The 109,929-nt window shown below is 66.0% G+C and carries 113 protein-coding genes, 2 tRNA genes and 1 pseudogene (2 of these 116 cut by a window edge); 59 read left to right on the top strand and 57 right to left on the bottom strand.

The genetic code is table 11. The annotated features are described in order from the left end of the window. Nucleotides 1-128: the 5' portion of a hypothetical protein gene (locus H1S04_RS02225; protein WP_181743934.1), read on the bottom strand. The gene continues 73 nt to the left of window position 1, outside the view; only the first 128 of its 201 coding nucleotides appear in the window; its start codon is at nt 126-128; the stop codon falls past the left edge of the window. A gap of 117 nt (nt 129-245) precedes the next feature. On the opposite strand from H1S04_RS02225, the gene H1S04_RS02220 reads away from it, so the two are divergent. After that, on the top strand, nt 246-1,133 hold the full coding sequence (locus H1S04_RS02220) for an IclR family transcriptional regulator (protein WP_181743933.1): 888 nt from the start codon (nt 246-248) through the stop codon (nt 1,131-1,133). Between the two features lie 113 nt (nt 1,134-1,246). Beyond that, nucleotides 1,247-1,849, top strand: a complete 603-nt coding sequence (locus H1S04_RS02215; protein ID WP_181743932.1) for a hypothetical protein — start codon at nt 1,247-1,249, stop codon at nt 1,847-1,849. 238 nt (nt 1,850-2,087) lie between these two features. On the opposite strand, the gene H1S04_RS02210 is transcribed toward H1S04_RS02215, so the two are convergent. Beyond that, nucleotides 2,088-2,177, bottom strand: a tRNA-Ser gene (locus H1S04_RS02210). A gap of 98 nt (nt 2,178-2,275) precedes the next feature. Here H1S04_RS02210 and trpB point away from each other — a divergent pair. After that, on the top strand, nt 2,276-3,505 hold the full coding sequence (gene trpB, locus H1S04_RS02205) for a tryptophan synthase subunit beta (RefSeq protein ID WP_181743931.1): 1,230 nt from the start codon (nt 2,276-2,278) through the stop codon (nt 3,503-3,505). 32 nt (nt 3,506-3,537) lie between these two features. Here the strand turns inward: trpB and H1S04_RS02200 are convergent, their stop codons facing one another. The 4 genes from H1S04_RS02200 to pth all read right to left on the bottom strand — a co-directional run bounded on the left by H1S04_RS02200 (nt 3,538) and on the right by pth (nt 6,387). Continuing rightward, complete coding sequence (locus H1S04_RS02200; RefSeq protein ID WP_181743930.1) at nt 3,538-4,152, bottom strand: DUF4893 domain-containing protein; 615 nt, start codon at nt 4,150-4,152, stop codon at nt 3,538-3,540. A 27-nt stretch (nt 4,153-4,179) separates the two neighbouring features. Next, nucleotides 4,180-4,551 carry a DUF2237 family protein gene (locus H1S04_RS02195; RefSeq protein WP_181743929.1) on the bottom strand — a complete coding sequence of 124 codons (372 nt, stop codon included), beginning with the start codon at nt 4,549-4,551 and terminating at the stop codon, nt 4,180-4,182. 94 nt (nt 4,552-4,645) lie between these two features. After that, nucleotides 4,646-5,683 (bottom strand): DUF2332 domain-containing protein, encoded by a 1,038-nt coding sequence (locus H1S04_RS02190; RefSeq protein ID WP_181743928.1) that lies wholly within the window; start codon nt 5,681-5,683, stop codon nt 4,646-4,648. After that, nucleotides 5,680-6,387, bottom strand: coding sequence for an aminoacyl-tRNA hydrolase (gene pth, locus H1S04_RS02185; RefSeq protein ID WP_181743927.1), 708 nt, complete (start codon nt 6,385-6,387; stop codon nt 5,680-5,682). Before pth ends, H1S04_RS02190 begins: the two co-directional genes overlap by 4 nt. Nucleotides 6,388-6,548: 161 nt before the next feature. Here pth and H1S04_RS02180 point away from each other — a divergent pair, with 161 nt between their 5' ends. The 4 genes from H1S04_RS02180 (at nt 6,549) to H1S04_RS02165 (ending at nt 10,029) form a co-directional block, all read left to right on the top strand. Further along, nucleotides 6,549-7,181, top strand: a complete 633-nt coding sequence (locus tag H1S04_RS02180) for an ATP-dependent Clp protease proteolytic subunit (RefSeq protein WP_181743926.1) — start codon at nt 6,549-6,551, stop codon at nt 7,179-7,181. Nucleotides 7,182-7,304: 123 nt separating this feature from the next. After that, entirely contained in the window at nt 7,305-8,567 is a 1,263-nt protein-coding gene (clpX, locus tag H1S04_RS02175; RefSeq protein ID WP_181743925.1) for an ATP-dependent Clp protease ATP-binding subunit ClpX, read from the top strand. A 361-nt stretch (nt 8,568-8,928) separates the two neighbouring features. Then, nucleotides 8,929-9,426 (top strand): phosphatase PAP2 family protein, encoded by a 498-nt coding sequence (locus H1S04_RS02170; RefSeq protein WP_181743924.1) that lies wholly within the window; start codon nt 8,929-8,931, stop codon nt 9,424-9,426. 93 nt (nt 9,427-9,519) lie between these two features. Then, nucleotides 9,520-10,029: a hypothetical protein gene (locus H1S04_RS02165; RefSeq protein WP_181743923.1), complete on the top strand. Its 510-nt coding sequence runs from the start codon at nt 9,520-9,522 to the stop codon at nt 10,027-10,029. Between the two features lie 6 nt (nt 10,030-10,035). On the opposite strand, the gene parE is transcribed toward H1S04_RS02165, so the two are convergent. The 4 genes from parE to H1S04_RS02145 form a co-directional block, all read right to left on the bottom strand. Further along, nucleotides 10,036-12,003, bottom strand: a complete 1,968-nt coding sequence (gene parE / locus H1S04_RS02160) for a DNA topoisomerase IV subunit B (protein WP_181743922.1) — start codon at nt 12,001-12,003, stop codon at nt 10,036-10,038. A gap of 96 nt (nt 12,004-12,099) precedes the next feature. Continuing rightward, complete coding sequence (locus H1S04_RS02155) at nt 12,100-12,759, bottom strand: glutathione S-transferase family protein (protein ID WP_181743921.1); 660 nt, start codon at nt 12,757-12,759, stop codon at nt 12,100-12,102. Nucleotides 12,760-12,895: 136 nt separating this feature from the next. Continuing rightward, nucleotides 12,896-13,957 carry a quinone-dependent dihydroorotate dehydrogenase gene (locus H1S04_RS02150; RefSeq protein ID WP_181743920.1) on the bottom strand — a complete coding sequence of 354 codons (1,062 nt, stop codon included), beginning with the start codon at nt 13,955-13,957 and terminating at the stop codon, nt 12,896-12,898. Continuing rightward, on the bottom strand, nt 13,954-14,289 hold the full coding sequence (locus H1S04_RS02145) for a DUF952 domain-containing protein (RefSeq protein ID WP_181743919.1): 336 nt from the start codon (nt 14,287-14,289) through the stop codon (nt 13,954-13,956). Before H1S04_RS02145 ends, H1S04_RS02150 begins: the two co-directional genes overlap by 4 nt. A 161-nt stretch (nt 14,290-14,450) precedes the next feature. Here H1S04_RS02145 and H1S04_RS02140 point away from each other — a divergent pair, with 161 nt between their 5' ends. Beyond that, complete coding sequence (locus H1S04_RS02140; protein WP_181743918.1) at nt 14,451-16,178, top strand: bifunctional UDP-sugar hydrolase/5'-nucleotidase; 1,728 nt, start codon at nt 14,451-14,453, stop codon at nt 16,176-16,178. Nucleotides 16,179-16,241: 63 nt separating this feature from the next. On the opposite strand, the gene H1S04_RS02135 is transcribed toward H1S04_RS02140, so the two are convergent. Beyond that, the gene (locus tag H1S04_RS02135) at nt 16,242-17,351 is read right to left on the bottom strand and encodes a Hint domain-containing protein (RefSeq protein ID WP_181743917.1); all 1,110 of its coding nucleotides are present in this window, start codon (nt 17,349-17,351) and stop codon (nt 16,242-16,244) included. Nucleotides 17,352-17,527: 176 nt separating this feature from the next. Here H1S04_RS02135 and H1S04_RS02130 point away from each other — a divergent pair, with 176 nt between their 5' ends. The 10 genes from H1S04_RS02130 to H1S04_RS02085 all read left to right on the top strand — a co-directional run bounded on the left by H1S04_RS02130 (nt 17,528) and on the right by H1S04_RS02085 (nt 25,927). Then, nucleotides 17,528-18,217 carry a metal-dependent hydrolase gene (locus H1S04_RS02130; protein WP_181743916.1) on the top strand — a complete coding sequence of 230 codons (690 nt, stop codon included), beginning with the start codon at nt 17,528-17,530 and terminating at the stop codon, nt 18,215-18,217. A 68-nt stretch (nt 18,218-18,285) separates the two neighbouring features. Further along, nucleotides 18,286-18,573 carry an Asp-tRNA(Asn)/Glu-tRNA(Gln) amidotransferase subunit GatC gene (gatC, locus tag H1S04_RS02125; protein WP_181743915.1) on the top strand — a complete coding sequence of 96 codons (288 nt, stop codon included), beginning with the start codon at nt 18,286-18,288 and terminating at the stop codon, nt 18,571-18,573. Further along, nucleotides 18,570-20,051 (top strand): Asp-tRNA(Asn)/Glu-tRNA(Gln) amidotransferase subunit GatA, encoded by a 1,482-nt coding sequence (gatA, locus tag H1S04_RS02120; protein WP_181743914.1) that lies wholly within the window; start codon nt 18,570-18,572, stop codon nt 20,049-20,051. Before gatC ends, gatA begins: the two co-directional genes overlap by 4 nt. A 25-nt stretch (nt 20,052-20,076) precedes the next feature. Beyond that, nucleotides 20,077-20,739 carry a hypothetical protein gene (locus H1S04_RS02115; RefSeq protein ID WP_181743913.1) on the top strand — a complete coding sequence of 221 codons (663 nt, stop codon included), beginning with the start codon at nt 20,077-20,079 and terminating at the stop codon, nt 20,737-20,739. Continuing rightward, nucleotides 20,736-21,185, top strand: coding sequence for a cupin domain-containing protein (locus H1S04_RS02110; RefSeq protein ID WP_181743912.1), 450 nt, complete (start codon nt 20,736-20,738; stop codon nt 21,183-21,185). The genes H1S04_RS02115 and H1S04_RS02110 overlap by 4 nt, the downstream gene beginning before the upstream one ends. Nucleotides 21,186-21,264: 79 nt before the next feature. Continuing rightward, complete coding sequence (locus tag H1S04_RS02105; RefSeq protein WP_181743911.1) at nt 21,265-21,915, top strand: N-acetylmuramoyl-L-alanine amidase; 651 nt, start codon at nt 21,265-21,267, stop codon at nt 21,913-21,915. A 40-nt stretch (nt 21,916-21,955) separates the two neighbouring features. Beyond that, on the top strand, nt 21,956-23,332 hold the full coding sequence (locus tag H1S04_RS02100) for an MATE family efflux transporter (RefSeq protein WP_181743910.1): 1,377 nt from the start codon (nt 21,956-21,958) through the stop codon (nt 23,330-23,332). Between the two features lie 30 nt (nt 23,333-23,362). After that, nucleotides 23,363-23,599 carry an Lrp/AsnC ligand binding domain-containing protein gene (locus H1S04_RS02095; protein ID WP_181743909.1) on the top strand — a complete coding sequence of 79 codons (237 nt, stop codon included), beginning with the start codon at nt 23,363-23,365 and terminating at the stop codon, nt 23,597-23,599. 145 nt (nt 23,600-23,744) lie between these two features. After that, on the top strand, nt 23,745-24,896 hold the full coding sequence (gene ftsY / locus H1S04_RS02090; RefSeq protein WP_181743908.1) for a signal recognition particle-docking protein FtsY: 1,152 nt from the start codon (nt 23,745-23,747) through the stop codon (nt 24,894-24,896). Further along, nucleotides 24,896-25,927, top strand: a complete 1,032-nt coding sequence (locus H1S04_RS02085; RefSeq protein ID WP_181743907.1) for an alkane 1-monooxygenase — start codon at nt 24,896-24,898, stop codon at nt 25,925-25,927. Before ftsY ends, H1S04_RS02085 begins: the two co-directional genes overlap by 1 nt. Before the next feature lie 63 nt (nt 25,928-25,990). Here H1S04_RS02085 and hrpB read toward each other — a convergent pair whose 3' ends face one another. Continuing rightward, nucleotides 25,991-28,405: an ATP-dependent helicase HrpB gene (hrpB, locus tag H1S04_RS02080; protein ID WP_181743906.1), complete on the bottom strand. Its 2,415-nt coding sequence runs from the start codon at nt 28,403-28,405 to the stop codon at nt 25,991-25,993. 123 nt (nt 28,406-28,528) lie between these two features. Between hrpB and H1S04_RS18575 the strand changes: the two genes are divergently transcribed. The 4 genes from H1S04_RS18575 to H1S04_RS02065 all read left to right on the top strand — a co-directional run bounded on the left by H1S04_RS18575 (nt 28,529) and on the right by H1S04_RS02065 (nt 32,933). Next, on the top strand, nt 28,529-29,908 hold the full coding sequence (locus H1S04_RS18575; protein WP_255435431.1) for a YcjX family protein: 1,380 nt from the start codon (nt 28,529-28,531) through the stop codon (nt 29,906-29,908). After that, nucleotides 29,905-30,975 (top strand): YcjF family protein, encoded by a 1,071-nt coding sequence (locus tag H1S04_RS02075; protein WP_298945610.1) that lies wholly within the window; start codon nt 29,905-29,907, stop codon nt 30,973-30,975. Before H1S04_RS18575 ends, H1S04_RS02075 begins: the two co-directional genes overlap by 4 nt. A 69-nt stretch (nt 30,976-31,044) precedes the next feature. Further along, entirely contained in the window at nt 31,045-32,166 is a 1,122-nt protein-coding gene (locus H1S04_RS02070; protein ID WP_181743904.1) for a Ppx/GppA phosphatase family protein, read from the top strand. Continuing rightward, a complete protein-coding gene (locus H1S04_RS02065) occupies nt 32,166-32,933 on the top strand; it encodes an RlmE family RNA methyltransferase (protein ID WP_181743903.1) in 768 nt (255 codons plus the stop codon). The genes H1S04_RS02070 and H1S04_RS02065 overlap by 1 nt, the downstream gene beginning before the upstream one ends. Here H1S04_RS02065 and miaA read toward each other — a convergent pair whose 3' ends face one another. Continuing rightward, the gene (gene miaA, locus H1S04_RS02060; RefSeq protein WP_181743902.1) at nt 32,934-33,818 is read right to left on the bottom strand and encodes a tRNA (adenosine(37)-N6)-dimethylallyltransferase MiaA; all 885 of its coding nucleotides are present in this window, start codon (nt 33,816-33,818) and stop codon (nt 32,934-32,936) included. A gap of 75 nt (nt 33,819-33,893) precedes the next feature. Between miaA and pyrH the strand changes: the two genes are divergently transcribed. Next, nucleotides 33,894-34,661: a UMP kinase gene (gene pyrH / locus H1S04_RS02055; RefSeq protein WP_181743901.1), complete on the top strand. Its 768-nt coding sequence runs from the start codon at nt 33,894-33,896 to the stop codon at nt 34,659-34,661. Here pyrH and H1S04_RS02050 read toward each other — a convergent pair. The 3 genes from H1S04_RS02050 to H1S04_RS02040 are packed head-to-tail and all read right to left on the bottom strand — an operon-like array spanning nt 34,618 to nt 37,873. Next, entirely contained in the window at nt 34,618-35,988 is a 1,371-nt protein-coding gene (locus tag H1S04_RS02050; RefSeq protein ID WP_181745372.1) for a cytochrome P450, read from the bottom strand. The genes pyrH and H1S04_RS02050 overlap by 44 nt on opposite strands. Continuing rightward, nucleotides 35,985-37,154 (bottom strand): hypothetical protein, encoded by a 1,170-nt coding sequence (locus tag H1S04_RS02045; protein ID WP_181743900.1) that lies wholly within the window; start codon nt 37,152-37,154, stop codon nt 35,985-35,987. The genes H1S04_RS02050 and H1S04_RS02045 overlap by 4 nt, the downstream gene beginning before the upstream one ends. After that, nucleotides 37,154-37,873 carry a DUF599 domain-containing protein gene (locus H1S04_RS02040; protein ID WP_255435430.1) on the bottom strand — a complete coding sequence of 240 codons (720 nt, stop codon included), beginning with the start codon at nt 37,871-37,873 and terminating at the stop codon, nt 37,154-37,156. Before H1S04_RS02040 ends, H1S04_RS02045 begins: the two co-directional genes overlap by 1 nt. Nucleotides 37,874-37,953: 80 nt before the next feature. Between H1S04_RS02040 and H1S04_RS02035 the strand changes: the two genes are divergently transcribed. From H1S04_RS02035 to gluQRS, 7 genes are all read left to right on the top strand, one after another. Then, entirely contained in the window at nt 37,954-38,196 is a 243-nt protein-coding gene (locus H1S04_RS02035; RefSeq protein ID WP_181743899.1) for a YdcH family protein, read from the top strand. 1 nt (nt 38,197) lies between these two features. Further along, nucleotides 38,198-39,640: an FAD-linked oxidase C-terminal domain-containing protein gene (locus tag H1S04_RS02030; RefSeq protein WP_181743898.1), complete on the top strand. Its 1,443-nt coding sequence runs from the start codon at nt 38,198-38,200 to the stop codon at nt 39,638-39,640. Continuing rightward, the gene (locus H1S04_RS02025; RefSeq protein WP_181743897.1) at nt 39,630-40,667 is read left to right on the top strand and encodes an FAD-binding protein; all 1,038 of its coding nucleotides are present in this window, start codon (nt 39,630-39,632) and stop codon (nt 40,665-40,667) included. The genes H1S04_RS02030 and H1S04_RS02025 overlap by 11 nt, the downstream gene beginning before the upstream one ends. Next, a complete protein-coding gene (gene glcF, locus H1S04_RS02020) occupies nt 40,664-41,953 on the top strand; it encodes a glycolate oxidase subunit GlcF (RefSeq protein ID WP_181743896.1) in 1,290 nt (429 codons plus the stop codon). Before H1S04_RS02025 ends, glcF begins: the two co-directional genes overlap by 4 nt. A gap of 100 nt (nt 41,954-42,053) precedes the next feature. Beyond that, nucleotides 42,054-42,512, top strand: coding sequence for an Hsp20 family protein (locus H1S04_RS02015; RefSeq protein WP_181743895.1), 459 nt, complete (start codon nt 42,054-42,056; stop codon nt 42,510-42,512). A 70-nt stretch (nt 42,513-42,582) separates the two neighbouring features. Next, complete coding sequence (trmFO, locus tag H1S04_RS02010; protein WP_181743894.1) at nt 42,583-43,917, top strand: methylenetetrahydrofolate--tRNA-(uracil(54)-C(5))-methyltransferase (FADH(2)-oxidizing) TrmFO; 1,335 nt, start codon at nt 42,583-42,585, stop codon at nt 43,915-43,917. Continuing rightward, on the top strand, nt 43,899-44,735 hold the full coding sequence (gene gluQRS, locus H1S04_RS02005; protein WP_181743893.1) for a tRNA glutamyl-Q(34) synthetase GluQRS: 837 nt from the start codon (nt 43,899-43,901) through the stop codon (nt 44,733-44,735). Before trmFO ends, gluQRS begins: the two co-directional genes overlap by 19 nt. Here gluQRS and hisI read toward each other — a convergent pair. Then, complete coding sequence (hisI, locus tag H1S04_RS02000; RefSeq protein WP_181743892.1) at nt 44,721-45,083, bottom strand: phosphoribosyl-AMP cyclohydrolase; 363 nt, start codon at nt 45,081-45,083, stop codon at nt 44,721-44,723. The genes gluQRS and hisI overlap by 15 nt on opposite strands. 58 nt (nt 45,084-45,141) lie before the next feature. On the opposite strand from hisI, the gene H1S04_RS01995 reads away from it, so the two are divergent. Then, the gene (locus H1S04_RS01995) at nt 45,142-45,600 is read left to right on the top strand and encodes an iron-sulfur cluster assembly scaffold protein (RefSeq protein ID WP_181743891.1); all 459 of its coding nucleotides are present in this window, start codon (nt 45,142-45,144) and stop codon (nt 45,598-45,600) included. A gap of 70 nt (nt 45,601-45,670) precedes the next feature. Here H1S04_RS01995 and H1S04_RS01990 read toward each other — a convergent pair whose 3' ends face one another. Beyond that, nucleotides 45,671-46,300, bottom strand: coding sequence for a 50S ribosomal protein L25/general stress protein Ctc (locus H1S04_RS01990; RefSeq protein WP_181743890.1), 630 nt, complete (start codon nt 46,298-46,300; stop codon nt 45,671-45,673). A 335-nt stretch (nt 46,301-46,635) separates the two neighbouring features. Here H1S04_RS01990 and H1S04_RS01985 point away from each other — a divergent pair, with 335 nt between their 5' ends. After that, nucleotides 46,636-46,899 (top strand): YjhX family toxin, encoded by a 264-nt coding sequence (locus H1S04_RS01985; RefSeq protein WP_181743889.1) that lies wholly within the window; start codon nt 46,636-46,638, stop codon nt 46,897-46,899. Between the two features lie 50 nt (nt 46,900-46,949). On the opposite strand, the gene H1S04_RS01980 is transcribed toward H1S04_RS01985, so the two are convergent. Beyond that, nucleotides 46,950-48,074, bottom strand: coding sequence for a TRAP transporter substrate-binding protein (locus tag H1S04_RS01980; protein WP_181743888.1), 1,125 nt, complete (start codon nt 48,072-48,074; stop codon nt 46,950-46,952). Between the two features lie 222 nt (nt 48,075-48,296). On the opposite strand from H1S04_RS01980, the gene H1S04_RS01975 reads away from it, so the two are divergent. The 3 genes from H1S04_RS01975 to H1S04_RS01965 all read left to right on the top strand — a co-directional run bounded on the left by H1S04_RS01975 (nt 48,297) and on the right by H1S04_RS01965 (nt 51,162). Continuing rightward, nucleotides 48,297-49,169 (top strand): ABC transporter permease, encoded by an 873-nt coding sequence (locus H1S04_RS01975; RefSeq protein WP_181743887.1) that lies wholly within the window; start codon nt 48,297-48,299, stop codon nt 49,167-49,169. Beyond that, complete coding sequence (locus H1S04_RS01970) at nt 49,166-49,972, top strand: ABC transporter permease (protein ID WP_181743886.1); 807 nt, start codon at nt 49,166-49,168, stop codon at nt 49,970-49,972. Before H1S04_RS01975 ends, H1S04_RS01970 begins: the two co-directional genes overlap by 4 nt. A 95-nt stretch (nt 49,973-50,067) precedes the next feature. After that, complete coding sequence (locus H1S04_RS01965) at nt 50,068-51,162, top strand: ABC transporter ATP-binding protein (protein ID WP_181745370.1); 1,095 nt, start codon at nt 50,068-50,070, stop codon at nt 51,160-51,162. Between the two features lie 338 nt (nt 51,163-51,500). Here the strand turns inward: H1S04_RS01965 and H1S04_RS01960 are convergent, their stop codons facing one another. From H1S04_RS01960 to H1S04_RS01945, 4 genes are all read right to left on the bottom strand, one after another. Then, nucleotides 51,501-51,857 (bottom strand): MmcQ/YjbR family DNA-binding protein, encoded by a 357-nt coding sequence (locus tag H1S04_RS01960; RefSeq protein ID WP_181743885.1) that lies wholly within the window; start codon nt 51,855-51,857, stop codon nt 51,501-51,503. A 72-nt stretch (nt 51,858-51,929) separates the two neighbouring features. After that, nucleotides 51,930-53,216 (bottom strand): homoserine dehydrogenase, encoded by a 1,287-nt coding sequence (locus H1S04_RS01955; RefSeq protein ID WP_181743884.1) that lies wholly within the window; start codon nt 53,214-53,216, stop codon nt 51,930-51,932. 93 nt (nt 53,217-53,309) lie between these two features. Beyond that, nucleotides 53,310-53,795, bottom strand: coding sequence for a metal-dependent hydrolase (locus H1S04_RS01950; protein WP_181743883.1), 486 nt, complete (start codon nt 53,793-53,795; stop codon nt 53,310-53,312). 1 nt (nt 53,796) lies between these two features. Next, a complete protein-coding gene (locus H1S04_RS01945) occupies nt 53,797-54,312 on the bottom strand; it encodes a hypothetical protein (RefSeq protein ID WP_181743882.1) in 516 nt (171 codons plus the stop codon). A gap of 123 nt (nt 54,313-54,435) precedes the next feature. On the opposite strand from H1S04_RS01945, the gene H1S04_RS01940 reads away from it, so the two are divergent. Next, nucleotides 54,436-54,969 (top strand): DUF4174 domain-containing protein, encoded by a 534-nt coding sequence (locus H1S04_RS01940; protein WP_255435429.1) that lies wholly within the window; start codon nt 54,436-54,438, stop codon nt 54,967-54,969. Between the two features lie 125 nt (nt 54,970-55,094). Here H1S04_RS01940 and H1S04_RS01935 read toward each other — a convergent pair whose 3' ends face one another. From H1S04_RS01935 to H1S04_RS01910, 6 genes are all read right to left on the bottom strand, one after another. Continuing rightward, nucleotides 55,095-55,646: a hypothetical protein gene (locus H1S04_RS01935; protein ID WP_181743881.1), complete on the bottom strand. Its 552-nt coding sequence runs from the start codon at nt 55,644-55,646 to the stop codon at nt 55,095-55,097. Nucleotides 55,647-56,146: 500 nt separating this feature from the next. Further along, complete coding sequence (locus H1S04_RS01930) at nt 56,147-56,371, bottom strand: YMGG-like glycine zipper-containing protein (RefSeq protein WP_181743880.1); 225 nt, start codon at nt 56,369-56,371, stop codon at nt 56,147-56,149. Nucleotides 56,372-56,486: 115 nt separating this feature from the next. Continuing rightward, a complete protein-coding gene (locus tag H1S04_RS01925) occupies nt 56,487-56,723 on the bottom strand; it encodes a hypothetical protein (protein WP_181743879.1) in 237 nt (78 codons plus the stop codon). Nucleotides 56,724-56,861: 138 nt separating this feature from the next. Continuing rightward, a complete protein-coding gene (locus H1S04_RS01920) occupies nt 56,862-57,290 on the bottom strand; it encodes a hypothetical protein (RefSeq protein WP_181743878.1) in 429 nt (142 codons plus the stop codon). A gap of 104 nt (nt 57,291-57,394) precedes the next feature. Next, entirely contained in the window at nt 57,395-57,532 is a 138-nt protein-coding gene (locus H1S04_RS01915; protein WP_181743877.1) for a hypothetical protein, read from the bottom strand. Between the two features lie 160 nt (nt 57,533-57,692). Further along, nucleotides 57,693-58,361 (bottom strand): DUF6497 family protein, encoded by a 669-nt coding sequence (locus H1S04_RS01910; protein WP_181743876.1) that lies wholly within the window; start codon nt 58,359-58,361, stop codon nt 57,693-57,695. 655 nt (nt 58,362-59,016) lie between these two features. On the opposite strand from H1S04_RS01910, the gene alr reads away from it, so the two are divergent. The 7 genes and pseudogenes from alr to H1S04_RS01875 all read left to right on the top strand — a co-directional run. After that, complete coding sequence (gene alr, locus H1S04_RS01905; RefSeq protein WP_181743875.1) at nt 59,017-60,045, top strand: alanine racemase; 1,029 nt, start codon at nt 59,017-59,019, stop codon at nt 60,043-60,045. Next, complete coding sequence (locus H1S04_RS01900; RefSeq protein ID WP_181743874.1) at nt 60,042-60,809, top strand: ABC transporter permease; 768 nt, start codon at nt 60,042-60,044, stop codon at nt 60,807-60,809. Before alr ends, H1S04_RS01900 begins: the two co-directional genes overlap by 4 nt. Then, a complete protein-coding gene (locus H1S04_RS01895) occupies nt 60,806-61,534 on the top strand; it encodes an ABC transporter ATP-binding protein (RefSeq protein WP_181743873.1) in 729 nt (242 codons plus the stop codon). The genes H1S04_RS01900 and H1S04_RS01895 overlap by 4 nt, the downstream gene beginning before the upstream one ends. Nucleotides 61,535-61,644: 110 nt before the next feature. Beyond that, nucleotides 61,645-62,763, top strand: coding sequence for a PhoH family protein (locus tag H1S04_RS01890; protein ID WP_181743872.1), 1,119 nt, complete (start codon nt 61,645-61,647; stop codon nt 62,761-62,763). Next, nucleotides 62,756-63,244, top strand: coding sequence for an rRNA maturation RNase YbeY (gene ybeY, locus H1S04_RS01885; protein WP_181743871.1), 489 nt, complete (start codon nt 62,756-62,758; stop codon nt 63,242-63,244). Before H1S04_RS01890 ends, ybeY begins: the two co-directional genes overlap by 8 nt. Continuing rightward, nucleotides 63,241-64,173, top strand: coding sequence for a hemolysin family protein (locus tag H1S04_RS01880; protein WP_181743870.1), 933 nt, complete (start codon nt 63,241-63,243; stop codon nt 64,171-64,173). Before ybeY ends, H1S04_RS01880 begins: the two co-directional genes overlap by 4 nt. Nucleotides 64,174-64,563: 390 nt before the next feature. Next, a pseudogene (locus H1S04_RS01875) lies at nt 64,564-64,945 on the top strand (integrase core domain-containing protein); the annotation flags it as partial. Nucleotides 64,946-65,055: 110 nt separating this feature from the next. Here the strand turns inward: H1S04_RS01875 and lexA are convergent. The 7 genes from lexA to H1S04_RS01840 form a co-directional block, all read right to left on the bottom strand. Next, a complete protein-coding gene (gene lexA, locus H1S04_RS01870) occupies nt 65,056-65,754 on the bottom strand; it encodes a transcriptional repressor LexA (RefSeq protein ID WP_181743868.1) in 699 nt (232 codons plus the stop codon). A 92-nt stretch (nt 65,755-65,846) separates the two neighbouring features. Continuing rightward, nucleotides 65,847-67,022, bottom strand: coding sequence for a gephyrin-like molybdotransferase Glp (gene glp, locus H1S04_RS01865; RefSeq protein ID WP_181743867.1), 1,176 nt, complete (start codon nt 67,020-67,022; stop codon nt 65,847-65,849). Further along, nucleotides 67,023-67,490, bottom strand: coding sequence for a cyclic pyranopterin monophosphate synthase MoaC (gene moaC, locus H1S04_RS01860; protein ID WP_181743866.1), 468 nt, complete (start codon nt 67,488-67,490; stop codon nt 67,023-67,025). Then, nucleotides 67,487-68,275, bottom strand: coding sequence for an indole-3-glycerol phosphate synthase TrpC (gene trpC / locus H1S04_RS01855; RefSeq protein WP_181743865.1), 789 nt, complete (start codon nt 68,273-68,275; stop codon nt 67,487-67,489). The genes moaC and trpC overlap by 4 nt, the downstream gene beginning before the upstream one ends. A 79-nt stretch (nt 68,276-68,354) precedes the next feature. Further along, on the bottom strand, nt 68,355-68,993 hold the full coding sequence (locus H1S04_RS01850) for a uracil-DNA glycosylase (protein ID WP_181743864.1): 639 nt from the start codon (nt 68,991-68,993) through the stop codon (nt 68,355-68,357). Further along, the gene (trpD, locus tag H1S04_RS01845) at nt 68,990-70,003 is read right to left on the bottom strand and encodes an anthranilate phosphoribosyltransferase (RefSeq protein ID WP_181743863.1); all 1,014 of its coding nucleotides are present in this window, start codon (nt 70,001-70,003) and stop codon (nt 68,990-68,992) included. The genes H1S04_RS01850 and trpD overlap by 4 nt, the downstream gene beginning before the upstream one ends. After that, on the bottom strand, nt 70,000-70,590 hold the full coding sequence (locus tag H1S04_RS01840) for an aminodeoxychorismate/anthranilate synthase component II (protein WP_181743862.1): 591 nt from the start codon (nt 70,588-70,590) through the stop codon (nt 70,000-70,002). Before H1S04_RS01840 ends, trpD begins: the two co-directional genes overlap by 4 nt. A 104-nt stretch (nt 70,591-70,694) precedes the next feature. Between H1S04_RS01840 and H1S04_RS01835 the strand changes: the two genes are divergently transcribed. From H1S04_RS01835 to trpE, 4 genes are read left to right on the top strand one after another with little or no spacing between them, the layout of a single operon-like run. Next, a complete protein-coding gene (locus H1S04_RS01835; protein ID WP_181743861.1) occupies nt 70,695-71,852 on the top strand; it encodes a hypothetical protein in 1,158 nt (385 codons plus the stop codon). Continuing rightward, a complete protein-coding gene (locus H1S04_RS01830) occupies nt 71,849-73,030 on the top strand; it encodes an aminotransferase (protein ID WP_181743860.1) in 1,182 nt (393 codons plus the stop codon). Before H1S04_RS01835 ends, H1S04_RS01830 begins: the two co-directional genes overlap by 4 nt. 53 nt (nt 73,031-73,083) lie before the next feature. Continuing rightward, on the top strand, nt 73,084-75,018 hold the full coding sequence (locus tag H1S04_RS01825) for a peptidylprolyl isomerase (RefSeq protein ID WP_255435428.1): 1,935 nt from the start codon (nt 73,084-73,086) through the stop codon (nt 75,016-75,018). Between the two features lie 3 nt (nt 75,019-75,021). Continuing rightward, nucleotides 75,022-76,536, top strand: coding sequence for an anthranilate synthase component I (gene trpE, locus H1S04_RS01820; protein WP_181743859.1), 1,515 nt, complete (start codon nt 75,022-75,024; stop codon nt 76,534-76,536). An 82-nt stretch (nt 76,537-76,618) separates the two neighbouring features. Here the strand turns inward: trpE and H1S04_RS01815 are convergent, their stop codons facing one another. From H1S04_RS01815 to fabI, 4 genes are all read right to left on the bottom strand, one after another. Continuing rightward, the gene (locus H1S04_RS01815; protein WP_181743858.1) at nt 76,619-77,449 is read right to left on the bottom strand and encodes a PRC-barrel domain-containing protein; all 831 of its coding nucleotides are present in this window, start codon (nt 77,447-77,449) and stop codon (nt 76,619-76,621) included. A gap of 179 nt (nt 77,450-77,628) precedes the next feature. Beyond that, nucleotides 77,629-78,135: a xanthine phosphoribosyltransferase gene (gene gpt / locus H1S04_RS01810; protein ID WP_181743857.1), complete on the bottom strand. Its 507-nt coding sequence runs from the start codon at nt 78,133-78,135 to the stop codon at nt 77,629-77,631. Nucleotides 78,136-78,143: 8 nt separating this feature from the next. Then, the gene (locus tag H1S04_RS01805; RefSeq protein WP_181743856.1) at nt 78,144-78,713 is read right to left on the bottom strand and encodes a LysE family translocator; all 570 of its coding nucleotides are present in this window, start codon (nt 78,711-78,713) and stop codon (nt 78,144-78,146) included. A gap of 40 nt (nt 78,714-78,753) precedes the next feature. Beyond that, nucleotides 78,754-79,590, bottom strand: coding sequence for an enoyl-ACP reductase FabI (gene fabI, locus H1S04_RS01800; RefSeq protein WP_181743855.1), 837 nt, complete (start codon nt 79,588-79,590; stop codon nt 78,754-78,756). A 58-nt stretch (nt 79,591-79,648) separates the two neighbouring features. Between fabI and pdxH the strand changes: the two genes are divergently transcribed. The 6 genes from pdxH (at nt 79,649) to H1S04_RS01770 (ending at nt 83,570) form a co-directional block, all read left to right on the top strand. Continuing rightward, nucleotides 79,649-80,293, top strand: coding sequence for a pyridoxamine 5'-phosphate oxidase (gene pdxH / locus H1S04_RS01795; RefSeq protein WP_181743854.1), 645 nt, complete (start codon nt 79,649-79,651; stop codon nt 80,291-80,293). A 190-nt stretch (nt 80,294-80,483) separates the two neighbouring features. Beyond that, entirely contained in the window at nt 80,484-81,026 is a 543-nt protein-coding gene (locus tag H1S04_RS01790; RefSeq protein WP_181743853.1) for a cold-shock protein, read from the top strand. Next, entirely contained in the window at nt 81,023-81,532 is a 510-nt protein-coding gene (locus tag H1S04_RS01785) for a DUF192 domain-containing protein (protein WP_181743852.1), read from the top strand. Before H1S04_RS01790 ends, H1S04_RS01785 begins: the two co-directional genes overlap by 4 nt. Before the next feature lie 40 nt (nt 81,533-81,572). Continuing rightward, a tRNA-Pro gene (locus H1S04_RS01780) sits at nt 81,573-81,649 on the top strand. Nucleotides 81,650-81,794: 145 nt separating this feature from the next. Then, nucleotides 81,795-82,814, top strand: a complete 1,020-nt coding sequence (locus H1S04_RS01775) for an LLM class flavin-dependent oxidoreductase (protein ID WP_181743851.1) — start codon at nt 81,795-81,797, stop codon at nt 82,812-82,814. 18 nt (nt 82,815-82,832) lie between these two features. Continuing rightward, complete coding sequence (locus H1S04_RS01770; RefSeq protein WP_181743850.1) at nt 82,833-83,570, top strand: 3-keto-5-aminohexanoate cleavage protein; 738 nt, start codon at nt 82,833-82,835, stop codon at nt 83,568-83,570. Nucleotides 83,571-83,582: 12 nt separating this feature from the next. On the opposite strand, the gene H1S04_RS01765 is transcribed toward H1S04_RS01770, so the two are convergent. The 9 genes from H1S04_RS01765 to H1S04_RS01725 all read right to left on the bottom strand — a co-directional run bounded on the left by H1S04_RS01765 (nt 83,583) and on the right by H1S04_RS01725 (nt 92,056). After that, entirely contained in the window at nt 83,583-84,521 is a 939-nt protein-coding gene (locus H1S04_RS01765) for a pirin family protein (RefSeq protein ID WP_181743849.1), read from the bottom strand. Between the two features lie 54 nt (nt 84,522-84,575). Continuing rightward, on the bottom strand, nt 84,576-85,379 hold the full coding sequence (cysW, locus tag H1S04_RS01760) for a sulfate ABC transporter permease subunit CysW (RefSeq protein ID WP_181743848.1): 804 nt from the start codon (nt 85,377-85,379) through the stop codon (nt 84,576-84,578). Then, entirely contained in the window at nt 85,379-86,218 is an 840-nt protein-coding gene (gene cysT / locus H1S04_RS01755) for a sulfate ABC transporter permease subunit CysT (protein WP_181743847.1), read from the bottom strand. The genes cysW (H1S04_RS01760) and cysT (H1S04_RS01755) overlap by 1 nt, the downstream gene beginning before the upstream one ends. After that, nucleotides 86,215-87,216, bottom strand: a complete 1,002-nt coding sequence (locus tag H1S04_RS01750) for a sulfate ABC transporter substrate-binding protein (RefSeq protein WP_181743846.1) — start codon at nt 87,214-87,216, stop codon at nt 86,215-86,217. Before H1S04_RS01750 ends, cysT (H1S04_RS01755) begins: the two co-directional genes overlap by 4 nt. Nucleotides 87,217-87,226: 10 nt before the next feature. Further along, complete coding sequence (locus H1S04_RS01745; protein WP_181743845.1) at nt 87,227-88,303, bottom strand: sulfate/molybdate ABC transporter ATP-binding protein; 1,077 nt, start codon at nt 88,301-88,303, stop codon at nt 87,227-87,229. 267 nt (nt 88,304-88,570) lie between these two features. After that, entirely contained in the window at nt 88,571-89,290 is a 720-nt protein-coding gene (locus H1S04_RS01740) for a sulfate/molybdate ABC transporter ATP-binding protein (protein ID WP_181743844.1), read from the bottom strand. A 9-nt stretch (nt 89,291-89,299) separates the two neighbouring features. Beyond that, the gene (gene cysW / locus H1S04_RS01735) at nt 89,300-90,193 is read right to left on the bottom strand and encodes a sulfate ABC transporter permease subunit CysW (RefSeq protein ID WP_181743843.1); all 894 of its coding nucleotides are present in this window, start codon (nt 90,191-90,193) and stop codon (nt 89,300-89,302) included. Next, nucleotides 90,186-91,019, bottom strand: a complete 834-nt coding sequence (gene cysT / locus H1S04_RS01730) for a sulfate ABC transporter permease subunit CysT (RefSeq protein ID WP_181743842.1) — start codon at nt 91,017-91,019, stop codon at nt 90,186-90,188. Before cysT (H1S04_RS01730) ends, cysW (H1S04_RS01735) begins: the two co-directional genes overlap by 8 nt. 5 nt (nt 91,020-91,024) lie before the next feature. Continuing rightward, nucleotides 91,025-92,056, bottom strand: a complete 1,032-nt coding sequence (locus tag H1S04_RS01725; RefSeq protein ID WP_181743841.1) for a sulfate ABC transporter substrate-binding protein — start codon at nt 92,054-92,056, stop codon at nt 91,025-91,027. Between H1S04_RS01725 and H1S04_RS01720 the strand changes: the two genes are divergently transcribed. Continuing rightward, nucleotides 92,045-92,371 carry a hypothetical protein gene (locus H1S04_RS01720; protein ID WP_220185070.1) on the top strand — a complete coding sequence of 109 codons (327 nt, stop codon included), beginning with the start codon at nt 92,045-92,047 and terminating at the stop codon, nt 92,369-92,371. The genes H1S04_RS01725 and H1S04_RS01720 overlap by 12 nt on opposite strands. A gap of 185 nt (nt 92,372-92,556) precedes the next feature. After that, the gene (cls, locus tag H1S04_RS01715) at nt 92,557-93,978 is read left to right on the top strand and encodes a cardiolipin synthase (RefSeq protein WP_181743839.1); all 1,422 of its coding nucleotides are present in this window, start codon (nt 92,557-92,559) and stop codon (nt 93,976-93,978) included. Between the two features lie 18 nt (nt 93,979-93,996). Here cls and H1S04_RS01710 read toward each other — a convergent pair whose 3' ends face one another. The 3 genes from H1S04_RS01710 to H1S04_RS01700 all read right to left on the bottom strand — a co-directional run bounded on the left by H1S04_RS01710 (nt 93,997) and on the right by H1S04_RS01700 (nt 98,808). Beyond that, nucleotides 93,997-94,794, bottom strand: coding sequence for a family 1 encapsulin nanocompartment shell protein (locus H1S04_RS01710; protein WP_181743838.1), 798 nt, complete (start codon nt 94,792-94,794; stop codon nt 93,997-93,999). A 1-nt stretch (nt 94,795) separates the two neighbouring features. Further along, nucleotides 94,796-95,848 (bottom strand): Dyp-type peroxidase, encoded by a 1,053-nt coding sequence (locus H1S04_RS01705; protein WP_181743837.1) that lies wholly within the window; start codon nt 95,846-95,848, stop codon nt 94,796-94,798. 155 nt (nt 95,849-96,003) lie between these two features. After that, nucleotides 96,004-98,808, bottom strand: coding sequence for an ATP-dependent Clp protease ATP-binding subunit (locus H1S04_RS01700; RefSeq protein ID WP_181743836.1), 2,805 nt, complete (start codon nt 98,806-98,808; stop codon nt 96,004-96,006). A 218-nt stretch (nt 98,809-99,026) separates the two neighbouring features. Between H1S04_RS01700 and H1S04_RS01695 the strand changes: the two genes are divergently transcribed. After that, entirely contained in the window at nt 99,027-101,294 is a 2,268-nt protein-coding gene (locus H1S04_RS01695; RefSeq protein ID WP_181743835.1) for an FdhF/YdeP family oxidoreductase, read from the top strand. Nucleotide 101,295: 1 nt separating this feature from the next. Here H1S04_RS01695 and H1S04_RS01690 read toward each other — a convergent pair whose 3' ends face one another. Beyond that, entirely contained in the window at nt 101,296-101,871 is a 576-nt protein-coding gene (locus H1S04_RS01690; protein WP_220185069.1) for a mechanosensitive ion channel family protein, read from the bottom strand. Between the two features lie 251 nt (nt 101,872-102,122). After that, on the bottom strand, nt 102,123-102,770 hold the full coding sequence (locus H1S04_RS01685; protein WP_181743834.1) for an HAD family phosphatase: 648 nt from the start codon (nt 102,768-102,770) through the stop codon (nt 102,123-102,125). A 130-nt stretch (nt 102,771-102,900) separates the two neighbouring features. Between H1S04_RS01685 and ychF the strand changes: the two genes are divergently transcribed. After that, nucleotides 102,901-103,998, top strand: a complete 1,098-nt coding sequence (gene ychF / locus H1S04_RS01680; protein WP_181743833.1) for a redox-regulated ATPase YchF — start codon at nt 102,901-102,903, stop codon at nt 103,996-103,998. 111 nt (nt 103,999-104,109) lie between these two features. Here ychF and modC read toward each other — a convergent pair whose 3' ends face one another. Genes modC through modA form a run of 3 tightly spaced genes read right to left on the bottom strand, consistent with a single transcriptional unit; the run spans nt 104,110 to nt 106,652 of the window. After that, nucleotides 104,110-105,198: a molybdenum ABC transporter ATP-binding protein gene (gene modC / locus H1S04_RS01675; protein WP_181743832.1), complete on the bottom strand. Its 1,089-nt coding sequence runs from the start codon at nt 105,196-105,198 to the stop codon at nt 104,110-104,112. Then, a complete protein-coding gene (gene modB / locus H1S04_RS01670; RefSeq protein ID WP_181743831.1) occupies nt 105,195-105,890 on the bottom strand; it encodes a molybdate ABC transporter permease subunit in 696 nt (231 codons plus the stop codon). Before modB ends, modC begins: the two co-directional genes overlap by 4 nt. A 9-nt stretch (nt 105,891-105,899) precedes the next feature. Continuing rightward, entirely contained in the window at nt 105,900-106,652 is a 753-nt protein-coding gene (modA, locus tag H1S04_RS01665; RefSeq protein WP_255435427.1) for a molybdate ABC transporter substrate-binding protein, read from the bottom strand. A 98-nt stretch (nt 106,653-106,750) separates the two neighbouring features. On the opposite strand from modA, the gene H1S04_RS01660 reads away from it, so the two are divergent. Together H1S04_RS01660 and fdnG are read left to right on the top strand one after the other, a co-directional pair. Further along, nucleotides 106,751-107,902 (top strand): AGE family epimerase/isomerase, encoded by a 1,152-nt coding sequence (locus tag H1S04_RS01660; protein ID WP_181743829.1) that lies wholly within the window; start codon nt 106,751-106,753, stop codon nt 107,900-107,902. 204 nt (nt 107,903-108,106) lie between these two features. Next, on the top strand, nt 108,107-109,929 hold the 5' portion of the coding sequence (fdnG, locus tag H1S04_RS01655; protein ID WP_181743828.1) for a formate dehydrogenase-N subunit alpha. Its footprint extends 1,255 nt past the window's final position; the window shows 1,823 of its 3,078 coding nt (coding positions 1-1,823); the start codon lies at nt 108,107-108,109; its stop codon lies beyond the right edge, outside the window.

Here is a 109,929-nt window from a genome sequence, read left to right as displayed (position 1 = left end):
TCAGCCTTCGAACCGCTCCCCTGCGCGCCGCGCGCTTCGTTGCCTGCCGATAACGGCAGGCGCAATGTCGTCTGCGTTGCGAACGCAGCTCTCCGCATCCCGTCGGACGGGGTCAATCCTTTGCGCATCAGTCCTCCTCCCGGCTTGTTCGCTCGCCTTGTCGGCTTCGAGCGCGAACTCCGATCACGCTTGATTTATTATTCGCTATGCGTATAATAAATCTGCTTAATGAATAGGTAACACCCGTGACAAAAAAAGACAAGGATGCAATTGCACCTGCCGAAGGTGCTGATCGCGCTGCGCCCCGGCGGCGCGGCCGCCCCGCCAAGGCAGCGGCGACCGAAGCAGCATCCGAGGCACCGTCCAAGGACCGGCAGTTCGTCACGGCCCTGGCGCGGGGTTTCCAGATTCTGCAATGCTTTACCGAGACACGGCGCGAACTGACCGTCTCGCAATTGGCCAAGCTGACCGGCCTTCCGCAGCCCACCGTCTGGCGTCTGTGCCACACGATGCTGGAGCTGGGCATGCTGCAGATCGATCCGACCGACCGGCTGCGTCCGGGCCTCGCCGTCCTGCAACTGGGCTTCGCGGCGCTGGCCGGTGACGGGTTCATCACCATGGCGCGCCCGCACATGCAGGCGCTGGCCGACGAGTTCGGCGCGGCCTGCGGCCTCGGCATCCGTTCCGGCGCTTATATGGTTTTTGTTGAACGCTGTGAAAGCGAGAACCAGCTACTGCTGAACCTGCGCACCGGATCACGCATCCCGATCCTGACCTCGGCTTTCGGCTGGGCGTATATCGCGGGCCATCCCGAGCCCGAGCGCGGCCAGCTGATGGCGGAGATGCAAAAGCTCGACCCTGCCACCTACCGTCAGTGGGAGAAGGGCCTTGCCGCGGCGATCGCCGAATATGAAAGCCGCGGGTTCGTCATCAATGCCGGCGTTTTTCACAAGGCCTACAACACAGCGGCCGTGCCGCTTCGCGCAGCGGATGGCACGATCCCCTATGTCCTGAACTGCGGCTCGGCCGCGGCGACCCTGCCTGAGGCCGTACTGCGCGAGCGCGTCGCGCCGAGGCTGTCGGAACTCGCCCGGCTGCTCACGGAGCTTCTTGGTCGGGCGGACCTGTCATGAAATGGGCCAAGGCACGGTTCGACATCGCCACGACACATCCGTGGTTGCCGTCGCGCTGTTCTTGATCTTGGCCTAAAGAGACAAGAAGTCTTTTTTGGGACAACGCGTCCGCCATGACGGGCAAGTGGCGGCGCGAGAACGACAAAAAACCGAGGATCAGGACGACGCCAAAGCCTGCATACGCGTCCCGACCCGCGGCTTTTCCGTCGCGGTTCTTCGAGGGCAGGCATATCCATCTCAATCGACCGATCGCTCCAGTCCGAACCGGTCGTCCAACGACCGGCCAAGCGCGCGTCTCCTCGTCGTTGGAGCAAATTCGTCCCATCCGCGTGAAGCTGCGACAGTATCCACTCGTCCACCTGCGCATTGATCGGACCGCGTTCTTTCGCGGCGGCAATTTCGCGCAGGCCAACTGCCATTTTCAGCTGGCAGAGAAAGGCGGATTGCACCGGGCGCATATCCGCGAGTTGTGGCGGAAAGTCCATCACGAACAGGAATGCGACGATCCGGCCTTGCTCGGATGGCTGCCTATTTCCATGCAAAGGGACTGTCTATCGCCCAGATCGCCCACTATCGCCCAGATCGCCCGCAAGCTGCGCATCTCCGATGCCTCAGTGCGAAGCCATCTGCGACGCGAGGCCGAGAACCGCGAAAGGCTTCGCGCCGAGGCCGAACGAAGGCAGCGATCAGCCATCACCCCGCGCAATCACGCGTAATCGGATATTCCTAGCCGATCCCACAGAATGCAGGCTCAAGCCAAGTGACACCCCGGTGACAGACCATGTGGCATTACACACCTGTTCCTCTTTCGCTCTTCCAAAAAATTCCGGGAAACGGTCCGTCACATTCCCGCTTGTTCCCCGTCCTTCTCGTTCACTCAGGGGAATAACTGGGGGGATTATTCCAGAATGATACGCAATTATCGCTCAATATCAATGTATTGAAATGATGCGCTGGCGGAGGAGGTGGGATTCGAACCCACGGTAGGCTTCCACCTACGTCGGTTTTCAAGACCGGTGCATTAAACCACTCTGCCACTCCTCCGACGCGCATCTGCTAGCCGCTGCCGCGTTCATGCGCAAGCCCGGCTTGCCGCGCGGCGCGGGCTTCGATACGACAGGGCCGACAGACAGGAGGTGTGCATGACCGACCGCATCAATTCCCTCAGCCAGGGCCCGGACGAGCAGGGGCGTTTCGGCATCTTTGGCGGCCGGTTCGTCAGTGAGACGCTGATGCCGCTGATCCTCGACCTCCAGGCCGAATACGAACGCGCCAAGCAGGATCCCGCCTTCCAGGCCGAGATGGAGGATCTCTGGGCGCATTATGTCGGCCGGCCCAGCCCGCTTTATTTCGCGCCCCGCCTGACCGAGGAACTGGGCGGCGCGAAGGTCTATCTGAAGCGCGAAGAACTGAACCATACCGGCAGCCACAAGATCAACAATGTGCTGGGCCAGATCCTGCTGGCGCGGCGCATGGGCAAGACCCGCATCATCGCCGAGACCGGCGCCGGCCAGCACGGCGTGGCCACCGCCACGGTCTGCGCACGCTTCGGGCTGAAATGCATCGTCTATATGGGCGCGACCGATGTCGAGCGGCAGGCCCCCAACGTCTTCCGCATGCGCCTTCTGGGGGCGGAGGTGGTCTCGGTCACCTCGGGCAAGGGCACGCTGAAGGATGCCATGAACGACGCCATGCGCGACTGGGTGACCAATGTGCGCGACACCTTCTATTGCATCGGCACAGTGGCCGGCCCGCATCCCTATCCGGCCATGGTCCGCGACTTCCAGTCGATCATCGGACGCGAGACCAAGGCCCAGCTGATGGCGGTCGAGGGCCGGTTGCCCGACAGCGTGATCGCCTGTATCGGCGGCGGCTCGAACGCGATGGGGCTGTTTCACCCCTTCATCGACGATCCCTCGGTGCGCATCATTGGGGTCGAGGCCGGCGGTCACGGCGTTGATGACCGGATGGAGCATTGCGCCTCTCTGACCGGCGGCCGTCCGGGTGTGCTGCACGGCAACCGCACCTATCTGCTGCAGGATGAGAACGGCCAGATTCTCGATGGCCATTCGATCAGCGCCGGGCTGGACTATCCGGGCATCGGGCCGGAACATGCCTGGCTGCACGATCAGGGCCGCGCCGAATATGTCTATGTCACCGACAAGGAGGCGCTGGAGGCCTTCCAGCTTCTGTGCCGAACCGAAGGCATCATCCCGGCGCTGGAGCCGAGCCACGCGCTTGCCCATGTCCAGAAGATCGCGCCCGGCCTGCCCAAGGATCACCTGATGGTGGTCAACCTGTCGGGACGCGGCGACAAGGACATTTTCACGGTCGCCAAGCATCTCGGGGTCGAGATCAATACCGGCGGATAAACCGCTGATCCCCAACCCTTTATCCGTGCAGCCTAGCGCGTCAGATAAAGCACGTTCAGCTGCGATTCCAGCGCCGGGTCGGGAAAGATCAGGCGCGCGCGACGGTCCGAGACGACCTCGACCACGGCGATATCCGCCCAATTCTGGCCCATGCCGGGCGCATTCAGCGGGTCTTCGGGCAGGTCGGCATAGGCAGGCACCTCGCTGCCCTGAACATAGCCGGTGCCGAGATAGATCAGCCGGTCGCCATCGGTGTGGATCGTGCCCACCGTCTGCTGCGACCCGGTCTCCTTGCTGAAGCGGGCGCCATCGAAGCTGCAATCGAAATTGTCATAGATAACAAGGGCGGTCATATCGCCCGCCTTCATCATCCGGCATTTCCAATCGCCTTTCAGCGCTTCCATCGCCGCCGCGGGCGGCATGGGCGGCCCGGTCAGCGCCCCGGTCAGGGTGGCGATATCGGCGGCCTGGCCGGTTGCGAAGGCGGTCCGCAGCGCCGCACCGTAAAAGCTGTCGAACTGCGCCAGCTTCTGGCTGTCATCGGGCCGGATGCGGGCGCCGTCGGGCAGGGTCCGGTCGGCGCCGTCCTGCGCATGGGCGGGCAGGCTCAGCAGAAGCGCGGCAAGGATCAGGATTGGTTTTCGCATGAAATCCCTCTGATGATGGGGCGGCGGTCATGCCTCATCTACGGCGTGAGCGCGCAGTAGTTCCAACGGCACGACATCAATTGCCCGTGCGTGGGTGGCTTCCAGCACCACCTGGGGCGCGGCGAATTCCTGCGCCGCCTGAAGAAAGCGCGCGGCGCAGAGGCACCAGCGATCCCCCGGTTTCAGCCCCGCGAAGCGGTATTCCGGGCGCGGCGTCGACAGATCGTTCCCGAGATATTTCGAGACCGCCAGAAATTCTGCCGTCACCACCACGCAGACCGTGTGGCTGCCCTGATCCTGCGCCGAGGTATTGCAGCAGCCATCCCGGAAAAATCCGGTCAGCGGGTCGGTCGAACAGCTGGCCAGCGGGCCGCCAAGGACATTCAGCGGTGGTTCCATAATGCCTCTCCTTTGCCTGTCGCGACGGCTTTCCTTCCCTCAGGCTAGCCTTCGACGCGGGCGCCGTCAGGTCAAAATCGTTCGGCCGGTGTTTTCATGCCGGCCTTGGCGACCAGTCGATCCAGCGACCGTGAAAATCCGCCCGGCCGAGATGCCAGCGCCGGTGACGCCCATCCCAGAGATCCAGCACGAGTGCCGCGCCGCCGGGGATGCTGTCAGCCTCCATCCCGAGGCGGGCGAGAGGCGTCTCCGTTGTCGCCGCCGCCCCGGTCGCGGCCATGTGGCGGGCGATGCGGGACTGGGTTTCGGGCGGGAAATACTGATGCGCGATGGTGTGATAGACCAATGTGAGCAGGCCGGGATTGGCCAAAGCCGTGCCCTCCAGCCAGTCGGCGGCGTCGCCCTGATCCACCAGGACCGGGTGGGTGCGGGCATGGGCGAGCGCCGCGTCAAGCCGCGCCAGCCGCCGGGGCTGGTCGGGCCAGACATAAGCGCGCAGCCGGATCGGATCGCCTCGGTCGACGGGCGCCAGATCGACACCGCGCCGGTCCGGCGCGGCGAGCGGTATATCCGGCGGAAGCGCGCCGCGCCAGTCCGGCGTAAACAACGCGCTGGAATCCACTTTTCCATTAAAATCAATCGAATAATCGGGAAAATTCAGGTTAAGCCCGGCGCTCGCACCCAGTTCCCTCAGGGCCAGCGGCAGCGGGTGATCCAGCTGCGCCAGCGCAAAGCGCGCGCCCGCGATCAGCGCCGCGGCACGGCCGACCTCGTTCGTCTGGGGCGCCCGGTCGAGCCATGTCAGGATATCGGCCTCTTGTCCGGCGATGGTTTCCAGCAGCAAGGCTGCCGGCGCTTCGCCTTGCGCATAGGCGGCGGCTAGCGCCGGCGCGCGATCCTGAAGCACCTGCGCATGGATCGCCCCCGCCAGCCGCAGCGGCACCGAAGCGCCGCGCGAACTGGGATCGCCCGGCCAGTCCAGAACCCGGCGCGCCACCGCGCCCTGACCGGGTTGCAGCGCCGTGCCGAGGGTTTCGACGATCCGCGCCGTCAGCTCTGATCCGAGATCGCGGCACGACCGGGCCTGCGCCGCGAAAGCGGTGCGCACCGCTTCGCCGCGGCCTGCGCTCATTTGAACCGCGCCGCGAGCGATTGCAGCTTTTCGGTGATGGTCTGCGGGACAGCTTCGGGGGCTGCCTCTGGTTTCGGCTTCGGTGCGGCGGATGCCCCCTCGGGCTGTGCCCCCTCGCGCGCCGGTCTGGGCCGCTGCGGGGCCGTGCGCAGCGCCACCTTGTTCTGGAACCCGGCCCCATCGCCGGCGGCGAGAGCTTCGGCGCCGTCCGAAATCCCGCGCATCAGATCGTCCAGCCATTCGGCATCGGCCCTGGCGAAATCCGACAAGACATAGGGCGCCACCCGGTCCTTGTGGCCGGGATGGCCGATGCCCAGCCGGACCCGGTGGTAGTGCTCGCCGATATGCTGGTGGATCGAGCGCAGCCCGTTATGCCCGGCATGGCCGCCGCCAAGCTTGACCCGGCATCTGCCGGGGGCGAGGTCCAGCTCGTCGTGGAGGACGATGACATCCGCAGGCGACAGCTTCAGATAGCGCATCGCCTCGCCGACCGACTGGCCCGACAGGTTCATGAAGGTCTGGGGCTTCAGCAGAGCGACCTTCTCCGACCCCAGGCGACCTTCGGAAATTTCGGCCTGAAAGCGTTGGCGCCAGGGCGAAAAGCCGTGATCGGCGGCGATCCGGTCCACCGCCATGAAGCCGATATTGTGCCGGTTGCCCGCGTATTTCGCCCCCGGATTGCCCAGCCCCACGATCAATTTCATCGTTCTTCCTTCGTCCCATTGGGTTCAAATGCGCCGCGTCCCTTGCGGATGAGATCGGGCGTTACTAAGACTCTGTCAACCTTTCGCAGGTAGAACATTGCGCTGGCGGGTCTCGAATCGGGACATGTGCGGCAGGGCAGACAATCGGGCAGGAAAGATTGATGAGCGATCCGGCAGAATTCCACATGAATACGCTCGTTCCCATGGTGGTCGAACAGACCTCGCGCGGGGAACGGGCCTACGACATTTTTTCGCGGCTGCTGAAGGAACGGATCATCTTCGTCTCCGGCCCCGTCCATGACGGCATGGCCACGCTGATCTCAGCGCAGCTGCTGTTCCTCGAGGCGGAAAACCCGTCCAAGGAAATCTCCATGTACATCAACAGCCCCGGCGGTGTCGTGACCGCGGGCCTGTCGATCTATGACACCATGCAGTATATCCGGCCCCGCGTGTCCACGCTGGTGGTCGGGCAGGCCTCCTCCATGGGGTCGCTGCTGCTTTGCGCGGGCGAGAAGGGGCAGCGTTACGCGCTGCCGAACAGCCGTATCATGGTGCACCAGCCGTCGGGCGGCTTCCAGGGTCAGGCGTCGGATATCCTCATCCACGCCCGCGAGACCGAGAAGCTGAAGCGCCGCCTGAACGAGATCTATGTTCACCACACCGGGCAATCGCTGGCCGATGTGGAAGCGGCGCTGGAGCGTGACCGCTTCATGTCGCCCGAGGAGGCGAAGGATTGGGGCCTGATCGACGAGGTTCTGGCCCCGCGCGGTAAGGCCGAGCCGGAGAAGAAGTAACCCTGCCGCCGCAGCGATCAGGCTGCGGTTTGGGGATTGAGACCGGGGGCCGCCGCCCCTAACATGAGCAGCACCCGATGGACCCGCCGTCCGGCGGGACTGCTCTGGACGTAAGGACGTAGCATGGCGACAGAGAACGACAGCAAGAACACGCTCTATTGCAGCTTCTGCGGCAAGAGCCAGCACGAGGTCCGCAAGCTGATTGCGGGCCCGACCGTGTTCATCTGCGACGAATGCGTCGAGCTGTGCATGGACATCATCCGCGAGGAGACCAAATCCTCCGGCTTGAAATCGGGCGAAGGGGTGCCGACGCCGCAGGAAATCTGCGGGGTGCTGGACGATTACGTCATCGGGCAGGAACGCGCCAAGCGCGTGCTGTCGGTGGCCGTTCACAACCACTACAAGCGGCTGAACCACGGCGCCAAGTCGGATATCGAACTGGCGAAGTCGAACATCCTGCTGATCGGCCCGACCGGTTGCGGCAAGACGCTGCTGGCGCAGACGCTGGCGCGCATCCTTGATGTGCCCTTCACCATGGCCGACGCGACGACGCTGACCGAGGCCGGTTATGTCGGCGAGGATGTGGAAAACATCATCCTCAAGCTGCTGCAGGCGTCGGAATACAATGTCGAGCGTGCGCAGCGCGGCATCGTCTATATCGACGAGGTCGACAAGATCACCCGCAAGTCCGACAACCCCTCGATCACCCGCGACGTGTCGGGCGAGGGTGTGCAGCAGGCATTGCTGAAGATCATGGAAGGCACCGTCGCTTCCGTGCCGCCGCAGGGCGGACGCAAGCATCCCCAGCAGGAATTCCTGCAGGTGGATACGACGAATATCCTGTTCGTCTGTGGCGGCGCCTTCGCGGGCCTCGACCGGATCATCGCGCAGCGCAACAAGGGCACCGTGATGGGCTTCGGGGCCCAGGTCAAGGAAAACGACGATCGCGGCGTCGGTGAGCTGTTCAAGGAGCTGGAGCCCGAAGATCTGCTGAAATTCGGCCTGATCCCGGAATTCGTCGGTCGTCTGCCGGTGATCGCGACCCTGACCGATCTGGACGAGGAAGCGCTCATCATCATCCTGACCAAGCCGAAGAACGCTCTGGTCAAGCAATATCAGCGCCTCTTCGAACTGGAGGGCGTGAAGCTTACCTTCACCGAAGACGCGCTCAGCGCCATCGCCAAGCGCGCGATCAAACGCAAGACCGGCGCGCGGGGCCTGCGCTCGATCATGGAGGATATTCTCCTCGATACCATGTTCGAACTGCCCGGCCTTGAAAGCGTCGAGGAGGTGGTGGTCAACGAGGAGGCGGTCGACAACGCCGCCGCCAAGCCGCTGATCATCCACGTCGAGGCGAAGAAGGAACCTGCGAAAACCGCAGGCTGATCGCGGCGTCGCCTGATGATGAAAGGCCCCGTGTGCATCCGCGCGCGGGGCCTTCTGCTTGGGGCGAGGGTGCTTTCTGGGCGTAGGTTTCGAACACCCGCGGTCAGCCTCCACGCCGGCCGATTGGCCCATACGTGACCTTCAGCCGCCCGTAACTTCTCGCACGACGGCGAGGCCGCGCCCGGAGACCGGCCCTGGCTGCTGCGGATGCGCGGCTCTGATTGCTGCGCGATCAGGCGGGACGACCCCAGATCCACAGCGTCCGGTTCGGGTCAAAACCTGCCAGTTTCGGGCTTACCAGATGACGCCGGCATCACTAGAAGTCACCAGATGCCCCACAGGGGATCGAGAGGAGAACCGGATGAGAACCGCCACCATGCTGTGCGCCATGGCCGTTGCGCTGCCTGCCGCCGCCGACCCGTTCGAGAGTTTCGGAACCGCGATGAAATACGGCTTGCCGCTGGCGGCGGCGGTCTGCGCGGTCGATCAGGACCGGATCGAGGATTTCGCCGTGCGCGGCGTGCTGCAGGCGGCGCTCGTCTGGGGGATGAAACAGTATTTCGATGGCCAGCCGATCTCGCGCCGTCCCTCGGGCGAAGGCGAGGGCTTTCCGTCCGGCCATACGGCGGCGGCGTTTTTCGGCGCGTCGGATCTGGCCGGCAAATGCTTCGAGGATCAGCCCGAGGCCGGGGCCTTCGCCTATGGCGCCGCGGGCGCGACCGGGTGGAGCCGCGTCCATGCCGGCGAGCACACCCCCCAACAGGTCTGGACCGGCGCGCTGATCGGTTTCAGCTTCGGCGCGGCGAATTTCGGCATCGGCACGGATGGCGCCAGTTTCAGCGTCGGGATGAAGTTCTGATCCGGCCAAAGCCGACCGAGAAGCTCCTTCGATCTTAACCGGTTCTTAAACATTCGCGCGCATGGTTCCGGGATGTCCTTGTCAGGAACCGCCATGCCGAAACTCGATCACAACGGCCCCGCTCTGGCGGCCATCCAGGGCTCTGCGAACGCGACCAAGCTCTATGCCTATTTCACCGGCTATCTTGAAGGGCTGGCAATCGACGATCAGATCATCGAGGCGATCAGCCGCATCGCCGGGGACAGCTTCGCCGCGACCGGGCTGCCTGAAATTTCGGCAAGCGTGGGGGTCGAGGAATGGATCATCGCCGATCCGCGGACCCTCGACCGGGCAAATTTCGTGCTGACGGGCACTTTCGCAATCGCGCCGCGCAGCAGGCTTTCGACCGCACTTCAGGCGCTCGGCATGATCGAGCGGGGCACCGTCAACTGGAAGACCGATTATCTGGTGATCGGCGGCAAACCCTCGCGCGACTGGCTGGAGCCGAACCGGGGCGGCAAGATCAAGCAGGCGATCTTCTATCGCGAGCATGGCGCGCCGATCCGTTTCGTCACCGAAGCCCAGATCCGTTCGATCCTGGACCGCACGGCGTCCGGCATCTGATCCTCTTTACAGATCCAGCCCTTCCTCCTCCACGAAGCGGGCGTTTTCCTGAATATATTCGAAGCGCAATTCCGGCTTCTTGCCCATCAGGCGCTCGACCAGATCGCCGGTTTCGCCCAACGCGTCCTCGTCGATGGTCACCCGGATCAGCTTGCGCGTCGCCGGGTTCATCGTGGTGTCCTTCAGGTCCTTGGCGTCCATCTCGCCCAACCCCTTGAAGCGCTGCACGTCGATCTTGCCCTTGCCGCCCAGACCCTTGGCCAGCAGCCGTTCCTTTTCGGCATCATCGGCGACATAGACCCGATGCGACCCCTGGGTCAGGCGATACAGCGGCGGGCAGGCCAGATAGAGGTGCCCCTTGTCGATCATCGGGCGCATCTGGGTGAAGAAGAAGGTCATCAGCAGGCTGGCGATATGGGCGCCGTCGACATCGGCGTCGGTCATGATGATGATCTTGTCATAACGCAGGTCGTCGACGTTGAACCGGCTTCCCATGCCGACGCCAAGCGCCTGACACAGATCGGAAATCTCGGCATTCGACCCCAGCTTGCCCGAGGCCGCGCCCAGCACGTTCAGGATCTTGCCCTTCAGTGGCAGCAGCGCCTGCGTATTGCGGTCGCGCGCCTGCTTGGCCGAACCGCCGGCCGAGTCGCCCTCGACGATGAACAGTTCCGTCCCCGCGCGGTTCTTGGCCGAACAATCGACCAGCTTGCCGGGCAGGCGCAGTTTCTGCGTTGCGGTCTTGCGCTGGGTTTCCTTTTCCTGCCGCCGGCGCAGCCGTTCTTCGGCACGCAGGACCAGAAAATCGAGGATCGCGCCCGCCGATTTCGGATCGGCCGCCAGCCAGTTGTCGAAATGGTCGCGCACCGCGCCCTCGACCAGCCGCTGCGCCTCGACCGTGGCCAGCCGGTCCTTGGTCTGGCCGACGAATTCCGGCTCGCGGATGAAGCAGGACACCAGCGCGCAGCCGCCGGTCAGCAGATCCTCGCGGGTGATCTGGGCGGCCTTCTTGTTATTGGCCAACTCGCCGTAAGCGCGCACGCCCTTCAGGATCGCCGACCAGAAGCCCGCCTCGTGGGTGCCGCCCTCGGGTGTGGGCACGGTGTTGCAATAGGACTGAATGAACCCGTCGCGCGAGGGCGTCCAGTTGATCGCCCAGTCGACCTTGCCGGGCACACCGAAACGGCCCTGAAAGTCGACATTCCCGCCGAAGGGCCGGTCGGCATAGGTGGTCACGCCGCCGAGCGTTTCCGAGAGGTAATCGGCCAGCCCGCCGGGGAAGTGGAAGACCGCCTCCATCGGGGTTTCGCTGTCGTCGATTTCCGATTTCCAGCGGATTTCCACGCCCGAGAACAGATAGGCCTTGGATTTCACCATTTTCAGCAGCCGCGCGGGCTTGAAACGGTGATGGCCGAAGATCTCCTCGTCGGCATGGAAGATCACGGTGGTGCCGCGCCGGTTCGGGGCCGCGCCGATCTTGGCCACCGGCCCCTGCGGGACCCCGCGCGAGAAGCGCTGTTCGAACAGTTCCTTGCCCCGCGCCACCTGCACGACCATCAGATCGGACAGCGCGTTCACGACCGAGGCGCCGACCCCGTGCAGCCCGCCCGAGGTCTGATAGGCATCCCCCGAGAACTTGCCGCCGGCATGCAGCGTGCACAGGATCACCTCGAGCGCGGATTTGCCGGGGAATTTCGGATGCGGGTCGATCGGGATGCCGCGGCCGTTGTCGCGCACGATGACGGTGTAATCGGCCAGCAGCTCGACCTCGATCCGCGTCGCATGGCCGGCGACGGCTTCGTCCATCGAGTTGTCGAGGATTTCCGCGACCAGATGGTGCAGCGCCCGCTCATCCGTGCCGCCGATATACATGCCGGGGCGTTTGCGGACCGGCTCCAGCCCCTCCAGCACCTCGATGGAGGCGGCGGAATAGCTGGTGTCGTCCTGCGTCGTCGGAAAGAGATCGTCGGCCATGTGCTGCTCGTTTCTGGTTTCGGCGGTTATCACATGAAGGGCCGGTCTGGGGCAAGGCTTTGCGGTCGGGACGGGCGCAGCCCCAAGAATTGGGGGCTATTCCGGTTCGGCCAATCGCGCCTGCCACATTTTCTGGAACCCGGCGCGGCCCTGCGCATCGGCCAGCCATTGGCGCAGGGCGGGAAACTCCTCCATCAGCGGGCCATAGCCCTGAGCATAACGGATCGTCTCGGCCATGTTGATATCTGCGACGGTAAAGCGGCCGCCGACCAGATGGCCGTGGCGGGCCAGATGATCGTCGATGACCTTGAAGGGGCGGACCAGCCGTTCGGCGGCATTGGCGACCAGCACCTGATCCTCACCCGATTGGGACTGGCCGCGCGCATGCAGGAACAGCAGTGTCAGCGCGTCAGGTTCGACCGCCGTGGCGGCATAAAAGCTCCATTGCATCATCAGCGCATCCTCGGCGGCGTCCACCGGGCCGAAGGGTGCGCCGTGCTTGCGGGCGAGGTAATGGTTGATCGCATAGGATTCCGACATCACCAGCCCGTCATCCTCGATCACCGGGATGGCGCCCGATGGCGACAGCTTCAGGAAGGCGGGCGAGCGGGTGTTCAGCGCCGCATCGGGCGCGTCGGGATCGGCGAGGCGATAAGCCTGAATGACCGGCACCTGCCGGAAGGGCAGGCCGATTTCGTTGCACAGCCAGATGATGCGCGAAGCGCGCGAGCGGGTGACGCCGTGGATGACCAGCATGGAAAGCTCCTTCGATTATCAGCAGCCTAGAGACAGACGGCCCGCGCGGAAAGCGCCAAAATCCCACCCCATTGACCGTGCCCGAATACCTCGGGATGAGACGGGCCGTATGGCCCGTCGCGGGGGGCAGACCCCCTTACAGCCAGTCGCCCACGCCGGTGCCGGTCAGTTCGGACAGGCAGGTCAGCCCCTGCCGCTCGGCCCGCTGATCCAGCCCGCGCGCGATTTCCCCGGCCAGCGAGAAGCCGCCATAGATCAGCGCCGAATAGATCTGCACGGCGCTCGCGCCCGCGCGCAGCTTTTGCCAGGCATCCTCGACGCTGCCCACGCCGCCCACCCCGATGAGCGGGATATGCCCGCCGGTCATCCTGTAGAGCCGCGCCAGCACGCGGGTCGAGCGTTCGAACAGCGGCCGGCCCGACATGCCGCCGGCTTCCGCGGCCTGGCGGTCGTGCAGGCCATCGCGCGAAAGCGTCGTATTGGTGGCGATGATGGCATCGACGCCGACGGTCCGGGCGACCAGGGCAATATCGGCGAGGCCCGCATCGTCCAGATCGGGGGCGATCTTCAGAAAGACCGGGCGGCGTTCGGGCAGCGCGTCGCGGGCGGCGGTCACGCCCCGCAGCAGCGCCGCCAGCGCCTCGGCGCCCTGCAGGTCGCGCAGGCGTTCGGTATTGGGAGAGGAGACGTTGACGGTCAGGAAATCCGCCGCCATCCCGGCCACGCGCACGACCTCGGCGAAATCCTCGGCGCGATCGGCGCTGTCCTTGTTAGCACCGATGTTCAGCCCGACCGGGATACCGGGCCGGCGCGCTGCAAGCCGCAGGGCGATGGCCTCGGCGCCGTCATTGTTGAAGCCGAAGCGGTTGATGATGGCGTGATCCTGTGCCAGCCGGAACAGGCGCGGCTTGGCATTGCCGGGCTGCGGGCGCGGGGTGGCGGCACCGCATTCGATGAAGCCGAAGCCCGCCCGCATCAGCGCGCCAACGGCACGGGCATTCTTGTCGTAACCGGCGGCGAGGCCCACCGGGTTCGGCAGGTCCAGCCCCGCCAGCCGCGTGCGCAGCCGCGGCGAGGTTACCGGCGCGCCGGCCAGCGGCACCAGTCCCGAGGCGAGGGCCCGGATCGACAGGTCATGCGCCGTTTCGGGCTGCATCCGAAACAGCACTTGCATCCCAATCCGCTCGATCAGGTTCATGGCAGCGCTCCGATGCGGAAGCCTTCGGCGTCGCGGGGCAGGGGGCGCGCGTCGGCAACCTCGTCCAGCCGCAGTGCCCGGTAAAGGTGGGGAAACAGCAGACCTCCACGCGACGGCTCCCACCGCAGGGCCTCGCCGAGGGTCTCGGGATCGCAGGCCAGCAGCCACAGATCGTCCTCGCCGGAGAAGTGCTTTGCCAGCGTTCCGGGCAGCGTTTCGGCGGTGGAGAAATGGATATAGCCATCGGCCAGATCGACCGGCGCGCCGGCGGTCTGGCCCTGGTCCTGGAACTGCCGCCATTCGGGGCTGCGAAGCACTTTGTAGATCATCATGGCGATTGTTTCCCGCCTCGGCGCGGCGCGGTCAAGGGGGCGTGCGTCATGGCGTCCTTGTGACGCGCGCGGCTGCGTTCAGCATTTGACCTGCGCGCCGTGCCGGGCCAATCTGACGCCGCAACCCGCCCCAGAAGATGTCCTTGACCAGGAGAGCTGTCATGACCCGTTCCCGCCTTTTGGCCTCCGCCGCCGCATTGGCCCTGTCCGCAGGCACTGCACAGGCCGAATATGTGCTCCACGTGCTCCATACCAATGACGTGCACAGCCGGATCGAGGAGATCAACAAATACGATTCGACCTGCGACGCCGAGACCGCGGAGAAGAAGGAATGTTTCGGCGGCGTGGCGCGGATCGCGGCCAAGGCGAAGGAGCTGTCCGAACAGATCGCAGCCGAGGGCGGCAACGTCATCCTGCTGGACGCGGGCGACCAGTATCAGGGCAGCCTGTTCTACACGACCTACAAGGGCAAGGATGTGGTCGAGTTCATGACCGCCATCGGCTATGACGCGATGACGGTGGGCAATCACGAATTCGACGACGGCGATGACGGGCTGGCCGTGCTGGCCGAGGGGGTCGAGTTCCCGGTGATCTCGGGCAATCTCGATCTCAGCCAGAACAACCGGCTGAAGGATATCGTCGACGGCACCGCCGTGCTGGAGGTGGGCGGCCAGAAGATCGGACTGATCTCGGCGCTCGCGACCGATACGCCTGAAACCGCGTCACCCTCGGACAGCGTGATCTTTCAGGACGAGATCGAGGCGCTGACGGCGGATGCCGAGGCGCTGCAGGCTCAAGGCGTCGACAAGATCCTGGCGCTGACCCATGTCGGCTATCTGAAGGATCAGGACATCGCCGCCAAGGTGCCGGGGGTGGATGCGGTGATCGGCGGCCACAGCCACACGCTGCTGGGCGACATGGAGGGGGCGCTTGGCAAATACCCCACCATGGTGAAGAACGCCGACGGCGCCGAGGTGCCGGTGGTCACAGCCTACGCCTATTCGAAATATCTGGGCCACCTGATCCTGACCTTCGACGATGCCGGCAAACTGGTGAAGGCGGAGGGCGAGCCGGTGCTGCTGGACGCCTCGGTCACACCCGATCCGACCATCACTGCGCGCGTCAAGGAACTGGCCGCCCCGATCGAGGAGCTGAAATCGAAGATCGTCGCCGAGACCAGGACCGAGATCGGCGCCGATCGCGCCGATTGCCGGGCGCGCGAATGCGTCATGGGGTCGCTGGTGGCCGATGCGATGCTGGCGCGGGTGAAGGATCAGGGCATCCAGATCGCCATCCAGAACGGCGGCGGGCTGCGCGCCTCGATCGACGCCGGCCCGATCTCCATGGGCGAGATCATTTCCGTGCTGCCGTTCCAGAATACGCTTTCGACCTTCAAGCTGAAGGGTTCGGACGTGGTGGCGGCGCTGGAAAACGGCGCCAGCCAGATCGAGGAAGGCGCCGGCCGTTTCGCGCAGGTGGCCGGGCTGAAATACACCGTCGATCCCGCCGCCCCGACGGGCAAGCGCATCAGCGAGGTGCAGGTGATGAAGGGCGGCGCCTGGGAACCGATTGATCTGGTCGCGGAATACGGTGTGGCCTCGAACAATTACATGCGCAATGGCGGCGACGGCTATTCCGTGTTCGAGGCCAATGCGACCCAGGTCTATGATTTCGGTCCCGATCTGGCCGATGTACTGGCCGACTATATCTCGCGCCAGGGTCCGGCCTTCGCGCCTGTGACCGATGGCCGCATCACCGTGATCGATGCCGCGCCCGCCGACGGCGCCGCGCCCGCCGACGGCGCGGCTCCTGCCGCTGAAGACGCGGCGCCTGCGAAAGAAGGCGAGCCCCCCGCACCTGGAGAGGCCGCCGCCCCCGCCGCGCAATAACGCCACATCGCGATATGATGGCACCCCCGGTCCAATCCCTTTGGGTCGGGGTTTTCCATGTCGTCAGGCGACCAGCGGCTTGATGTTCTTCAGATGGCGGCGGGCCAGATCGCGCGTCTGCTCGGCGGTCAGGAAGTCGCGCGCGCCGGTCCAGCCGGGCGCGCCCGGTCCGAACAGCTCGGGAAAGATCGCGCGGATTTCGCGCAGCGCCGCCGGCCCCAGGGATTTCAGCGCCTGCGGTCCGGTGAACAGCGATTCCGTCCATGCGCCGTTCGAACGCACGATCTCGTGCCGGTCGAACAGGAGATGGTGATAGCCGACGCCGCCGGGCGGGTTGACGACCTCGATCCCCGGCAGGGTGCAAAGATGGCGCGCGGCGACCAGCACCTCGGGCGCGCCGCAGATCCGTGCGGCGATCGGCGAGCGGACAAGGACCCGGTGCTGCGGCGAGACCGTCAGGTCGCGCGCCGGCATCCCCGGACCCAGTGCGTCCTTGCGAATGCGGATGGGGCGCAGGTTCGGGGCGATGTCGAGATGCCGCGCCGTCAGGTGGCGGCCCCCCGTCCAGGCCAGCGGCCGCAAGCCGCGGTCGCGGGTCAGCACCATGTCACCGGCGACCAGCGTTTCCACCGGCCGCGGTCCGCGCGCCGTATCGATCAGCGTGCCCGTCGCGAAGCAGGTCGGGTTCAGATAGCTGGGTGGAATCGGCGTGTCGGCGACGGCAAAACCGGTGCTGCCGGTATAGACGCGCGCGTAATCGAAGGTCTTCGTCGGATCGAGGGGCGGCGTGGTGGTCTGGGTCGGGACCACCAGCACCGCAGACTTGTCCCCGATTGCCGTGGCGGAGGAGTTGCTGCCTGAGGCCTTGTGGGGAAAGAAGACGTAATAACTGTAATCCGTGCCCGTCTGGGTAATGGTTGCGACCTGTCCGACCCGGTAAGTCAGGATGGTGCCGGCGCCGATGATGGCGCCGCCCATCTCTGTGTCGATCAGCAGTTTCTGATCCTGCTCGGTATAGAACGTCGCGGGCTGAAACATGTTGTCGGCGTCGTCGAGATAGATCCTGCTCTGCTGGGCGGGGGCGAAGGAAATCCCCTGCGCGCCGCCGAAGGGCACGCCGCCCCCGATTGGAACAGCCGCATCAAAGTCGAAGACCTGGATCATGTAGGCCATCTGTGGCTGCTTCCCGTCCCTGCTGCGCGGCGGCTTGTCCGCCTTATTGCCGAGAACTCAACCGCAAGATGATTAACAATCCCTTAACGCGCCTATTGATTCTCATATAACCGGTTCTTTTCCGGGCCGCGCTGGTGCTATCTTGCCGCGTGAACAGGCTGAGACGGAGGTAACGGATGCGACTGACCTGGTTCGGACATGCCAGCTGGCGGCTGGAAATCGAAAACGCGGTGATCCTGATCGACCCGTGGCTGGACGGAAATCCGCAATTCCCGGCCGGGAAGCGGGCCGAGGCGATTGCCGGCGCAACCCATATCCTCATCACCCACGGCCATTTCGACCACGCGTCCCAAGCGGTCACACTGGCGCGCGAACTGGACATTCCTATTGTCGGCATCTTCGACCTGATGCAGTTCTGGGAAGGCAGGCATGGCGTCCAGACCATCGGCTTCAACAAGGGGGGCACCGTGGATCTGGGGGGGGCGAAAGTCACCATGGTGGCGGCGGCGCATTCCTCCTCATTCGCGGACGAGGACGGGACGCCGGTCTATGCCGGCCGGGAGGCCGGCTACATGATCGGCGGAGAGGGCAAGGTCATCTATTATTCGGGCGACACCGACATCATGGCGGACATGGAATGGATGGGCGACTTGCATCAGCCCGACATCGGCATCCTGTCGGTCGGCGGTCACTTTACCATGGACCCGGCCCGCGCCGCTTACGCGGCCAGGCGCTGGTTCGATTTCGACACCATCGTCTGCTCGCATTACAGAAGCTTCCCGGTCCTGCAGCCCGATATCGCGCCGCTGAAAGCGCTGGGGGTGAAGGTCGTCGAACCCGAGGTGATGGAGCCGTTCACCCTCTGAACCGGGCTGGCCGCGCTTGCAGCAGCCTGCGGGCGCGGCTAAACCGGCCTCAGGTTAAAGGAGCTGGCATGTCCATCACTGAAGACGAGGCGCGCAAGGTCGCCCATCTGGCCCGCATCGCGGTCGAGGATTCGCATCTTCCCGCCTTGGCGGCCGAGCTGAACAATATCCTGCATTTCATGGAACAGCTGAACGAGGTTGACGTGGACGGCGTCGAGCCGATGACCGGCGTGACGCCCATGCGCCTCAAGCGCCGCAGCGATGTGGTGAATGACGGCGGCTATCCCGAAAAGATCCTCGCCAATGCCCCCGATGCGCGCGAGGGTTTCTTTGCCGTGCCGAAGGTGGTGGAATGAGCGATCTGAACAAACTGACCATCGCCGAGGCCCGTGACAATCTGCGCGCCGGCAAGGTCTCGGCGGTCGAACTGACCGATGCCTGCCTGACCGCCATCGAGGGCGCGGGCGTGCTGAACGCCTTCGTCCACGACACGCCCGAACTGGCCCGTGAAATGGCCAAGGCCGCCGATCACCGCATCAAGGCGGGCGACGGCGCCGCGATGACCGGCATTCCCGTCGGCATCAAGGACCTGTTCTGCACCCGCGGCGTGGCCACGCAGGCCGCCAGCGGCATTCTGGACGGGTTCCGCCCCGAATATGAGTCCACCGTGACCCAGAACCTGTGGGATGCGGGCGCGGTGATGTTGGGCAAGCTGAACATGGACGAATTCGCCATGGGCTCGTCCAACGAAACCAGCGTCTACGGCAATGCCGTCAACCCGTGGAAGGTCGATGACCGCCAGCTGACGCCCGGCGGCTCCTCCGGCGGGTCGGCCGCCGCCGTGGCTGCCGATCTGTGTCTGGCCGCGACCGGGACCGATACCGGCGGCTCGATCCGCCAGCCGGCGGCCTTTACCGGAATTGTCGGGCTGAAGCCCACTTACGGGCGCGTCAGTCGCTGGGGCACGATCGCCTTTGCCTCGTCGCTGGATCAGGCCGGACCGATGACCAAGACGGTGCGCGATGCGGCGATCATGCTGGGCGCGATGGCCTCGGTCGATGACAGGGATTCGACCTCGGCCGATATTCCGGTGCCGGATTTCGAAGCCGCGCTGACCGGCGACATCCGGGGCAAGAAGATCGGCATTCCGCGCGAATACCGCATGGACGGCATGCCGGCCGAGATCGACGCTTTGTGGCAGAAGGGCGCCGAGATGCTGCGCGATGCGGGTGCCGAGATCGTCGATATCTCGCTGCCGCATACGAAATACGCGCTGCCCGCCTATTACGTGATCGCGCCGGCCGAGGCCTCCTCGAACCTCGCCCGTTACGACGGGGTCCGGTATGGCCGTCGCGCCAGGCTGGGGCAGGGCGACGGCATTGTCGAGATGTATGAAAAGACCCGCGCCGAGGGCTTCGGCCCGGAGGTCAAGCGCCGGTTGATGATCGGCACCTATGTGCTGTCGGCGGGCTTTTACGACGCCTATTACAACCGCGCCCGCAAGGTCCGCGCGCTGATCAAGCGCGACTTCGATCAGGCCTATGCCGCGGGTGTGGACGCGATTCTGACGCCCGCGACGCCCTCGGCCGCCTTCGGTCTGGGCGATATGTCGGGCAAGGACCCGGTCGAGATGTATCTGCTCGACGTCTTCACGGTGACGGTGAACCTCGCGGGTCTGCCGGGGATCTCGGTGCCGGTCGGGCTGGATGCGCAGGGGCTGCCGCTGGGGCTGCAGCTGATCGGGCGGCCCTTCGCGGAAGGCGAGTTGCTGAACCACGCCTATGTGCTGGAACGTGCGGCTGGCTTTGCCGCTCGTCCTGCGCAATGGTGGTAACCAAAGGATGAAAAGGGGCGGTGTGATGAAGAAGCTGTTTCTGAGTCTGGCCTGCGTCGCGGGGCTTGCCGCCTGCGCGGACGGTCGGGGGCAAGTCGTCGATCCGCGCTATCGGTTCAGCAGCGATTCGCCCTACGACCAGTATCGCGCCGCGCGCGAGATGGCGCTGACCGGCCGGGGCGCGGTGCCGCAGACCGTGCCGCGCGCCCGTCCATTTAACGCACCGACGCCCGAGATGATCGCCAGCCCCACCGCGGTGCAGCGGCTGTCCGGCCAGACGGCGGCAAAGGGTGCGGTAGCCACCGTGCCACCCTCGGGCAAGGGCGGTTATTACGATCCGGCCACCGGCAGGCGGCTGCCCTCGGCCCCGGCGGCGCGGACGGCTGCAGTTGCGGCTGCCCCGGCCGCCTCCGCCGCGCCGCAGGCACACTCCGGCGGTTCCGCCGACGCCCTGACCCGCTATGCGCAATCGCAGCGCCACGCGCCCGGCACGGCGATCTACCCCCGCGCTGGCGGCTCGGCGGCAGAGGCGGCGCGCGCCTGCGCCCGCTTCCCCAACCCCAATGCGTCGCAACTGCAGTTCCTCGCATCTGGCGGCCCGCAGCAAGACCCGCTGGGCATGGACCCGGATGGCGACGGCTTCGTCTGCGGCTGGACGCCGGCCGTGCAACTGGCCGGCCAACTGTGATCCTGCGCGGCGGCTCCGCCCCCGTCGCGCAGAATGATCCGCCATGGCCGGCCCGCATCGAACATCTGGCGCGGGCTGCGGGCATGACCGGTATGGGGGTGAATATCGTCACCCTCGATCCCGGACAGCGGACTTCGGAACGCCACTGGCATTCCGACAGCGACGAGGCGTTGTTCGTCCTCGATGGCCAGTTGACCGTTCATGAAAACGATGGCGCGCATCTGCTTCTTCCCGGCGACAGCGCGATCTGGCCAGCGGGTTCCCCAAATGGCCATATGGTCGAAAACCGCAGCAGCCTCCCGGCGCGCTTCCTGATCGCGGGGACCAACCCGGCCCGTGACACTGTCCATTACCCGGATCTCGGCCAGACCCGTCAGGTCACTCCGGACGGCTGGTGCCTGCTGGACGCGGACGGCGCGCTTCTGGACAGCGGCGCCGCCGAATGATTCCCACGTTTTTCACTCTGGCAAAAATAGCCCGGGGTGAGGCCCGGCACGGGCCGAGGGGCAGCGCCCCTGTTTCGCGATGACCCATTCCAGCCCCAATCACGGCGAACGGCGCGACGACGCGCGCCCCTCGCTGATCGTGATCCACTATACCGGTATGGCCGACGCGGCGTCGGCACGCGCCCGCCTTTGCGATCCTGCCGCCGAAGTCTCGGCCCATTGGCTGATCCACGATGATGGCACGCCCGAGGCGCTCGTCCCCGAAGACCGTCGCGCCTGGCATGCCGGCGCCGGTGCCTGGCGCGGCCGCGACGACGTCAATTCCCGCAGCATCGGGATCGAGATCGCCAATCCCGGCAACCGCCCTTTCGCCGCCGCCCAGATGACCACGCTGGAACTGCTGCTGGCCCGGATCATGGCGCGGTGGTCCATTGGCCCCGAAGCGGTGATCGGCCATTCCGACATGGCGCCGGGGCGCAAGATCGACCCCGGCGCGCGCTTCGACTGGGCGCGGCTGGCCCGGCAGGGGCTGGCGATCCACCCCGCGGCACCGGGCGAGGACCGCCCGCTGGCCGACAGCCTGACCGCCATCGGCTATCCCGAAGCCGATCCCGGAACCCGGCTGGCCGCCTTCCGCCTGCGTTTCCGCCCCGGCGCGACAGGACCCGAAGGCGAGGCCGATCGCCGCCTGGCAGACGCGGCGGCAACAGCGTTCGGCAGATTTTACTGATCCACTTGCCCATTCCGTGGGCAATCTATAAGCGCGGCGGATGGATTTTGCCCGTTACCGCCCTCATCTGATTGCGACGCTGTCGCTGGGTCTGCCGCTGGTCGGCAGCCATCTCGCCCGTATGGCCATCGGTATTTCGGATACCGTCATGGTCGGCTGGTATGGGGTCGAGGCGCTGGCGGCGCTGGTTCTGGCGACCTCGTTCCAGTTCATCCTGATGATGCTGGGATCCGGATATGGCATTGGAGTCATGGGACTTCTGGCCGCCGCGCACGCCCGTGGAGACTCGACCGAGATCCGCCGCGCCACCCGTATGGCGTTGTGGCTGTCGGGCCTTCATTCGATCCTGATCCTGCCCTTCCTGTGGTATTCGCAGCCGATCCTGCTGGCGCTCGGCCAGACGCCCGAGGTCGCGCAGCTGTCGCAGGACTATCTGCGAATCGCCGGCTTCGGCGTCGGCGCGGCGCTGTGGGCGATGGTGCTGAATTCCTATCTGGCGTCGATGGAACGCACGCAGGTGGTGCTGTGGCTGACCGTGGCGGGCATTCCGCTGAACATCCTGCTGAACTGGGTGTTCATCTTCGGCAATCTCGGCGCGCCGGAGCTTGGCGTGAAGGGCGCGGCCATCGCCTCGATCTCCACCCAGTATCTCACCCTTGCCGCGATCCTCGTCTATGCGCTTTGGCTGCCGCAGACACGGCCCATCGCGCTGATGCAACGCTTCTGGCGCCCCGACTGGGCGGCCTTCCGGGCGATCTTCTGGCTTGGCCTGCCGGTTGGGCTGACGCTGGTGGCCGAGGTCGGCATGTTCGTCGGCACCAATATCATGATGGGCTGGTTCGGCACCCGCGAGCTGGCCGCGCACGGGATCGCGCTGCAGCTGGCCTCGATCACCTTCATGTTCCATCTGGGCATGTCGAATGCGGGTACGATTCGCGCCGGTCAGGCGCGGGGACTTGGTGATCCGGTCATGCTGCGCGATGCGGCGGCGACGGTGATCGCGGTCTCGGTCGCCTTTGGGGTGCTGACCAGTTTGTGGTTCATGCTGGCCCCCGGTCCGCTGGTGGCGCTGTATCTGGACCCCTCCGATCCGCAGGCGCCGGGGATTCTGGCGCTCGCCACCGGGCTGATGTTCTGGGCGGCGCTGTTCCAGCTGGTCGATGCCTTGCAGGTGCAGGGCCTCGGCCTGCTGCGCGGGGTGCAGGATACCCGTGTGCCGATGGTGCTGGCGGCGATCAGCTATTGGGTGATCGGGCTGCCGGCGGCCTATCTTCTGGCCTTCAAGCTGGGCATGGGGCCGGCGGGGCTTTGGGCCGGGCTGCTGGTCGGGCTGTCGGTGGCGGCGGTGCTGATGCTGCGCCGCTTCTATGCCGGGCTTGCGCGCGGGGACTGGACCCGCGCCGCCCGTGCGCGATAGGCTGCGGGCGCAATTACCGAAAGGCTGCCCATGCGCCCCGTTTTCGTGCAGTTCCACTGCGCCCCCGGCCAGACCTATGCCGTCGCCGATGCCATTTATGATCGCGAGGTGGTGTCCGAACTGTATTCCACCTCGGGCGAATTCGACCTGATCGCCAAGGTCTATATCCCCGAGGATGAGGATATCGGCCGCTATCTGAACGAGAATCTGTTCGACATCGAGGGCATCGTCCGCACCCTGACCACCATGACGTTCAAGGCTTTCTGATCCGGTTACGGTCGCCGTCCGTCCCCTTCGGCGCGACGGAGGCGGCCCCGCTTTTCTGGTCGCTGCGGCCTTTTCGCCCGTTGCGGGGCCTTTTCACCGACGCCCCGAAGCCTTAGGTTTCGGGGCGAATTTTCAGGGGGGACGCATGTCGTTCTTTTCCAAGCTGCGCGAGCGGCTGACCAAATCATCCTCGAAGATCGGGCAGGGGCTGGACGATCTGGTGGGCGATGGCACGCCCGAAGCGCCCGAGCGGGCAGCGGCCGGAGGATTTTCCGCTGGCGAGTTACATCACGGCACATCACCGACGCCAACGTCTGTCCCGGCCTCGCAGCCCGTTGCCCCCTCCGCGACGTCGCCCGCAGTTCCACCGAAGCCCGAGGCGCCCCCCACACCCGCACCCGAGGCCGCGAAGAAGCCCGGCCTGATGGGCCGGCTGTTCGGCGGCGGCGTGGCTGCCCCGCCGGAAGCCCGGCGCGAACTCGACGATGCGATGCTGGAGGAGCTGGAGGATACGCTGGTCGCCGCCGATATGGGCGTCGAGACCGCCTTGCGTGTGACCGCCAATATCGCCGAGGGTCGGATGGGGCGGCGGGTATCCGCGACCGAACTCAAGACCCTGCTGGCCGATGAGATCACCCGGATCATGACCCCGGTGGCGCGGCCGCTGCCGCTTTATCCGAAAAAACCGCAGGTGGTGCTGGTGGTGGGCGTCAACGGCTCGGGCAAGACCACCACCATCGGCAAGCTGGCCAGCCAGTTCAAGGCGGCGGGAAAGAATGTGGTGATCGCGGCGGGCGATACCTTCCGGGCGGCGGCGGTCGAACAGCTGCAGGTCTGGGGGCAGCGTGCCGGTGTCCCGGTGATGACCGCGCCGGAAGGGTCCGACCCCGCCAGTCTCGCCTTCGACGCCATGACCCGCGCCGAGGCCGAGGGCGCGGACCTGCTGATGATCGACACCGCCGGGCGCCTGCAGAACCGTCAGGACCTGATGGAGGAACTGGCGAAGATCGTCCGCGTCATCCGCAAGAAGGATCCGTCCGCGCCCCATAACACCCTGCTGGTGCTGGACGCGACCACCGGTCAGAACGCGCTGAGCCAGGTCGAGACCTTCCAGAAGCTCGCCGATGTTTCGGGGCTGGTGATGACCAAGCTGGACGGCACCGCCCGGGGCGGGGTGCTGGTCGCGCTTGCCGACCGGTTCGGGCTGCCCATCCACGCGATCGGCGTCGGCGAACAGATCGACGATCTCGACGCGTTCGAGCCGCAGGACTTCGCCCGCGCACTCGTCGGACTGTAATGACACGGCCGGTGGCGCCGGTTGCGGGTTTCGCGCTTGCGGCCCTCGCCCCGGCGATCCTGCTGATCTGGGGGGCGGTCTCGGGGGGCTGGCCGCTCTGGCTGGGGTTTCTGTGGATGGCGGCGGTCAGCCCGGTTGCCGATACGCTGATCGCCCGCGGCTTTGGCGATGCCGGACCGGAGGCGCGTTTTCCGGCCGCAGATGCGCTGTCGGTGGTTCTGGCACTGGCGCATTTCGCGCTGCTCGGCGCGGCGCTCTGGGCCTTCGCGGGGGATTGGCTGGCGTGGCCGCAAAGGGCGGGGCTGTTTCTGGGCGCGGGGATGTATTTCGGGCAGGTCTCGAATTCCAACGCGCATGAACTGATCCACCGCCACAGCCGCGCCCTGTTCCGGCTGGGTGCGGCGGTCTATATCAGCCTGCTGTTCGGCCATCACGTCAGTGCGCATCGGCTGGTCCATCATGTCCATGTCGCCACCGATGCCGATCCGAATTCGGCCCGGCTGGGCGAGAGCTTCTGGCGCTTCTTTCCGCGCGCATGGTTTGGATCCTTCCGCGCCGGGCTGCGGGCCGAGCGTGCCCGCGCCGCACGGGTAGGCCGGAGCAATCCCTATCTGTTCTGGGTGGGTGGCGGTCTGGTCTGCATCGCGGCCGTCGGGCTGGGCCTGGGTTCGCGCGCCATGCTGGATTATCTGGGCCTGTGCCTCTATGCCCAGATGCAGCTGATGCTGTCGGATTACGTCCAGCATTACGGATTGCGCCGCCATATCAGCAATGGGCGGCTGGCACCGGTCGGACCGCGGCACAGCTGGGACGCGCCCCATCCGCTGTCCTCGCTGGCGATGGTCAACGCACCGCGCCATTCCGATCACCACGCCCATCCGGCGAGGCCCTACCCGGCGTTGCGCTTGACGCCCGAGAACCCACGCCCGATGCTGCCCTATTCGCTGCCGGTGATGGGAGCGATGGCGATGCTGCCGCCGCTGTGGCGGCGGGTCATGGATCGGCGCGTCGCGCGGATGCGCGCGGATTAAGGCAGGCGGATGCGCGGATTAAGGCAGGCGGATGCGCGGAATAAGGCAGAGGGCGCGCGCCGGTCAGGTCCCGCGCGGCTTGGCGCGCAGGGTGGGATCGGCGACGGTCGGGTCCTCGGGCCAAGGGTGGCGCGGATAGCGGCCGCGCATGTCCTTTCGGACCTCGGCATAGGCGCCGGCCCAGAAGCCGGGCAGGTCACTGGTCACCGCGATGGGTTTCTGACCCGGCGAAAGCAGGGTGATCCGCAGCGGCTGGCGCCCAACCGTCGGATGGGTGGTCTGGCCGAACAGTTCCTGCAGGCGCAGCTCGATGGATGGGGTCTCGGCGTCGTAATCGATCGGCACCTTGCGCCCCAAAGGGGTGGTGAAATGGGCCGGCGCCAGCCGGTTCAGCGCCTGCTGGCCATCCCAACCCAGCAGGTCCATCAGCGCGGGAACAAGATCCAGCGACCTGATATCGCTGCGGTTCCGCACCTTGCCCAGATAGGGCATCAGCCAACCGCGATCGGCCAACAGTGCAGCGTCCGAGACATCCGGGCCGTCCGGAATCAATCCGATCCGCGCCCGCAGACGGGTGGCGGCGGGCGACCAGTTGAGGCCCTCGGCCCGCACCCCCTCCCATGCCGCGCGCGCCAGCGCTTCGGCATCCGGCGTCTCGAGCGGACGCTCGGTCAGGGTCAACGCACCCAGCTTCTCGCGCTGGCGGGCGAGGATGCGGCCATCGCGCGCGGACCATTCTACCGCCGCCACACGGGTGATCTGGTCGCTGAATCGGTCGCGGATTTCGGCTTCGGTGATCGGAAGGGCCAGACGGATGCGCGATTCGCGACCCTCGCCGTCCAGATCGGTGGCGACGATGAAGCGCTCGGCGCCCAGCCCATCCCCTTCGGGCAGCACCGCCCCGCGGCCGCCCGACAGCAGATAGCGCGGCTGTTCGCCCGGCCGGCGCATCCCGATCCGGTCGGGATAGGCGAGCGCGGCCATAACCCCGGCGGGCAGCGCCGGCTTGTTCGAGGTCAGCTTGCGCAAGCGTGCTGCCTCGGCCCGGATGTGTTCCAGCGCCGGGCGGGCCGCGCCGTGGCGTGCCGGATCCTGAAGCGCCCGCAGCCGCAGCGAGAGATCGGCGCCGACACCCCGCAACGGGTCGCGGTCTTCCATGAGCGCGGCCAGATCGGCCGCCCCGCTACCGGCAACAGTCAGCATATGGGCGATGCGGGGATGGACCGGCAGCGCCGCCAAGGCCCGGCCATGGGGGGTGATACGGCCTGCCATGTCGAGGGCCCCGAGAATGATCAGCAGCGTGCGGGCTTCGTTCAGCGCCGCTTCGGGCGGCGGGGTCAGGAAGGCCAGACCGGCCGCGTCGCTGCCCCAATCGGCCAATTCCAGCGCGAGGCCGGTCAGGTCGGCCACGGCGATCTCGGGCGGTGCGTATTCGGGCAGCGCGCCTTCCTCGGCCCGCGCCCACATGCGATAGCAGATGCCCGGCGCGACCCGTCCGGCGCGGCCACGGCGCTGCTCGGCCTCGGCCCGGCTGACGCGTTCGGTCACCAGCCGCGACATGCCCGAGCCGGGATCGAACCGCGCCCGGCGCGCGCGCCCGCAATCGACGACGACCCGGACGCCCGGAATGGTCAGCGAGGTTTCCGCGATGGCGGTGGCCAGCACGATCCGGCGGCGCGCGCCGGGCGGCGCCAGCACCGCGCGCTGCGCCTTGAAATCCATGGCGCCGTAAAGCGGCAGGATCTCGGCCGGCAGGTCGGACAGGGCGGCGGCGACCCGCCGGATCTCGCCCTCGCCGGGCAGGAAGGCCAGGATGGTGCCGCCGGGGTCGGCGCGGGTCTCGGCCTCGGCCTCGGCGATCAGGCGGGCGGCTTCGATCTCAAACCGCGCGGTGCCGGGCAGGGGGCGGGGCAGGTGGCGGGTTTCCACCGGATGGGCACGTCCCAGGCTTTCGATGATCGGGGCGTCGTCCAGCATCTGCGCCACCGGGCCCGCATCCAACGTGGCCGACATCACCAGCAGGTTCAGATCCGGGCGCAGCACCCCCCGGCTTTCCCAGACGAGCGCCAGCCCCAGATCGGCATTCAGGCTGCGTTCGTGAAATTCGTCGAAGATCACGCAGCCCACGCCGGCCAGCGAGGGATCGGATTGCAGCATCCGGGTCAGGATGCCTTCGGTCACCACCTCGATCCGCGCGCCGGCGACGGCCTGTCCGCGCATCCGGTAACCGACATCGCCGCCCGGCTGCTGGCCGAGGCTTTCGGCCAGCCGTTCGGCGGCGGCGCGTGCGGCCAGCCGGCGCGGTTCCAGCATGACGATCTTGCCCGGCACCTGATCCAGCAGCGCCAGCGGCACCCGCGTCGTCTTGCCGGCACCGGGCGGCGCAATCAGCACCGCGCGGCCCCGTTCGGCCATCGCGGCGCGGAGCGCGGGCAGCGCGTCCTCGATCGGCAGGGTGGTCGGCGCGGTGTCTGTCATGGCGGCGTTATGGCGCGCAAGGTCGCGTCCCGCCAGCGGAAATGCTTGCGCCGCCGGCGTCGCGGCCCGATATGAAACCCGGTGCAGGGGATACGTGTTGTCCCGAAAAGACATGGCGGGGCGATGGGCATTACCGATTTTACCAGTGACCTGATGCGCGGGATCGGCGTGGGCGATCCGGTGATCCGACTGGGGGTCACGGGTCTCAGCCGGGCGGGCAAGACGGTGTTCATCACCTCGCTGGTCGCCAATCTGATGGATCGCGGTCGGATGACGGCGCTGCGGGCTGCCGCCGATGGCTCCATCAAGGCGGCGTGGTTGCAGCCGCAGCCCGACGATACCGTCCCGCGTTTCGACTTCGAGCGTTATCTGGGCGCGCTGACGGGGCCGCAGCCGTTCTGGCCCGACGGCACCCGGCATATCTCGGAACTGCGGCTGTCCTTCCGAACCCAGCCGCGCGGCATTCTGGGCGGCTGGCGCAAGCCGCAGACGGTGCATCTCGACATCGTGGATTACCCGGGCGAGTGGTTGCTGGACCTGCGCCTGATGGAGCGCAGCTATGACGAATGGTCCGCCGAGGTGCTGGAGCGCATGCCCGGCCGTCCCGGCGCCGACGGCTATCTGGCCGCGCTAGCCGCGACCGATCTGGGCGCATCGCTGGACGAGCAGGCGGCGCAGGCCCTCGCCGCCGCCTATACCGAGCATCTCCATGCCGCGCGCGAGGGGGGCTGGTCCGACTGCACGCCGGGCCGCTTCCTGCTGCCGGGCGAGATGGCCGGGTCGCCGGCGCTGACCTTCGCGCCGCTGCCGCCGGTCGAGGGGAAATCCCCATTGCGCCGAGAATTCGCGCGTCGCTATGAAGCCTACAAGTCGCGCATCGTGAAGCCGTTTTTCCGCGACCATTTCTCGCGCATCGACCGACAGGTGGTGCTGGTGGATGTGCTGGGCGCGATCCATGCGGGGCCCCCCGCGCTTGAGGATCTGCGCCGGACGATGGCCGATATCCTCTCGGCCTTCAATCCGGGGCGAACCGGCTGGCTGGCGCAGTTGCTGGGCCTGCGCCGGGTCGAGCGCATCCTGTTCGCCGCCACCAAGGCCGACCATATCCACCACACCCAGCACCAGCGGCTGGCCAATATCGCCACCGCCCTGCTGCGCGAGGCCCGTGACCGCGCTGATTTCGCCGGTGCCCGCACCGATGCCATGGCCATTGCCGCGCTGCGGGCGACGACCGAAGCGATGATCGAGCAGAACGGTCAGGAACTGCCGGCCGTGCGCGGCACGCTGATGGACGGTCGTAACGCCGCCTTCTATCCGGGCGAACTGCCTGCCGATCCCGCAGCGCTGCTGGTCCCCGCGCGCGAGGGGCATCGGGAATGGCTGGACGGCGATTACGCGGCGATGAATTTCCGCCCCGCCGCCAATACCCTGCGCCCCGGCGACGGGCCGCCCCATATCCGGCTGGACCGCGCCGCCGAATTCCTGATCGGAGACCGCCTGTGACCGAAACCCGCCGCCAGGGCCCCGTGCTGATCGAACTGGATGATGCCGCGCCACAGGCCGCGCCCGGCCGCCGACCCAGCCCCGCAGATGCTGCGCCCATCGAGGACAACACCTCTGCCCTGCCGCGCCCGCGGACGATGGAACTGGTGACCCGGCTGGCCGGGCGCGGTCCATCCAGGTTGACGCGGTTTCTGTTCAACACCGGGGCGGCGCTGTTGACGTTCCTGCTGTCGGTGGGGGCGCTGAACTATATCTCGGGCCTGATGGTGACCTGGCCTATTCTGGGCTGGATCGGGGTGGCGCTGTTCGCATTGTTCACGCTGGCCGTGCTTGCGGTGGCCTGGCGCGAATACCGCGCCTGGGGGCGGTTCGCGCAGATCGACCAGATCCACCGCGATGCCGGAATGGCGCTGTCGAAGGATGATCTGGCGGCGGCGCGCGCGGTGGTGAAGCGGCTGGACGCGATCTATGCCGAGCGTCCGCAGGCGCAATGGGGCCGCGCCGCCCTCGCGGAGCGCAGCGGCGACGCCTTTGATGCCCAGACCCTGCTGACGCTGGCCGAAACCCAGCTGCTGGCGCCCCTGGATCAGGAGGCCCGGCGCGAGATCGAGGCGGCGGCGCGCACCGTCGCCGCCGCGACCGCCATGATCCCGCTGGCCTTCGCCGATGTTGCGGCGGCGCTGGCGGCCAATCTGCGGATGATCCGCCGGATGGCGGAAATCTATGGCGGCCGGGCGGGGGCGGTGGGCGGCTGGCGGCTGGCGCGCACGGTGATGACCCATCTGGTCGCCACCGGCGCGGTCGCCGCAGGCGACGACATGATCCACACGCTGGCCGGCGGCGGCTTGCTGGCCAAGCTGTCGCGCCGCTTTGGCGAAGGTGTCGTGAATGGCGCGCTGACCGCCCGCGTCGGCGTGGCCGCGATGGAGGTCTGCCGCCCGCTGCCCTTCATCGCCCAGCCCCGACCCAAGGTCGGCAATCTGGTCACGCGCGGTCTGGCCGGCCTGTTCGGCTCCGGCAACGACCCCGCGACGACGCCCGAGGAGAAGCCCGACCCCAAGGGGTGATCCGCGCCCCTTGAACGCCGGCCCCCGGCTCGTTACCTTGGGCTTAACTTGATATCGGAGGGCGTGACCATGGCGCCCAGGCGTCCTGCGGGTGTGGACGCGTTCCCGACTCCTAAGGTTGAGCCGTCAGGCACCCGCCAGCCCGATTCGGGGTCGCTTTACGCGGCTTTGGATTTGGGAACAAACAGTTGCCGGATGCTGATTGCCCGACCGACGGGCAGTCAGTTTCAGGTTGTCGACAGCTTCTCGAAGCCGGTCCAGCTCGGTCAGGGGCTGGAGGCCTCGGGCCGGTTGTCGCGTGCGTCCATGTCACGCACCGTTCATGCGCTGCAGGTCTGCAGGCGCAAGCTGGAGCAGCATGAGGTGCAGAACATGCGCCTGGTCGCGACCGAGGCCTGCCGCCGCGCGCGCAACAGCCGCGACTTCATGCGCATGATCCGGCGCGAGACCGGCCTGCCGATCGAGGTCATCGGGGCCGAGGAGGAGGCGCGCCTTGCCGTCATCTCCTGCGCGCCGCTGGTCAATCAGAAGACCGAGCAGCTGCTGGTCGTCGATATCGGCGGCGGCTCGACCGAACTCGTCTGGATCGATCTGGGCGATGTCGATCCGCGCGAGCGTTCGCGCGCGATCATGAAACTCGGCAATGGGTTCAACTCGACCGCGCCGGGGGGCGCGCGGGTGGTCGACTGGATCTCCGTCCCGCTGGGCGTCGCGACGCTGCGCGACCAGTTCGCCGATGTCACCGACGATCCCGGCCGTTTTGCCCTCATGAGCTGGTATTTCGAGGAAATGCTGGCCGATTTCGCGCCTTACGCCAAGGGTGCGCCGGAACGCGGTTTTCAGATCATCGGCACCTCGGGAACGGTGACCACGGTGGCAGCCAGCCATCTGGGGCTGAAGCGTTATGACCGCACCAAGGTCGACGGCCTGACCATGACGAGCGCCGAAATCGACGCCGTGATCCGCAATTATCTGGCGCTCGGCCCCGAAGGCCGGCGCGCCGATCCGCGGATCGGGCGTGAACGGCACGCGCTGATCATGTCGGGCGCCGCGATCCTGCAGACGCTGATGCGCATCTGGCCGACCCGGCGGCTGTCGGTCGCCGATCGCGGCCTGCGCGAGGGCTTGCTGTATTCCCAGATGGTCCGCGACGGGGCCATCACCGATGACGAACTGAACGGGGTAACCTGATGGTGAAGAAGCCGGGCGGCGGCGTGGACGGGCCGCGCGAACGCAAATCCTCGGGGCGGGGGCAGCGCGATCTGAAGGTGCGGGTGAAGACGGCCAAGGGGCGCAAGCTCAGCTCGACCCTGTGGCTGGAGCGGCAGCTGAACGACCCCTATGTGGCGCGGGCGCGGCGTGAGGGTTATCGCGGCCGGGCGGCCTACAAGATCATGGAGCTGGACGATAAATATCGCTTCCTCGTGCCCGGCGCGCGGGTCGTCGATCTGGGCTGTGCGCCCGGTGGCTGGCTTCAGGTGGCGATCCCGCGCATCAACGCCCTGGGCGAGAAATCGGGCAAGAAGGTCGGCCGCATCCTCGGGGTGGACCTGCAGGAGGTCGATCCGATCCCCGGTGCGGAAATCCATGTGCTGGATTTCCTGGAAGACGGCGCCGACACGAAGGTGAAGGACTGGCTGGGCGGCGAGGCCGATGTGGTCATGTCCGACATGGCCGCCGCATCCTCGGGCCACAAGGGCACCGACCATCTGCGCATCGTGGCCCTGGTGGAGGCGGCGGCGCAGCTGGCCTTTGATGTGCTGGCACCGGGGGGCACTTTTGTCGCCAAGGTTCTGGCCGGCGGGGCGGAACAGAACCTGCAGACGCTGCTGAAGCAGAATTTCGACAAGGTGGCGAATGTGAAGCCGGGCGCCTCGCGCGCCGATTCGTCGGAAAAATTCGTGGTCGCGATGGGGTTCCGTGGCGCGCAGGCCAAGGAAGATGTGGCAGAGGGTTGATCAACCCTCCGGCCCCATCCACAGCGTTTCCCAGGTCTTCATGCGGTTGCGGAACCAGATCCGCTGTGATTTCGCATATTGGCGGGTGGCGATGATCGAATGTGCGATGGCGGTTTCCGCGTCGCTCTCGCCCCGCAGATAGGCGGCGATCTCGGGGGCGCCGATGGCGCGGGTCCATTGCGCGTTTGCCTCCCATCGGGGCAGCATCGCGCGCACCTCCTCGACCGCACCCTGATTCCACATCTGTCGAAAGCGGCGATCGATCCGGTCCGCCAGCCAGTCCCGGTCCGAGGTCAGCACCAGACAATGGGCCGCCTCGGGCGGGATGAGGGGGGCGGGTGTGTCCTGCTGCCAGTCAGAAATCCCGCGCCCGGTGGCTTCCAGCACTTCCCATGCCCGCTGCACGCGTGCGGGATTCCGGATGTCGATCTTCTCGCGCGTCGGCGCATCGAGGGTGGCGACCATCTGCGCCAATCCCCCTGCGGCCAGCCAGGCATCGCCACGCGCCCGAATTTCGGCCGAAACCGTCGGGATCTGCGCCAGACCCGAAGTCAGCGCCGTCAGATACAGCCCCGTGCCGCCCGCGACGATCAGCCGCCCGCGCAGCCCGGCGACGTCCCGCAACCAGTCCCCGACCGAATAGTTGCTGCCCGGATCGACATGGCCGTAAAGTGCGTGCGGGGCGACAGATTCGTCCTGCCGATCGGGCCGCGCGGTCAGCACCTGCCAGCACGACCAGATCTGCAGTGCATCGGCATTGACCACCGTGCCGCCCTGCATTTGCGCTATCTTCAATGCCAGCGCCGATTTTCCCGAAGCGGTCGGCCCCGCGATCACCACATGGCGATCCGGGTCCAGCCCGGCGATGATCTTCTGCGCATCCATGCGTGCACCCAGTTGAACCTTTGGCCCTTTTGCGACATTTTGCGGACCAATTGAACCGCTGGAAGGGCAAAGCAGATGAGCGACACCGAAGTAAAGACCCCGACCAGCTATGACCGGGTGATGTTGAAGATCTCGGGCGAGGCGCTGATGGGCGATCAGGGTTACGGCCTGCACCCGCCGACCATCGCCCGCATCGCCGACGAGGTCGAATCGGTCCAGAACATGGGCGTCGAGGTCTGCATGGTCATCGGCGGCGGCAATATCTTCCGGGGCCTGCAGGGCTCGGCGCAGGGGATGGAACGCACCACCGCCGATTACATGGGCATGCTGGCCACGGTGATGAACGCGCTGGCGATGCAATCGGCGCTGGAAGCCAAAGGCATCCACACCCGCGTCATCAGCGCCATCCGCATGGACGAGGTGGCCGAGCCCTATATCCGCCGCCGCGCCGTGCGCCACCTGGAAAAGAAGCGCGTCATCATCTTCGCGGCGGGCACCGGCAACCCCTATTTCACCACCGACACCGCCGCCACCCTTCGCGCCTCGGAAATGAACTGCCAGGCGATCTTCAAGGGCACCAAGGTCGATGGGGTCTATGATAAGGATCCGAACAAGTTCGCCGATGCCCTGCGCTATGACGAGGTCACCTATGACGAGGCGCTGCAGAAAAACCTGGGCGTGATGGATGCCTCGGCGATAGCGCTGGCGCGTGACAACAAGCTGCCGATCATCGTGTTCTCGCTGGACGAGCCGGGCGGTTTTCGCGGCATCCTGTCGGGCGAGGGCACCTATACCCGCGTCACCGACGGCAGGACCCGTCAGGGTCGCGAGGTGAAATCCTGACCCTGATCCCGTCCCGCCCGCGCACGGTCAGCCGGGCGACGGGCACGGGCGGGGTGGTCGTCTCCAGCCGGTGATCCCGCAGGATCAGCGACAGCATCAGCGGCCCTTCGACCATCGCGAAACCCGCGCCGGGACAGACCCGCGCGCCGGCCGAAAACGGGATATAGGCCCGACGCTGGCAGTCGCGTCCGTTCGCAGTCTCCCATCGCGCGGGGTCAAAGCCGTCGGGATTGTCCCACAGCCGTTCATGGCGGTGCAGGTGCCAGGGCGAGATGACGATCTGCGCCCCTTTCGGCACCGCGCGCTCTCGGAAGGTTTCAGGGCAGGCGGCCTCGCGCACCATCATTGGCACGGGGGGGTAAAGGCGGAGTGCCTCGCGGAAGACTGCCCGGCTGAGCTTCAGGCAGGAAACCAATGAAAAGGCGGGATTTTCTGGATCAAGCTCCGCCCGCGCCTCGGCCGCGACACGCGCCTGCCAATCGGGATTGGCGGCCAGCAGCCACAGCGCCCAGGCCAGCGACGAGGCGCTGGTTTCGTGGCCGGCCAGAAAGAAGATCGCCACCTGATCGACCATTTCGGGCGGTGTGAAGCGCTGCCCCGTCAGCGGATCGGGGGTAGTCATGATCTTGGTCGCCAGATCATCCGGCGCGGTGCCCGCGGCGATGCGGGCGGCGCGCTCGGCGACCAGCTGCGCGATCAGGCCGCGGATATGGGCGGCGGTGGTCCGGGTGCGGCGCGAATGAAAGCGCGGAAACCACGCAGGCAGCGGGATCAGCGCGGCGGCATTCACGATGGGCTGCGCGTCCTGATGAGCGCGGAATGCGGAAAAGACCTGCGCGGCGGTGGCGTCCTCGATCGGGATCGAGAACAACGTGCGGAAGATCACATCCGCTGCAGCATGCGAGGTTACCGGTTCGAGGTCGATTTCACCTGTCGGCGGCAGGCGGCGGGCGGCGGCGCAACTCGCGTCCCAGATCTGCGGGAAGATCTCGCGCAGGCGGCCGCCTTCGAAGGCGGGATCGATGATGCGGCGCTGACGCTGCCATTCCGCGCCGTTGGTCACAAAGACCGAGCGGCCCAGAAGCGGGGCCAGCCCCTCGCGCAGGCGGTTCGATTTGGGGAAGTCGTCGGGATGTTCGCGCAGCACCCGCGCGACCAGATCGGGGTCGTTGCAAAGGAAGCTGTGGATGGGGCCGCTGCGGAACTCGGCCATCCATGCCCGATAGAGCCGCGCGGGCAGCGCCGACAACAGGTCGCGGCGGAAGGCGCGGATATAGTGCAGGATGCCGCCCTTGGCTTGGCTGCTGGGGGGTTTGGGCGGGATCATGGGTAGTGCCATCTGTTGGCGGGAGTGGTGATGCGCCCCGGCGAATGGCGGCGTCCCGCGAAGCGCTCGGCCAGCGTCAGCGGCCCGGCGGTGATCTGGAAATAGTCATAATCGCCGGGCCGGTCGAAGGCGCAGAGATACTGGAAGTGCAGCTGGAACCAGCGGTGGCGCAGGGACTGCTGCTTTTCAGGCGAAAGCGTGCGGGTGAAGGCCGCCGACAGCACCAGCGGGCCGCCGCCGTCCGCAGGCACGCAGCGCGACACCGCGACCGGATCGCAGAGGCCGAAGCTGCAGGCATCCCCAGGGGCAGTTACATCGACCCAGACCTGCTGCACCGCCGCCAGATCATGCAGATCGCGGCGCAGCGCGCGGGCGCCCGGCAGGAAGGACGCCATCGGCACCACATGGCCCAGCGTCAGTAGCGCGACATGCGCCGGCAGCCGCCCCTGCCGCGCCAGCCCCGCCAGCGTCGAAACCGCGATATAGGCGCCCGAGGAATGGCCGACGACCAGCACCTCGTCCCAGTCCTCCTGCGCCACTTCGGCGATGCGGTCGGCAAAGGCGTCGATCCGGGCCTGAAGCGCGGACGGATAGGCCCCGCCATTCTGCGCGGTGAAGGCATAGTCATGCATCAGGTAATGGGCAAAGATCCGTCCGTCGAGCTTGCGCCATTGCCGCAGCCCCAGCACGAACACCGCCAGCGCCACCGGCAGCCCCAGCCACCACGTCGCCACCAGCGCCACCAGCCAGCCCGCCAGCCACCCGGCCAATCCCGCCGCCAGCGCCTGCCCCAGCAGCGCCGCGATGGGATAGAGCGCCGCCAGCACCGGCCCGCGCCTGAGCCGCATCAGCCGCCATAACGCGCCCGAGCCGATATAGGCCCAGGCCGTGCGCGCCAGCTGCCCGTAGGTCGCGGCAATCGACTGCCCCATGGAGGCGGCGACAATATCGGACCAGACCAGCACCTCGAACTCGGCCCGGCCGGGCTGCCCGGCGGTGACGGTGCTGGCGCCCCAGCCAAAGCCGGTGCGATCGGTTCGCGCGCCGGTTTCCAGCGCATAGCCGCTGATGGCGGCCTGATCCGCCCCCTCGCGCCTGTAAAGCTCGCGGTAGCGGCGGGGCGGAATCGGGTCGTAACCGGGGATGTACAGTACCCGGCGCCGCATCAGATCTTGCCGATTTTCGGCAGGTCCTGCAGCATGATCTGCCGCGAATGCGACGCGAATTCGCGCCGCCAGGTCAGCCCCAGCACGAAACAGGTGGTCACGAACAGCCCCCAGGGCCCGACCAGCCAACCCAGCGCCGCCAGCGAGAAATAGATATTGCGCAGACCCATGTTATAGCTTTTGGCGGCGGTCACGTTGATCTCGGCCGCCTGATGGGCGCGGATGGTCGCCAGCGGATCGGCCGGGTCATTCGGCACCGAGGCCATCATCACCGCGCAATAGCCGAACAGCCGGTGCGACCAGATGAATTTCAGCAGCGCGTTGGCGACGAAGAACAGCGCCGTGATGACCTTGACCTGCCACAGCACGGTGGGGACGCCGCCAAGTTCCAGCTCACCCGCGACCTGGCTCAGGCGCTCGGGATTGCCCACCAGCGCCATGCCGCCGCCGATGGCGATCAGGCAGGCCGAGGCGAAGAAGGTCGGCCCTTCGCGCAGCGTCTGCAGGATCGCGCTGTCGAAGATGCGCGGCTGGCGGGTGATGAACTGGCGCATCCATTCGTGCCGGTAATTGACCATCAGCACTGTGACCGAAGGGTGATTTTTCGGCGGGTGCTCAGTCAGATAGCCGATCCCGATCCAGGCCGCGAACAGCCAGATCAGCGCGGCGATATCACCGGTGGACAGAACGGACAGGATCGACGGCATATGCATAGACATAGTGATAGGACGAGATTGTTGCGGTTGCGAGTCGCAAAGGTGGCCTTTAACAATGGGAAATATAGCCAGAGGAGGATGAATTGGCCGCGCCTCATGCCATTCATGAAGAATTCCCCGACGACGCTGAGATCATTCATCAATTGAAGGTCTCGGACGCGCATTTCGCCAAGCTTCTGGAGGAATATGACAGCCTCAACGACGAGGTCGTGGCCGCGGAAACCTTCGTCAAGCCGACCGCCGAAGATGCCGAGACCGAGATGCGCCGCCGTCGCGTCCTGCTGAAGGACCAGATCGCGCGCGCCATCGCCGCCGCGAAGGCCTGAGATGCAGATGCCCGCCCCCGATGCGGGCGTTATCGGCCGCCGCGACCAGATCGCGCAGCGGCTGCGGGCGGTGCTGGCCGACAAGGCGGCCGTCATCACCGATCCGGCCGAGACGCGCGCCTATGAATGCGATGCGCTGTCCGCCTATCGCTGCCCGCCCCTGGTGGTGGTGCTCCCCTCGACCACCGGGGAAGTCGCGGCAGTGCTGCGGATCTGCGCCGAGGAGGGCGTGCCGGTGGTGCCGCGCGGTGCTGGCACCAGCCTTGCGGGCGGCGCCATGCCCACCGCAGATGCGGTGATGATCGGGCTGGCGCGGATGAATGCGGTCCTGGAGATCTCGCCCGAGGACCGGCTGATCCGCGTGCAATGCGGGCGCACCAATCTGGCGGTGACCGGCGCGGTCGAGGGGCAGGGCTTCTTCTATGCGCCCGATCCGTCCTCGCAACTGGCCTGCGCGATCGGCGGCAATATCGCCATGAACTCGGGCGGGGCGCATTGCCTGAAATACGGCGTGACCACCAATAACCTGCTGGGCGTGACCATGGTGCTGATGGACGGCTCGGTCGTGGAGCTGGGCGGCCCGATGGGCGAGGGCGCGGGCCTTGACCTGCTGGGCCTCATCTGCGGCTCCGAAGGCCAGCTGGGCATCGTGACCGAAGCCACCTTGCGCATCCTGCCCAAACCCGCAGGCGCACGCCCGGTGCTGGTGGCCTTCGACAGCGCCGAAACCGCAGGCGCCTGCGTGGCCGCGATCATCCGCTCGGGCATCCTGCCGGTCGCCATCGAATACATGGACCGTCCCTGCATCGCCGCGACCGAAGACTTCTGCGGCGCGGGTTATCCCCAATGCGAGGCCCTGCTGATTATCGAGGTCGAGGGCACGCCCCCCGAAATCGACGAGCAACTGACGCTGATCCGCCAGATCGCCGAGGGATTCGGCCCGGTGGAAATCCGCGAATCCCGCTCCGAGGACGAATCCAGGCGCATCTGGCTGGGCCGCAAATCCGCTTTCGGCGCGATGGGTGTCATCAGCGATTACATGTGCCTCGACGGCACGATCCCGGTCAGCGAACTGCCCCATGTCCTGAACCGCATCGGCGAATTGTCGGCAGAGGCGGGGCTGCGCGTCGCCAATGTCTTTCACGCCGGCGACGGCAATATGCACCCGCTGATCCTGTTCGACGCCAACACCCCCGGCGATCTGGAACGCTGCGAGGCGCTCGGCGCCGAGATCCTGCGCCTCTGTGTCGAGGTCGGCGGCTGCCTGACCGGCGAACATGGCGTGGGGGTGGAAAAGCGCGAGCTGATGGGCACGCAATACACGCCCGAGGATCTGGAATTGCAGATGCAGGTGAAGGATGTCTTCGACCCGACATGGCGGCTGAATGCGGCCAAGGTGTTTCCGCTGGCCAGCTCTGCCCGCCGGAGGTCCGATGCGGCCTGAGAGCGAAGCCGATCTGGCGGCGATGCTGCGCGGCGCTGCGGGTCCGGTTGCGATCACCGGCGGGGCCTCGCGCCTGCAGCCGGGCGAGGGGCAGGGCATGCGCATCGACATGCGCGGAATGACCGGGATCACGCTTTATGAACCCGCCGCCCTGACACTGGTGGTGCATGCCGGCACGCCGCTGGCCGAGGTGCAGGCGGCGCTTGCCACCGAAGGACAGATGCTCGGGTTTGAACCCGATCCGCGCCCCGGCTCGACCATGGGCGGGGTGGCCGCCAGCAATGCTTCGGGGCCCCGCCGGGTTTCGGGCGGCGCGTGCCGCGATGCAATGCTGGGCGTGCGGCTGGTCACTGGCGACGGCCAGATCGTCAAGAATGGCGGCCGGGTGATGAAGAATGTCACCGGCTATGATCTGGTGAAGCTGCTGGCTGGGTCGCGCGGCACGCTGGGCGCAATCACGGAGATCGCTTTCAGGACGACCCCGGTGCCACCGACGCGCGCGGTGTTGCGGCTGGACGGGCTGGACGATGCCAGCGCCATTGCCGCCATGACCACGGCGCTTGGCGGCCCTTACGACGTGACCGGGGCCGGGCGGCTGCCAGTTGGCCGGGTGGTCCTGCGGCTGGAAGGGCTGCCCGGATCGGTTGAGCTGCGCGCCCGTGCCCTGGCGGCGGCACTGGCACGGTTCGGATCCGCCGAAATCGTCGAAATTGCAGAAGATTTCAATGAATTGCGCGATTATCCTCAGGTGGCTGAAGGGCCCGTGTGGCGGATCGTTCTTCGGCCCTCGCAGGCACCGGCGGTGCTGGCACAACTGCCGGGGCGCCATGCCATCGACTGGGGCGGGTCGCTGATCTGGGCCGAGGCGCCCGTCGGCTGGCGCCCCGATCTGCCGCCCGGCGCACGCGCCACCCGGATCACGGGCGAGGCCGCGCAGCTGCCCCAGGCCGATCCCGTCACCGCCCGGCTCGAAGTCGGTCTGCGCGCCGCTTTCGACCCGCGCGGATTGTTCGCAGGACGCAGATGAAGACCGAATTTACCCCCGAACAGCTGACCGATCCGCATCTGGCCGAAGCCAACAAGATCCTGCGCACTTGCGTGCATTGTGGTTTCTGCACAGCGACCTGCCCGACATTCCTCATTCGTGGTGATGAATTGGACAGCCCGCGCGGGCGCATCTATCTGATGAAGGACATGCTGGAATCGGGGCGCCCGGCAGATGCCCGCACGGTGACCCATATTGACCGCTGTCTGGGCTGTCTGGCCTGCATGACCACCTGCCCATCGGGCGTGCATTACGCGCATCTGCTGGAGATCGGCAAGGCGCATATCGAGGCCACCTATCGCCGTCCCTGGCACGACCGCGCACTGCGCTGGATGCTGGCACAGATCGTGCCCCATGCCGGGCGCTTCCGGCTGGCCATGCTGGGCGCAAAAATCGCCAGACCTTTCCGCGGGCTGGTGCCGGATGCTCGATTGCGGGCGATGCTGGAAATGGCCCCGTCCAGCCTGCCGCCGGTCAGCCGCAACGACGATGCCCAGACCTTCGCGCCGCTTGGCGAAAAACGCGCCCGTGTCGCCCTGATGATCGGCTGCGCGCAGCGGGCGCTGAACACCGATATCAACGACGCCACCATCCGGCTGCTGCGCCGCGCCGGATGCGAGGTGGTGATCCCCAAAGATTTCGGCTGCTGTGGCGCGATGACCCTGCATATGGGGCGCGAGGACGAGGGCAAGGCGACCGCGCGGGCGGCCATCGCCTCGCTGATCGCGGCGGATCGCGAAAGCCCGCTGGATGCGATCATCATCAATACCTCGGGCTGCGGCACCACGATCAAGGATTATGGCCACCTGTTCGCCGGCGATCCGGTGGAGGAGGACGCCAGGCGGATCGGGGGGCTGGCAAAGGACGTGACCGAGTTCTTCGAGGTCTTCGGCCTGCCCGAGATTTCGCCCAAGGCGGCTCGCGTGGCCTATCATTCGGCCTGTTCGCTGCAGCATGGCCAGCAAATCAAGACCGCGCCGAAAAACCTGCTCGCGCAGGCGGGTTTTACGATCGTGGACCCGGAAAACCCGCATCTCTGCTGCGGCTCGGCCGGGACCTACAACCTGCTGCAGCCGGAACTCTCGGGGGAATTGAAGCGCCGCAAGGTGGCCACGCTGGAAGCGACGGCGCCCGATATCATCGCGGCGGGCAATATCGGCTGCATGATCCAGATCGGGTCGGCGACGGCCACGCCCATCGTCCACACGGTCGAATTGCTGGATTGGGCAACAGGCGGCCCCCGGCCGCGCGCCCTTGAAACCACCTGAAGCTGATCCCAACTGAACGCATGGGGACGCCGCGAGGGTTCCCGTCATCGCCGCCCGGTGTCCGGGGGCCTGAATCGCATCGCTTTGAAAGGATGTAACAATGCGTCATGTTGATCGCGCTTCTCTGTATCGTGCCTCGGTCGGTTTCGACCGCATGGCAGACCTGATGGACCGCGTGCTGTCCGCCGACAGTGCCGGCCAGAGCTATCCCCCCTACAACATCCAAAAGACCGGCGAGAGCAGCTATCGCATCTCGGTCGCCGTGGCCGGTTTCGCCGCCGACGACCTGAGCGTCGAGTTGCGCGACGGTGCCGTCATCGTCGCCGCGAAGAAGGCCGAGACCGAGGGCGAGCGCACCTTCCTGCATCGCGGTATCGCCAATCGCGCCTTCGAGCGGCGCTTCACGCTGGCCGAACATATCCGCGTCGAAGGCGCTTCGCATCGCGACGGGATGCTGCATATCGAGCTGATCCGTGAAGTGCCGGAGGCGCTGAAGCCGCGCCGGATTGCCATCGAACGGATCGCCACCACGCCCCGCGTCGAAAAGCTGGACGCCTGATTCCCGCAGGCGCGGGGGCGACCCCGCGCCGCATCTTGCGTCCCGCGCCACGGATTGCTAACCGCCGCCCATGGAACCCATTCACATCATCGGTGCCGGCCTCGCCGGTTCGGAGGCCGCCTGGCAGATCGCACGTGCCGGGGTGCCGGTCGTGCTGCATGAAATGCGGCCCGTGGTCGAAACATTCGCGCATAAGACCGGCGATTTCGCCGAGATGGTCTGCTCGAACTCGTTCCGCTCGGACGATGACGAAAACAATGCCGTGGGTCAGCTGCATTGGGAGATGCGTGCGGCCGGCGGCCTGATCATGGCCATGGCCGATCGCCACAAGCTGCCTGCCGGGGGGGCGCTTGCCGTCGACCGCAATGCCTTTTCGGCCGATGTCACCGCCGCGCTGCGGGCCGAACCGCTGATCTCGGTCGAGGCGGGCGAGATCGCCGAATTGCCGCGCGAAGGGCGCTGGATCATCGCCACCGGACCGCTGACCTCGGCCGCACTGGGGGCGGCGATCCGCGTCGAAACCGGGGCGGAGTCGCTGGCCTTCTTCGACGCCATCGCCCCCATCGTCTATGCGGAAAGCATCGACATGAGCACCGCCTGGCGGCAGTCGCGCTACGACAAGGGCGAGACCGAGGAAGAACGCACCGCCTATATCAACTGCCCGATGACCAAGGCCGAATATGAGGCCTTCATCGACGCGCTTCTGGCCGCGGACAAGACCGAGTTTCACGAGGGCGAGACCGCCGGCTATTTCGACGGCTGCCTGCCGATCGAGGTCATGGCCGAGCGGGGGCGCGAGACATTGCGCTTCGGTCCCATGAAGCCGGTGGGACTGACCAACCCCCACCGGCCGGACGAGAAGCCCTATGCGGTCGTCCAGCTTCGGCGGGATAACGCATTGGGAACGCTGTATAATATCGTTGGTTTTCAGACCAAGATGAAATATGGCGCCCAGACCGAGGTGTTGCGCATGATCCCCGGCCTGCAGGATGCCGGCTTTGCGCGGCTTGGCGGCATTCACCGCAACACCTTCCTGAACTCGCCCACGCTGCTGGACGACCGGATGCGGCTGCGCAGCCGGCCGAACCTGCGCTTTGCCGGTCAGGTCACCGGCGTCGAGGGCTATGTCGAAAGCGCTGCCATGGGTCTGCTGGCGGGTCGGATGGCCGCGGCCGAGGCCAAGGGTGGTGACCTTGCGCCGCCCTCGGGCAACACCGCCATGGGGGCGCTGATCCACCACATCACCGGCGGCGCCGAGGCCAAGACCTTCCAGCCGATGAACGTGAATTTCGGGCTGTTCCCGCCGATTGACGCGAAGGGCGGCCGGCGCGGGCGCAAGGCCCGCTATCCGGCCTATACCACCCGCGCGAAGGATGATTTCCGGGCATGGCTGGCGGGGCAGTAACGCGCTTTGCGCCCTCGCCGACGGGGCTTCTGCATCTGGGCCACGCGTTTTCGGCGCTGACCGCCTTCGATGCGGCGGACCGCGGTCAGTTCCTGCTGCGGATCGAGGATATCGACCGCGACCGCTGCCACCCGGAATTCGAGGCTGCGATCTTCGAGGACCTGGAATGGCTGGGTCTGGATTGGCCGCAGCCGGTGATGCGCCAGTCGGACCGGCTGGCCGTCTATCAGGCTGCGCTGGATCATCTGGCCGAGCTGGGCGTCACCTATCCCTGCAGCTGCACGCGGGGCGATATCAGGGCGGCGCTTTCGGCTCCGCAGGAAGGCGCGCCGATCCTGGGACCGGACGGGCTGGTCTATCCCGGCACCTGTCGCGGGCGGCGGATGTACGGTATCGCAGAGGGCGATGTGATCCGGCTGGATGCCGAGGCGGCTTTCTCGGTTCTTGGCGATAACATGCTGAATTTCAATGATCACAGTCCGCATGTCCTGACGCGCGAGGCGTTTGTGACCGGCATCGGGGACGTGGTTCTGGCGCGGCGCGGGATGGGGACATCCTATCACCTTTCCGTGGTGGTGGACGATGCGGCGCAGGGCATCACCAAAGTCACGCGCGGTCTGGATCTGTTCGAGTCGACGTGGATTCACGTGCTGCTGCAACGCCTGCTAGACCTGCCCACGCCGGACTATCACCATCACCGGCTGATCCGGGACGATGCCGGCAAGCGGCTGGCCAAGCGCGACGACGCCCGATCCCTGCGCGAACTGCGCGGGCAGGGGGCCAGCGCAGCCGATATTCGCGCCCTAGTCGGCCTGTAACGGGCGCAGGATCTCGACCTCGGCGCCGTCGCGCAGGGCGGTGAAGAAACAGGACCGGCGGTTGGTGTGGCAGGCGGGACCGGCCTGGTCGACCAGCACCAGCAGCGTGTCGCGGTCGCAATCGACGCGCATTTCCACCAGTTTCTGGACGTGGCCCGAGGTCTCGCCCTTGACCCAGAAGGACTGGCGCGACCGCGACCAATAGGTCACCCGACCCGTCTCCAGCGTGCGCGCCACGGCTTCGGCATTCATCCAGGCCATCATCAGCACATCGCCATTCGTGGCGTCCTGCGCGATGGCGGGGATCAGCCCATGGGCGTCATAGTGCAGGGTGGCGGGGTCGAACATCGTCTTTCCTTTCGCGGCTTCGGTGCCTATCTAATCTCGCAACCATGCGAGGAAAACCATGTCCGACGCCGATATGATGCAGCTTTATTCGAAACGGATCCTCGCGCTGGCGGCGGATATCCCGCATCTGGGCAAGCTGGCGGACGCCGAGGGCAGCGCCATGAAGCGTTCGCCGCAATGCGGATCGACGGTGACGGCGCATGTGCGGCTGGAAGACGGCCGCATCGCCGGTTTCGGGCAGGAGGTGCGGGCCTGCGCGCTGGGTCAGGCTTCGGCGGGTGTTCTGGGACAGGCGATCATCGGCGCCAGCCGGGACGAGATCGCGCGCGGCGCGGCGCAGCTTTCGGCCATGTTGAAAGAGGGCGGCCCGGTCCCCGACGCACCCTGGCGGGGCCTGGAGGTTCTGATGCCCGCTCGCGATTATCCCAACCGCCACGCCTCGATCATGCTCTGCTGGTTGGCGACGCTTGATGCGATCGATGCGGTGGGGTCGCAGGCGCAATCGGCCTCGGGCTGACAGGCACGATCCCGGTCATGAAAAAAGGCGGCGCAATCGCGCCGCCTTTTCGTTCGCATACCGGCGAGGATCAGGCCTCGGCGGGGGTTTCTTCTTCGTCCGTGCCTTCCTCGTTATCGGCCGACACCAGCGCCGACGGGGCGGCGATGTTGGCGATGACGAAGTTGCGGTCGGTGGTCGGCTTGGCGCCGGCCGGCAGGGTGATGTCCTGGATGTGGATCGAATCGCCGATCTGGCGACCGGTCAGGTCCACGGTGATGCTTTCGGGGATGTCGCCGGCAGTCACGATCAGCTCGACCTCGGGGCGCACCGTCACCAGCGTGCCGCCGCGCTTCAGACCGGGGCTGGCCTCGGCGTTGATGAAGTCGACATGGATGAACAGGTTCACCTTGGTGGTGCGGCGCAGGCGCATGAAGTCGATATGCGTCGGCAGGTCCTTGACCACATCTTTCTGAACGCCACGGCAGATGACGCGCACGTCTTCCTGACCGTCGACCTTCAGGTTCCACAGCGTGGACATGAAGCGGCCCGCGCGCAGCGCGGTCAGCAGCTTGTTGAAGTCGAACTGGATGGCGACCGGGTCCTTGTGGTCACCATAAACGATACCGGGCACCTTGCCTTCGCGGCGAGCTTGACGGGCGGCCCCCTTGCCTGTCCCCGTGCGTGCCTCGGCCACCAGATCCGGAATCTTTTTGGCCATGATATTTTCCTTTCATGTATACGCGGCCTCCTCCAAGGGTGAGGCCGAAGGCGCGCGCATAGCAGGGATTGGGCGGTTTGAAAAGGGTGAATACCCGGATTTTCGGGGCATCCGCGCAACAGGCCGCCCCGGACGCGCGGCCACGTGTTGACCGGGCGGGCGGGTCGCAGCTATCTGCTGGCGCATCATTCCTGATCCAGATGGAATTGTCGATGTTGGAGCTTGTCTCGGGCCTTTGACCGCGCCCCGGATTGTCCGGGCCGGTCTGTCGCATCCGGCGCGCAGGGGATCTCTGCCGCGCCGTGAAGGCTTTTGGTTCACAGACAGGCTTTGCCATGAATATCTCGAAAGAAGAACAGCGCGTGTTGCACGTGCTGGCGCAGGGCGGGCATATTCGCCACCAGCGCGGCCCCAATGGCCGCATTCTGGATGCCGACTGCTTCACGCATGATGGCGCGGTGCTGGTCGGCTGCCCGGTGGTGCTGATCCTGCGGCTGCGCCGTAAGCGGCTGATCGAGTCGCGCAATTCCGGCCCCTACCGGATTTCGCAGGCTGGCCGGCTGGCGGTGCGCGCGCAGGCGGATAACCGCACCCGATGAAACGAAGAAAGGGCGCCCGAGGGCGCCCTTTCCCGCAACTCCGGGTCAGATCACAGCGTGCCGTTGCGCTGCTGGATCATCATGAAGGTGTCATAGGTGTATTCGGCGGTCTGGTTGTACAGGTACCATTCCTCGCGGAAGGCCTTGATCGAATCCCAGATCTTCTTCCAGCTTTCGTTGGTCGCATCCAGCTCGGCATAGACCTCGTTGGCGGCGTCGAAGAAGGCCTGCAGCACTTCCGGCGGGAAGGGCATCAGCTTGGCACCACCAGCGACCAGTTCCTTCAGCGCCTTGGGGTTCTTCCAGTCGTATTTTTCCAGCATGTCGGCATCGGTGGCCTGGCTGCAGGTGCGCAGGATCGACTGGTAGATCGGCGGCAGGGCCTCGAACTTCTCCTTGTTGAACAGGAAGTGGACCGTCGGGCCGCCTTCCCACCAACCGGGATAATAGTAATAGGGTGCAACCTTGGCGAAGCCGAGCTTCTGGTCGTCATAGGGGCCGACCCATTCGGCACCGTCGATGGTGCCCTTCTCCAGCGCCGGATAGATGTCGCCGCCGGCGATCTGCTGCGGCACCACGCCCAGCTTTTCCGCCACCTTGCCGGCGAAACCGCCGATGCGGACTTTCAGGCCCTTAAGGTCCTCGACCGTCTTGATTTCCTTGCGATACCAGCCGCCCATCTGGACGCCGGTATTGCCGCCCGGATAGCCGATGATGTTCTGGGTCGCCAGGAATTCGTTGAACAGATCGATCCCGCCGCCATGATATTGCCAAGCGTTCTGGGCGCGTGCGGACAGGCCGAACGGCACCGCGGCCCCCAGCGCCCAGGTCGGGTTCTTGCCCCAGTAGTAATAGGAAACCGTGTGGCAGCAATCGACGGTGCCATCGCTGACGGCGTCGGCGGCCTGCAGGCCGGGGACGATCTCGCCCGCGGCGAAGACCTGGATCTTGAACTTGCCGTCGGTCGCGTCGCTGACCATCTTCGACAGCACTTCGGCGCCGCCATAGATGGTATCCAGCGATTTCGGGAAGGACGAGGTCAGGCGCCAGTTGACCGACGGCTGTTCCTGCGCGATCGCAGGCGCCGCCAGCGTCGAGGCGGCCGCCGCAGACGCCCCCCCGATCGTCGCACGTGTCAGGAAGCGGCGGCGATCAAGTTTCGAATTGTCAGTCATGTTTCCTCCACTGCGCGGGGCTTGTCCTGCCCCGCTTGAGCGTCATTGTGCACGCCGATTGGGTTGTGTCGAGACGAAAGACCTGCCGCCGCGTAAAAAAGGCGCCAGCAAAAAGATCACGTTAGGGAAGTCTGCTGAGGGGCTGTTGCCATTTTATCCGGCTTTTCATTGACCCCATTCCCTTTATAGAGTCGGTCCAAACGCCCCCGCTTGGGAGAAATGATGTCTTCAACCCGTTTCGACGCCGAGGCGCGCCAGGGTCTGGCCATGGTGTCGCCGCCGCTGATCTACGCGGTGTTGATGCTGGCCGCGCCCCTGATCACCATCCTCGCCTATTCCTTCTTCAAGGACGGCTATCTGGAGGTGATCCGCGAATTCACGCTGGAGAACTACCGGGCGGTCTGGTCCGATCCTATCTTCCACAAGGTGATGGCGCGCTCGCTCGGGGTGGCCTTCGCGGTCACGCTGGCCACGGTGCTGCTGGCCTTCCCGGTCGCCTATTTCCTGTCCTTCGTGGTGCCGCCCGAACGCAAGGCGCTGTGGATCTTTCTCATCACCATCCCGTTCTGGACCTCGTATCTGATCCGGGTGTTTCTGTGGAAGGTGATCCTGGGCCATAACGGCGTCATCAACTCGACCCTGACGAGCCTCGGTATCATCGACGAGCCACTGGGATTCCTGCTTTACAACGTGCAGGCCATGGTCATCACGCTGGCCCATGCCTATGCACCCTTTGCCATCCTGCCGATCTATGTGGCGCTGGAAAAGATCGACCGCTCGCTGCTGGAAGCCGGGCGGGACCTAGGCGAATCGCGGCTGATGACGTTCTGGCGGGTGACACTGCCGCTTGCCATGCCGGGCGTGATCGCGGCCACGCTGATCGTCTTCATCCCGACCATCGGGGATTATGTGACGCCGGAACTGATCGGCGGTGGCAAGATGCCCATGGTCGCCAATATGGTGCAGGCGAACATGCTGGCGCTGGATAACAAGCCCATGGGCTCGGCGCTGGCGGTAACGGCCATGCTGATCGTCACCGTGATCAGCCTGATCTATCTGTTCCTCAACCGCCGTTTCCTGAGGGTGAAACAATGAAGGGAAGCGGCCTGCGCGCCTATGCGATCGCCTATCTGATCTTCCTTTACGCGCCGATCCTGCTGCTGCCGATCTTCGCGTTCAATTCCGGCACCATCATCGCCTTTCCGCTGAAGGGCTTCACCACCGACTGGTTCGCGCAGATGCTGGCGAACCAGACATTGCGGCGCGCCTTCACCAATTCGCTGATCATCGCCATCAGCTCGGCCACCTTCGCGACCTGCCTGGGCGTGTTCGCGGCGCGCGCCTCGACCCGGTTCAACTTTCCGGGCAAGACCGGCATCATGGGGCTGATCATGCTGCCGCTGGTCCTGCCGGAAATCATCATCGCCATGTCGATGCTGGTGGTGTTGCTGGCGATCGGGGTGAAGCTGTCGATCTTCACGGTGATCCTCGGGCATACGCTGATCTGCCTGCCCTATACCATCGCCATCCTGTCCACCGCCTTCAACAGCCTCGATAAATCGCTGGAAGAAGCCGCCTATGACCTCGGCGAAACGAAATGGAGCGCGTTTCGCCTGGTCATCCTGCCGCTGGTGATGCCGGGCATCATCTCAGCCCTGCTGATGAGCTTCACCATCTCGCTCGATGAGTTCATCATCGCCTTCTTCCTCGCCGGGAACGAGCCGACGCTGCCGACCTATATCTTCAGCCAGCTGCGCTTCCCGAAATCCATCCCGGTCATCATGTCGCTCGGCACCGTTCTGGTGGTGATGTCGATCATCCTGCTGGCCGTCGCCGAATACTTCCGCCGCCGCGGCCTTGCCCGCACCGGCCAGAAAGACCATGGGGGTTTCCTGTGACCGACACGACCGCAACCGCATCCGCCACCAAGCCCCCGGCGCCGCGCAAGGCGAAATCGGCCAACCGCTATGCCGAGCTGCAGGCGGCGAAACCGATGATCGAATGCCGCGAGGTGCACAAATATTACGGCGATTATCACGCCCTGCGCGGCATCAACCTGACCATTCGCGAAGGCGAGTTCTTCTCGCTGCTCGGGCCTTCGGGCTGCGGCAAGACCACCCTTCTGCGCACCATCGCCGGGTTCGAGGATATCTCCTCGGGGGTGGTGCTGATCGACGGCAAGGACATGGCGGATGTGCCCGCGAACAAGCGGCCGACCAATATGGTCTTCCAGTCCTATGCCATCTTCCCGCATCTGACCGTGGCCGAGAACGTGGCCTTCGGCCTGCGCCGCGACCCGCGTTCGAAGGCCGAAAAGGCCGCTGCGGTCGAAGAAGCGCTGAAGATGGTGGGCCTTGCCGGTTACGGCAAGCGTGCGGCGCATGCGCTTTCCGGCGGCCAGCGGCAGCGGGTCGCGCTGGCGCGGGCGCTGATCCTGAAGCCCAAGGTGCTGCTGCTGGACGAACCGCTTTCCGCGCTTGACCGCAAGATGCGCGAACAGATGCAGGTCGAGCTGATCAAGCTGCAACGTCAGGTCGGCATTACCTTCGTGCTGGTCACTCATGACCAGGAGGAGGCATTGGTGATGTCCGACCGCATCGCCGTGATGTTCGAAGGCCAGATCGCCCAGCTGGACTACCCCGAGGCGCTGTATTCGCGCCCGGTCAGCCGCCGGGTCGCGGACTTCATCGGGGTGATGAACTTCCTGCCGGTGACGATCCTGTCCGAGGATGCCGAGACCGTCCGCGTCGACGTGGAAGGGCTGGGCGAGATCGACCTGCCGCATTCACAGGTTGCCGCCAAGGGCGAGGATGACGAACAGCCGATGATCGGCTTCCGCCCCGAAGCGATGAGCATCTTCCCCGAAGGCCAGCCACAGACCGCGCCCCGCCAGAACGGCGCCGTGATCGACGAGGTCGTCTATTACGGCGACATGACCTATTACGACGCCCGTCTGGACGAGGTGGATGGGACGCTGTCGGCGCCCGTCCGCATCTCGATGCGCAACGTCTTCGGCCGCGACATCCCCGATGTCGGCACACGTGCCACGGTTGGCTGGTCGCCCTCCAGCCTGATCCTGTTCCGCTGAGGCCCGCCGGGACCGGCCGGTGGGGGATGCAGAAGGCGGGGTGATGGAAGAACGCCTTCCGCATCGGCCTCGGCAAGGCCGGTGCCCCGCGGCGCCTCAAGCCGTCAACGCGCGGCATGGGCTGGCGGCTTCAGGGCAATTCCTCGGCGCGGGGGACAGTCTGGCGGTGATGTTGGCGGCGGATCGCCAGCAGGGCGCGTGTCAATGAGGGTTGCCGGCCCGGTTTGGGACCGATGGACGGCGCACGACCTGATTGCATGGCAAGCCCCGCTGCCCGGCGGGGTCGGCTGATCCCGGCACGGCGCGCGGATCATTCTGGCCAAAGCCCCAACGCAGGCTTATCCGTCCTGGGGGAAGGCGCCCAGCCCCGCCTGCACCTGCTTCGGCAGGCTGGCCCGGATGATCCGGTAGGATTGCCGGATCCGGTGCGCGAGCTCATCTGCGGCCGCAGTGTCGCAATCCAGTGCCACCCAACTGCGGTGCAGATAAGGCGCCTTCTGCGCCACGCCGGCGTCGATCAGCATGGCCGCCGTCTCGATGCCGTCGCATTTCACCGAGACGCGCTCCTCCATCGCGCCGATCAGGGCGAAGATCTTGCCGCCGACCTTCCAGCAATCATGACCGCCGCCCCAAGGGTCAGAGACCTCCGCCCCCGGCAGGCGCGCGCATATCTGATTGACCAGCTTCCGACTCATGTGCCGAAGCCTAGCACCATCTTCCGCGCGAAAATACCTCGGGGGGCTGGCGGTGGCGCTCCGGCCCTCGATTCAGACTTCCTCGATCCGCAATTCCACCGGATCCTCGGCGATCACCCCGGTCTTCGGCAGTTCGGCAATGGCGTGATCGATGGCGTCCGGTGTGGTCTTGTGGGTCACGATCAGCACCGGGGCAGGGCCATCCTGATGATCGTATTGCCGCATCCGGTGGATGGAAATCCCCGCGTCGCCCAGCACGGTGGCGACCTTCGCCAGCGCACCGGGTTTGTCCAGCAGGGCCAGCCGCAGATAATAGGCAGCGGGCACGGCCGTGCGGGCATGAACGGGCTTTTTCAGCTGCTTCGCGGGCTCGCCGAAGACCGGCATGCGCACCCCGCGCGCGAGTTCGATAATGTCCGACATCACCGCGCTGGCGGTCGGGCCTTCACCGGCGCCGGCGCCGCGCAGCACGATCTGGCCCACGCTGTCGCCCTCGATCACGACCATGTTGGTGCCGCCCTGCAACTGCCCGAGCGGGCTGTCGGCGGGCACCAGACAGGGCGACATGCGCTGCTCCAACCCGCGCCCGGTCATCTGCGCCACGCCCAGCAGCTTGATGCGGTAGCCCATATCGGCGGCGCGGCGAATATCGTCGATGCTGACGCGTTCGATCCCCTCGATCTCGACCCCGTCAAAGGCGACCTGGGTGCCGAAGGCGATGGAGGAGAGGATCGCCAGCTTGTGGCTGGCATCGATACCGCCCACGTCCAGTGTCGGATCGGCCTCCAGATAGCCCAGCTGACGGGCCTCCTCGAACACGGCCTCATAGGGCAGACCCGCGCTTTCCATCCGGGTCAGGATGTAATTGCAGGTGCCGTTCATCACCCCCATGACGCGGGCGATGTGGTTGCCGGCCAGCGATTCGGTCATGGTCTTGATGACGGGGATGCCGCCGGCGACGGCGGCCTCGAAACGGATCACCCGGCCCTGGCCCTCGGCCAGCTCGGCCAACTGCTGCCCGTGCATGGCCAGCAGCGCCTTGTTGGCGGTGACCACGTCCTTGCCGGATTTCAGCGCCAGTTCGACGGATTGGCGGGCCACGCCTTCATCCCCGCCGATCAGCTCGACATAGATGTCGACATCGTCACGGGCCGCAAGTTTGACCGGATCATCCTCCCAGACATAGGCCGACAGGTCCGCGTCGCGGTTCTTCATCCGGTCCCGCGCGCTGACCGCCGTGATCGTCACCGGACGGCCCGAGCGCGCCGACAGCAGATCGGCGTGTTTCTGGATGATCTTGATGACACCGATACCGACAGTGCCGAGCCCGGCAATGCCAAGCCGAAGGGGGGCGGACATGAAATCCTCTTGTCGCTTGCATGTGGTCTAGCCTGGACGGGTGTTAGCGTGGCGCGCGTGCCGTTGCAACGCGGCAGAATTCCTGCGCGTCAGCTATCCTGTGGCGGGCCGGCCCCGCCGGTCGCGCCAGAATAGCCACACGGCCAGAAGGGTGATGGCGATCTCGGTCAGAAAGCTCCAATGCAGGATGAAGCTGACGACCCAGTTGCCGTAACGGGCGGGCACCACGGCCAGCGAATACAGATGATCGTCGAGGGGCCACCGCCACATGATCCCGCCGACCAGTGTATCCAGCGCGAGATGCAGGAAGATGCCGGCGAAGAATATCGCGGCGATCCTCAATCGGGACGGTGCAAACCAGCGCAGAAGCGCAAGTACGGGCAGGGCCACCAGCAGCCAGAAACCGGGAATATGGCTGTAATAGTCGTGGTGATGCACCCGGCCATGATCGACCAGATGGAACCATAGCAGGTCGAAATCGGGCGCGACCGATCCCAGCAGCGCCGCCACCATTGCCCGCCCGCCCGCATTCGCGCCGCGTCCCAGCAGATAGCCCGAGGGCAGATGCGCGATCAGCATGTCAGCTTACCGGGTCGTGGCCGACCCATTCGCCGTCAATGCCGGTGGCGCGCATGATCGACACCACCCGGCCCGCCACCCGCAAGGTTTCGGCGGCGATGGCGTCGATGTCTTCCTGGCCCATGTCGCTGGGGAAGACCTCACCTTTAGTGTTCAGAAAGGACGGACGCCAGCGGCCCTGTATCTCGGAGGGTTTCCATGAGGCGTGGCACAGCAGGTTACGGTTGTTGCGGATTGCGCGCAGCTCGGCCGCCAGCTTGTCTTCGTCACGGATCTGGGCGCGGCCCATCTGCTTGATGAACTGGTCGATCAGCGTTCCCAGCGTATCATCGGCAATATCCTCCATCCGTTGCAGGAAAGAGGCCACCGCGCGGTCATCCGGGCGCTTGCCCAGCCCGTCCAGCGACAAGGCGAAGATGGCGCGCTTCAGCGCTTCCTCCAGAAAGCCGAAGCTGGCGATGGCATGGCCAAGCGAGGCGGCGAAATCGTCAGGCAGACGGGCAGGGGATCGAGACATGGTCATGCCCCGATTTCTAATCCAGGGTTTCGGGCTTGTCTGCACCCTGACTGCATCGAAACCTCCCCTGCCTCCTTTCCCAATCGCCGGCTGCGCCTATATGCTAGGATAAGCGAGGTGTTGATGAAAAATCTGTTTGCGATCACGATGATGGTCTTGGCGGTGGCGGCGATGGGACCGGGGCGCGAGATGGGGACGCCCTCGCGCGTCAATCCGCCCTCGGCGGCGGATGTCGATGCCGCCCAGGCGGCGCGTCCCGATCCCGCGCCGAATGATGCGGCGACTGCCAGCGGGCTGCATGTCCTGGAAGCCACGACCACCACGCCAGAGGAATTCCTGTGGCAGGCCCGGCCGGTGGTCGTCTTTGCGGATACCGCCGCCGATCCGTCCTTCCTCGTGCAGATCAAGGCCCTGCAGGACCTTCCCCAGCCCTTGATAGACCGCGACGTGGTGGTCATCACCGATACCGATCCGGGCGCGCGCAGCCCATGGCGGCAGCAGCTGCATCCGCGCGGCTTTTCACTGGTGATCATGGACAAGGATGGGCAGGTGAAGCAACGCAAACCCGCCCCGTGGAGCGTGCGTGAAATCTCGCGCGCCATCGACAAATTCCCGCTGCGGCTGGAGGAAATCGGCCGGGCGGGGGTGTTGCCCTGAGTTTTTACGCGAAAGATTGCGAAATGCCGCAATCTTTCCTATATTGAGACCATGAAAATGGAGATCGACATGTCTGCGATTTATACGCCCAAGCCGATCAAGGTCAGGACCGGTCCGCGTCCGGGCTATTGAACCGACCGGCCCGTCCCGTCCATATTGGCCCGGATGGCCGCCAACGCGCCTTCGCCCAGTTCGATGGCGCCCAGCTTCATTGAAATATAATCCCGATACATCGCGGCCGCGCGTTCCTGCCCGATCCGCGCCGTATCCAGCGCCCTCAGATCCGTAATCATCGCCCCGATCGCGTTGAGCTGACTGTAATACAGCACCACCGGATCGACCGTATCGCGCGGCAGAACGTGAATTTCGCTGACGATGGCGTGGAAAATGGCGTTGTTATGCTCGGTCGGTATGACCGGGAAATAGCCCTGTTCTGTCTCGATCCGCGCGGCGATCGCCGCGCCATATTCCGCGATGTGATCGCGCTCCAGCACCGCCAGATAGGCGCGGATTTCGGCAAACAGCGCGCGCTGCACATCGCGCACGCGTTCGGCGCGCAGCTTGGCGTCGCGCCTGCGGCCCTGCAGCGCCACCACCCACCAGCCGATGGCCAGAAACAGCCCGGCGATCACCGCCGATTGCGCCTGCGGGGCGAGGATCTGGTCGAGGGGCGGCATCGGGTCAGTCAAATCCCCTGATTACATCATCGACCTCTGGCTCTGACCGAGATCGGCGCGGATGACGGCCGGATGGGCCGGACGCGGGGGATGCTTCCTATCCCCATCGCCTTGCCCGCGGCCAGAGCGGTTGACCGGTATCTACCCTATCGACGACGGCCACCGCAATGGTCGTGTCCGGCCCCGGCATCGAAGGCAGCAGAAAGTATGACAGATCAGTGGCTTGGGGCGGCCATCCGCCGCATGGGGGAAGGCTGAGGGGATCTTGCTCACCTTCTGCCCCAGCGAGCCGCCCGGCCTGCCGCATCTGGCGCCCGGCCGGGAACGATTGCGCCCATGGCTATCGCATCATGCGGGCGGCCCTGATGATGCGACCGGCGATCCCGGATCTTCTGGAACCAGCCAGCGATACCGGCACGAAAAAGCCGCCTCCGGCAGGACCCGAGGCGGCTTCACATGGAGTTTCCTGCAACACGTGAGCGCCGCAGGAAGTGTGACGATTACCGGCAGAAGCCGACGTCGTTACAGATCGCACCGCCCGCTGCACCGATGGCAGCACCCTTGAGCACGTCGCTGTTATCTTTACCGGCGACCTTGGCAATGGTCGCACCAGCCGCCGCGCCGATTGCGGCGCGGTCGACATCGGTCGGGTTGATGTTCTGGGTGCAACCGGCAACGCCGAAGGCCAGAACCGCGGCGATCCCCGCAAATGTGAGTTTTTGCATGTCTGTCATGCTCCGTATAAAGGCCGCCAACGCTGGCGTTGCGGCCTGAGGGTGAAAAATATGGCGGCCACCGGGGCGGCCGCGCTGATCTGTTATGGACAGGCCGTCGCCAGGCTTACTGGCAGACGCGCGCGTCGTCGCACAGCGCGCCAGCAGCCGCGCCCAGCACGGCACCGGTGCCGATATCTTCATCGAAGGCTTTCGCGGCCACAGCGCCAGCACCCGCGCCGATCAGCGCACGCTGCGCGTCGGGCGACATGCCGGCGCCGCCATAGGGACCCTGCTGGCAAGCCGACAGCGCGGTTGCTGCAAGAAGGGCGCCCACGAGGCGCAGAGAGGTTTTGGTCTGCATAGTACACTGCCTTTGTCTGAACTTTGTCTGAAATCCGCTTTCTACGGATGTATTCGCTTGTAACGCGCAATCTGCCACAGCGGTTCACGCCGCGAAACTGACAAGCGCGTGAAATTCCAATAAGCGGCAATCCGCCGCTTATTGATCGTCCTCGTCCTCCTCATCGTCCCAGTCATCTTCGTCATCGTCCCAGTCGTCGCCATCTTCCGGCTGATCCTCGTCGCTTGCGGCAAAGATCTCGGGGAAATTGGCCTGCGCCTTGCGCATATCGATCCGGAACAGTTGTTCATAGGATGTCGGATCCAGCTTGCCCACCGGCACCACTTCGCGGCCCAGCAGCCAGGACAGCCGCCCGGCGTCGAGGTTGCCGCGTTCGAACTCCTCCTCGCCGAAATGGGTGATGAGCGCGGCCAGAAAGGCGGTATCGGCACGGCGGTCGGCGGCACTGCGGTCGCGGAAGCGCTCGCGGGCGATCAGCTTGGTGGCGCCCTTGGCGTTGGCGCGTCGAATCGTGAACTGATAGTCGCTCGAGGGCAGCCGGGATGGAAATCCGCGATGTTTCAGCATGTCGTGCCCCTGTTCCACGCATTCGGTCAATCGCGCCGCCCATGCGGGGCAAGCGCGTGAGGTTGCGCGGGCAGTCGGTCCGCCCGCGCTACGGCTGGCCAGGATCAGTTGGCGCCGTACTTGCCCTGATAGACCGGCTCGACCGAGACGGGGCCGGGGGTGGTGATGACTTCGGGCTGGCGGGGTTGGCAAGCGGCCAGAACGCCCACGGCGATGAGGGCAAGCGCGATTTTCTTCGACATTGTCTGCTCCTGTATAAGGGGTTGGTGCCCCTTTTTGTCGATTGTCGGCACGCGGGATGCGCGGACGCGCTGATTTTACGGAGGAAAAGCCTACGGGGGTAGCAGAGGCTGATCGCAATCGGCGTCTGCCCGCCGACCTGTGGCAGGCTTGCATCAGCCGTCAGAAGGGTTCCCACACGCATATATCGCGGTCGGGCGGCAGGCTGAAGGCCTCGAAAAGTTGCACCGCGCCGGTCGCCAGATCGCCCGCCGCCGTGGGCCGGTCCGAGAGCGAGATCACGATTTCAGTCGGGCGCGGGGCGGGGCTGGCGATGCGCGGCAGCACGAAATTCTCGCACAGCCAGACGATGTCGTCATGCATCGGGTCCTGCACCATGAAAGCGGGGGCGGGGGGCAGCACCTCGCCGTCGAGTTCGGAGGCGATGACCGCATCGGCCACCTCCTCGGCGTCGGGCACCGACATCGCGGGGGCAAGCGTCAGTTCATGTTGGGAAATCAGCCCGTCATCCACCGCCGTGGACAGGATCGAGGCGGCGGGATCGCCCTCGCTATCGGCCAGGTTTTCCAGCGCGGCGAGGTCTTCCTCGGTCAGTTCATCCATGGGGGCCGCGTCCGCCCAGGGCACCAGATCGGCCAGATCGGGGGCGACGAAGCGAAAGCGATAGGTCAGCCCTCGGGTGCCGGGCGTGCCGTGGATGGTCTCCTGCCAATAGACCGGCTGGCCGGATGGCACCGGCAATGGGACCGCGGTGATGTCCTCGGCCGCGGCGGGGGCTGCGAGGACCATCAGTGAAAGGAACAGCGTGCGGCGAGTCACAGGGTGTTTCATGGCGGCAGTTTATCGCGCTTTTTCCATGGATTGTCCTGCTTTTTATTGCACAGACCGGTGAAGGCACGCCATGTCGCATGGTGTGGGGCTGGATCCCCTCGGCGGTGACGACGCGCCCGGCGGCGGCGAGGATGTTGCGCTGTACTACCTGTGTATAAGTCACCAACGGGGTGCCCGAATCGTTCGGCCCGATCCGGGATGCGCCATTCTGGATCGCCTTATCCGTGATCTTTTCGGATCTTCGCGGTATGGATTTCCGAACGCGCGGCACCGGAGATGATGTTATTCGGCACATAGGCGTAAATCATGCGCCCCCCTGATGGTGCCCCATTCGCTCACCACCCCGTTGCGCGTCGGGCGCTCGCTGCCCAACGAACTCGACCGAGCAAGGGGTGACGGATATGCCGAATTCCTCGAAGCTGCCGTCCTCCAAGCATGAATTTCAGCCCTTCGCGCGCGATCCGCTTGCCGCACGCGTGCCGGGCGTCGATGTGTTACCGGCAGGGCCCAGTCTGGCTGCCTGCCGGTATTTCTCAAACTGGTTCCGAATATCGCGCATATTTTCCTCTCGGCGTTGATTTCGGCAGGTCTTGCCAAAGGCGGCACGAATGGGCGCGCCCTTGACGAAGCGGGGGGGATGGGGGAAAGCCGGTCCATGGCATTGCAGATTGATCTTTCGGCCTTGAAGGCCAATTACCGCGCCCTTGCCGGCAAGGCACCGGGCGCGCGGTCGGCCGCGGTCGTCAAGGCTGATGGCTATGGGCTGGGCGCAGGCCTTGTCGCCCGCGCCCTGGCCGAGGAAGGCGCCACCGATTTCTTCGTGGCGCTGGCATCCGAGGCGCGCGCCCTGCGCGAGGCCCTGGGGCAGGGACCGCGCATCTTCGTGCTGTCGGGCCATATGGCGGGCGCCGATCTGGGTGACGCCATCCCGGTCCTGAACAGCCCCGAGCAATATTTTCGCGACCGCGCCATCCGTCCCGGCCGTGGCTTCGCCATCCAGCTGGATACCGGCATGAACCGCTTGGGGTTCGAGCCGGGCGAATGGGCGGCGCTGAAGGCTGAAATCCTCGCCGCTGGCCCGGAACTGGTGATGTCGCATCTGGCCTGCGCCGATGAGCCGGAGCACCCGATGAACCGTCGCCAACTGGCCGCCTTTCGCGCGATGACCGAGGGCGTGACCGTCCCGTTGAGCTTCGCTGCGACCGGGGGCATCCTGCTCGGGCCGGAGTATCATTTCGATATCACCCGCCCCGGTGTGGGGCTCTATGGCGGGATGCCCTTTGCCGATGCGCGCCCCGTCCTGCGCCTATCGCTGCCGGTCATTCAGGTGCGTGAGGTCGCCCCCGGCGAGACGGTCGGCTATTCCAACACCTGGGCGGCCGAGCGGCCGACCCGCGTGGCGACGCTGGCCGCGGGCTATGCGGACGGGCTGCACCGGACGCTCTCCTCGGACGGGCAGCGCCCGCGGATCGACCTGTTCGCCGGCGATATCCGCTGCCCGATCCTTGGCCGCGTATCCATGGACCTGATCACCGCCGATGTGTCCGCATTGGCCGATGTGCCGGATGAACTGGACCTGATCTGCCCGCAGCAACCCGTCGATGCCGTGGCCGAAGCCATGGGCACCATCGGCTACGAGGTGCTGACCGGGCTTGGCCGCCGCTATCCGCGTCAGACCGTATGATCCTGACCGCCCCCGTCTCCGGACTTGGTCGCGTCGTGCTGGCCGCTTTGCGCGGCACCGGCCGGATGGCGATCTTCGCCGCGCGGGGGCTGTTCGCCATGCCCGACCCGCGCGAGTTCCTGCGCCAGATGGTCCAGATCGGCTGGCTCTCGCTGCCGGTGGTGGGGCTGACGGCGCTGTTCACCGGCGCAGCACTGGCCCTGCAGATGTATTCGGGGGGCGAGCGTTTCGCCGCCGGCGACGTGATGCCCGCCGTGGTCGCCATCGGCATGGCGCGCGAACTCGGCCCGGTGCTGGGCGGGTTGATGGTGGCGGCGCGGGTGGCGTCCAGCATCGCGGCGGAAATCGGCACCATGCGGGTGACGGAACAGATCGACGCCCTGGTGACGCTGTCGGCAGACCCGATCCGCCATCTGGTCACGCCGCGGATCTGGGCCGCGATCCTTGCGGTGCCGATGCTGGTCGGCGTGGGGGATGTGATCGGCATCATGGGCGGCTGGATCGTGGGCACACAGTCGCTGGGCTTCACCTCGGCAGCCTATATCAACGGCAGCTGGTCGTTTCTGGAAAGCTGGGACGTGATCTCGGGCCTTCTGAAAGGCGCGGTCTTCGGCCTGATCGTGGCGCTGTCGGGCTGCTGGTTCGGGATGAATGCGGGCCGGGGCGCGGCGGGGGTAGGCCGGGCCACCAAGTATGCCGTGGTGGCGGCCGCAGTCGGCATCTTCGCCGCAAATTTCATTCTGACCGGGATTTTCTTCGCATGAGTCCCGTACTGGAGACCCGCGCGCTGACCAAAAGCTTCGGCGCCCAGACGGTGCTGGCGGGGGTGGACCTGGCGGTGGCACCCGGTGAAAGCCTCGTGGTGATCGGCCAGTCGGGCACCGGCAAGTCGGTGCTGCTGAAATGCATTCTCGGGCTGGAAACCCCGGATGCCGGGCAAGTGCTGTGGCAGGGCGCGGCGCTGACCGCCGCCCGCCGCCCGGCATTTCTGGACGGTTTCGGCATGCTGTTTCAGGGTGCGGCGCTGTTTGACAGCCTGACCGTCTGGCAGAATGTCGCCTTCCGCCTGCGCGCCCGCCTCGGCGACCGCAAGGCGCGCGCCGTCGCGCTGGAGAAGCTGGCCCGCGTGGGCCTCGGCCCCGAGGTCGCCGACCTGCATCCCGCCGCGCTATCGGGCGGCATGGCGAAACGCGCGGGCCTTGCGCGCGCCATCGCAACCGACCCCAAGGTGATCTTCTTTGACGAACCGACGACCGGCCTCGACCCGATCCGCGCCGCGCGCATCAACGCGCTGATCCGCGACATCGTGACCGAGACCGGCGCCAGCGCCATCACCATCACCCATGACATGACCACCGTGCGCTGCGTCGGCGACCGCGTGGCAATGCTGGCCGGGGGCAGGGTCTGGTGGCAGGGCGACGTTTCCGCCATGGATGCCGCCACCGAACCGCATCTGCATGACTTCATCCGTGGCATCTGGCGCCCCTGAATTTGCGGCAACGTGAAACTTTTGCGACAGTCGCGCGGTTTCTTGCTCCAGCCCTTGTGTAAATCACGGGCACACTCCACCATGGACATGACACCAATCCGGAGACCTCCTTGGGCCTGACCCCGACCTCACCCGATACCGCCGCGCCAACCGCCGCATCGCAGGGCGAGACGCTTCTTGAATTTCCAGACAACCGGCTGCTGATCGAACTCTGCGGGCCGGCCGACCGGAACCTTGCGCAGATCGAAGGCGCCCTGGGCGTCCATATCCTGCGCCGGGGCAATCTGCTGGCCGTGGTCGGCGAGGCCCAGCCGCAGGCCGATGCCGCCCAACTGCTGCGCGCGCTCTACGCCCGCCTCGAACAGGGCCGCCCGGTCGGCAGCGCCGAAATCGACGCCGCCCTGCGCATGGGCCCCGAGGCCGAGCCCGCCACGCTGTCGCCGACCGAGCAGCTGGAAATGTTCGCCAGCGGCCCGATCGAGTTGCGCACCCGCAAGAAAACCGTCGAACCGCGGACCGAGGCGCAGAAGGACTATGTCCGCAACCTGTTCGCCAATGAAATGGCCTTCGGAATCGGTCCGGCGGGCACCGGCAAGACCTATCTGGCGGTCGCCGTGGGCGTCACCATGCTGATCGGCGGCCATGTCGACCGCATCATCCTGTCGCGCCCGGCCGTCGAGGCGGGTGAGCGTCTGGGTTTTCTGCCCGGCGACATGAAGGAAAAGGTCGACCCCTATATGCAGCCGCTTTACGACGCGCTGAACGATTTCCTGCCCGGCAAGCAACTGGCCAAGCTGATGGAGGAAAAGCGCATCGAAATCGCGCCGCTGGCCTTCATGCGCGGCCGCACGCTGTCCAACGCCTTCGTGGTGCTGGATGAGGCGCAGAACGCCTCGACGATGCAGATGAAGATGTTTCTGACCCGTCTGGGCGAGGGCTCGCGCATGGTGATCACCGGGGACCGGTCCCAGATCGACCTGCCGCGCGGCACCCATTCGGGGCTGGTCGACGCTGAACGGATCCTCGCCGGGGTGAAGGGTATCAGCTTCAACTATTTCACCTCGAAGGACGTGGTGCGCCACCCGCTGGTCGCCCGCGTGATCGAAGCCTACGAGGCCGACGACGCGATCGCGATCGCCCGCGGCGAGGATCCGTCACGCGCGGGCAGCTACATCGCGCGCCGTCCACCGGGATCCTCGGCGCTGGCACAGGGCCGCAGCGATGGCTGAGATCGATGTGGTGATCGAGGATGACAGGTGGGAGAGCGCCGGTCTTGAAAATCTGGCCGAACGGGCCGGACACGCCACATTGGCCTGGCTGCAGATGGATGCCGAGATCGTCGTCATGGGCTGCGATGATGCCCGTATCGCCGATCTGAACGCCGATTTCCGCGGCAAGCCGCAGCCCACCAATGTGCTTTCCTGGCCCTCGGTCGAGCATGTCGAACGCGCGCCCGGCGCCCATCCGCCGCGCCCCGACACCGATGAGCTGGGCGATATCGCCATCGCCTTCGAGACCTGCACCCGCGAGGCGGCAGAGCAGGGCAAGACCTTCGATGCCCATGTCACCCATCTCCTGGTCCATGCGATCCTGCATCTGGCGGGCTATGATCATCTGAACGACCCCGATGCCGAAACCATGGAGGCGGCCGAGCGTTCGATCCTGCTGCCCCTCGGCATCCGTGACCCTTATCTCGAGAGGACCCCATGAACAGCGACCCGTCCCGAAGTCCCGTGCCCACCGCCGATGTCGGTGCCGATCCGGCCGGATGGGCAGACGGTGTTGGCGGAGAGGGGCGTGATTTGCCCGCCTCGCGCGGATTTCTGGGTCGGTTGTTCGGCGCCTTTTCGGGGGGCGACGACGGCAATGCCATCCCCCAGGAATACCGCGCGCCCGAACCGGCGGCACCGGGCATGGGCAACCTGCGCAGCCTGCGTGTGGACGACGTGGCCATCCCCAAGGTCGAGATCGTGGCCGCGCCGGTCACCGCCAAGCTGGAGGAGCTGGTCGAGATGTTCCGCGAACACGGGTTCTCGCGGATTCCGGTCTATCGTGGGACTTTGGACACGCCTGTCGGGCTGATCCACCTGAAGGATCTGGCGCTGAAACACGGCTTTGGCGCCAAGCCGGGCGGAAAGTTCAGCCTGCGGCCGATGCTGCGCCCGCTGCTTTATGTGCCGCCTTCAATGCCGATCGGCGTGTTGCTGCAGCAGATGCAGAAGGAGCGTATCCACATGGCGCTGGTGATCGACGAATATGGCGGCGTCGACGGGCTGGTAACCATCGAGGATCTGATCGAACAGGTCATCGGCGAGATCGAGGACGAACATGACGAGGCCGAGGGTGAACCCTGGATCGCCGAAAAGCCCGGTCAATGGCTTATTCAGGCCAAAGCCCCGCTTGAAGAACTGGAGCAGGCGACCGGCCTGCGCCTTGCCCCCGGCGACGAGGACGAGGATGTCGATACGCTCGGCGGTCTGATCTTCACGCTGACCGGGCGCATCCCGCTGCGTGGGGAGGTGATCCCGCACGATTCCGGCGCGGAATTCGAGATCGTCGATGCCGATCCCCGCCGAATAAAGCGCGTGCGCCTGCGGCTGCCGACCGCCCATGCGGACAAGCTGGCCGAGGCGGAATAACCGTCATAACCGTCGTCAGGCCGGTCAAAACAATCGCACAGCATGTGTGCCGTCATCGGCCGTTTGCTGCGCCCGGTTCCCGGTGCGAGCGTTTCCTGAGGACGCGATTTCAACAGGATATTCCCGCTCACTCGGTCGCCTCCGCCGCTTTGGATCTCCGGGGCCGCGCGACACAGGCCGGATTAACCGTTGCCCTGCCATCCGTCTCTCGACCGCTGCGCGAAAGGATCTGCGCCAACGCCTCCCTCGGCCTCGAGATGGACGAGAGGCCGCTTTCTACGCATCTCGCGCTTCGGCGGTGGTTCCGCCCTCCGTATGATGCGGACGCCGCGAAGTCTCGAGGGACGTGAGGCTTTCAAACCTGCTCGGCCAGCGACGTTTCGATCTCCGCGCGGCGTGCCAACGCATATCCGTTCGGACAATGGCCCGGAATTCATCGCCCGGGCGGTCAGGGACGGGATCGCGGCCGTCAGGGCAAAGACCGGCCGTATCGAACCGGGCTCACCCTGGGATGGAGGAGGATCAGAAAACAGTCCGGGGAGCTGTTTGCCCGATGACGAGTTGCTGCGAGCGCTTCAGCGCCCGCTTGCGCGACGAGCTTCTGACGGGAACGATCTTCCACAGCTTCCGCGAAGCGCAAATCCTGATCGAAAGGTGCAGGAGGCTCTGCAACAGCAGACGCTCGCACAGCGCTCCGGGCTGCCGTGCTCCGGGCTGCCACCCACCGGCCCCGAAAACCATCGTCCCGATGGACCAGAGGCCAGTCATGCACGAATTTTCAGAATGGACGACGGAAACGGGGCCGGTCAGGACGAAACGAAGCACGCTTCTTGCACTTCGCGCGGCTACGAGATCGAGCACGGTGCGCCGAATGTGCCGGTCTTAATAGCTGCGGATGAGTCCGACCAGCCGGCCCTGCACGCGTACCTTGTCCTCGGGCAGAATGCGCGTTTCGTAAGCGGGGTTGGCGGCCTCGAGCGCGATCATCGCGCCCTTGCGTCGGTAATATTTCAGCGTCGCCTCATGCCCTTCCACCAGAGCCACCACGATATCGCCGTTCTGCGCAACATCCTGTTCGCGGATCACCACGACATCGCCGTCATTGATGCCGGCATTGATCATGGAATCGCCGCGGACTTCGAGAGCGTAATGGCTTTCGCGCCCCGTGAGCATGCTGCCCGGAACGGCGATGTGATGCGACACTTCGGAAATGGCTTCGATCGGCACGCCGGCGGCGATACGGCCCATGACCGGCAGTTCCACCGCGCTGGCGACGACATCCATGGCCCCCCGCACCGGCGCGGGTGGCATCGTTCGGTCGCCGTCGATCACCTGCGGGGAGAAGCCCGAGACCGTCTTAGCGAGGCTGTCGGGAAGCCGGACGATTTCCAGCGCCCGCGCGCGATGCGGCAGCCGGCGGATGAAGCCGCGTTCCTCGAGCGCTGTCACCAGTCGGTGAATGCCGGATTTTGACCGCAGATCGAGGGCGATTTTCATTTCATCGAAGGAGGGCGGAACGCCATCACGCGCCATACGCTTGTGAATGAACTCCAGCAGTTCGATCTGCTTTTTCGTCAGCATGTTCCGGTCCCGTTGCTTGCGCGTTCGAGGAATGTTCTGGCATAATTCCCCTTATCGGTCAATAGACTGCCTCCGGCAAGGTAAAGGAATGGTTAATCCAGCGAGATGAATTTGATCTGGTCGCCAGCTTCTCGCGGCGGATCACCGGCGGGGCGGATCAGCAATGCGTCGGCTTGCGCCAGCAGGCCAAGCCGCGCGGAATCCTGATCTTCCATGGGCGTCACGACGGGCAGTCCGTCGGTCTCGGACAGGGTCGCACGCAGGTAGTGCTGGCGGTCGCCCTCGGCGCCGATTGACCGCCCCAGCCGGCCGTAACGCAAGCGGTCCCGGTAGGGCAGCCCCTGCATGGCCTCAAGCAACGGAAGCATGAAAAGTTCGGCGCATACGATTGAAGATACGGGGTTTCCGGGAAGACCGATCAGGGCCGAGGCACCGATCCGCCCGGCGATCAGCGGTTTGCCGGGCCGCATCGCGATCTTGTGGAAGGAACGCTCCATCCCCATGCCTTCAGTGACGCTGGCGATCAGGTCATGATCGCCGACCGATGCGCCGCCGATGGTTACGATCAGGTCCGCGCCAGCGGCGCGCGACAGGGCCTCGCGCAGGCTGGCAGCGGTATCGGCTGCTATCGGCAGCAGGTCCACATCGGCCCCCGCGCGACGGGCGATGGCGGCGATGGCGATGTCGTTGGAACTGACGATCTGACCCGGCTGCGGCACGGTTCCGGGGGGCACCAGTTCGTCCCCGCCGGGCAGAACGGCGACCCGAGGACGGCGGGCGACGGTCAGGCGCGGAACGTTCATGGCCGCGATCAGCGCCAGATCGCGAGCGGTCAACGGGTGGCGGGGATCGAACTCAAATCCTTCTCTGAAATCATTGCCTTGCGGCCTGATATTGTTGTGACGCTGGATCACGCTGACCTGGATGTCCGAACCCTCTCTGTCGACATTTTCCTGCATCACCACGCAGTCATACCCTGCGGGCACCGGCGCGCCGGTGAAGATCCTGACGGCTGATCCGGGCTCGGCCGCGCCGTCCCAGGGGCGCCCCGCCGCAGCCTCGCCGATGACGCGCAGCGGTTGGTTCTGCTCGGCGCGGCGAATGGCGTAGCCGTCCATCGCGGCGGCATCGAAAGGCGGTTGGGTCAGGCGCGCGGACACAGGTGCGGCCAGCACCCGTCCCAGCCCGTCGGCGAGGGCAATTTCCTCGGTCGGGACTGGCCCGGCAAGCGCCAGAACCATGCTCAGCGCCTCATCAACCGTGATCATTCATGCCTCGTAAGTACCTGATTTTCCGCCCGTCTTCCGCAGAAGGCGGATATTTTCGATGCGCATGCCCTTCTCGGCGGCCTTCAGCATGTCATAGACGGTCAGGCAGGCGACGGCGACCGCCGTCAACGCTTCCATCTCGACACCGGTCTGGCCCGAGGTGCGCACGGTCGCGGTGACGCGAATGCCGGGCAATTCGGGATCGGGCAGCAGCTCCAGCGCCACTTTGGTGATCGGCAGCGGATGGCAGAGGGGGATCAGGTCAGAGGTCCGCTTCGCGGCCATGATCCCGGCCAACCGCGCGACGCCCAGCACATCGCCCTTCGCTGCGCCGCCCTGCGCCAGCGCCAAGGTCTCGGGCAGCATGATGACATGACCCTCGGCAGTCGCTTCGCGGTCGGTAACCGGTTTGGTCGAGACATCGACCATATGGGCCTGACCTTGCTTGTCAAAATGCGTCAGGCTCATGCGGCGCCCAGCAATGTGCGGGTGGCTGCGGTCACGTCCTGCTGGCGCATCAGACTTTCGCCGATCAGGAAGCGGCGGGCGCCCACGCGCGCCATGCGGTCCAGATCGTCGGTGGTGAACAGCCCGCTTTCGCAAACCAGATCGCGGCCGGCGGGGATATGGGGCGACAGCGCCTCGGTCACGCGAAGATCAAGATTGAAGGTCTTGAGATTGCGGTTGTTTATCCCGATCAGAGGCGATTTCAGATGCAGGGCGCGATCCAGTTCCGCACGGTCATGCACCTCGATCAGCGCATCCATGCCCCAGTGGCGGGCGGCGTCTTCCAGTTCGGCTGCCAAGGCATCGTCGACCGAGGCCATGATGATCAGGATGGCATCGGCGCCCCAGCTACGCGCCTCGGCCACCTGATAGGTGTCATAGAGGAAATCCTTGCGCAGAACCGGCAGATCGACGGCCGCGCGGGCGGCGGTCAGAAACTCGGGGGCGCCCTGAAAGGACGGGGTGTCGGTCAGGATCGACAGGCAGGCGGCCCCCCCTGCCTGATAGGCCCGTGCCAAAAAAGGCGGATCGAAATCCTGCCGGATCAATCCCTTCGATGGGCTTGCTTTCTTGATTTCGGCAATCAGCCCGTAACCATCGGCGGCCTTGGCGGTCAGCGCATCGGCAAAACCGCGCGGGGCGCTGGCGGCGCGGGCGGCAGCTTCGATAGCCGCCAGCGGACGGGCGATCTTGGCGGCGGCGATTTCGTCGAGCTTGTAGCTCTTGATCCTGTCGAGAATGTCCATGGCGCGACCATAGGCCCTGGCAGGCGGCGCGAAAAGCCCCCGCCATGCGAAATGCCCACGAACCTTTTGTGGCGCGCTGTCATCGGCCGGCCCAGTCGATCGGCGCCTCGCCACGCGCCCCGAGCCAGGCGTTCACCCGTGAAAAGGGGCGGGATCCGAAAAAGCCGCGCCGGGCCGAGAGCGGCGAGGGATGCGCGCTGGCGATCACCAGATCCTCGGGACGGATCAGGTCGGACAGCGCCTTTTGGGCGTGATTGCCCCACAGGATGAAGGCCAGCGGGCGATGGCGCTGCGCTTCGGCCACGGCCTGCGCCGCCAGCCGGTCCCAACCCCAACGGGCATGCGCACCGGCCGCACCGGGGGACACCGACAGCGAGGTGTTCAGCAAAAGGACGCCCTGCCGCGCCCAATGCGACAAGTCTCCATCTGCGGGCCTTGCCTCAAGATCGCTGTCCATCTCTTTGAAAATATTGGAAAGAGATCGGGGCAGAGCGGTCGTTTTCGTGACCGAGAAGGCCAGTCCGTCGGCATGGCCGGGCGTCGGATAGGGGTCCTGACCCAGGATCACCACCCGAACCGCCTGCGGCGGAAGGATCTGCAGGGCGCGGAAAATCGCCTCGGGGCCGGGCAGGAAATCGCTGCCCGCCAGCCGTGCCCTGATCGCAGGCCAGCGGTCGCGGAAGAAGGGCAGATGCGCCCAAGGCTGGGGCGGGATCACAGCGGCACGATTGCCGCCAGTGCCGCCAGCTTGGCCTTGGCCGCCCCCGAATCGAGGCTTTGTGTCGCCAGCGCCGCGCCTTCGCGCAGATCGGTGACCCGGCCCGCGACCAGCAGCGCGGCCGCCGCATTGAGGATCACCGCATCGCGATAGGCATTTTTCGCGCCGTCGAGGATTTCGCGCGCCGCCGCCGCATTATGGGCGGCGTCCCCGCCGACGATCTGGTCGAAATCATGGCGCGGCAGCCCGGCATCTTCTGGGGTGACGGTGAATTCGCGAATCTGGCCGTCCTTCATCTCGACCACGAAGCTGTCGCCCGAGATCGCCAGCTCATCTGTGCCGTCGCTGCCATGGATCAGCCAGACATGGGTCGAGCCCAGCTCGCGCAGCGTCTCGGCCATGGGGCGGCACCAGGTGGCATCGAAGGTCCCGGTCAGCTGGCGCGTCACGCCGCCGGGATTGGTCATCGGCCCGAGGATGTTGAAGATGGTTCGCGTGCCCAGTTCGGCACGCGGCGCGCCCACGTGGCGCATCGCCGGATGGTGGACAGGCGCCATCATGAAACAGAGGCCGATCTGGTTCAGCGCCTGCTGCGACTGCTCTGGCGTGGCCATGATGTTGATGCCAAGTTCGGTCAGCGCATCGGCCGAGCCCGATTTCGACGACAGCGCCTTGTTGCCATGCTTTGCGACCGGCACCCCCGCGCCCGCGACCACCAGCGCCGCGGCAGTCGAGATGTTCAGCGTCTTGCGCCCGTCGCCGCCGGTGCCGACGATATCGACCGCCTCTGCGGGGGCGGTGATCCGGTTCATGCGCTGGCGCATGGCGCGAGTGGCCGAGGCCATCTCGTCCACGGTTTCGCCGCGCACCCGCATCGCCATCAGCAACCCGCCGATCTGGGCGGGGGTGGCTGCGCCTTCGAACAGGGCGGCGAAGGCGCCGTCAGCCTCGTCCGAGGTCAGCGGGCGCTCGGCGGCAAGCCCGATCAGCGGGCGAATATCAATGGTCATGCGAGTTCGGCCTTTCGGCAGCGGTCGAGGAAGCTGCGGATCATGGCGTGGCCGTGTTCCGACGCGATGGATTCGGGGTGAAACTGCACGCCCTCGATCGGCAGTTCGTCATGGATCACGCCCATGATGGTGCCGTCGCCGGCACTCGCGGTGACGCGCAGTCTGTTCGGCAGGCTGTCGGGGGCGATGGTCAGTGAATGGTAGCGCGTGGCCTTCAGCGGCGAGGGCAGGCCGGTGAAGACGCCGGTGCCGTCATGGAACATCTCGTCCACCTTGCCGTGCAGGATGCGGTCGGCACGGATGATCCGGGCGCCAAAGGCCTCGCCGATGGCCTGATGGCCAAGGCACACCCCGAACAGGGGGATATCGCCGCGCTCGGCTGCGGCGCGGATCAGCGGCACGCAGATGCCGGCCTGCGCCGGATCGCAGGGACCGGGAGAGATCACGATCCCGTCAGGCCGCATTGCCAGCGCTTCCTCGACCGTCAGGGCGTCGTTGCGCCAGACCTCGACATTCGCGCCTTCTTCGCCAAGGTAATGCACAAGGTTCCAGGTGAAGCTGTCGTAATTGTCGATGAGCAGGATCATGTCAGTCCGTGGCGATTGGGGGTGAACCCGGCGGGATCAGGTCTTATAGATGTGCCAAATGGCGTGGCGGGGCAAGCCGTCGCGCGTCACGAAATGGGGCGGGAATGGCAACGGCGGACGGATTCGGACGGGGCGCGCTGCATGGCGGGCTGATCGGGGCGGCGGCTTTGGCGGCACTCTCGCTGGCGCTGCCGCTGCCGGAAATGCCCGCATCGCGGGCCCCCGCTTCCGCGCCGCCGTTGACCGAGCCCGCCGCTGCGCCCGTGGCCGCCACCACCGAGGAAGCGGTGGCCGCTATTCCGTCTGATAAAGCCGCTGAAACGCCCGCCTCTGAGGCTACTGCGACTGCCGAGACCGCCGCGCCTGCCGAGACTGCTGCGCCTGCTGCGCCTGCTGCGACGGGGGCGGGCGCGCCGGATGCGGCCCCGGTCGCCGCGCCGCTGGTGCCAACGCCCGGATCGGAATTTGCCCGCGCCGATGACCTGCCGCCGATCGTGCCGGGCGGTGCCTCGGCCCCCGGCAGCCCCGCTCTGGCCGAGGCGCCCATCGTCACCGCCCCGGCGACCGAGCCCAACCCCGCGCCCGCCACCGCCCCGGCAGGCCGCCCCGATATGCCGGAACTCAGCGATGCGCCGCAGCCGGCCGAGGAGGCCCAGACCGCGCCGCCGGTCCCCGCCTTTGCGGCTGACGCCCCGGTCAGCGCGTCCCGCCCCGGCCGGGTCAGCGACCCCGGTCAGGATGCCGGCCCGGCCATCGCCTCGCGCACCGCGCCAACGCCGTTGCCGGCCGAGACGCAGGCCGCGCTCCCGGCCGCCGATTCCGCGCCCGAAACCGCCGCCGCCCCCCGCCCCGATGCCCCGGTGATGCCCGAGAGCCGCGTGCCCGAGACCGCCAGCGCGGCCCTACCCGCGACCCAGACCGAGGCTGCGCAGGCCAGCGATCCGGCACCGGAGGCCGGTGCCCCAACCTCCACCGCCATGCCCGCGATCGAGGCCTCACGCCTCACGCCACCGATGCTGGAAACGCCCGATCCCGCCCGCGAGGCCGTCCCGCCCCCGCCAGAAGCCGCCGCCCTGCCGAGCGATCCGGTCCCCACCGTGACGGATGCGCCCGCGCGTGCCGTCGCAGTTGAAACCCCGGTCGAAACCTCTCGCGTGGCACCAAGCGGAGCGGAGGCGCAGGCAGTCAGCACAAGGCGCGGCGCGCGCCCGGCGCCCGATCTCAGCCTTCCCACGCTTTCCGTCCCGAGCCTGCTGCCATGACCCCTCTGAACCCGACCCTCGCCGCCACCTTCGCCCCGCCTGTAATGGAGGCACGCCGCTGGCTGGCCGGGGCGGTATTTCCGCCCGAACGCCCGCTGATCAATGTCAGTCAGGCAGCCCCGGTCGAGCCGCCGCCCGAGGCGCTGCGCCGGGTGATGGCGGATGCGGCGCTGAACCGGCCCGAAGCGCATCTCTACGGCCCGGTTCTGGGCAATGCCGATCTGCGCGCGACGCTGGCGGCCAGTTGGCAGCGTTTCTACGATGCGCCGGTCTCTGCCAGCCATGTCGCCATCACTCAGGGCTGCAATCAGGCCTTCTGCGCTGCCATCGCCTCGCTCGCCGGGGCAGGGGATGAGGTCATCATCCCGGCGCCCTGGTATTTCAATCACAAGATGTGGCTGGACATGCAGGGCATCCGCGCCGTTCCGCTGGCCTGCGGCCCCGACATGGTGCCGCGCGCCGGGGATGCGGCGGCGCTGATCTCGGAGCGGACCCGCGCCATCGTGCTGGTCAGCCCGAACAATCCGACCGGCGCGGAATACCCGGCGGCGACGCTCTCGGCCTTCTACGACCTTGCCCGTGCGCGGGGACTGGCGCTGATCGTGGACGAGACCTATCGTGATTTCGACAGCCGCGAGGGCGCCCCCCACGACCTGCGCGCCCGGCCCGACGCCGATGACGTGCTGATCCAGCTCTACAGCTTTTCCAAGGTCTTCCGGCTGACCGGGCACCGGGTCGGCGCCATCCTGACCGGGCCGCAGCGGCTGGCCCAGATCGAGAAATTCCTTGATACCGTGGCGATCTCGACCAGCCAGATCGGGCAGATCGGCGCGGAATACGGTTTGCGCGAAATGGGCGATTGGGTCGCCGCCGAACGCGCCGAGATCCTGTCGCGCCGCGCCGCCATGGTCGCCGCGATGGCGCGTGTGCCGGGCTGGCAGGTGGTCTCGGCCGGCGCCTATTTCGCCTGGGTCGCGCATCCTCATGACATGGGATCGGACGAACTGGCGCAGCGGCTGGTACACGAGGCGGGCATCCTGATGCTGCCCGGCACCATGTTCATGCCTGAAGGGCAGGGTCATGGACACCTGCGGATTGCCTATGCCAATGCCGATGCGCAGGGCATCGCCGCCATGGCCGCGCGGCTGGCCGGCTTCCGCCCCGACGCCCGCCCTTGAAGCGGATCGGTTGCCGCCCTAAAACCCTGCCAACAACATAAAGGATACGACGCATGAGCAGCCTGCGGACCAAGGGCAAATCCACCATTGTCTGGATCTTGATGGGGCTGCTTCTGCTGGGTCTCGGCGGGTTTGGCGTCACCAGCTTCACCGGCGGCAGTTCGGAAATCGGCGCCGTGGGCGAAACCGAGATCGATGCCCAGTCCTATGCCCGCGCCCTGCAGGGCGAGGTGGACAATATCAGCCGCCAGACCGGCCAGCGGCTCACCATGGAACAGGCCCGCGCCATGGGGCTGACCCAGGCCGTGCAGGCGCAGCTGTTCAACGCGGCCGCGCTGGCAGAGGAAGCCCGTCTTGCCGGGGTCTCGGTCGGCGACCGCGCCGTGGCCGATGCGATCACCACCGCGCCGGCCTTTCAGGGGCCGGGCGGCTTCGACCGCGCCGCCTATGCCGAAACCCTGCGCCGCCAAGGCATGACCGAGGAGCGTTTCGAACGCGATGTCCGCAGCGATCTGGCGCGGACCATCCTTCAGGCGGCGGTGGTCTCGGGCGTCACCGCGCCCGAGGCGCAGGCCGAACAGACTGCTGGCTGGCAGCTTGAAAAACGCGACATTTCCTGGGTCGAGCTGACGGCGGACGACCTTCCCGCGCCGGTCACCCCCGCCAATGACGAGATCCTGACCGCCTGGCATCAGGCCAATGCCGACCGCTTCACCGCGCCCGAGATCCGCAAGATCAGCTATATCTGGATGACGCCAGAGATGCTGGCCGACACGGTGGAATTGGACGAGACCGCGCTGCGCGAGCTGTATGACGCCAAGGCCCATGACTACATCCAGCCCGCGCGCCGTCTGGTTGGCCGGCTGGTCTTCGAAAGCGCCGATGCCGCCGCCGCCGCCAAGGCGCGGCTGGATGCGGGCGAGGTGAGTTTCGAACAGCTCGCCGCCGAGCGCGGGCTAACCCTCGCCGATACCGATCTCGGCGAGAAGACGGAGGCCGAACTCGGCACCGCCGGCGCACCGGTTTTTGCCGCCGCCGATAACGGCGTGATCGGCCCGGTCGATACCGAGCTTGGCCCGGCACTGTTCGCGGTGAACGCGATCCTCGATCCCGTCAATGTCTCGTTCGAGGAAGCGCTGCCCGACCTGCGCGCCGAGGCCGCTGCCGATCGCGCCCGCCGTCTGATTGCCGATCAGGCCCCGGCGATCGAGGATCTGCTGGCCGGTGGCGCCACGCTGGAACAGATCGCCGAGGAAACCGGCGCCGAACTCGGTCAGGTCGACTGGACCGCCACGCTCGAAGCCGCACCGGGCGAAATCGGTGGCTATCCCTCCTTCCGGGAGCAGGCGGCGGCGGTCACCGACCGCGATTTTCCCGAGCTTTTCGAGTTGGAGGACGGCGGCATCTTCGCGCTGCGCCTCGACGAAATCGTGCCGCCGACGCTGATCCCCTTCGAGGAGGTGCGCGAGAAGGTCGCCGCCGACTGGGCCGAGGGCGAAGCCAATCGCCAGCTGGTAGCCCTGGCCGAGGAACGCAAGCTGCAGGCGGTGTCGGAAACCATTCCGCCGATGCCCTCGGTCGACGGGGATGACGCCGCCGCGCCGGATGCGGCGCCGACCGACGGTGCTCGGGCCGAAGCGCCCGCGCCCCAGACTGCGGCGCTCGACTGGACGCCGGAGATCGGGCTGCTGCGCGATGGCTATCTGGAAACCGCGCCGCCTTCGTTGATCGGCGAGGCCTTCAAGCTCGGCGAAGGCGAGACCGAGATCGTCGATGACGGCAAGCGGGTGGCGCTTGTGCGCGTCGACCGGATCGAGCCGGCAGACCTTGGCGCCGAGGCGGCGGCCGAGATCCTCGACAGCGCCCGCACCCGGCTGGAGCAGTCGCTGCAATTCGACATGTTCGACTATTACTCGCGTGCCGTGCAGGCGCAGAACGGCGTCACGCTGAACCCGGCCGGGATCGCGGCGGTCGAATCGCGGATGTGAGCGATGCAGATCAGCCCTGATTTCGCGGATTTCGCCCCTGGCTGGGAGCAGGGGCGAAACCAGCTTCTGACCATGCGGCTGGCGGCCGATCTGGACACGCCGGTCAGCCTGATGCTGAAACTGGCCGAGGCCGCGCCGAACAGCTTCGTGCTGGAAAGCGTGACCGGTGGCGAGGTGCGCGGGCGCTATTCGATCATCGGAATGAAGCCCGACCTGATCTGGGAATGCCGCGCCGGCCGCGCGCGCATCAACCGCGAGGCGCGCTATTCCGATGTCTTCACCGATGACGAACGCCCGGCGCTGGAAAGCCTGCGCGCGCTGATCGCCGAAACCCGGATCGAGATGCCTGACGGCGTGCCCGCGGCGGCGGCGGGGCTGTTCGGCTATCTGGGCTATGACATGATCCGGCTGGTGGAGAATCTGCCCAACGTGAATCTCGACCCGATCGGCGTGCCCGACGCGATGCTGACCCGGCCTTCGGTCGTGGCGGTGCTGGACGGGGTGAAAGGCGAGGTCACCCTGTGCGCGCCGGTCTGGTTCGATCCGGGCGTGCCGGCGCGCACCGCTTACGCGCAGGCTGCCGAACGCCTGTCCGAGGCGCTGCGCAGCCTCGACAGGCTGCCGCACGAGCCGCGCGAAATCGGCCGCGCGCAGGCCATCGGCGCGCCACGGTCCAATTTTACTCATCAGGGCTACAAGGACGCGGTCGAGAGGGCCAAGGATTATATCCGCGCGGGCGACATCTTCCAGGTGGTGCCTGCGCAGCGTTGGGCGATGGATTTTCCGCTGCCGCCTTTCGCGCTCTATCGCAGCCTGCGGCGCACCAACCCGTCGCCCTTCATGTTCTTCCTGAACCTCGCCCCCGAGGAGGGCGGCTTTCAGATCGTCGGGGCCAGTCCCGAGATTCTGGTCCGCCTGCGCGACGGCGAGGTCACCATCCGCCCGATCGCCGGCACCCGCCCGCGCGGCGCGAACGAGGCCGAGGACCGCGCGCTCGAGGCCGATCTGCTGGCCGACCGGAAGGAACTGGCCGAGCATCTGATGCTGCTGGATCTGGGGCGTAACGATGTGGGCCGTGTCGCCCGGATCGGCACCGTACACCCGACCGAGCAATTCGTGATCGAACGCTACAGCCACGTCATGCATATCGTCTCGAACGTGGTGGGTGAGTTGCGCGAGGGCGAGGACGCGCTGTCGGCGCTACTGGCGGGCCTTCCCGCCGGGACGGTCTCGGGCGCGCCAAAAGTCCGCGCGATGCAGATCATCGACGAGCTGGAACCCGAAAAGCGCGGCGTCTATGGCGGTGCGGTGGGCTATTTCGCCGCCAATGGCGAGATGGACATGTGCATCGCGCTGCGCACCGGCGTCATCAAGGACGGCCAGCTTTATGTGCAGGCTGGCGGTGGCGTCGTCTATGACAGCGACCCCGAGGGCGAGTATCAGGAGACGGTGAACAAGTCCCGCGCCCTGATCCGGGCCGCCGAAGGAGCGACGCGATTTGTGCGCGGAAACGGCTAGGCCCTGACGGCGCGGCGCATGACGCGAAACAGAGAAAGGGCGGCCGGTCGGCCGCCCTTCTGCATGGTGATGGTGTCGGCGATCAGTTGGCCGGCGCCGGCGCCGCCGGATCGGCAGGTGCGGCCGGGTCGGCAGGGGCCATCGCATCAGCAGGCGGTGCTGCCGGATCAGCAGGCGCTGCTGCCGGATCAGCCGCGGCGGGGGCCGTCTCGGCCGGTGCCGGGGTCGGAGCCGGGGCGGACTCGCGCTCGCGGAAGACATAATCCGGGGCTGCTTTCGCCTCGTCCTGCGTCAGCTCGGTGGTTATTTCCTGCGCATCATAGTTGATGGTCAGTTGATCCCACGGCACCGCGATCTGCTTTTCACCGATGCCCAGGAAACCGCCCACGCCGATGATGGCGGCGATCATCTGACCGCTTTCGGCATCAACGATGATGTCGCGAACCTGACCCACGGCGGTGCCGTCCGGCGAGGTGACATTGGCGCCGGTCACCCAGTCCACGCGCAGCTCGTTACCGGCCTGCTCGCGGGCGATCTTGTCGCTGGTCGCCATCTCGGCCTGCAGGGCTGCGGTCTCGGCCGCTTCTGCCGAGGTGGCCGCATCCGCAGCCGCAGCGTCGGCATCGGGCTCCATCTCGGTCCCGGCGGCGGCATCTGCGGCCGGCGCGGTTTCGGCGGCGGTGGCATCCGCAGCGGCGTCCGCGGCGTCGCCAGCAGCTTCGGCCGCGTCATCGGCAGCGGTGGCGGCGGCGTCAGCGGCGGTGTTGGCCGCATCGGTTGCCGCGTCGGCTGCGGTTTCGGCGCTCTGCGCGGCTGCGTCGGCCGCGGCCTCTGGGGTCGTCGTCGCGGTCTGCGCGAAGGCCATACCCGTCAGGGGCAGCACGAGGGCGGTGGTCAGCAAAAAGTTGCGCATATGATCATCTCCTCAATCATGCCGCGAATGCTGCTGTGCATCCGCATCACAGGACCAATCCCGAATGGCCGAGTCCGGTTCCCGACCTGCCCGGAAATTGCGCAATCGTGAGGTGGTCGTGAGCCGCCAACCCTCGGACCGGAAATGAAAAACGGCCCCCGAAGGAGCCGCTGAAAAGATCAGTCTTCGCCGCGATAGGGGCGCACATATTGCAGCGCCATGTCCCAGGGAAAGAAGATCCAGGTGTCCTGACTGACCTCGGTGACGTAGGACTGCACCATCGGCTTGCCCTTGGGCTTGGCATAGACGGTGGCGAAATGGGCCTTGGGATACATCTCGCGGATCAGCTCCAGCGTGCGGCCAGAATCGACCAGGTCGTCGACGACCAGAATTCCCTCGCCGTCGCCCATCAGCGCCGGATCGGGCTGTTTCAGGACCTGCAGCTCGTTCTGGCCGGCCTCGGCGCCGACGCCCTTGTAGGATTTCACCGAAATCGTGTCGATGGTGCGAATGTCCAGCTCGCGGGCGACGATCATCGCGGGGACCATGCCGCCACGGGTGACGGCGACGACGGCGCGCCATTCGGTCCCGTCCATACGCCAGGCCAGGGCGCGGGCATCGCGGTGCAGCTGGTCCCAGCTGACATGGAAGCCCTTCTCATGGGGCAGGCGGTCGGCGTCGTTCATGGTCCCTCTCAGCTTTTGACGATCAGCAGAATCCCGAGCGCGAATAGTGCGACGGCGGCGGCCCGGTCAATCCAGAATTTCGCGCCAAAATAGCGCCGGCGCATCGCCGCTGTCGACATGCCAATGGTTACAACGGCATACCAGAACAGCTCGGTCGAGAGCGCCGTGAGGTAAATCGAGGCCTGTCTGGCAAGGCTGAGCGGCCCCGGAAACAGCGACAGCAGCAGCGCCGAATAAAACAGCGCCGGTTTCGGGTTCGACAGATTCAGCGCCACGCCGCCCCAGAAACCGCGCCCGAAGCGCTTTTCGGCCGCTTCTGGCAAAGGCAGCGTGGCGGCCCGCCACAGACCCCAGGACATCCACAGCAGATAAATGCCGCCGAGGATCTTCACGCCGCGATAAAGCCCGGGATGCAGCTTGAAAATCACCGCCAGCCCGGCGAGGGCAAACAATCCCCAAAGCGAGGCGCCAAGGGCCAGGCCCATGCCGAAGGGCAGGGCGACCTCGCGCCCACGTGAAAAAGCGGTCTGGATGGCGGCGATGATCGCCGGCCCCGGCGACAGGATCGCCAGGGTCATGGCGCCGATCAGCGCCAGATAGGGTTCGATCCCCGCCAGATCAGGCGTCCTTGCGGCCCGAGACCACGTCGATATCGGGCGCGTCCACCGCCTTCATGCCGACAACATGATAGCCGGCATCGACGTGATGCGTTTCGCCGGTCACGCCGCTGCCCAGATCGGACAGCAGATAAAGCGCCGACTTGCCGATCTCGTCCTGTGTGACATTGCGCCGCAGGGGCGAGTTCAGCTCGTTCCATTTCAGGATATAGCGGAAATCGCCGATGCCCGATGCCGCCAGCGTCTTGATCGGCCCGGCGGAGATCCCATTGACGCGGATGCCGTCCTTGCCCAGATCCTCGGCCAGATAGCGCACACTGGCCTCCAGCGCGGATTTGGCCACGCCCATCACGTTGTAATGCGGCATGACGCGTTCAGCGCCGTAATAGGTCAGCGTGACCATGCTGCCGCCCTCGGGCATCAGGGCGGCCGCGTAACGCGCTACCATGGTGAAGCTGAAGACAGAAATATCCATGGTTTTCAAGAAATTGTCTCGCGTCGTATCGACATATCGGCCGCGCAGCTGATCCTTGTCGGAATAGCCGATCGCATGGACCAGGAAATCGATCCGGCCCCATTCGGCGCTGATCGCATCGAACATCGCCTTGACGGAATCCTCGTCCGAGACGTCGCAATCGAACAGCAGGTCGCTGCCCAGCTCGCGCGCCAGCGGTTCGGCCCGTTTCTTCATCGCCTCGCCCTGATAGGACAGCGCGATTTCGGCGCCTTGATCGGACAGCTGCTTGGCGATCCCCCAGGCGATCGATTTGTCGTTGGCCAGCCCCATGATAAGGCCGCGCTTGCCGGCCATAAGGCCGCTGCGTTCGCTGCTTGACATGCCCCTCTCCGTCTTACCTTTTTGGCAGGATTAGGGGAAAGCCCAGGAGGCATCAAGCATGAGCGCGCAGAACGACTCAATTGAGGGCGATGATCCGTTTCTGATCGCAAAGGCGTGGCTGGCCGAAGCCGAGGCGGTTGAACCCAACGATGCCAATGCCATGGCGCTGGCGACCGTCGATGCCGACGGCATGCCCGATGTGCGCATGGTGTTGCTGAAGGACATCGAATCCTACGGCGATGGGCAAGGCGCCTTTGTCTTTTACACCAATTACGAGAGTGCCAAGGGCCAGCAGATCGCCGCAACCGGCAAGGCGGCCTTCGTCCTGCACTGGAAATCCCTGCGCCGCCAGATCCGCGTGCGCGGCACCGTCACGCGCGAGGACGGTCCGAAGGCCGATGCCTATTATGCCAGCCGCGCACTGGAAAGCCGCATCGGCGCCTGGGCTTCGGCGCAAAGCCGACCGCTCGCCTCGCGCGGGGCGCTGATGCTGGCGGTGGCGCGGCAGGGTGCGAAATGGGGGGCAAATCCGCCCCGGCCGCCCTTCTGGGGCGGGTTCCGGATCGACCCCGTGCAAGTTGAGTTCTGGCGTGACGGAGCGTTTCGCTTGCATGATCGGTTCAGTTGGGTCAAGCAGACACCTTCGCTCGGGGAGGGGCGAGTCGCATCCGCAACCTGGCAGGTGCAGCGTTTGTCTCCGTGACTCGTGTATGACTGATTAAAATTTTATATGCTTGAAATGTATGGGCTTGCGCTCGCTTTACGTTACGTCAAGTAATGTATTTTGATGGGGACGGAATGCGGCGCATATGTGAGTATCTTGCGATGAGTCGGGTTCTGGGTGGGGCTGGATGCGCCGAACGCATTTTGCGGCGCGAGAATGAAGCAGTGGTATGGCGATAGCAGACGACAGTGTTGTTATAGAGGTCAGCGGAACGATTAAGTGGTTCGATCCGGCGCGTGGGTTTGGTTTCATCATCAGCGACGAGACAGGGCCCGATATCCTGCTGCACACGAACGTCCTGCGCAACTTCGGGCAGGGTTCGGTGGCTGACCGGGCACGTGTACGGGTGCTGGTGCAACCGACGGCGCGTGGCCTGCAGGCTGTCAGGATCCTGTCGATCGAGCCGCCGGACAACGACGGTGTGCCGCCGATCAGCGATCTGGCCGACACGCCGCCCGAGATGCTGGCGACGCTGCCTTTCCTGCCCGCGCGGGTGAAGTGGTTCGACAAGGCCAAGGGATTCGGCTTTGCCAACCTGTTCGGCCAATCGGGCGACGTGTTCCTGCATTGCGAGGTGCTGCGCCATTCCGGTCTGGCCGATCTCGGTGTGGGGGAGGCGGTGGCGCTTCGGGTGGTCGATGGCCGTCGCGGTCTGATGGCGGCGCAGATCGCCCCGTGGGAACGCGGCAGCCCGAACCCGGACGACGCATGACCCGCCTGGATTGTTTGGCGCGTTCGGCGCTTCTGTGGCTCGGCCTGACCTGCGCGGGGGGCACCGCGTTCGCCGCGACGCAGCCTGCCTGTCAGGAGGATGTGGCGCTGTTCCCGGATGCCGGCCGCGCCATTCAGGTCGAGATCGCCGATGACCCGGAAGAGCGCGCGCAGGGCCTGATGAACCGGACCAGCCTGGCCGAAAATTCCGGTATGCTGTTCATTTTCGATGCCCCGCGCGAGGCGGCTTTCTGGATGAAGAACACGCTGATTCCGCTGGACATGCTGTTCATGGACGCCAAGGGGGTGATCCGGCATATCCAGGCCTCGGCCACGCCGCTGGACCTGACCCCGGTGCCGGGTGCGGCGCCCGGCGACCCCGCGCCCGAGCGGTTGATGGTGCTGGAAATCGCCGGGGGCGAGGCCGCGCGGCAGGGTCTTGAGGTCGGCATGGCGATGGCGCATCCGCGTCTGGATCAGACACAGGCGGCCGCACCCTGCCGATAGGGCTTTCCCCCGGTCGCGACTGCCGCTAGAAGCAACCCGTCGGGGCGTGGCGCAGCCTGGTAGCGCGACGGTTTTGGGTACCGTAGGCCGGAGGTTCGAATCCTCTCGCCCCGACCACCTTCCCGGATCTGGCAATCAATTGATCAGCCCCGGCAAGCCCGGTTTGCATGGCTGCATGAGGCGCTTGCACTTCCCCCCCCCGCGTTTCCTAACTTCGGATTATGCACGGCCCTTGACGGTCGGGGAAATCTGGAGGGATCAGATGAAGAATCTCGGCTTTTTGTCCTTCGGGCACTGGTCGCCCGATCGCGGCTCGCAGGTGCGCACGGCCGCAGATGTGCTGCTGCAATCCATCGAACTGGCAGTCGAGGCGGAAAAGATCGGCCTCGATGGCGCCTATTTCCGGGTGCACCATTTCGCGCGCCAGCTCGGTTCGCCCTTTCCGCTGCTGGCGGCGGTCGGGGCGCGGACCTCGAAGATCGAGATCGGCACCGGCGTCATCGACATGCGCTATGAAAATCCGTTCTACATGGTCGAGGATGCCGGCGCCGCCGATCTGATCGCGGGCGGACGCCTGCAGCTCGGGATCAGCCGCGGCTCGCCCGAGCAGGTGATCGAGGGTTGGCGCTATTTCGGCTATGCCCCGAACGAGGGCGAGGACGATGCCCAGATGGCGCGGACCAAGGCCGAAATCTTTCTGCAGCTGCTGGACGGCGAGGGCTTTGCCCAGCCCAATCCGCGCCCGATGTTTCCGAACCCGCCCGGCCTTCTGCGGCTGGAGCCGCATTCCGAGGGTCTGCGCGACCGGATCTGGTGGGGGGCGGCTTCGGACGCGACGGCGATCTGGGCGGCCGAGCAGGGGATGAACCTGCAAAGTTCGACCCTCAAGACGGATGAAACGGGCGAGCCGTTCCATATTCAGCAGGCCAAGCAGATCCGTGCCTTCCGCGAGGCCTGGAAATCCGCCGGGCACGACCGTGCGCCGCGCGTCTCGGTCAGCCGCTCGATCTTCGCACTGATGACGCCCGAGGACCGGATGTATTTCGGCAGTGGCGGCAAGGACGAGGATCAGATCGGCGTCATCGACCAGACCCGTTCGATCTTCGGGCGCAGCTATGCCGATACGCCCGACCGGCTGATCGAGCAGTTGCGCGAGGATGAGGCCATCGCCGAGGCCGATACGCTGCTGCTTGCGGTCCCGAACATGCTGGGCGTCGCCTATAACGTGCATGTGCTGGACAGCATCCTGCGCCATGTCGCCCCTGCGCTTGGCTGGCGCTGAGCTGCGGGCCGAAGCGCAATGATCGTTCAGGCGTGCATCAACGGCGCGCGGCCCGAGGGCTATCACCCGCAATTGCCGCTGAGCATCGAGGCGATGATCCGTGACAGTCGCGCCTGCATCGCCGCCGGCGCGGCCGAGCTGCATATCCACCCGCGCGATGCGGGTGGGCGGGAAAGCCTCGCGGCGGTGGATGCGTTGATGCCGCCGCTGCGGCGGGCCTGTCGCGGCACGCTGATCGGGGTCTCGACCGGCGCGTGGATCGAAGGCGACGCAGATGCGACCCGCGCGCGCATCGCCGCTTGGGGCGTCTTGCCCGACTATGCCTCGGTCAATCTGGCAGAGGCCGACGCGCCGGCGGTCATGGCGCTGCTGACCGAAAAGGGCGTCGGGATCGAGGCGGGGCTGGCCACGGTCGCGGACGCAAAGCGGCTGGTGTCGCTGCCCGCGCCTGAGCGGGTGTTCCGGGTGCTGATCGAGATCGAGGAACAGGACCCGACCGCAGCCGACCGCATCGCAGACGGGATACTGGCGGTTCTGGACGGCGCGGGACTGCACTGCCCGAGACTGCTGCATGGCTTCGACGCAACCGTCTGGCATTTCATCCGCCGCGCGCGTGACGGCGCTTTTTCGACACGGGTCGGGCTGGAGGACGGTTGCCTGCGCCCGGACGGTCAGGTCACGGCGGGAAATGCCGAACTGGTGGCGGCTGCCGTGGCGATCATGCGCGATCCCGCCGGGTCCGCGCAGATCGGTTGAACCTGCGCCCGGTTACTTGTCGGGCGCGCGAATATATTCGTGATCGTCGCCGACCGGCAGGTCGAACTGGCCTTCTCCCCAGTTCGCTGCGCGCCATTCCTCGCGGGCATGGGCGATTTTTTCGCGGCTGGAGGCGACGAAATTCCACCAGACATAGCGCGGCCCGTTCAGCGTGGCACCGCCGAGCGCCAGCAGCCGCGCGCCCTGCGGGCCAGCGGCGACGGTGATCCTGTCGCCGGGGCGGAAGACCATCATCCGCCCGGCCTCGAAACTATCGCCCGCCACCGTGACCGAGCCTTCGGTGATATAGAGGCCCCTGTCCTCGTGATCGTCGGGCAGCGGGAAGCGCGCGCCGGGGGCGAGAGTCACGTCCAGATAGAAGGTCTCGGAATAGAGCGTCGCCGGGGCTTTTTCACCATAGGCATCCCCTAGGATCAGCGTGGCCTTGATGCCCTCCGCCTCGAATTGCGGCAGGGTTTCCTTGCCGTGATGTTCGAAGATCGGGTCCATCTCCTCGCGGTCTTCGGGCAGGGCGATCCATGTCTGGATACCATACAGGCTGTGCGGTCCCTTGCGGCCCGCTTCCGAGGTGCGTTCGGAATGCGACACGCCCTTGCCTGCCACCATCCAGTTGACCGCGCCGGGCAGGATCACCTGATCGGTGCCGATGCTGTCGCGGTGATGGAAATCGCCGCGATACAGGAAAGTAACCGTGCCCAGCCCGATATGGGGGTGGGGGCGCACATCGACGCCTTGCCCGGTCAGGAACTCGGCCGGCCCGGCCTGATCGAAGAAGATGAAGGGGCCGACCATCTGCCGTTGGGGCGCGGGCAGGGCGCGCTTGACCTCGAATCCGCCGAGATCGCGGCTGCGGGGCAAGATCACGGTTTCGATGGCGTCGAGGCCGATTTCGTCGGGATTGCCGGGGGTGAGGGCGGGGTTCCAGCTCATCACAAACTCCTTCTGCTGGGACCAGACTAGGCCCGCGCGGGGGGCGCGGCAAGCTTAGCGCGCCCGACCCTCCAGCACGGATTTCAGCAGCAGCGTGACGACCGCGATCAGCGTCAGCGTCGAGGCGGCGGCGAAGGCGCCGGTGATGTTCAGGTCGTTGAACAGCAGTTCCACATGGAGCGGCAGCGTGTTGGTTTGCCCGCGAATGCTGCCCGAAACGACCGAGACGCCGCCGAACTCGCCCACCGCGCGGGCCGTGCACAGCACCGCCCCGTAAAGCAGCGCCCAACGGATATTGGGCAGCGTCACACGGCGGAAGATCTGCCAGCCCGAGGCGCCGAGCGTCACCGCCGCCTGCTCCTGCTCGCTGCCTTGGGCCTGCATCAGGGGCAGCACCTCGCGCGCGACGAAGGGCGAGGTGACGAACAGCGTCACCAGCACGATGCCGGGCAGGGCGAACAGGATCTGGATATCATGGGCTTCCAGCCACGGCCCCAGATAGCCCTGGCGGCCGTAAAGCAGCAGATAGCAGATGCCGGCGATGATCGGCGAGATCGAGAAGGGGATCTCGATCGCGGTCATCAGCAGGCTGCGGCCCGGAAAGCGGAAGCGCGCGATGGCCCATGCGGCGGCGACCCCGAAGGCGATGTTGACGGGCACCACGATCAGCGCCACCAGCACCGTCAGCCAGATCGCGTGCAGCGTCAGCGGATCAAGGATGTTCTGCGCATAGACCCGCCACCCTTGGGCGAAGGCGGCGGCGAAGATATAGACCAGCGGCACCACGATCATCAGCAGGGTCGCGATCACGGCAAGGCCGATCAGGATGCGGGGGGCAAGGCGGGATTGGGGCCTCATCACCGCTCCTTGTAGCGCAGCGCCCAGGCCTGCAGGCGGTTCGAGACCAGAAGCAGGATCAGCGCGAAGAACAGCAGCACCAGTGCGATGGCGGCGGCGCCCTGGTAATCGTATTCCTCCAGCCGGATGAAGGCCAGAAGCGCGGCGATCTCGGTCTTGAGGGGCAGGTTGCCGGCGATGAAGACGATGGCGCCGAACTCACCCAAACTCCGGGCGAGGGCAATCGTGCAGCCGGCCAGATAAGCGGGTAGGATCTGGGGAAAGACCACGCGGCGGAAGATGGTGAACTCGCTGGCGCCGAGGGTGCGCGCGGCCTGTTCGTAAGCCGGGTCGAGATCCTCCAGCACCGGCTGGACGGTGCGGACGACGAAGGGGATCGAGGTGAAGGACATCGCGATCGCCACCCCGAGAAGCGTATAGGGGATGCTGATCCCCAGGGGCGCCAGCACCTGCCCGAACCAGCCATTGGCCGAAAACAGCGCCGTCAGCGACAGGCCCGCGACGGCGGTGGGCAGCGCGAAGGGCACATCCATCAGCGCGTCCAGAATGCGCTTGCCGGAGAAGTCATAGCGGGTCAGCACCCAGGCCATCAGCAACCCGTAAACCGCATTGATCGCGGTGGCGATCAGCGCTGCGGTGATGGTCAGCCGAAACGCCGCCAGCGCGCGCGGGGACGAGACAATCGCCCAGAACCGCGCCGGCCCGATTTCCGCGCCCTTCAGGATCAGCGCCAGCACCGGGATCAGCACGATGACGGTCATGTAAAGCAGCGTCGTGCCGAGGCTCAAGGTGAACCCCGGCAGGACGCGTTTCGTGCGGATGGGCGCCGCGGCGCTCATCGGTTGACGAAGACCTGATCGAGGATGCCGCCTTCGGCGAAGTGATCCTTGCTGACCGCGTCCCAGCCGCCGAAGACCTCATCCACGGTGACGAGCTTCACCTCGGGGAACTCGGCCGCATGTCTGGCGGTCACCTCAGGATCATTCACGCGGTAGAAGTTCTGGGCGATGACCTCCTGCGCCTCGGGCGAGTAGAGCCATTCCAGATAGGCGTTGGACACTTCGGCCGTGCCCTTCTTGTCGGCATTGGCCGTCACCACCGCCGCCGGAAAGGCCGAGAACAGCGACAGCGACGGCGTCACCCGTTCAAAACCCTTGTCGGCATATTGCTTGGCGATGGCGCCGGTTTCGGCCTCGAAGGTCACCAGCACATCGCCGATGTCGCGTTCCGCGAAGGTCTGGGTCGAGGCGCGACCGCCGGTGTCGAACACTGGTACATTGGCGAAGATGCCCTTCACCAGTTCCTGTGCCTTGGCCGCGTCGCCGCCGTTCTTCTCCAACCCATATGCATAGGCGGCGAGATAGGTGTAGCGCCCGTTGCCCGAGGTTTTCGGGTTCGGAAAGACCGGGGCCACATCCTCGCGCGCGAGGTCCGACCAGTCGCGGATGTTCTTCGGATTGCCCTTGCGCACAAGGAAGCTCGGCAGCGAATAATAGGGCGAGGCGTTGTTCGGCAGCTTTGTGCGCCAGTCCTCGGGCAGCATGCCGCCCTTGGCCAGCATGTCGACGTCGATTTCCTGATTGAAGGTCACCACATCGGCCGGCAGCCCTTCCAGAATGGCGCGCGCCTGTTTCGAGGAACCGCCATGGCTCTGGTCGATGGTCAGGTCGCGGCCCGTCTGGTCCTTCCACTGGGCGACGAACAACGGGTTCAGCGCCTCATAGACCTCGCGACCGATATCATAGCTGACATTCAGGATCTTGTCCTGCGCGAGGGCCGGGAACGCGCTTCCGATGCCGATGGCAAAGGCTGCGGCCCGGATGAGACCGTGTTTCATGGAAAGCTCCTCAGGCTGAAAGTTGGATGGGATCGGCGGCAAGGGGCGCGCCTTCCGAGAACATCGCACCCCAAAGCGGACGCAAGCGCAAGCGGTCGCCGAGCGCGATCGTGGGCGCACCGCGCCGGGGCAGGTCCACGTCGATCTGCGCGCCTTGCGGGTCGGTCAGCACCAGCCGCAGGTCAGTGCCGGTGCTGTCGCGCCGGGTCACCGCCCAAGGGCTGGCCGGGTCGGGGTCCAGCATGATGCTGTCGGGGCGCAGATACAGCGTGCCCGGCCCGTCGGCTTCGGTGCAGGCGGGCAGGGCGCTGGCATCCAGTCCCGGCGCCATGGCGCGGCCCCCGCGCAGCGTGACCGGCAGCGCGATCACCGCGCCCATGAATTGCGCCACGAAGGCCGATGCCGGATGGTCATAAATCTCGTCGGCGGTGCCGATCTGGCTGATCTCGCCATCGCCCATCACCACCACCCTGTCGGCAAGCTCGAAAGCCTCCTCCTGATCGTGGGTGACGAAGATCGTGGTCGAGCCGGTCTTCTCATGCACCTCGCGCAGCCAGCGGCGCAGGTCGCGGCGGATGGCGGCATCGAGCGCGCCAAAGGGCTCGTCCAGCAGCAGCACCGAAGGCTGGATTGCCAGTGCCCGGCCAAGCGCCACCCGCTGCCGCTGGCCGCCCGAAAGCTGGCTGGGGAAACGCTGGGCCAGATGGTCGATCTGCAGCAGCGTCAGCAGGTTGTCGACTGTGGCGTCGATCTCGGCCTGGCTGGGGCGCTCGGCGCGCGGTCGCACGGTCAGGCCGAAGGCGATGTTGTCGCGCACATTCATATGCGGAAACAGAGCGTATTGCTGAAAGACGAAACCGATGCGGCGTTTCTGGGCGGGCAGCGCCAGCCAGTCCTGACCCGCCACAACCAGTTGCCCGGCATCGGGCCAGTCAAGCCCGGCGATGATGCGCAGAAGCGTCGTCTTGCCGGACCCGGACGGCCCCAGCAGCGCCAGCAACTCGCCATCCTCGACCTTCAGGTCGATGCCGCGCAGCACCTGCGTCGCGTCGAAGCTTTTGGACATTCCGGTGATGGTGATGGTCATGGCGCCCCTCGTATCGGAACGGGAAATATTTCCTGCAAGACCCGGACACAATAGAGATTGCCTTCCGGGTTGAGGGAAATCACCGATGATCGTGGAATATCGTTCGGATGTTGCCGTGGGTCGCCGGGAGGGTCCATCTCGGATACAGGGGAACGGGGATGTCGTTTTGATCCGCGGCAGCGTTGGGGAACTCTGTCCTTATCGCCGGGCGCACCGACAGATATCGTGGAACGATATGGCGGCGGCGCCGCCATATCGGGGCTGTCGTCAGGCGGCGATGAAATCGCGCACGAACTGGGTGGCCGGACGGGCGCGGATGTCCTGGGGGCGGCCGACCTGTTCGATCCGGCCCATGGACATGATCGCCACGAAATCGGCCAGCTCCATCGCCTCGTCCTGATCGTGGGTCACGAAGATGGTGGTCAGCCCGGTTTCGTCATGGATGTCGCGCAGGCCCTGCCGCAGCTCCTTGCGGACCTTGGCGTCGAGCGCGCCGAAGGGTTCGTCCAGCAGCAGCATCCGCGGCTCGATCGCCAGCGCGCGGGCAAGCGCCACGCGCTGACGCTGGCCGCCCGACAGCTGGCTGGGATAGCGCCCGCCGAGATCAGGCAGCTGGATCAGATCCAGCAGCTTCGTTACCCGCCGTGCGATCTCTGCCTTTTCGGGGCGTTTGGCGCGGGGGCGCGCCCTCAGCCCATAGGCGATGTTGTCGAATACCGTCATGTGGCGGAACAGGGCATAGCTTTGAAACACAAAGCCTGCGCGGCGTTCCTGCACGCTCAGCCCGGTGGCGTCCTGTCCGTCGAACAGCACCCGGCCCGAGGTCGGAAACTCCAACCCGCCGAGGATGCGCAGAAGCGTCGTCTTGCCGGACCCTGACGGCCCCAGCAGCGCCACCAGCGCGCCCGAGGGCACCGACAGCGACACCGGCTTCAGCGCGATGGCGGTGCCGAATTCCTTGGCGATTTCGTCGATTTCGATATGCATGGGGGATCCTCAATGGCGGCGGATGGCGGCCAGCTGGTCGGCGTGACGCAGCTCCAGCGCGGTTTTCAGGGTCAGGGTGATCAGCGCCAGCGCGGTGAGCGTCGCGGCCATCGAAAAGGCGGCGACCGAGAGATATTCGTTATACAGCATCTCGATGGTGATCGGCATGGTGGCGGTCTTGCCGCGGATCTTGCCCGAGACCACCGCCACGGCGCCGAATTCGCCCATGGCGCGGGCGGTGCACAGCAGGGTGCCATACAGCAGCGCCCAGCGGATGTTGGGCAGCGTAACGGTCCAGAAGGTCCGCCAGCCCGACGCGCCGAGCGTCAGCGCGGCCTCCTCCTCGGCGCGGCCCTGTTCGATCATAACCGGGATCAGTTCGCGTGCGACGAAGGGGAAGGTGACGAAGACGGTGGCCAGCACGATGCCGGGGATGGCGAAGACGATGGGGAATCCATGTGCCACCAGCCAGCCGCCGATCAGCGAATTGGCCCCGAACAGCAGGACGATGCACAGGCCCGCCACAACCGGGCTGACCGAAAACGGCAGGTCGATCAGGGTAATCAGGAAGGCCTTGCCGCGAAAATCGAACTTGGTGATCAGCCAGGCTGCGGCGATCCCGAAGACCGCGTTCAGCGGCAGGGCAATGGCGGTGATGATCAGCGTCAGCTGGACGGCGCTGCGGGCGTCGGGCTTGGTCAGGCTGGCGAGTGCTGCGCCCCAGCCTTCGGCAAGCGCCCCGGCGAAGACGGTGGCCAGCGGCGCGAGGATCAGGATGGCGACCCCGGCAAGCGCGACGCCGATCAGCGCCAGCCGCGCAGTCGTGCTTTCGGCCGTGGCGGCGCGGAATTTGCGCGGGCGGCCGGATTGCGCGCCCGGCGAGAGGAGGCTGGTGTCAGACATGGCCCATTTTCCTGCGCGAAACGATCTGAATGATGTTGATGGCCAGCAGCATCGCGAATGAGATCAGCAGCATGGCGATGCCGATCGAGGCGGCGGCGTCATAGTTGAACTCCTCCAGCTGGATGACGATCAGCAGGGGCGCGATTTCGGTTTTCAGGGGGATGTTTCCGGCGATGAAGATGACGGATCCGTATTCGCCGACCGCCCGCGCCAGTGCCAGCGCAAAGCCGGTCAGCGCGGCGGGCGTCAGCATCGGCAGGATCACATGGCGCAGCGTATAGAGCCGCGAGGCGCCGAGCGTCGCCGAGGCTTCCTCGACCTCACGTTCGATCTCCTCGATCACCGGCTGGACGGTGCGGGTGACGAAGGGCAGGCCCACGAAGATCAGCGCCAGCAGGATGCCCCATTGACTGTAGGCGATCTTCCAGCCGATCTGCGCCGCGAGTTGCCCGAAGGCGCCATTGGGGGCGTATAGCGTGGTCAGCGCGATACCGGCGACCGCGGTGGGCAGCGCGAAAGGCAGGTCTACGGCGGCGTCGACCAGACGCCGGCCGGGAAAGTCATAGCGGACCAGCACCCAGGCCAGCACCACCCCGAAGACCAGATTGAACAGCGCCGCGAAGAAGGACAGCCGGAAGGACAGGAACAGCGCCGCCCAGACTCGTTCGCGGTTGATGACGTCCCAGACATTGCCGGGGCCGAAGCTGGCGCCCTTCAACAGAAGGGCGCCGATCGGCAGCAGCACGACGATGGACAGCATCGTCAGGGTGATGCCGGCCGACAGGGCGAGGCCGGGCATCGGGGTTTTGCGGACGAGAACACCCATGGGCGTCACTTCGCCGTATAGATCTGTTCGAAGACGCCGCCATCGCCGAAATGTTCCGGCTGCGCCTTGGCCCAGCCACCGAAGTCGCTGATGTTGACCAGTTCCAGCTTCGGAAAGCGGGCCACGTCCTCGGGCGCGGCGGCGCTGGTATCCCAGGCACGGTAATAATGCTTATAGGCAAGCGCCTGCCCCTCGGGGCTGTAGAGGAAGTCCAGATAGGCGTCGGCGAGGGCGCGCTGCGCGTCATCGGCGATATTGGCCTCAACCACGGCGACCGGCGGTTCGGCCAGGATCGAGACCGAGGGCACGACGATCTCGAACTGGTCGGGGCCAAGCTCGTTCAGGGCCAGATAGGCCTCGTTTTCCCAGGCCAGCAGGACATCGCCGATGCCGCGCTGCGCAAAGGTCGTGGTCGCTCCGCGCGCGCCGGTATCCAGAACGGGGACATGCTTGAACAGCTCGGCCACGAAAGCTTTCGGGTCCTGACCGTTCTTCTCGGCCCACGCCCAGGCGGCCAGATAGTTCCAGCGCGCCCCGCCCGAGGTCTTGGGGTTCGGCGTGATCACCTCGACCCCGTCCTTGATCAGATCGCCCCAGTCCTTGATCCCCTTGGGATTGTCCTTGCGGACCAGGAAAACGATGGTCGAGGTATAGGGGCTGGAATTGTGCGGCAGCTTCGACTGCCAGTCGGCCGGCAGCTTGCCGGTCGCGGCGATCTTGTCGATGTCCGAGGCCAGTGCCAGCGTCACCACCTGCGCGTTCAGCCCGTCGATCACCGCGCGGGCCTGAGCGCCCGATCCGCCATGGCTGGTTTCGATCGCGGGCGCCGGGTGGCCGTCGGCCTGCCATTTCTTGGCAAAAGCCTCGTTCACGTCGCGGTAAAGCTCGCGCGTGGGGTCATAGCTGACATTCAGCAGCTCCTGCGCGCGCGAGGTGGCGGGCAGGACGCTCAGCGCCAGCGCCAGTGCCAGCGTCGAGATACCGGCGCGCAGCCAGGCAGACGGATAGGCGATGGTATGGGTCGGATGCGATTTCATGTGGATCAGTTCCCTGTGAGCAATCTGCAAATGTTGGAAGCGTTCGGGTGGACGGTTCAGCCGCGCATCTGCGGGCGGCACATGGGGGCGCCGGTGGCCGGGATGATGGTTCTGGAAGCCCTGACTTCAGTCATCTGCCTGTTCCTCTTTGTGGTGCGGGCGCCAGTGTGGGCCCTACCTCATAATTACGACCAAGATTATCGTGTATGGCAAGCGAAAAAACCCGACCCTGAAGATCGTGTTTTTTCGTGCCGCGAAAATGGGCAGACCCTGCTCGTGCGATCAAGGTTTTCGGCGCGAATCCTCTCCCCCTAATTGCCTTGATTTTAGGCAAACCGCCCAGCGTTCTGGCCCGCGCGCAAATCTTTGTACCGAGGCGCGGGACCTACCGCGGCAGACCGACACCGCCGTGATTCGGCGCGGGGGAATTGCACGCTGGCCGCCCTCGGGGCAGAGTTGGAGGAGCAGGCGCCACAGCGCGCCGGACACCGGGGGGCCGGATGACGACGCTTTTCTTCTATTGCCTGACCGTGGCCGTTTGCGGCTTCCACATCCTGCTGCGCCGCCACCGAGAGCCGGTCTCGCGGTTGGCATGGCTGGTGGTGGTGCTGGTGCTGCCCTTTGCCGGTGCGCTCGCCTATCTGCTGCTGGGCAGCACCAGCATCGGGCGCAACCGGATCGAGCGTCTGACCCGCATCTACAAGCACCTGCCCCTGCCGCAGACGCTGCCGGGCTGGGATGCCCCTGAAAATCAGGCCAAGGTCACGCCGATGTATCGGCCGCTGTTCAAGGTCGGCGAATCGATCAGCCTTTATCCGGCGGTCGGCGGCAATCATGCCGAGCTGATGGCGGATTCCGACAGCGGCATCGACCGGATGGTCGCCGATATCGACGCCGCGACGGACCATGTCCATCTGCTGTTCTATATCTGGCTCATCGACCATAACGGCACCAAGGTGATCGAGGCGGTGAAGCGCGCCGCCGCGCGCGGGGTCACCTGCCGGACGCTGGTGGACGCCATCGGTTCACGCGCCCTGACGCTCAGCCCCGCCTGGGCAGGTATGACGGCGGCGGGCGTCAAGACAGGCATCGCCCTGCGCCCGCATTGGGACGCCATCGATGGCCGGATCGATCTGCGCAACCACCGCAAGATCGTGGTGATCGACAACGCGGTCACCTATTGCGGCAGTCAGAACTGCGCCGATCCGGCCTTCCTGCCCAAGGCGAAGTTCGGCCCCTGGGTGGATATCCTGATGCGCTTCGAAGGCCCGGTCGTGCGTCAGAACCAGCATCTTTTCGCGACCGACTGGATGGAGAGCACCAGCGAGGACCTGACCGAGGTGTTGCGCCAGCCTCTGCTGCCCAGCAAGCCCGGCTTTGCCGCACAGGTCATCGGCACCGGGCCGACCGCGCGCTATTCCGCAATGCCCGAGGTGTTCGAGAACCTCATCTATATCGCCCGGCGCCATCTGTTCGTCACCACGCCTTATTACGTGCCCAACAGCTCGATCCAGGATGCGCTCTGCGCGGCGGCCAATCGCGGCGTCGACACCACCATCATCTTCCCGGCGCGCAACGACGATTTCGCCGTTGGCGGCGCCAGCCGCAGCTATTACGAGGATCTGCTGGAGGCGGGGGTGAAGATCTGGGAATACAGGCCCGGTCTGCTGCACACCAAGTCGATGACCGTCGACGGCCGGATCGCACTGATCGGGTCGGCCAATATGGACCGGCGCAGCTTCGATCTGAACTATGAAAACAACATTCTGCTGAACGACAAGGCGACCACCGCGCTGATCTGCGCACGCCAGAAAAGCTATCTGGCCGACAGCCGCCAGATCCTGCTGGCCGAGGTGACCGCATGGCCGGTCACACTGCGGATCTGGAACAACGCGCTGGCGATCCTGGGCCCGGTGCTGTGACACCGGGCCAGCGGGCAGTCAGGATTTCAGCACGACCACCGCCTCGGTGGTCTGCATCTGGAAGGTAACGGTTTCCTGCAGATAGAGATTAACGTTCTCGGCGTCATGGGACAGGTAGCCGATCGAAATGTCCTGCCCGAGATACAGGTCGAAATCACCGCCGCGCGTCGTCACCACGGCGCCGCCTTCCAGCGCCTCGCTCCACACCACATCGGAATCGACCAGCTTGGCCAGATGGCGCGCGACCGGATAGCCGTCCTCGGCGCCCCCGGTGGCCGCGGTGAAGGCAGCGGTGCCCAGCACCAGCGCATAAGGCCCGTTCACCCCGGCCAGCCGCAATTCGCTGACCGCGCGGGCGACGGCCTCGGGATAGTCGGCGACATCGGCGGGCAGGTCCAGGACGGGGTTGCTGGTCTCGGGCAGGATGCCGTCGATGCCGGCGGCCGGATAGCCGTGAAAGACCAGCCGGTCCTCAGCGAGCGCGATCTGACGGGCGGCGTCCTTCAGCGGCTGCCAGTTCGAATCGTTCGACCCGCGCGCCACATCGTCGATGGCCCGGCGCGACAGCGTGAAGGGCACGCGCAACTCCACCAGCGGATTGACCTCGCGCAGTTCGGACTGCACGCCGTCCGCAATCGGGTCGATCTTGTGCTGATGCCCCGTGCCCACGGCGCTGAGTTCGGGGCCGGCGGGACCGTGAACATCGACCACGCGCCGCGCGCCGAGATAGCGGCGCAGCGTGCGCTTGGCCTCGTCTTCGATCTGGTCCCAGGCGCCCGAACTGATCGGGGCAAGGTCGCGATAGAGGTTGTTCATCTCATGTCTCCTGTTTCAGGGATCCGATCCGCAGCGACCCGTCGGCGGGCGCGGCCGTGTCATCCGCCTGCGCATGATCGTCTGCCGTATCATCTGCGGTCCCGGCGGGGGCGGGTTCGGGCGGATCCGCCAGCGCCTCCAGCAGGGTCATCGAGGGGACGAAGAACAGACTGCCGGTGACGGGCGTGCTGACATCGAGGATGCGGTCGTAATTGCCGGGCGGATCGCCGATGAACATATTGTCGAGCATCCGCTCGGTCCGGGCCGGCTCGCAGGCATAGCCGATGAAATAGGTGCCGAATTCCGCCGCCGCCGGCCGACCGAAGGGCATGTTGTCGCGCAGGATCTGAAGCTGGTTGCCCTCGGCGTCGTTGATGCTGGTCAGCACGTTATGAGCATAGGGCGCCTTTTCGGAATCGGGATATTCGATGTCCGAAAGCTTGTGGCGGCCGATCACCCGTTCCTGATCCTCGACCGTCAGGGCGTCCCATTTGGTCAGGTCGTGGATGTATTTCTGGGTGATGACATAGCTGCCGCCCCGGAAGGCGGGATCTTCGTCGCCGATCAGCACTGATGCGCCGAGCGCGATCCCCTGCGGGTTTTCGGTGCCGTCGACGAAGCCCAGCAGGTCGCGGTTGTCGAAGAACTTGAAGCCCTGCGTTTCGTCCTGCACTTCAACCGCATCGCCCAGTTGACGCATGATCTGGGTGGCCAGTTCGAAGCAGAAATCACGCCCCTGCGCGCGGATATGGAACAGGATATCGCCGGGGGTGGAGGGCGCGTCATGAACCCCGTGAATGGCGCGGAAGGGATGCAGCCCGGCCGGGCGCTGCGGCTGGCCCAACCGGTCCCACAGGTCCGAGCCGATGCCGGTCACGCAGGTCAGGCTGTCATCGGGGTTGCGAAAGCCGACCCCTCGCAGCAGCGATCCCATATTGCCGAAAAGCCCGCGCACGGTTTCCAGCGAAGCGGCGTCAGGCTTGACCGTCACCACGATGAAGATCGCCGCGCGGGTCAGCGGGTTTTCGACGGACTGGATCTGGACGGGGGTCATAGGCGCTCCTCTGCGGTCATCAATCACCTGGCTCAAGTCTTGCGGCCTGCACCCGCATTCGCAATCCCTTTTGCGAAGGAGCTGGGATATCAGCCGCGATATCAGAGGACGCGCGGCACCCCAACGGATGTCGCGCGTCCCCGAGCTGGATGCGATCAGGCCGGCGGCGCCGCGTCCCTGCCACCGTCAGTCGCGGCTTTCTCATCAGTGCCGGCGGCTTTCTTCTTGGCGTCCTTCGCCGCCCCGTTGGGTTTCGGGGCTGCAGGCGTGACGTCGAAAGCGGCGCCATCGGCCTCCGACCATTTGACGGTGACGGTGTCGCCTTCCTTGATCTTGCCGGCCAGCATTTCCTTGGCCAATGGCGCCTCGATCTCGCGCCGGATCAGACGGCGCAACTCGCGGGCGCCGAATTCCGGCTGGAAGCCTTCCTCGCCCAGATGGTCGACCATGCTGGTGTCGAAATTCAGCGTGATGTCCTGACCGAGCGCGATGCGCTTCACACCGTCCAGCTGCAGCCTGACAATATTGCCGATCTCGTTCTTCGCCAGACTGTCGAAGATGATGATCTCGTCGATGCGGTTCAGGAATTCGGGGCGGAAATGACCGCGCAGGACCTCCATCACTTCGTCGCGGACCTTGGGTGTGACCTTGCCGCCATCTGCCTTGGCATTGTCCATGATGTATTTGGAGCCGAGGTTGCTGGTGGCGATCACGATGGTGTTCTTGAAGTCGATCACCCGGCCCTTGCCATCGGTCAGGCGCCCATCGTCCAGCACCTGCAGCAGCACGTTATAGACATCAGGGTGGGCCTTCTCGATCTCGTCCAGCAGGATCACCGCATAGGGGCGGCGGCGAACACGCTCGGTCAGCTGGCCGCCCTCGTCATAGCCGACATAGCCCGGAGGCGCGCCGATCAGCCGGGCGACGGCGTGGCGTTCCATATATTCGGACATGTCGATGCGGATCACCGCATCCTCATCGCCGAAGATGGATTCCGCCAGCGCCTTGGCGAGTTCCGTCTTGCCCACCCCGGTCGGGCCGAGGAACAGGAAAGAGGCGATCGGCCGGTTGCCCTGCTTCAGCCCCGAACGCGACAGCCGCACCGCGTCCGACACCGCGTCGATGGCCTGATCCTGGCCGATGACGCGCTGGTGCAGCAGGGCCTCCATCTGCAGCAACTTGTTCTTTTCTTCCTGTGTCAGGTCGTTGACCGGGATGCCCGTCAGCTTGGATACGATATCGGCGATGTCGCCCACTTTCACATCCGCGCTCGACGATCCGACCTTGGCGCGCCAGGCATCGGTCTTTTCTTCCAGACCTTTCTCGCGTTCGGCGATCTGGGTTTCGTATTCCTTGGCCTTGTCGAAATTCTTGCGCGAGGTCGCATAGGCCTGCTCGCGCTTCAGCCCGGCGATCTCGGCCTCGGATTCCTGAATATCGGCCGGGCGTGACGTCGTGGACAGATGCACCCGCGCCGCCGCCTGGTCGATCAGGTCGATGGCCTTGTCGGGCAGGAAGCGGCCGGTGATATAGCGGTCCGAAAGCTCGGCCGCGGCCACCAGCGCCTCGTCGAGGATGACGACCTTGTGGTGCGCCTCCATGCTGTCGCGCAAGCCGCGCAGGATGTTGATGGTCTGGTCAACCGTCGGTTCGGGCACCATCACCGGCTGGAAGCGGCGTTCGAGGGCGGCGTCCTTCTCGATATATTTCTGATATTCCGACAGGGTGGTGGCGCCGATCAGGTTCAGCTCGCCCCGCGCCATCGCCGGCTTGAAGGTGTTGGCCACGTCGAGACCGCCTTCGCCGCCCCCCTGACCGGCACCGACGATGGTGTGCACCTCGTCGATGAACAGCACCAGATCCTCGGCGGCGGTGATTTCCTCCATCAGCTTCTTGACGCGTTCCTCGAACTCGCCGCGATACTTGGATCCGGCCACCAGAGAGTTGATGTTCAGCTCGATCAGGCGCTTGTCGCGCAGCACCTCGGGAACTTCGCCATTCACGATCCGCTGCGCCAGACCCTCAATGATGGCGGTCTTGCCGACGCCCGGCTCGCCGATCAGCACCGGGTTGTTCTTCTTGCGCCGGGCCAGGATCTCGATCGTGGTTTCGATTTCCTGCGCGCGCCCGATCACCGGGTCGAGCTTGCCGTCGCGCGCCATCTGGGTCAGGTCGCGGCTGAACTTGTCCAGTTCGGGGGTGGTGGTGGGGGCTTCGATCCGGCCATCCTCGGCCCCCTTGCCGACCACCTTCACCGTCTGCTGGCGCAGCGCCTGCGGGGTCAGCCCGTATTTCTTCAGCAGCGTGCCGGCATAGCTGTCGGGCACTTCCGCCAGACCGATCAGCAGGTGTTCCGGCCCGACATAGCTGTGGCCCAACTCCTTGGCGGCGGTGAAAGCCCGGTTCAGCGCGCTTTTGACGCGGGGCGAGACACCGATTTCGTCATCCTCGCTGACCTTGCCGCCCGGCTCATCGGTGGCGCGGCGGTCGATTTCGGCGCGCAGATCGGCCGGGTTCACCTTGAACTGCTTCAGAATGGCCTGAACCGCGTCGCTGTCCGGCAGCACATACAAAAGCTGTTCGGTGTCGATCTCGCGCCGGCCGGCCTTGGTGGTCCGTTCGGCCGCCTTCTGCAGCATGGCCTTGGCCTGCTCGCTGAAGGTGTCGACATATTGCCGCTCACCCAGCGAGGAATCGGGCGCAGCCTGGCGGCGGCTGCGAATTCCGCTGTCGCCCATGGCGTCGCGCGCGCGGCCCATGAAGTCGCCGAAGATATCGCTGCCAAAGGGGTCGCCGCCGAACAGCGATTCCATGGGCGAAGTCCGCCGCTGCTGCTGGCGCGTCAGCCGGGCGTAATCATATTCGCAGATGTTCAATTCTTCGCGTTGACCGTCCTGCATGACGGCGACGCGCATCGTGGCGGGACGGATGCCGCAGATTTCGCAAATTTCTTGTGCCATGATTTTCTCCGGTTCGAAAACTACCACGCGGGCAACCGGCCGGAAAGTTTCGGAACAGATTCCGATCATTCGCGGCGGATTGTTGCATCGGACGCCGATTCGCGACCCCACGTCATCGATAAGAAACTGAACTGCGGCGCGGTTCAACCCGACTTTCGGCGGTTGGCGGTTCGGGACGGAGAGTATAGATTGACTTCGCGTAAAAGGAGCATGCCCTCATGGCCGACAGGATCCCCCGGATCAAACCCTATACCCACCCCGCCGGTGGCTGGGGGGCGGCGGCGGCGACCGCCAAAGTGCTGATGCAGCAGAGCGTGCTGACCAAGGGGTCGCGGGCGCTGTTGGCGATGAACCAGCCCGGCGGTTTCAAATGTCCCAGCTGCGCCTATCCCGATGCCGCCTGTACCAAGCGGCTGGAATTCTGCGAGAACGGCGCCAAGGCCCTCGCCTTCGAAGCCACCAAGCTGCGCGCCGACCGCGACTTCTTTGCCCGCCACACCGTCACCGAAATGGCCCGGCAATCCGATCACTGGCTGGAGATGCAGGGCCGCCTGACCGAGCCGATGCGCTATGACGCGGCCACCGATCATTATGTCCCGATCAGCTGGGACGACGCCTTTGACCTGATCGGCCGGCATCTGCGTGCCCTCGACGATCCGAACCTGGCGGGGTTCTACACCTCGGGGCGGACCCCGAACGAGGCGGCGTTCCTGTGGGCGATCCTCGGGCGGGCCTACGGGACCAACAATTTCCCCGACTGTTCCAACATGTGCCACGCTCCGACCAGCGAGGGGCTGCCCCCCGCCATCGGCATCGGCAAGGGCACCTGCGTGATGGAGGACTGGGAGCATGCCGAGGCGATCTTCATCCTCGGCCAGAACCCCGGCACCAACTCGCCCCGGATGATGACCAATCTGGTCGAGGCCCGTAAACGCGGCGTGCCGATCATCGCCGTGAACCCGATGCCCGAACGCGCGCTGATCGAATTCACCGAACCGCAGGACGTGATCCAGATGGCCCGCTTCGGCCATACCGACATCGCCAGCGACTTCCTGCAGATCCGTATCGGCGGCGATCTGGCCTTCCTGAAGGGCATGATGCGGGTTCTGTTCGAACGCGATGCCGCGGGCGAGGCGGTGCTGGATCACGATTTCATCCGCGACAACACCGCCGGGATCGAGGCGCTGCGCGCCGACGTGATGGCCCATGACTGGCCCGAGCTGGTCGCTGCCTGCGGCCTGTCCGAGGCCAAGATCCGCGAATGCGCCGACATCTATGCCAGATCCAACGCGACGATGATCGCCTACGGCATGGGCATCACCCAGCATCAGCGCGGGACGGAACTGGTTCAGCAGATCTCGAACCTGCTGCTGCTGCGGGGGAATTACGGCAAGCCCGGCGCGGGGATCGTGCCCGTGCGCGGCCATTCCAACGTGCAGGGTGACCGCACGGTGGGGATCAACGAAAAACCGACCGCGCTGTATCTGGACCGCGTCCGCGACGCCTTCGGGTTCGAGCCGGCGCGCGCCCCCGGCCACAACACCGTCGAAACCGTGGCGGCGATGGAGGCGGGCACCGTCCGCGTCTTCATCGGACTCGGCGGCAATTTCGTGCGCGCCGTGCCCGATACCGAGCGTGCCTATCGGGCGATGCAATCGGTCGGGCTGACGGTGGGCATCGCCACCAAGCTGAACCGGGGCCATGTGATCCACGGCCTTGATGCGCTGATCCTGCCGGTGATCGCGCGCTCGGAAGTGCTGGCGACCACCAAGGGCGAACAGTTCGTCACCATCGAGGACGCGATGGCCAATGTCACCGCCTCGCGCGGCGTGCTGCCGCCCGCCAGCCCCGATCTGCTCGGCGAGGTCGAGATCGTCTGCCGCATCGCCATGGCCGCCGTGCCCGACAGCCCGGTGAAATGGGCGGAATACGCGCAGGATTACAGCCTGATCCGCGACAAGATCGCCGAGGTCTATCCCGAGATCTACAGCGACTTCAATCGTCGCATCGCCGTCCCCACCGGCTTTCATCTGGATATACCGCCGCGCCGGCGGATCTGGAACACCCCCAACGGCCGGGCGAATTTCCTCGTCCTGCCGGGGCTGCATGCCAATGACCCGGTGGCCGATCCGACGATGCTGCGGCTGGCCACGATCCGTTCGCATGACCAGTTCAACACCACCATCTACAGCGATAACGACCGCTACCGCGGCGTTTACGGCGACCGCATGGTGCTGTTCATGAACGGGGACGACATGGACGAACGCGGCCTGACCGAGGGGGCGAATATCGACCTGGAAACCCTCAGCACCGATGGCGTGACCCGCCGGGTCGAGGGGCTTTCGGTGGTGCGCTATTCGCTGCCGCGGGGCGCGGTCGCGGGCTATTATCCCGAGCTGAACCCCTTGCTGCCGCTGTATTATTTTGACCCGCTCAGCGGCACTCCGGCGGCCAAGTCGATCCCGGTCAGGATCGTCGCCGCCTGAATTATGCTTTCGGGGCGGCGGGTTTCGCCGCCTCCGGCAGCAGCTTGATCATCGTCTGCTGGGCCATGGTGCCGTTGGCGATGATGATTTCGTGGCCCTCATCGCTGCGCAGGGTGGTGAAGCCCAGCGAGATGTTCTCGACGGTGCCGGTATCATATTCGCTGGGGGCAGGGGCTGCGACCTGCAGCCGGTCGCCCTGCCGGAAGGGGCGATACAGCACCAGGCTGATCCCGGCGACAAGGTTGCCCAGCGTCTGCTGGGCGGCGAAACCGATGATGACCGAGGCAAGGCCGACCCCCGCCAGCATTGCGCTTGCCAGCCGGTCGAGCGCCGGGATCAGGTGAGCGTAAAAGGTCAGCAGCACCACCCAGACGAACAGCCCGATCAGCCGGCTGAGGAAATTCAGCGAAATCTGGTCGATCATGTCGCGCCGGTCATGGCGCAGCGCTTCGATGGTCAGGCGCTTGATGCTCCATGACAGGATCAGCCCCGCGGCGAACAGCAGCGCCGCGATCATCAGCGCGCCCAGCAGAGTGTTGGGGTCGAGGATTTCGATCAGCTTTTCGAAGTCTTTCATGGGTGCGACTCGTCCCGGCGGCTGTGGTCAGGGTTCGGCGCCGTTATGCCCGGATGCCAGAGCGGCGGCAACGAGGGTTCCTTCCGTGTGGCGTCATGTCCCGTGCGTCTTGCCCATGCGCCGAGGCGGGCACCCGGTCGCGAGGCCAGTCGGTGAAGATCGGTCCGCAGGGCACCGCGACCCTCTCGATCGGGCAGAGACCGGCGATGCCCCGTGGAAGCGCGCTCATCCCCGAGGTTCACGGGCGCCGGTCAGGCCAGCATTTCTTCGATCACCGGGGCCGGATCGGCGTCGGGGGACAGATAGCGCAGGCCAGCGGGCAGGGCGGCGGGATCGGCGGCCGGCAGCTGCGGATGATAGAGCACCCGCATCCCCGCATTCAGCCCGGCTTGCGCACCAACGAGGCTGTCCTCGACCACCAGACAATCGGCAGGGGGCACGCTAAGACGCCTGGCGGCCAGCAGATAACCTTCCGGGCTGGGCTTGCCTTCCTTCACATCGGCGCGGCTGACCGTGACCGGAATGATCCGGTCAAGGCCCGTCACCTCCATCGCCAAAGCGACCTCGTCTGCGGTCGAGTTCGACACCACCGCCATCGGCAGCCCCTCGGCCGCCTTCGTCACGGCGATGTTCGCCACGCTGTCGCGGCGGTGCACTTGCCGCGCGTGGCCCACGAAATGCGCCCATTTCCGCGCCATCCAGTCTTCATAGGTCAGGTCAGGGGCCTGTTCGGCGACCGCCTTGTGCACCTCGGCCGAGGAGCGACCCAGAAGCTGGTCGTGAAAATTGGGCGGGAAGGACAGGCCCATCTCGACCACGGCCTCGTCGAAGGCCGCGGCATGGGCGGGCTCGCTGTCGATCAGCGTGCCGTCCATGTCCCACAGGATCGCGCGTCTCATCATCTTGTCCGCTTCGCTAGGAATCTGTGCGGTTAAACCCCATTTGAGCGGCAGGGAAAAGGCCGGGGAACTGGACGAAGCCGCACGGGCCGCGTAAAGACCCCGCAAACCAATCGCACGGGATTTCGACATGGGCTTTCGCATGGGGATCGTCGGGCTGCCGAATGTCGGCAAGTCCACCCTGTTCAACGCGCTGACGCGCACCGCCGCCGCGCAGGCGGCCAATTTTCCGTTCTGCACCATCGAGCCGAATGTCGGCGACGTGGCCGTCCCCGATCCGCGCCTCGACCGGCTGGCCGAGATCGCCGGATCGAAGCAGATCATCCCGACCCGGATCACTTTCGTGGACATCGCCGGTCTGGTGAAGGGGGCGTCGAAGGGCGAGGGTCTCGGCAACCAGTTTCTCGCCAATATCCGCGAGGTCGACGCCATCGCCCATGTGTTGCGCTGCTTTGAGGATGGCGACGTGACCCATGTCGAAGGCCGCGTCGATCCGATCGCTGATGCCGAAACGATCGAGACCGAGCTGATGATCGCCGATCTGGAATCGGTCGAAAAGCGGCTGGCCAACCTGTCGCGCAAGCTGAAGGGTGGCGACAAGGACGCGGTCGAGCAGGAACGCCTGCTGAAAGCCGCGCAGGTGGCGCTGGAAAACGGCAGGCCCGCGCGCACGGTTCAGGTGGCGGAGGATGACCGAAAGGCTTGGAACATGCTGCAGCTGCTGACCGCGAAACCGGTGCTGTTCGTCTGCAACGTGGCCGAGAACGAAGCCGCGACCGGCAATGCCTATTCCGACGCCGTGGCCGCGATGGCCGATGCGCAGGGCGCGGGCCATGTGGTGATCTCGGCCCGGATCGAAGAAGAAATCAGCCAGCTTCCGGCCGAAGAACAGGAGATGTTCCTGTCCGAGATGGGGCTGGACGAGGCCGGGCTGGACCGGCTGATCCGCGCCGGCTACGATCTGCTGGGCCTGCAGACCTATTTCACCGTCGGCCCGAAAGAGGCCCGCGCCTGGACCATCCGCAAGGGCACGCTGGCCCCGCAGGCGGCTGGCGTGATCCATGGCGATTTCGAGCGCGGCTTCATCCGCTCCGAAACCATCGCTTATGACGACTATATCGCCGGCAAGGGCGAGGCGGGCGCACGCGAGGCCGGCAAGTTCCGCATCGAAGGCAAGACCTATGAGGTCAAGGACGGGGACGTCCTGCACTTCCTGTTCAACACCTGATCTGCGTTGCCCCGCGCCCGCAGGGCCGCGGGCGACCAGCCGACAGGCCACGGCGTTGCAGGCGCCGACTGCAATTCCCCCGCGCCCATGTGGTGCGGGGGGCTTTGGTGCTCAGCCGGGCGCCACCTCGACGATCGAGACGGATTTCAGCACCGCCTGGACAGGCATGCCCACCTCCAGTTGCAGCGCGGCCCGCGACCGCCCGGTGATCCGCGACAGGATCGCCGCCTCGGCCCCCAGCCGCAGCCGCACCAGCACGCTGCCATCGGCTTCGGTGTCCATGCTGTCGATGATGCCTGTCAGCACATTCAGCGCCGAGATATGGCGTGGCACCTCGGTCGCCAGCATCACGTCCTGCGCCACGATCCTGAGCCGCACCCTGGCGCCGGTCGCCAGATCAGGCCGCGCCACCCAGATCGGCCCGGCGGGCGTATCCAGCCGCGCCAGCCCGTCGCTTTCCTGCGCGGCCACCACCGCTTCCAGCAGCGCGCCGGTCTCGCGGCCCAGTGCCGGGCCGCTGGCCGGATCGGACAGCACCTGCGCCGCTGGCCCGGCGGCGGTCACCCGGCCGTGCTCCAGCAGCACCACGGTATTCGCCAGCCGGGTGATTTCCGGCAGGGCGTGGCTGACATAAAGGATCGGCAGCCCCAGCCCGTCGCGCAAGCGTTCCAGATAGGGCAGGATCTCGGCCTTTCGCGCCTCGTCCAAGGCTGCGAGGGGTTCGTCCATCAGCAGCAGGCGCGGCCCGGACAGGATCGCCCGGCCAAGCGCCACGCGCTGCCTCTCGCCGCCCGACAAGGCGCCGGGACGCCGATCCAGAAGCGCGCCGATGCCCAGCAGGTCGATGATCTCGGTGACGCCGGCCTTGTCCGGGCGTGCCTCGCGCGGGGCGAAGCGACGGCCGTAGTCCAGATTGCCGCGCACGCTCAGATGCGGGAACAGACGCGCATCCTGAAAGACATAGCCGATCCGGCGCGCGGGCGGGGGCAGGTCGATGCCGCGCCGGGTATCCAGCAGCGCCCGGCCCGCCAGCGCGATCCGGCCCTGATCGGGGCGCAACAGCCCGGCCACCGCGTTTACCACGGTGGTCTTTCCGGCGCCGGACCGGCCGAACAGCGCCGTCACGCCGGGACCGGCCTCGAAATCGACATCCAGCGCAAATCCCTGAAAGCGGTGGCGCATCTGGACAGACAGGCTCATGCGCCCGAAATCCTGCGCGCGACGGCCCGGCCCGCCCATTCCGATGCCAGCAAGGCGCCGAGCGCCACCGCCAGCGAGATGGCGACGAGCCGCGCCGCCTGCGCCTCGCCGCCGGGGATCTGCAGCTGGCTGTAGATGGCGGTGGGCAGGGTCTGGGTCTGGCCGGGAATGTTCGACACGAAGGTGATGGTCGCGCCGAATTCGCCCATGGCCTTGGCGAAGGCGATGATGCTGCCGGCGATGATGCCGGGCAGGATCAGCGGCAGGGTGACGGTGGCGAAGACGCTGGCGGGTCGCGCCCCCAGCGTCGAGGCCGCCTGTTCCAGTTTCGGGTCCACCGCCTCGATGGACAGGCGGATGGTGCGGACCATCAGCGGAAAGGCCATGACGGCGGCGGCAAGCGCCGCGCCGGTCCAGCGAAAGGCGAAGACAATCCCGAACCATTCCGCCAGCGGCGCACCGATCAGGCCCCGGCGTCCGAAACCCAGCAATAGCAGATAGCCGGTGACCACCGGCGGCAGGATCAGCGGCAGATGGACCAGCCCGTTCAGCACCTGTCGCCCCGGAAAGCGCCAGCGCGCCAGCGCATAGGCGCACAGAATGCCCAAAGGCAGACTGGCCAGCACCGCCCAGAACGAGACCTTCAGCGACAGCGCGACGGCCTGCCATTCCTCGGGTATCAGCCAGTCCATCCGTTGTGTTTATTCCGGCACCTTGAAACCTTGTGCGGCGAAGATGGCATCGGCTTCGGGCGCTGACAATGCCTCGAAAAAGGCGGTGTCGGCGGGGTCGGCTGCGCCTTTCAGCAAGGCGGCGGGATAGATGGCGGGCGGGTAGCTGTCGGCGGGGAAGGTGCCGACGACATGCACCTTCGGCTCGGCATTGGCGTCGGTGGCATAGACGATGCCGTAGGGCGCTTCCCCCGTCGCCACCAACGCCAGCGCCGAGCGGACGTTGTCGGCCTGCGCGACCGCGGGGGCCACGCCTTCCCACAACCCGAGGCTTTCCAGCGCCGCCTTGCCATATTGCCCGGCCGGCACGGAATCGACCATCGCCATGGCCAGCTTGCCGTCGCCGATCAGGCCTTTCAGGTCGGTGGCGGCGCTGATCTCCTGTGCGGGAACGTCCTCATGGGCGACCAGCACCAGCGTGTTGCCCAGCAGATCGCGGCGGCTGCCATCGGCAATCATCCCGGCCTTTTCGACCTCGTCCATCCAGCCAACGGCGGCCGAGATGAAAATGTCGGCGGGCGCGCCATCGATGATCTGCTTGGCCAGCAGGTTCGACCCGGCATAGCTGACCACCACGTCATTGCCGGTCGCGGCCTCGTAATCCGCCGCGATCTGGTCGAGCGCGGTCTTCATCGAGGCGGCTGCGAACACCGTCACCTCCTCGGCCATGGCGGGCACGGCCAGCGTGGTGGCGATCAGGGCGGCAAGACTGGTTCGGCGCATGGGGTGATCCTCCGATATGTTTCGCTGAACATATTGACTGTTCTGCTGTGACAGGCAAGCCATGTCGGGACGACCCAACCTGATAAAGGATGCCGCCGGTGACTGACTACGGAGCTGACTGGAGCCGTGCCGAGGCGCTTCGGCTGCTTGATTTTCACGCCGCCGCCGTCAATCCGGCGGGCGGATTCCACAAACTGGCGCGCGACGGCTCGCCCATGGCCGACCCTACGCGCGAACTGCATGAGACGACGCGGATGATCCACGCCTATGCGCGCGGCGCGGCCCTGGGTCATCCCCGCGCCGGCGAGATCGTCGATCACGGTATGGCTTATCTTCTCAACGGTCATCTCGATCCCGTCAACGGGGGCTTCTGGTGGAGCGCGGATGACGCCGGTCCACGCGATCGCAGGAAGCAGGCTTACGGCCATGCCTTCGTGCTGCTGGCGGCGGCATGGGCAGCCAGTCTGGGGCAGAAGGATGCCGACAAGCTGCGCGATCTTGTCATGGCCGAGTTGAAGAACCGCTTCTGGGAGGAGGATCCGGGCGCGGTGTCCGACACCTTCGACGAGGACTGGACCAACCCTCCCGCCTATCGCGGTGGCAATGCCAACATGCACCTGACCGAGGCGCTGCTGGCCGCCTATGACACCTGGCGGGATCCCGAATATCTGGCCATGGCGCGCAGCATCGCGGGCTTCATGATCGACCGCCACGCCCGCGCCGCGGGATGGGTGGTTCCCGAACATTTCACCCCGGACTGGCAGGTCGACCGCGATTTCGCAGGCGATCCGATGTTCCGACCGCCCGGCACAACGCCCGGCCATGCGATCGAATGGGCGCGCCTGATCCTGGAAATGCGCGAGCTGGGCGGCCGCGATGCGCGATACGACTGGACGGTCGAGGCTGCAAGGCAGCTCTATACCCGCGCCATGGCCGATGCCTGGCTGCCCGAGGGCGGACTCGCCTATACGATGGGGTGGAACGGACGGATCGACAATCGCCGCCGCCTGTGGTGGCCGGTGGCCGAGGCCGTGGCCACGGCCCATGCGCTGCATCGGGCGACCGGGGACGCCGCCTCGCTGGCCGATCTCGACCGACTGTGGACGCAGTTGGACCGGCACCATATCGATCACGAATACGGCGGTTGGTTCGGCGAGATCGACGAGCAGGGGCGCCCCGTGGAAACCCTGTTCCCCGGAAAACCCGACATCTACCACGCCTTGACGGCAACACTGGCCGGGCTGGACTAGTTTCGGGGGGCGGCGGCGAGGGTCCGTTGGCCGCCGTCGCGCCACGGCGTCTAAGCCACTGATATAGCGTGGTTTGGTCCCCATATTTTTCGGTGGAGTCATTCTGCCGGGAAGGTGTGATCCCGCGGCCCCGAGCATTGACAAAACGCGCCTGAAAGAGGAACCTCGACAGACCGAACTCAGGGTAGGCAACAGGAGGGGATCATGAATATTGACCTCTCGCGGCGCGGCTTTCTGAAGCTGGCTGGCGCGGGTGTGGTGGCGACATCGCTTGGGTCGATGGGCTTTGGAGAGGCCGAGGCGCAGGAACTGGCGCTGATCCGTCCCTACAAGCTTGCGACGCTGAACGAGACGCGCAACACCTGTCCCTACTGCTCGGTTGCCTGCGGCATCATCATGTATACCAAAGGTGATGTGCATCAGGGTCAGGCCGATCTGATCCATGTCGAAGGCGATGTGGACCACCCGACCAACCGTGGCACCCTGTGCCCGAAAGGTGCGGCGCTGAAGGACTTCGTGACCGCGGACACCCGGCTGACCGAACCGAAGATCCGCCGCCCCGGCAGCGACCGGTTCGAGCCGATCACCTGGGAGGACGCGCTCGACAAGATCGCGCGCGCCATGAAGGACGACCGCGACGAAAACCTGGTCCAGTTCAACGAGGCCGGGGTGCCCGTGAACCGCTGGACCACGACCGGTTTCCTCGCCGCCTCGGCCACCACCAATGAAACCGCCTGGGCGACCTTCAAGGTCGTGAAGGCGATGGGCATTGCGGGATTCGACAACCAGGCACGTGTCTGACACGGACCGACGGTGGCCAGTTTGGCTCCAAGTTTCGGTCGCGGTGCGATGACCAACTCCTGGACGGACATCCGAAACACCGATCTGGTGATCGTGATGGGCGGGAATGCGGCCGAGGCCCATCCCTGCGGATTCAAATGGGTAACGGAAGCGAAGGCCCATCGCGGAGCCCGGCTGATCGTGGTCGATCCGCGCTTTACCCGCACGGCGGCGGTCAGCGACTATTACGCCCCGATCCGGCCCGGCACGGATATCGCCTGGCTGATGGGCATGATCCGCTGGATGATCGAGAACGACAAAGTCCATTGGGAATATGTCCGCAACTTCACCAACGCCGCCTTCATCGTGAAGGATGGCTTTGGCTGGTCGGACGGGTTGTTCAACGGCTATGACCCGGAGACGCGCAGCTATGACATGTCCGAATGGGACTATGTGATCGGTGCGGACGGCTTCGCGCAGGTCGACATGACGCTTCAGCATCCCCGCTGCGTCTGGAACCTGCTGAAGGCGCATGTCGATCAGTACACGCCCGAGATGGTCGAGCGCATCACCGGCACGCCCACCGACAAGTTCCTGCATATCGCCGAGATGATCGGCGAGACCGCGGCGCCCGACAAGACGATGACGTCGATGTATGCGCTTGGCTGGACCCAGCATTCCAAGGGCAGCCAGAACATCCGCGGCATGGCCATGTTGCAGCTCATCCTCGGCAATATCGGCATGGCGGGCGGCGGCATGAACGCGTTGCGCGGGCATTCCAACATTCAGGGCCTGACCGATATGGGCCTGATGTCGAACCTGCTGCCCGGCTATCTGAACATGCCCAAGGAAAGCGAGGTCGATTACGCAACCTATATGTCCACCCGCAGCTTCACGCCGCTGCGGCCGGGGCAGACGAGCTACTGGCAGAACTATCCGAAGTTCATGGTCTCGTTCATGAAAGCCATGTGGGGCGATGCCGCGCAGCCGGAAAACGACTGGGCCTATCACTACCTCACCAAGCTGGATGTGCCGAATTACGACATCCTGCGCATGTTCGAGCTGATGAATGACGGCCGGGTGAACCTGTATTTCTGTCAGGGCTTCAATCCGCTGCTGGCTTTCCCCGACCGGGGCAAGATCACTTCGGCGCTGTCGAAGCTGAAACTGCTGGTCACCATCGACCCGCTGGAGACGGAAACCTCGCGTTTCTGGGAAAATCATGGCGAGTTCAACGATGTCGACAC

The sequence above is a fragment of the Paracoccus sp. S1E-3 genome (genome assembly GCF_013868135.1).
Taxonomy (GTDB): domain Bacteria; phylum Pseudomonadota; class Alphaproteobacteria; order Rhodobacterales; family Rhodobacteraceae; genus Paracoccus.
Note: the sequence above shows the minus strand (reverse complement) of the source record. Positions and strands in the feature narration are given on the sequence as shown.

Bases quoted from the DNA above. Each gene is read 5' to 3' on its own strand.
- H1S04_RS02215 (WP_181743932.1), top strand. From the start codon at position 1,247: ATGACGGGCAAGTGGCGGCGCGAGAACGACAAAAAACCGAGGATCAGG.
- trpB (WP_181743931.1), top strand. From the start codon at position 2,276: ATGACCGACCGCATCAATTCCCTCAGCCAGGGCCCGGACGAGCAGGGG.
- H1S04_RS02200 (WP_181743930.1), bottom strand. From the start codon at position 4,152: ATGCGAAAACCAATCCTGATCCTTGCCGCGCTTCTGCTGAGCCTGCCC.
- H1S04_RS02195 (WP_181743929.1), bottom strand. From the start codon at position 4,551: ATGGAACCACCGCTGAATGTCCTTGGCGGCCCGCTGGCCAGCTGTTCG.
- H1S04_RS02190 (WP_181743928.1), bottom strand. From the start codon at position 5,683: ATGAGCGCAGGCCGCGGCGAAGCGGTGCGCACCGCTTTCGCGGCGCAG.
- pth (WP_181743927.1), bottom strand. From the start codon at position 6,387: ATGAAATTGATCGTGGGGCTGGGCAATCCGGGGGCGAAATACGCGGGC.
- H1S04_RS02180 (WP_181743926.1), top strand. From the start codon at position 6,549: ATGAGCGATCCGGCAGAATTCCACATGAATACGCTCGTTCCCATGGTG.
- clpX (WP_181743925.1), top strand. From the start codon at position 7,305: ATGGCGACAGAGAACGACAGCAAGAACACGCTCTATTGCAGCTTCTGC.
- H1S04_RS02170 (WP_181743924.1), top strand. From the start codon at position 8,929: ATGAGAACCGCCACCATGCTGTGCGCCATGGCCGTTGCGCTGCCTGCC.
- H1S04_RS02165 (WP_181743923.1), top strand. From the start codon at position 9,520: ATGCCGAAACTCGATCACAACGGCCCCGCTCTGGCGGCCATCCAGGGC.
- parE (WP_181743922.1), bottom strand. From the start codon at position 12,003: ATGGCCGACGATCTCTTTCCGACGACGCAGGACGACACCAGCTATTCC.
- H1S04_RS02155 (WP_181743921.1), bottom strand. From the start codon at position 12,759: ATGCTGGTCATCCACGGCGTCACCCGCTCGCGCGCTTCGCGCATCATC.
- H1S04_RS02150 (WP_181743920.1), bottom strand. From the start codon at position 13,957: ATGAACCTGATCGAGCGGATTGGGATGCAAGTGCTGTTTCGGATGCAG.
- H1S04_RS02145 (WP_181743919.1), bottom strand. From the start codon at position 14,289: ATGATGATCTACAAAGTGCTTCGCAGCCCCGAATGGCGGCAGTTCCAG.
- H1S04_RS02140 (WP_181743918.1), top strand. From the start codon at position 14,451: ATGACCCGTTCCCGCCTTTTGGCCTCCGCCGCCGCATTGGCCCTGTCC.
- H1S04_RS02135 (WP_181743917.1), bottom strand. From the start codon at position 17,351: ATGGCCTACATGATCCAGGTCTTCGACTTTGATGCGGCTGTTCCAATC.
- H1S04_RS02130 (WP_181743916.1), top strand. From the start codon at position 17,528: ATGCGACTGACCTGGTTCGGACATGCCAGCTGGCGGCTGGAAATCGAA.
- gatC (WP_181743915.1), top strand. From the start codon at position 18,286: ATGTCCATCACTGAAGACGAGGCGCGCAAGGTCGCCCATCTGGCCCGC.
- gatA (WP_181743914.1), top strand. From the start codon at position 18,570: ATGAGCGATCTGAACAAACTGACCATCGCCGAGGCCCGTGACAATCTG.
- H1S04_RS02115 (WP_181743913.1), top strand. From the start codon at position 20,077: ATGAAGAAGCTGTTTCTGAGTCTGGCCTGCGTCGCGGGGCTTGCCGCC.
- H1S04_RS02105 (WP_181743911.1), top strand. From the start codon at position 21,265: ATGACCCATTCCAGCCCCAATCACGGCGAACGGCGCGACGACGCGCGC.
- H1S04_RS02100 (WP_181743910.1), top strand. From the start codon at position 21,956: ATGGATTTTGCCCGTTACCGCCCTCATCTGATTGCGACGCTGTCGCTG.
- H1S04_RS02095 (WP_181743909.1), top strand. From the start codon at position 23,363: ATGCGCCCCGTTTTCGTGCAGTTCCACTGCGCCCCCGGCCAGACCTAT.
- ftsY (WP_181743908.1), top strand. From the start codon at position 23,745: ATGTCGTTCTTTTCCAAGCTGCGCGAGCGGCTGACCAAATCATCCTCG.
- H1S04_RS02085 (WP_181743907.1), top strand. From the start codon at position 24,896: ATGACACGGCCGGTGGCGCCGGTTGCGGGTTTCGCGCTTGCGGCCCTC.
- hrpB (WP_181743906.1), bottom strand. From the start codon at position 28,405: ATGACAGACACCGCGCCGACCACCCTGCCGATCGAGGACGCGCTGCCC.
- H1S04_RS18575 (WP_255435431.1), top strand. From the start codon at position 28,529: ATGGGCATTACCGATTTTACCAGTGACCTGATGCGCGGGATCGGCGTG.
- H1S04_RS02070 (WP_181743904.1), top strand. From the start codon at position 31,045: ATGGCGCCCAGGCGTCCTGCGGGTGTGGACGCGTTCCCGACTCCTAAG.
- H1S04_RS02065 (WP_181743903.1), top strand. From the start codon at position 32,166: ATGGTGAAGAAGCCGGGCGGCGGCGTGGACGGGCCGCGCGAACGCAAA.
- miaA (WP_181743902.1), bottom strand. From the start codon at position 33,818: ATGGATGCGCAGAAGATCATCGCCGGGCTGGACCCGGATCGCCATGTG.
- pyrH (WP_181743901.1), top strand. From the start codon at position 33,894: ATGAGCGACACCGAAGTAAAGACCCCGACCAGCTATGACCGGGTGATG.
- H1S04_RS02050 (WP_181745372.1), bottom strand. From the start codon at position 35,988: ATGATCCCGCCCAAACCCCCCAGCAGCCAAGCCAAGGGCGGCATCCTG.
- H1S04_RS02045 (WP_181743900.1), bottom strand. From the start codon at position 37,154: ATGCGGCGCCGGGTACTGTACATCCCCGGTTACGACCCGATTCCGCCC.
- H1S04_RS02040 (WP_255435430.1), bottom strand. From the start codon at position 37,873: ATGTCTATGCATATGCCGTCGATCCTGTCCGTTCTGTCCACCGGTGAT.
- H1S04_RS02030 (WP_181743898.1), top strand. From the start codon at position 38,198: ATGCAGATGCCCGCCCCCGATGCGGGCGTTATCGGCCGCCGCGACCAG.
- H1S04_RS02025 (WP_181743897.1), top strand. From the start codon at position 39,630: ATGCGGCCTGAGAGCGAAGCCGATCTGGCGGCGATGCTGCGCGGCGCT.
- glcF (WP_181743896.1), top strand. From the start codon at position 40,664: ATGAAGACCGAATTTACCCCCGAACAGCTGACCGATCCGCATCTGGCC.
- H1S04_RS02015 (WP_181743895.1), top strand. From the start codon at position 42,054: ATGCGTCATGTTGATCGCGCTTCTCTGTATCGTGCCTCGGTCGGTTTC.
- trmFO (WP_181743894.1), top strand. From the start codon at position 42,583: ATGGAACCCATTCACATCATCGGTGCCGGCCTCGCCGGTTCGGAGGCC.
- gluQRS (WP_181743893.1), top strand. From the start codon at position 43,899: ATGGCTGGCGGGGCAGTAACGCGCTTTGCGCCCTCGCCGACGGGGCTT.
- hisI (WP_181743892.1), bottom strand. From the start codon at position 45,083: ATGTTCGACCCCGCCACCCTGCACTATGACGCCCATGGGCTGATCCCC.
- H1S04_RS01995 (WP_181743891.1), top strand. From the start codon at position 45,142: ATGTCCGACGCCGATATGATGCAGCTTTATTCGAAACGGATCCTCGCG.
- H1S04_RS01990 (WP_181743890.1), bottom strand. From the start codon at position 46,300: ATGGCCAAAAAGATTCCGGATCTGGTGGCCGAGGCACGCACGGGGACA.
- H1S04_RS01985 (WP_181743889.1), top strand. From the start codon at position 46,636: ATGAATATCTCGAAAGAAGAACAGCGCGTGTTGCACGTGCTGGCGCAG.
- H1S04_RS01980 (WP_181743888.1), bottom strand. From the start codon at position 48,074: ATGACTGACAATTCGAAACTTGATCGCCGCCGCTTCCTGACACGTGCG.
- H1S04_RS01975 (WP_181743887.1), top strand. From the start codon at position 48,297: ATGTCTTCAACCCGTTTCGACGCCGAGGCGCGCCAGGGTCTGGCCATG.
- H1S04_RS01970 (WP_181743886.1), top strand. From the start codon at position 49,166: ATGAAGGGAAGCGGCCTGCGCGCCTATGCGATCGCCTATCTGATCTTC.
- H1S04_RS01965 (WP_181745370.1), top strand. From the start codon at position 50,068: ATGATCGAATGCCGCGAGGTGCACAAATATTACGGCGATTATCACGCC.
- H1S04_RS01960 (WP_181743885.1), bottom strand. From the start codon at position 51,857: ATGAGTCGGAAGCTGGTCAATCAGATATGCGCGCGCCTGCCGGGGGCG.
- H1S04_RS01955 (WP_181743884.1), bottom strand. From the start codon at position 53,216: ATGTCCGCCCCCCTTCGGCTTGGCATTGCCGGGCTCGGCACTGTCGGT.
- H1S04_RS01950 (WP_181743883.1), bottom strand. From the start codon at position 53,795: ATGCTGATCGCGCATCTGCCCTCGGGCTATCTGCTGGGACGCGGCGCG.
- H1S04_RS01945 (WP_181743882.1), bottom strand. From the start codon at position 54,312: ATGTCTCGATCCCCTGCCCGTCTGCCTGACGATTTCGCCGCCTCGCTT.
- H1S04_RS01940 (WP_255435429.1), top strand. From the start codon at position 54,436: ATGAAAAATCTGTTTGCGATCACGATGATGGTCTTGGCGGTGGCGGCG.
- H1S04_RS01935 (WP_181743881.1), bottom strand. From the start codon at position 55,646: ATGCCGCCCCTCGACCAGATCCTCGCCCCGCAGGCGCAATCGGCGGTG.
- H1S04_RS01930 (WP_181743880.1), bottom strand. From the start codon at position 56,371: ATGCAAAAACTCACATTTGCGGGGATCGCCGCGGTTCTGGCCTTCGGC.
- H1S04_RS01925 (WP_181743879.1), bottom strand. From the start codon at position 56,723: ATGCAGACCAAAACCTCTCTGCGCCTCGTGGGCGCCCTTCTTGCAGCA.
- H1S04_RS01920 (WP_181743878.1), bottom strand. From the start codon at position 57,290: ATGCTGAAACATCGCGGATTTCCATCCCGGCTGCCCTCGAGCGACTAT.
- H1S04_RS01915 (WP_181743877.1), bottom strand. From the start codon at position 57,532: ATGTCGAAGAAAATCGCGCTTGCCCTCATCGCCGTGGGCGTTCTGGCC.
- H1S04_RS01910 (WP_181743876.1), bottom strand. From the start codon at position 58,361: ATGAAACACCCTGTGACTCGCCGCACGCTGTTCCTTTCACTGATGGTC.
- alr (WP_181743875.1), top strand. From the start codon at position 59,017: ATGGCATTGCAGATTGATCTTTCGGCCTTGAAGGCCAATTACCGCGCC.
- H1S04_RS01900 (WP_181743874.1), top strand. From the start codon at position 60,042: ATGATCCTGACCGCCCCCGTCTCCGGACTTGGTCGCGTCGTGCTGGCC.
- H1S04_RS01895 (WP_181743873.1), top strand. From the start codon at position 60,806: ATGAGTCCCGTACTGGAGACCCGCGCGCTGACCAAAAGCTTCGGCGCC.
- ybeY (WP_181743871.1), top strand. From the start codon at position 62,756: ATGGCTGAGATCGATGTGGTGATCGAGGATGACAGGTGGGAGAGCGCC.
- H1S04_RS01880 (WP_181743870.1), top strand. From the start codon at position 63,241: ATGAACAGCGACCCGTCCCGAAGTCCCGTGCCCACCGCCGATGTCGGT.
- lexA (WP_181743868.1), bottom strand. From the start codon at position 65,754: ATGCTGACGAAAAAGCAGATCGAACTGCTGGAGTTCATTCACAAGCGT.
- glp (WP_181743867.1), bottom strand. From the start codon at position 67,022: ATGATCACGGTTGATGAGGCGCTGAGCATGGTTCTGGCGCTTGCCGGG.
- moaC (WP_181743866.1), bottom strand. From the start codon at position 67,490: ATGAGCCTGACGCATTTTGACAAGCAAGGTCAGGCCCATATGGTCGAT.
- trpC (WP_181743865.1), bottom strand. From the start codon at position 68,275: ATGGACATTCTCGACAGGATCAAGAGCTACAAGCTCGACGAAATCGCC.
- trpD (WP_181743863.1), bottom strand. From the start codon at position 70,003: ATGACCATTGATATTCGCCCGCTGATCGGGCTTGCCGCCGAGCGCCCG.
- H1S04_RS01840 (WP_181743862.1), bottom strand. From the start codon at position 70,590: ATGATCCTGCTCATCGACAATTACGACAGCTTCACCTGGAACCTTGTG.
- H1S04_RS01835 (WP_181743861.1), top strand. From the start codon at position 70,695: ATGGCAACGGCGGACGGATTCGGACGGGGCGCGCTGCATGGCGGGCTG.
- H1S04_RS01830 (WP_181743860.1), top strand. From the start codon at position 71,849: ATGACCCCTCTGAACCCGACCCTCGCCGCCACCTTCGCCCCGCCTGTA.
- H1S04_RS01825 (WP_255435428.1), top strand. From the start codon at position 73,084: ATGAGCAGCCTGCGGACCAAGGGCAAATCCACCATTGTCTGGATCTTG.
- trpE (WP_181743859.1), top strand. From the start codon at position 75,022: ATGCAGATCAGCCCTGATTTCGCGGATTTCGCCCCTGGCTGGGAGCAG.
- H1S04_RS01815 (WP_181743858.1), bottom strand. From the start codon at position 77,449: ATGCGCAACTTTTTGCTGACCACCGCCCTCGTGCTGCCCCTGACGGGT.
- gpt (WP_181743857.1), bottom strand. From the start codon at position 78,135: ATGAACGACGCCGACCGCCTGCCCCATGAGAAGGGCTTCCATGTCAGC.
- H1S04_RS01805 (WP_181743856.1), bottom strand. From the start codon at position 78,713: ATGACCCTGGCGATCCTGTCGCCGGGGCCGGCGATCATCGCCGCCATC.
- fabI (WP_181743855.1), bottom strand. From the start codon at position 79,590: ATGTCAAGCAGCGAACGCAGCGGCCTTATGGCCGGCAAGCGCGGCCTT.
- pdxH (WP_181743854.1), top strand. From the start codon at position 79,649: ATGAGCGCGCAGAACGACTCAATTGAGGGCGATGATCCGTTTCTGATC.
- H1S04_RS01790 (WP_181743853.1), top strand. From the start codon at position 80,484: ATGGCGATAGCAGACGACAGTGTTGTTATAGAGGTCAGCGGAACGATT.
- H1S04_RS01785 (WP_181743852.1), top strand. From the start codon at position 81,023: ATGACCCGCCTGGATTGTTTGGCGCGTTCGGCGCTTCTGTGGCTCGGC.
- H1S04_RS01775 (WP_181743851.1), top strand. From the start codon at position 81,795: ATGAAGAATCTCGGCTTTTTGTCCTTCGGGCACTGGTCGCCCGATCGC.
- H1S04_RS01770 (WP_181743850.1), top strand. From the start codon at position 82,833: ATGATCGTTCAGGCGTGCATCAACGGCGCGCGGCCCGAGGGCTATCAC.
- H1S04_RS01765 (WP_181743849.1), bottom strand. From the start codon at position 84,521: ATGAGCTGGAACCCCGCCCTCACCCCCGGCAATCCCGACGAAATCGGC.
- cysW (WP_181743848.1), bottom strand. From the start codon at position 85,379: ATGAGGCCCCAATCCCGCCTTGCCCCCCGCATCCTGATCGGCCTTGCC.
- cysT (WP_181743847.1), bottom strand. From the start codon at position 86,218: ATGAGCGCCGCGGCGCCCATCCGCACGAAACGCGTCCTGCCGGGGTTC.
- H1S04_RS01750 (WP_181743846.1), bottom strand. From the start codon at position 87,216: ATGAAACACGGTCTCATCCGGGCCGCAGCCTTTGCCATCGGCATCGGA.
- H1S04_RS01745 (WP_181743845.1), bottom strand. From the start codon at position 88,303: ATGACCATCACCATCACCGGAATGTCCAAAAGCTTCGACGCGACGCAG.
- H1S04_RS01740 (WP_181743844.1), bottom strand. From the start codon at position 89,290: ATGCATATCGAAATCGACGAAATCGCCAAGGAATTCGGCACCGCCATC.
- cysW (WP_181743843.1), bottom strand. From the start codon at position 90,193: ATGTCTGACACCAGCCTCCTCTCGCCGGGCGCGCAATCCGGCCGCCCG.
- cysT (WP_181743842.1), bottom strand. From the start codon at position 91,019: ATGGGTGTTCTCGTCCGCAAAACCCCGATGCCCGGCCTCGCCCTGTCG.
- H1S04_RS01720 (WP_220185070.1), top strand. From the start codon at position 92,045: ATGCGATTTCATGTGGATCAGTTCCCTGTGAGCAATCTGCAAATGTTG.
- H1S04_RS01725 (WP_181743841.1), bottom strand. From the start codon at position 92,056: ATGAAATCGCATCCGACCCATACCATCGCCTATCCGTCTGCCTGGCTG.
- cls (WP_181743839.1), top strand. From the start codon at position 92,557: ATGACGACGCTTTTCTTCTATTGCCTGACCGTGGCCGTTTGCGGCTTC.
- H1S04_RS01710 (WP_181743838.1), bottom strand. From the start codon at position 94,794: ATGAACAACCTCTATCGCGACCTTGCCCCGATCAGTTCGGGCGCCTGG.
- H1S04_RS01705 (WP_181743837.1), bottom strand. From the start codon at position 95,848: ATGACCCCCGTCCAGATCCAGTCCGTCGAAAACCCGCTGACCCGCGCG.
- H1S04_RS01700 (WP_181743836.1), bottom strand. From the start codon at position 98,808: ATGGCACAAGAAATTTGCGAAATCTGCGGCATCCGTCCCGCCACGATG.
- H1S04_RS01695 (WP_181743835.1), top strand. From the start codon at position 99,027: ATGGCCGACAGGATCCCCCGGATCAAACCCTATACCCACCCCGCCGGT.
- H1S04_RS01690 (WP_220185069.1), bottom strand. From the start codon at position 101,871: ATGAAAGACTTCGAAAAGCTGATCGAAATCCTCGACCCCAACACTCTG.
- H1S04_RS01685 (WP_181743834.1), bottom strand. From the start codon at position 102,770: ATGAGACGCGCGATCCTGTGGGACATGGACGGCACGCTGATCGACAGC.
- ychF (WP_181743833.1), top strand. From the start codon at position 102,901: ATGGGCTTTCGCATGGGGATCGTCGGGCTGCCGAATGTCGGCAAGTCC.
- modC (WP_181743832.1), bottom strand. From the start codon at position 105,198: ATGAGCCTGTCTGTCCAGATGCGCCACCGCTTTCAGGGATTTGCGCTG.
- modB (WP_181743831.1), bottom strand. From the start codon at position 105,890: ATGGACTGGCTGATACCCGAGGAATGGCAGGCCGTCGCGCTGTCGCTG.
- modA (WP_255435427.1), bottom strand. From the start codon at position 106,652: ATGCGCCGAACCAGTCTTGCCGCCCTGATCGCCACCACGCTGGCCGTG.